The organism is Pseudoalteromonas sp. 2CM39R (assembly GCF_023161845.1).
The window spans coordinates 515,007-630,349 of sequence record NZ_JALNTM010000001.1; the positions used below are offsets into that span (position 1 = coordinate 515,007).

The window sequence follows — 115,343 nt, forward strand, 5'->3', positions numbered from 1 at the left end:
CTTTTGGTAATTATGGCTGTGAATATGCTTACAAAGTAGTTTTAACTACTAAATCTACTTTGCGATTTATTTAAAGTTAGCAGTGCTTTTTAAACCAACACTCAAAAAACTCTATAAACGCTTTCACTTGCCGAGGTTGAAATTGCCTGCTTGGATATATCACCTGTAGGCCGACACTTTTTTTATCGCTGTGGCTAAATCCTCGAACATACTCATCTAGTATCAAAATAAGGTCGCCTGTTTTGAGGTCATTTTTGATATCAATGTATGATTTTAAGGCTATGCCATGGCCTTGATTTGCCCAGCGTCTTACCACCTCACCGTCTGAGCATGAAAGGTGGGGAGCTACTTTAATAGAAAAGTGCGTGTTATCTACCTCAAAATGCCAGTCATTTAGCGGTTGCCCAAGCCGCTCAAGTACAAGGCAACGATGATTTTTTAAATCTTCGGGATGTCTTGGCAAGCCAAACGATTCTATATAGCTAGGTGAGGCGCATAGAACACGGCGGTTATTACATAGCGGGCGGCTAATCAAGTTACTATCAGGCAAATTGCCGAATCTAAATGCCAGATCAATGCCTTCCTCAACAATATTGGTAACCCCATCTGTCAGTACTAAATGCGGTTTAACGCCTGGGTGATTATTGATGAATTCTGCTAATGCGGGTGCAACAAACTGGCGACCAAAGTCTGATGTTGCAGATAGTTTCAGCTGGCCTCTTAGGCTTTGTTGCGACTCTTGAAGTATGTTTTCAGTGTTTTCTACCTCTGCTAATACTCTTAAACAGCCACTATAAAAACGTTCGCCTGCATCTGTTAAGGCAATACTGCGCGTATTACGCGTCAACAATCGCGTATTGTAATTTTGCTCAATTTTATTAATTCGTGCTGTCATGCTTGCAGGCGAAAGGCCCAGTTTTCTTCCCGCAGCGGCTAAACCTCCCGCTTTTACAACGTGAACAAAAAGCGCCATATCATCAATTTTTGACATTATTCTTCAGTTTTAGTGAATACTGATTTAACTCTAAGGCTAATTATCAATTTAGTCAAAATAGTTAAACTCATTTCATCACTTGAAGGAGATAGAAATGCAGCTTAATCACGCTCTGCTTTTAGCAACGAATATCCAGCACATGGCTCAGTTTTTAGAGTCGTCGTTAGGCCTTAAAAAGGGGCCAAGGCCAGCATTTGGTTTTGATGGTGTTTGGTTATATGACGACTTGGATACGCCATGCATTCATATAGCAGCTAAGTTTGGCATAAATGAATCGCAATCTGATTACTTAACCCAAGCTTCGGTATCAACAGAAGCAGTGGGCTTATCAACGGTTGACCACCTTGCTTTCTTTGCAACTGATTATCAAGAAGTTAAAGCACGGCTAGAAGCAACTTCAATACCATTCGTTGAACGGGAAGTGCCGGCAGCGAATGAGCATCAAGTGTTTATTCAAGGGCCTGATGGCTTAAAAATAGAAATTTTATTTACACGCAGCGAGCTTATTTAAAGGGTACACATATGAAAAATAGAGTATTTAACACAGACCAAATTGGTCATCACAAAACCGCAAATAAAATAGTGATGGCTCCTATGACCCGTTCACGTACGGCTCAACCAGGCGATATTCCGACAAGTCTAATGGCAGAATATTATGCGCAACGAGCCAATGCGGGTTTTATAGTATCAGAGGCGACGCAAATTTCTGCACAAGGAAAGGGCTACTCATTTACCCCCGGGATTTATACTGAAGAGCAAATCAACGGGTGGCGCAAAGTAACGCAGGCTGTTCATCAGCAAAATGGACTCATTTTTTCTCAGTTATGGCATGTTGGCAGAATGTCGCATGGTGTCTTTCATCCAGACGGCTTGCCGGTTGCGCCAAGTGCTATTGCTCCAAATGCTCAAGTGTGGGTGGTTAATGAAAATGGCGAAGGCCAAATGCTTGATTGTCCTACACCACGTGAATTATCGACCAATGAAATTAAGGACATTGTTGAAGACTATAAACAAGCTGCTTTAAATGCGATTGCAGCAGGGTTTGATGGCGTTGAGGTACATGCAGGCAATGGCTATTTAATCGATCAATTTCTAAGGCAAACATCAAACAAACGTACCGATGAATACGGTGGTAATATTGAAAATAGAGCAAAGTTCGCGCTGCAAATCATTACCTCAATTAGCCAAGCTATCGGCCCAGAAAAAACGGCTATTCGATTAGCTCCTTTTATAACGCAAAGAGGCATGGATGATCCGCAAGCAATCGATGCCATTTTATATTTAGCTAAAAAGTTTGATGAACTTGGCATTGCTTACCTGCATTTAGCGGAAGCTGATTGGGATGATGCTCCCCTCGTAACTGATGAGTTTAGAGTTAAATTACGTGAAAGCTTTGGTGGCAAAATAGTGGTTGCAGGAAATTACACATTAGCAAAGGCCGATAAACTAATTGGTGAAGGCTTAGTTGACTATGTTGCATTCGGCAGAAAGTTTATTGCAAACCCTGATTTACCTTATCGTTTAGAGCACAATTTACCTCTGAATGAAATATCAGATCCTACTACTTTATTTGGTGGTGATGAGCGAGGTTACACAGACTACCCAGTATATCAGGGGAATAAATGATGAAATTTTTAAAGCCATTTTTAATTGCGTCGGTATTTGTTTTAAGTTGCATAGGTGTCGCTCAAGCGAAGGAGGCAACATCTGTATTTTGGCCTGATGATACTCAACTTGTGATCTCTATTTCGATGCAGTTTGAGGCAACAGCGCAAGACCAATCAGATCCGGGTCCGTTTCCACCGCAAGAGGAGGGTTATCCAGACACTATTTCACCCTCTTGGTACCAGTACGGCATGAATGAAGGCATACCTAGACTGCTAGATTTATGGGATAAGCATAATATTAAAGTCACCTCTCACATGGTTGGTCGTGCTGTTGAGTTAAACCCTGAGTTAGCAAAAGAGGTCGTGCGGCGCGGGCATGAAGCATCAGGGCACGGACAAACATGGACCCCTCAATACTCAATGAGTGAAGAGCAAGAGCGACAGTCATACATAAAAAGTGCAAATATCATTGAAAAAGTAACAGGGCAGCGACCTGTGGGGTTTAATGCTTTTTGGATGAGGCATTCAAAAAATACCCTAAAAATCCTTAAAGAATTAGGTTTTATTTATCATATAGACGATTTATCTCGTGATGAGCCATCGCTAACACCTGTTGGAAGTGACGACATTGTTGTTGTTCCATACACGTTTAGAAACAACGATATAGTTCGATACACTGGCAGCACAGCCATGACTGGTAAGGCGTATTTACAAGAGCTTAAAGACGAGTTTGATGTACTCTACAAAGAAGGCAAACAACGCAGAAGAATGATGTCTATCAGTGCTCACGATAGATTAGCGGGCACTCCCGCTAGAGTGAAAGCGTTGGATGACTTTATAACCTATGCAAAGCAGCACAAGGGGGTTAAGTTTATGCGTAAAGATGACATAGCAAAATGGATTCTACGCCAAGACAATGTGCCAAAAAACTCACCCCGAACTTTTGAAGAGGATTTGTTATGAAATACACACTAACCTTTATTGCATTACTTTTATCTGGCTGTGCCTCACAGCAGCAAATGGGTGAGTTTGAGGATGTCGTAATCGCAGATCATCACTGCCCAGGGGAAATAGATCGAAGCTATAACACCACGATTTATAGCTCAGACGAACCTGAAAAAATTGGCAAAACTGAAGTCACTACACATTGCACTCCAGTTAAAACAGAAACTGAATTTGAAAGAGACTTAAGGGAGCATCAGTAACTTCTTTAAACTCCTCAAAATATATTTGCTAAGGCTGCAATTATGCTTGTTAAATAGTATTAACGTATTAATTCGACAAGATGAAAGTCGTTTGTTAGTGTCAGTTAAGCCGTTTTTAGGCTGCTTAACTGACTTTTTCGAAAGCTGCAGGCGCTAATTAAGGACTATTTTTTAAGGAAAACTCTATGGATCGTCGGTACTCTCAAGCGAGAAAAAAAACGCTAAGCTCTTTATTTGTTGCTCTATCACTAATGGCTTTGCCAGTGACTGCTGAGTCAACAAAACCTCTCGAGACTCACCATGCTTATATGAGCCAAGTTCTCAATGCAAACCAACAAGCTCCCCTTACAGGTTTTGCACTTCATGTGATTGTTGATGATGGACATGCTTTTTCAACGGCAAAGCAAAGTAAAGAAAGTGCGCCGCAAGTTATTAACCCAAATAGTTTATTTAGAATTGCCAGTGTGACTAAAACTTTCACTGCGGCAACGGTGCTACGTTTGCACGAGGAAGGAAAATTAAACCTTGATACAACGCTTGATAAGTTAATTTCTGACGACTTTTTTGCGCTTCTTGAAAGCGATGGCTATGCCCTTGATAAAATAACGATAAAGCAAGTGCTGAGTCATACGGCAGGGCTATACGATCACGCCCAAAGCGATCAGTATTTAGCTGGCATAATGGCAAACCCGCAGCAAGATATTACGATGCGCGAGCAAATTAAAGGGTGTGTAGAGTGGGGCGACCCAGTTGGTAAACCTGGTGAGCGTTTTTCATATTCAGATACCGGTTATGTGTTACTCGGCCATATTATTGAAAGAGTGACAGATTTACCGCTACCTGAAGCGGTTCGTCAATACTTAAGTTTCGACAAAAATCGTATTGAAAATGTGATCTGGGAGCGTGGTGACTCGGTTGCTGTGAATGAGTCTCGTCGCGTACATCAATACTTGCACGGCACCGACACCTTTAATTGGAGCCCAACAGTCGATTTATATGGTGGCGGTGGGCTTGTTGCCAGCCCAATCGGTATGGCTAAATTTTATCATGCTTTATTTTCAGGTAAGGTTTTCAAACATACTGAAACGCTCAAACTCATGCTATCGGATAAAGGCTTACCAGCAGAAAGCCCTTATCGTTTGGGGGTATTTGCAAAAGAATATAACGGCACCTTGGTTTATCAACATGGTGGCTTTTGGGGCACTTTGGTGATGTATGAACCAACAACGCAGGTGGTGGTAGCAGGGGCTGTTACTCAGCAAAAAGACTACGCCAAGCTTGAAAAAGTAATGAGTGACTATTTAACTTTACAAGTAAAATCAGCACTCTAAACACGCCAAAATCTAAGCTGGCGCACAGGTGCGCCAGGTTCTTTCTTCAGTTCAATTTAAGCTAAGTCATTATATAAGAAAAATAACTTGCACATCCAATATAACAAAAATATTATATAACCAAATTGTTATGGAGTGAATCGTGAAAGTTCTCTTTTTATGTACAGAAAATTCAGCCCGATCAATTATGGCTGAGGCGTTGCTTAAACATCATGGTAAAGGTGAGTTTGAAGTATTTAGTGCGGGCACAGAACCTTATGCGGTAGACACTCGTACGCTTGCGGCTATTGAGCATTTTGGCTTAAAAACCGATGACTTACACTCAAAGCACTTAAATGATGTAACTAACCTGCATTTTGATTATGTAATTACATTGTGCGACAAGGCAGCAAAAGAATGTGCAAATCGTGTTGATGGCACACATTGTTTAGGCTGGGACTTTGTTGATCCTAAAACGCGTCCTGAACCACACGCCTTTGAAAAAGCCTTGCAAGAAATCAATGAGCGAATTAAACAGTTTGTGCAATCTCATAACAAAGAAAAACCAGTATCGATTTCGCCAACCACATTTTATAAAGCCCTTGCAGATGATATTCGTTTAAAAAGCTTACTGCTTATCGCCGTTGAGCAAGAGGTTTGCGTATGCGAACTAATGACGGCACTTAACGAGCAGAGCCAACCAAAGGTTTCAAGGCATTTAGCGCAACTTAAAAAACAGGGCATTTTGTCGGATAGAAAACACCAGCAGTGGGTGTTTTACTCTTTAAACCCGACTCTACCTATGTGGATGAAACAAACAATTACCTCGACCGTGGTAAACGAACCAAATTTCATAGAAAACGAGTTAGCAAGGCTAAATGCGATGGGCGATGATCGCCCAACCCGTGTTGCTCGTTGCTGCAATTAAGGACTGAAAATGGGTGTTTTTGAACGATATTTATCTGTATGGGTTGCTGCTGCTATCGCCATCGGTGTGACGCTTGGGGTGATGTTTCCGCCTTTATTTGAGCTAATAGCGAAAGCCGAAGTGGCCCATGTAAACATTGTTGTTGCACTGTTTATTTGGGTAATGATCTACCCGATGATGGTGCAAGTTGATTTTTCAACGATTAAAGAAGTCGGTAAGAATCCTAAAGGGCTGATGCTCACTTTAATCATTAACTGGCTTATCAAACCGTTTTCAATGGCCGCATTAGGTTGGTTATTTTTTGAAGGGTTATTTGCTGATTTTGTTAGCCCTGAAACGGCGCAAGAATATATTGCTGGCATGATTTTACTTGGTGTTGCACCTTGTACAGCAATGGTGTTCGTGTGGTCACAACTGACAAAAGGTGATGCAAATTATACCTTAGTGCAAGTGTCTGTGAACGACATCATTATGATTTTTGCTTTTGCACCTATTGCGGGGTTATTGCTAGGGGTGTCTGATATTCATGTACCTTGGCTTACACTGATGATTTCGGTTGTGCTGTATGTATTGCTGCCACTTATCGCCGGGGTATTAACACGAAAAGCTCTTAATAATTCAGCACAAAATGAGGTTGCTGTGCAGTCATTTTTAGAGAAAATTAAACCTTACTCAGTTATTGGTTTACTGGCCACAGTGGTCTTACTGTTTGGGTTTCAGGCCAACACGATTTTAGCCCAACCGCTTAACATTGTACTGATTGCCATTCCGCTTGTTTTGCAAACCTACGGTATTTTTGCAATCACCTATTTCATTGCGTTAAAGCTCAGGCTTAAGCACAACATTGCAGGGCCAGCCTGTTTAATTGGTACTTCTAACTTTTTTGAGTTAGCGGTCGCAGTGGCTATTTCATTATTTGGTTTGCACTCGGGTGCAGCATTAGCAACCGTTGTTGGGGTTTTGGTCGAAGTACCTGTAATGCTGTCGCTAGTTGCAATCGTTAATAAAACAACACATTGGTTTAAAGAGTAATTGGGGAGTCATAATGCAATCACATCCATTTGATATTTTACAGTTAGAAACTGGGGCATTTATTTTTACCCCTTGCCCAGGCACAAAAGGCGTTGGCTTATCACAGTCTGTTGCTGATTTAAAAGCGGCAGGTGCAAAAGCCATTATTACTCTAATGTACGATGAAGAGCTTGTTAAAAATGGGGCGCAGCAGCTTGCAATCGAATGTGAGCAAGCCGGCCTTAGCTGGTTTCAGTTACCTATTTTGGATGATGACGCGCCAAACGAAGCGTTTAGTCTAGCTTTCAACAAACACCTTAACGAGGTTCTTGCCATCATAAAAAGCGGTGGTAGCGTGGCTGTGCATTGTAAAGGTGGCTCAGGCCGTACAGGCTTAGTTATTGGTTTATTAATGCATGAGCTTGGCTATGCTAAAAACGACATAGTTAATCAAGTGCAGGCTATTCGCCCTAAATCGTTGCATAACTCAGTACAACGTTCATATTTCGACAATTTTCAAAAAGTAGGAGCTTAACAATGGCAATTAAAGTAGGCATTAATGGTTTTGGCCGTATGGGCCGTTTATCGCTAAGAGCAGCGTTTGCATGGGACGACGTTGAGTTTGTGCAAATTAATGACCCAGCGGGTGATGCAGCAACACTCGCTCACTTACTAAAGTATGATTCGGTACACGGTATTTGGCCTCATGAGGTTGAAAGTAACGACAATGCTGTGATCATCGATGGCCACGAAATTAACGTTACGCAAAATAAAACGATTGCAGACACTGATTGGTCTGGTTGCGATATTGTTATTGAAGCCTCTGGCGTGATGAAAAAAACCGAGTTACTGCAAGCCTATCTTGATCAAGGTGTGAAGAAAGTTGTTGTCACTGCCCCTGTAAAAGAAGACGGTGTGCTGAACGTTGTAATGGGTGTAAATGATGATTTATACGATGTACAGCAGCATAATATTGTTACAGCTGCATCATGCACTACCAACTGTTTAGCGCCTGTGGTTAAAGTTCTGCAAGAGAAAATTGGTATCAAACATGGTTCAATGACCACTATTCACGATATCACTAATACGCAAACTATCTTAGATGCGCCCCATAAAGATTTACGCCGTGCTCGCGCATGCGGCATGAGCTTAATTCCAACTACAACGGGCTCTGCAACAGCGATTACACATATTTTCCCTGAACTTAAAGGCAAATTAAACGGCCACGCGGTTCGTGTGCCTTTAGCAAATGCATCAATCACTGACTGTGTGTTTGAGGTTGAAAAGCCAACCACCGCTGAGCAAATTAACCAATGGATGCAAGAAGCCGCAGAAGGCCAATTAAAAGGCATTTTGGGTTATGAAGAAAAGCCTCTTGTTTCTATCGATTACAAAACCGATCCACGCTCAAGCATTGTTGATGCGTTATCAACCATGGTTGTGAACGAGACACAAGTTAAGCTGTATGTTTGGTACGATAACGAATGGGGTTACGCAAACCGCACCGCCGAACTTGCCCGTAAAGTTGCGCGATCACTTCAAGGTTAAAAGCAATGACGCGTTTGGCTAATCTTCCCGCTGATATAAAGCAGTACTTAATTGTCACTGGGAATTACTGGGCATTTACGCTAACAGATGGTGCATTGAGAATGTTGGTAGTACTGCATTTTCATGCGCTTGGCTACTCGCCTTTGAGTATTGCCATGCTGTTTTTGTTTTATGAGATTTTTGGTGTTGTCACTAACTTAGTGGGCGGCTATTTAGGCGCAAGGCTTGGTTTAAACAAAACCATGAATATTGGCCTTGCCATACAGGTTGCAGCCTTGTTCATGTTGGCAGTCCCCCCTGAATGGCTAAGTGTAGCCTATGTGATGCTAGCGCAAGCGCTGTCGGGCATTGCAAAAGATCTCAATAAAATGAGTGCTAAAAGCTCAATTAAAATGCTGGTTGCTAGTGGCCAAGAAGGCACCTTGTTTAAATGGGTGGCGATACTTACGGGCTCTAAAAACGCATTAAAAGGTGTGGGCTTCTTTTTAGGTGGCTTACTACTGACATTAATGTCGTTTAAAGGCGCAATGCTCGCGATGGCAGCCACTTTGCTGGTGGTGTGGTGTTTTAGTATATATGCACTTAAAAATGATTTAGGCAAAGCCAAAAACAAACCTAAGTTTAACGAGATATTTTCAAAAAGCAGTTCAATTAATATCTTGTCAGCCGCGAGGTTGTTTTTGTTTGGTGCCCGTGATGTTTGGTTTGTAGTTGCACTTCCGGTGTTTTTATCGAAAGTCTTTGATTGGGACCACTGGACCGTGGGGGCTTTCTTAGCTAGCTGGGTCATTGGTTATGGGGCTGTGCAATCTTTTGCTCCTAAAATCATTAAGCTTAATAAGCAAACATCACCAAGTGCAGAAACAGTTAAGTGGGCATCACTGCTTGCTTTAGTCACCTTAGCCATTACCCTTGCTATTGGCTTTGAGTGGGCTGTAAAACCAATGCTGATAGGCGGGTTGATGTTATTTGGTGTGCTATTCGCGATTAACTCATCTTTGCACAGCTACTTAATTGTTAGTATGGCTGATGCCGATGGCGTATCACTCGATGTCGGGTTTTACTATATGGCCAATGCCATGGGGCGCTTAATTGGCACTGTGTTGTCGGGATTAGTGTTTCAGCTTTATGGCTTAGCAGCTTGTTTGGCTATATCACTGTTATTTATTGTTATTACAGCCCTTATTTCGACTAAATTACCAAAACAAATTTAGTTAAATCTTAACACGCCCTATAAAGGTAAGCATGCTTTCTTGCTTACCTTAGTTCATGCATAGCATCAGAAATAATAAAATCAGTCACCTTCAGGCTTGAAAAGCTCTTCGAGCATTGGCTGTGGGTTGTTTAGAAACGCTTTTGTAATTTGGTAATGCTCAGTATCTTCATAATTTATTTGTTCAATACCCTGCACTCCTACTTGGTAGATCCTTGCGCCTGGGTACGCCATTAAAATTGGTGAGTGTGTGGCAATAATGAACTGAGAGTTTTGTTCAATTAGTTGAAACATACGACTTAAAACAGCCAACTGTCTAGAAGGAGAAAGTGCGGCCTCAGGCTCATCTAAAATGTAAAGCCCATTGCCGATGAAGCGGTTTACCATAAGCGCTAAAAACGATTCGCCATGTGATTGGTGATGAAGGGATGTACCACCATAAGAATCTATCAGCTTAGGTTCTCCAGAAAACCCCGAATCTAAGTCATCAATATTTGATGCAACGTTATAGAAGCTTTCAGCACGTAAAAAGAATCCATCTTTGTATCTCTTAAACGATTTTGAGAGTAGCAAGTACTTATGAAGCTCTGAATGCGATTGCTGAGTTTGAAAGTTAAAGTTTTTAGAGCCACCTTCGGCGTTAAAACCTAAGGCGATAGCGATTGCTTCTAAGAGAGTAGATTTTCCTGAACCATTTTCACCCACAAATATTGTTACATGTTTCGAAAAGTCTATTTCAAAGAGCTGATTAACCGCAGGAATAGAGAACGGGTATGTGTTAAAAGAGAAAACGTGATCTCGTTTGAGTGTCACCTTTTGTAGATACGGTAATGCTTCCATACACAATATTCCTAATAAAGGCCTAAAATAAGCAGCAAAAAAAGACAAAATGCCCACTTGATTCAAAACGAGCAAATGCTAGAACTGCTGGTTTCTTAGGTTTAATTATAAGCCTCAAGTGCAAATAGTTTATATAGCTAAAAAGCGAAACCGCAGTTAAGTTTCGCTTTCATCTTTGTTTTCTTGTAACTTACTTAGCAACAAAAATGATAAGTAGGTTGTTATGTCTGGGTATGCTTTTGTTAGGCAAGGAATAAAGCCATTTTTAATTGTGGTATTGTTGTTCGTTATTTATATATTTTTTCCACGAGAAGCTGCGATCTTTGCAACCAATTCAGAATCTTCAAATGATATAAAAACTACGCAGCAAGTTGTGGCACAAGTAAGCATACCTGCCACAAAGCCTGACACGAATTTGCTAGCTGATGAATCAACGGAGCAAGGGAGTGAAGTTAATGACAGCCGTGAACTTATTATCAAAAACCCGCCAAATTGGCGTTTTGATGGTGTGTTTATTGACTATTTTACAGAGCTAAAGCAACGTGCTCAGCAAGGTGATGCTGAGGCTAACTACCTCATCGCGCAAAACCTTAAGTATTGTTTTAATGCGCCTTTAGATGAACAGGCCCTTGAAGAAAAATTGGCTGAAATCTATGAGTTTAGTGATGCTGGCGATATACAAAGCCGTGTTTTAGATAAATATGAGTATTGCCAAGGATTAGATTTAGCAACGCGGCGTTCTTTTTACAGTTATTTGGCAGAGGCTGCAGAAAATGGCTCCGCTTATGCGCAGCAAACGTTTGCTGGGCTAACGCCCGAATTTTATATGAAGTCACAATTTCCTGAGAAGTTGTCACGTGCAGAGTTCATCAAAAATCGTGATAGTTTTAAAGAGCGTAAAACCGCATTTTTAGAGCAAGCAGCGAAGCAGGGCAGTGAACAAGCGCTAATGAGTTTAGCGAGCATGTATTACAGCAAACAAGTTGGTGAGCATAGTGCAGCAAAAGCTTACGCTATAAATCGACTCATTATGGAAATCACGCAAAATAACGATGTGTATAATCGTTATGCGTGGTTTGAGCAAAGACAATACCCGACACTTTCAGATGAAGAGCTGAGTATTGCGAACAATTTATTTGATCAGTGGCTTTTGCAAATAAATAAAAATGGTACATTGTATTCAAAAAACTGAATACCCAAAGAATTAATAACCCAAAGCAAGGATGGCAGTTATGTTTGAACCAAACTATGCAAGTTACACTCTTGATGAGCTGTTAGATTGCAAAGCAAATATAGATTCACAAGCATGGCCTGACCGCCTAAAAGACATCGAAAATGCGTTGAGTGTTTATGCCAGTCAATCTGCTGAGCATGAAAAACAGTACAAACAAGCAGTGTTTAATGCATATTGTGAGACGTTACGCCACGATCTAACCATCAGTATCGACGATAATATTCTGTGGTTTTTAAGACCGTTTTCTAAGCAAGCTAAAGATATTACCCCCAGTACGTTTGCTGGCGAAGTTTGCCCTCTTTGCAAAGCAAAGCTTAACGCAACAACTTGGGCTGCTGGCTGGCAGTTGAGCTGCGAACATTGTGAAGTAACAGGGATTGTTGTTGAAAAGTTTGGCTATTAAAAAAGTTAGCTTATTGAAATTGCTGTGTAATTATTCACAGCAATATATAACAATTTTGATAATGCTATCAGGCTTTTTTAACAAACTTAGCGGTTACCATCATTTCACCAACGCCATCAACTTTACAGTCTAATTCGTGGTCTTTCTTATCTAACACGCGGCGTATCACAGCTTTGGTGCCTATTTTAATTACTTGTGAGCTACCTTTAATTTTTAAATCTTTCGCAACAGTCACTTTGTCGCCATCAGCTAATAAAGTGCCGTTAGCATCTTTCACATTGATCATATCATCGGTATCAACCGCATTAGGATCCCACTCATGAGCGCATTCTGGGCATACTAAATTGTTTTGATCTTCATACACGTATTCAGAGTTACATTGTGGGCAAGGAGGAAAAGACATAAATGGCACCATGGTTGATTTTAAAAGGGTATTTTAATGGCTAAGAGTAAACTATGCGAGCACAAGGCATATATTTTATGGCTCAGACGTTTCGAGCGTTTTGGTAATAGAGAATATTCCTCTTAGATCACCAAGCCGATAGCCTGTGGCTAAATCATTTGGGTAATGTTCGCTAAGCGCTTGCTTTACTTCTGGCGCAATTGTTTGGCCATGACAATTGAGGCAAACTGGCGCGACTTTTATCGCTTTAGCAAAGCGAAATTGACCATCTTTATTGGTTGAAAAAGTCACATTGTCGATGCTTTCTGTATTTCTGATCATATCGAGTAGCTGAGCGATTTTTTCAGCTTCCCAGTCATCAGGCTGATTATTTGGATTACGGTTTTTAGTACTTTTACGCGCTACCGTCCAACCATCAGTTGATAAGCTCTCGGCAATGGCCGGAGCTTGCATTTTACACACGTTAATTCCTTCAACTAAACCGCCTTGTTTTATTGCGGCTCCCAATGCTGATTTGAGCGTCGTGGCAAATTCAGTTGCTCGCTCCGCTGCTTGAGTTTCTAGAGTCGCTGATTTTGTTTCAGCATAAATACTAGGTGAAAGTAACGCAGTAAAAATCAAAATTGTTCTGAAGGAAAGCATAGTAAAACCTTACATTAGATATATCTAATATAGTAGTTTGTTTTTACTTTACATGCCAATTTAGATTCTTTGCACAAAGCCTGCTGGAGTGTTGTTGCTAAATTGGTTAAGGTGAAGAAAATATCTTGAGAACAAAAAAATGAAAAAACTAATTTATATCGCCGCTTTGTTATTCTCTGCCCTGACATTTGCAGGTACCGCTCCATACAGTGGAGAGATAAGTCGTGATGACTTACTTAAAGACTACTCTGCGTTTAATGAAGAGTACGATGAATACTCACCGAGCGAAGAAGAGTTAAGCACTATAAAAGCACTGCAAGGTAAGCAGGTTTTGGTGTTCTTGGGCACTTGGTGTCATGACTCAAAACGTGAAGTGCCTCGATTTTTGAAACTTCTCGATACTGCAAAGGTGCAGTTAGGTTCACTTAAACTAGTGGCCGTTGGCTACGACAAGCTAGACCCTGCAGGGTTAGCAAAACAGCACGACTTAATGTATACGCCAACCATTATTGTCAGCGATGGTGAAAAAGAGCTTTCCCGTATGATCGAAAAGCCAAAACAAAGCTTGGCAGTGGACCTTACGCAACCGGGTCAAACGCTATAAAATCATCAATAGATAAGGGCATTGATATTAAGTAACCTTGAATATAATCAATGCCTTTATCACTCACCAACTGCCATTGCTCTGAGCTTTCGACCCCTTCTGCAGTAATCGTTAAATCAAGTTGATGGGCTAAATCACTCATCGTTTGTAAAAATAAACCATCTCGTGGGTTATCAACGCAGTTACAAATAAAGGCACGGTCAATCTTAACGTTATCTAGTGGAAACTGCTGAATCGACGACAGTGATGAATAACCCGTTCCAAAGTCATCGAGTGATAAATCAAAACCAACTAACTTAAGCTCATGCATCAGATTTATTGCGTATTGGGTATTTTGAAATAGGGCGGATTCGGTGATCTCAAGATTAATTTTTTGATTAGCCGGAAATAGCTTAGCTTTTTCTTTACTCAGTCGTTTAACTAAATGCACATCAGAGAACTGCTTACGCGATAGGTTTATCGACATTTTGATATAAATGTTGTTATCAACCATGCGATGGCAATCTTCAGCAACCTTAGCAACAATCCAACGAGATAATAAATTAATGAGCTCTGATTGCTCAGCGATGGCAATAAACTCAACAGGTGACACAAAGCCTCGAACAGGGTGCTGCCAACGTACAAGCGCTTCACAGCCAATCAGTGTACCATCTAGAGTGTTTACAATTGGCTGATACACCATACTTAGCTGCTCGTTGGCCGCAAGCGCATGGCGTAGATCACTTTCGAGGTTACTTTGTGCGATAAGCTTATCTTTTAGAGATTGGCTATAAACTGTGAACGGTTTTTGTGTGCTAGGGCATTCATTCATCGCAATGAGAGCTGTATTGATTTGCTCAGCCGCATCGATGTTTTGTAAGTGTGGATAGCCCACGCCAATGTATAAATGGTAAAAATGAGCGCTACCAGCGGTTTCAATAATACCCCCGACCTGATGCTGTAATTTGTCTAATAGAGCGGCAAGCTTTTCATCAAAAATGGCTTCTTTTAGTAATATTAAAAAACAGCCAGGTTTTATATGAGCGCAAAACGCTTGATTTAAGTCAGAAAATTCAATTAGCCGGTTAGCTATCGTTGTTTGTAGTTCATTTAAGTAATCTTGACCGTAAATATCTTCTAATTGACGATAGCCTTTGATCTCGGCACACAATAAAGTAAGGCCGCTACTGTACTGGTCTTCAGGGCATAAACTAGCTATATATTTTTCGCTGTAATGGCGATTGGCAAGGCCAGTGACTGAGTCAAAATGTGCTTGCTGGTAAAGCTCATGTTGGCGTTGTTTTTCAGCACTTATGTCTTTAATCGTACCAACCAAGGTGTTAGTTTTAGGGTTCCATTCAGCGTGCTCATGAAACCAGCGTTTTTCTCCGTTGAGTTTAATCGTGTACTCAATTTCAGTTGGGCTACTAGGCTTAGTATGAATAAAATTTAAAAATGAATTTTTATAAAAGCTATCGATTTTTTTACAGACATCAGTAATTGATTGCGCTTTGCTTTGTTCTTTGAATAGCGATTTAGCTTGTGATGATAATTGCCTAATGCTTTTATCAGCCGACAGATGCCAACTGCCTACGCCACTGAGTGACTGAGCTTGTTTTAATTCAAGTGCCTGTTCAGACAGCTCTAAGGTTTGCTTTTGCACAAGTTTTTCGAGGTTTTGCTCATGCTCACGTAACCGAAAAGTAATCGTAATCAAATAGCAGCTAACCGATGAAAGTAACAGAGCAATAAGTAATAATACTAAAAATTCAATATGCGCCCGATACGCAAACTCGTCTTTAATACCCACAACCCATTGCTGATTTTCAACATCGAAGTTGTAGGTCGACCAGTGGCTTTGCTCAAAACCGTGGTTATTTAAAAGCGGCACGTAGCTATTCGTTGTTTTTTGCCAAACTTCATAGAGGTGAGAGGGGGAGGTGCTCTCAGGGCTCAAATTTGCAATAAATTCTGGAAAGCGCAGCACCGCGATTGCAAACCCCCAAAACTCATTTTGATCAAAAATTGGTAATCGAGCGACTAATCCTTGACCACCCTGAGATAACTCTTTAGGTCCATCGATTCGCATTTTTTGAGTATCAATGGCTGTTTGTAAAGACTCTTGAATACTTTGCATCTTGAATAAATCGACACCAATCACACTCTCGTGACTGGTTAGCGGGTAGCTGTATTGAATTACCCCTTTTGGTGCGAGTTGAATAGTTTGGCTACCATCACTATGAGTTAATATCTCTGTGGCAAGGGTTTCGAATTCAGTTTGCGTATATGCAAAGTCACGCATTGCGGCGCGAACAAGGTAGGGGCCAAGGAGTGCGTTATCGAGGGCTTTTTCAAGTTTATTGCTGTAACTGTTAAGTGCTGCACTTAGCTCAATCTCATGCATTTCTTGTCTATCGTAAAACACTTTTAGTGCGATCGCCGAAAACAAGCAGAAACTGAGAAAAAAAGAAGTAAATAACAACGAAAAATATGTAATATTACGCAATGGCGTCCCTGAATTGAGTGGGTATTTAAGTACTAAGCTCGTTTTTAAAAATACTAGTTTAGGGTTAACTGATTGTCTAGCGAAGAGCTAGAATTTTAGTTGAATTTTTAGCAAGTTAAAAAAATAATTGTACCTAAATACAATGAATTGCAAGCACAAGTAAGATTAAACACTATGTACCAAGCCGTTATAAAAGCGATAGATGCAGCGAATGCTGTCGATCCAAATCGTGTAAAACAAGATGATCAAGAGCTAGCAAAAGAGTCACTATACGCAATGCGTATGACCGACATGCTAAACCGTTTCAACCCACAAGCCGATGAGTTGATGCGCATTGCCGCACGGGGTCAACATATTGAGCGTTGGCGCTCTCCTCGCAGTGATTTTCCTATGGGTAAGCAAGGTTATTATCAATGGCGTACTGCTTTATATGACTTTCATGCCCAGCGTGTAACAGCCCTTATGAAAACGGCGGGTTACGCGCCGAAAGAATGTGAGCGTGTATACGCAGCCGTTGCTAAAAAGAACATAAAACGAAACCCCGATAGCCAATTGATTGAAGACATTGCAAGCCTTGTTTTTATTGAACATTACATGCTTGATTTTGCAAGTAGTAAGCCTGATTACGATGAACAAAAATGGTTGGGTATTATTCGTAAAACATGGCAAAAAATGTCAAACGAAGCACATGACTTTGTATTAGCTGGTAACATCAGCTTACCTGAGCCGCTTAAACCGTTAATTACAAAAGCGCTAAATTAATTATGAAACAAGGATGTACTATGTTTTGCCCGCGTACTAAAACAGCCCTTGAAGCAGTGAGCATTGGCGACGTTAACGTGTATTTATCAAAAAGCGGTGGCGTATTTTTTGATAACCGACAAATATTTCACTTTAGCGATCCGAATTTAAAACCCGCGCAAGTGCTGGTGGCTCATTTACAAACCCTGCCAACAGAATGTGTTGATTTAGCGAAGCGAATTAATTGTCCGAATTGCCCTGATGTAGTGATGATGCGACGCTTTTTCACGCCACTAAAAGTGGTTGAAATAGACGAATGTCCAAATTGTGCTGCTATTTGGCTTGATCATGGTGAGCTTGAAAAGATCCATGAAAATCATTTAACGCCAAAAGAACGTGAAATGCTGCGTATTGATATGGCCAATAATCATGGTTTTATTCAAGTTAAAATCCCAAAAAGGCGCTACTCAGTTCATGCTGAAAAGCCGGAGTCTAATGCAACGTCATCATTAGAAAAACTAGCAGAACTTGCGTATTTATCGATTTTGAATGACTGAAAATAAGAAGCCTGTACCAACTAATATACAGGCTCTATTAGTTATTAAGTGTTAAAGCTTAACCAGCATTTTTCCTTTATTTTTACCTTCGAACAGGCCAAGAAATGCATCTACGGCATTTTCGATGCCATGGTATACCGTTTCTTCAGATTTAACTTTGCCTTCGCCGATCCACGCGCCCATTTGTTCAATAAACTCAGGGAACTGATCAAAGTAATCAATCACGATAAAGCCTTGCATGGTGAGCTTTTTATCTTGCTTTAAATCGTTAAAAATTACTGGTTATTTATTTTTATTTCGGTTCTTTTGTTTGTTTTTTTTATGATTTTTTTGATGGTCTTTATTGCTGGTGTAAGGTTATTAAAGTTTTAAATGGTTTTACAAAAGGAATTGCTGTGAATATAAGTCATAACAGGGTTGTTTTATATTTTATGCTAATATTCGCTACTTTGTTTATTTATACATCGCTAGTAGTTATGTTAAATGATATTGAACAAAAAGGGCCTAAGATAAAACTGCTAAACTCTCAGTCTGTTCATGAGCTTAGTCTAATTCTAAGTTTGCTTTCGCAACTAAACTCGGATGAGTTGAGCCAAAATAACGACCGCGCATCACCCAACTCGAACATTACTAAGCTTGATAATATCTGCGATGCAATTTTAAAAAATAATAAAGCTGACTTATTAAAAACGTTAGGACTATTGTTTGATACAGACAACGGCCTTGCCTTGTCGCCTGAGCTTGCCGATATTTATGGCTATCAAATTAGTGGCAGTGCCGACAACCCCATTATTAGCGCTAAATAATTATTAAAATATAAGGTCAATAGTGTGAAAAAATTAGTGGTGTTTATGAGCGTGTTACTGGCCTGTTTGTTTACAACAAGTTGCACTACAGTACTCGATAAGGCCCATGGTTATCGTGGGCCCATCGTTGTGACGATTGAAACCGAAGATGGCTCAGTGTCGGAGTTTCCTTTTTTAATAGAGTCTGTGTACACAGAGTCGTGTGGTCATAGTAGCTGTGGCATAGACTCCGGTTATAGATATCTAAAAACGAGCTATGCCAATGAGCCAATCACCTTCCCGCGGGAGCGGTTAGACCTATTGCAAGCTAATGCATACGCAACAATTCTTTTTAAAGTTACTCATCCTAATTATCACTACATCGTCTTTACTCGAGGTTTTGCGCCCACCGATGCTGATGACCCCATTTATGTAACGTTTACTGTTAAGCCCTTTGCTGAACAAATGAATAAAGTAACTGGCTGGGCGACTGGTTATAAACAAGACATGCAAAAATTTACACCAGATAGCAGAGAATTTAAAAAAGCAGATATTAGGTATCGCCAAGCGCGTTTTAATTTAGGACAGATGATTGCAAGGCATATCACGTTGACTAAAACGGTTTACTTACCCCATTTTTCAGAAAGCATGCAACAACGTGTGATTGAAAAGTATCAACCTATTTTTAAAGCGTGGTATTACGGCGTACCTGAAACAGATTGTTGGAATAAGATGACTTGTCAGGAGCATATTTTAAACCCAAGGGAAGTTGAATATGAAGGATTATAAGCGCAAGGTGGTAGTGCAATTTTATTGTGTATTACTGGCCTGCTTTTTTACCACAGGTTGTGATTTTTTATTTGATGAAGCGCATGGTTATCGTGGGCCCATCGTTGTGACGATTAAAACAGAAGATGGCTCAGTGCCAGAATTCCCTTTTTTGATAAAGTCGGCCTATTCAGAATCGTGCGGTCACAGTAGTTGTGGTATTGAATTTGGTTATAAATATTTTAAAGCAGCCTATGCCAATGAGCCAATTACCTTCCCGCGTGAGCGGTTAGACTTATTGCAACCTAATGCCTACGCATCCATAGAGTTTACTGTGACCCACCCGAATTATCACCAAGGCGCGTTTCCACGAGGTTTTCCGCCTACCGATGCAGATGACCCCATTTATGTAACGTTTACTGTTAAGCCGTTTGCTGAACAAATGAACAAAGTGGCTGGCTGGGCGGAAGGCCCTAAACAAGACATGCAAAAATTCGCACCTGATAGTAGAGAGTTTAAAAAAGCAGATATTAGGTATCGCCAAGCGCGTTTTAATTTAGGGCAGATGATTGCAAGGCATATCACGTTGACTAAAACGGTTTACTTGCCTCATTTTTCAAAACGCATGCAACAACGTGTAATTGAAAAGTATCAACCTATTTTTAAAGCGTGGTATTACGGCGTACCTGAAACAGATTGTTGGGATATGGTTAAATGCAGAAAGCAAATTTTAAAACCAAGGAAGTCCGAGTATGAAGGTTTGTAAGCGCAAGGTGGTGCTTGTATCGGCAATCGTATTTTTTAAACTTGCTTAATAAGAAGCCTGTACCAACTAAGATACAGGCTTTATTAGTTATTAACGTTAAAGTTTAACCAGCATTTTTCCTTTATTTTTACCTTCGAACAGGCCAAGAAATGCATCTACGGCATTTTCGATGCCATGGTATACCGTTTCTTCAGATTTAACTTTGCCTTCGCCGATCCACGCGCCCATTTGTTCAATAAACTCAGGGAACTGATCAAAGTAATCAATCACGATAAAGCCTTGCATGGTGAGCTTTTTCGAGTTGATATAAAAGAGGTTGCTTGGCCCTGGCTGTGCAGTGTCGTTATTGTAACCTGAGATCATGCCACAAACAGGAATACGGCCGTAATCGTTCATTACATTGAGTGCTGCTTCAAGGTGATCGCCACCTACGTTTTCAAAGTACACATCAATGCCTTGCGGTGCCGCTTGTTCAAGAGCTTCTGTTAGGTTTGCTACCGTTTTATAGTTAATTACGGCATCAACACCCAATGCTTTAACCATTTGTGCTTTTTCGTCAGAGCCAACCGAAGCAATCACTTTACAGCCTTTTAGCTTAGCAATTTGGCAAACAACGCTACCTACAGCGCCTGATGCAGCTGAAACAAACACGGTGTCAGTTTCTTTTAGGCTAATTACCTTTGTTAAACCTGCCCATGCAGTTAGCCCAGTCATGCCCATAGTACTTAAAAATAGTTGGTCTGGTAGTGGCACGTTAGGTAGTAACGTTAAGTCGCTGCCATCACTAATGTGCATGGTACGCCAGCCGCTAATATGGCTTACTTTGCTCCCTACAGGAAAGTCATCATTGCGTGATTCAATCACTTCGCCGATAGCACCGGCTTCCATCACTTCGTTTAAGTTAAATGGCGCGATATATGATTTACGATCGATCATGCGTGGGCGCATATAAGGGTCAACTGACATCCAGGTATTTTTAATTAACACTTCGCCGTCGTTCAAATCAGGTAGTGATACTTCTACCTGCGAAAAATTAGCCTGTGTTGGTACACCTGTTGGGCGTGAAACTAAATGAATTTGTTGACTTGTCGTCATATAAACCTCGGATCTGCTAGATTAGAATCAATTACTGAACTGTGCAAAACATTTGCGCGCAAACTATTTGCGATCAATTTAATGATCTTTACTATAAAAGGCAATAGATCGTCGTAAAATAATTTGCGCGCAAACTAAATTAAGGCAATAATACGGCTGTATTTCAGTTTAGGGTAGCAGCATGAGCAACAACTTATCAGACAATGTATGTTTCACTTTATACAGTGCAACCAATGCGTTGATCAGAGCGTTTCGACCAATCCTCGAAGCTTATGACTTAACCTATCCACAATATATTGTGATGCATTCGCTTTGGTATAATAACCAAGTGAGTTTAAAAGCGCTTTCTCATGACACGCACCTCGATTCTGGCACCTTAACACCGATAGTGAAGCGCTTAGAGGCAAAAGGTTTATTGACGCGTCAGGTATCAAGTGAAGATGAGCGTAAAAAAGTAATTTCGTTAACAGAGCAGGGCATGCAACTTAAAGTTGATGCTGAAGAATTAACGGCTAAGTTAATGGCACGCTCAAATATGAGTTTGGAGCGAATCGAGTTATTACGCGAGTTAACCCTTGAGCTGCACACTGACCTTACAAAAACGGACCTTACAAAAGGCTAATCTTCTAATAAACACACTAAAGTGCCTTCAATAGCGCGAACATACGCATAATGTTGGGCGTCTTTTTTAGTGGGCGGGCATAATGGCTCTGCACCAGCAAGCACAGCTTTATCGTAACTTTCGACTAAATTATGGCAGCTGAATCTTAGCTCAAAACCAAGTGCAGGCTGCTTAGGATGGGCGCGAATATACCCTTGCTTGAAGTATGATTGCGCATGCGGGTGGGTTGCAAAAGCAAGTTTTACAGATCCTGTAACAAGTTCACCGTACTCGGCATCGTCACTGATATGGTTGGTATTTAAACCAAATGCTTGATAGTAAAAGTCGAGTACTTCTTCTACGTTATCGACGTAAATAACCTGACTTAAAAAGACCATTTATGCTGCTCTATTTATTGTTCGTTTATTAAATAAAGCATAGTTTTAGCAATAAAAAAACCTTGTAAGTCATACTCACAAGGTTTTTTTAATACTTAATGCTTACGTAGAAATTACGACTTGTTGCGGTTCTCTTTCGCAAATGCACGAATTTTACGTTTTTGCGATAAAGTCACCTTATTGGTGCGACCTGCGTATGGGTTATCGCCTTCTCTAAATTCAATTTTGATTGGCGTACCCATAATACCTAATGCTTTACGGTAGTAGTTCATTAGGTAGCGTTTGTAGCTATCTGGTAAGTCGTGAACTTGGTTACCGTGGATCACGATACGTGGTGGGTTATAACCACCTGCGTGAGCATACTTAAGTTTCACACGACGACCACGAACAAGTGGCGGTTGGTGATCAGCTTGTGCCATATCCATGATACGACGCAGCATCGCTGTGCTAATACGCTTAGTTGCTGACTCGTACGCTTCGTCTACCGACTCAAATAAGTGACCTACACCTGTGCCATGTAAAGCAGAAATAAAGTGTAAACGTGCGAAATCGATGAAACCTAAACGACGGTCAAGCTCTGACTTAATACGTTCTTTAACGTAATCATCAAGGCCGTCCCATTTGTTAACAGCAACAACTAATGAACGACCTGCGTTTAAGGCAAAGCCTAGTAAGCTTAAGTCTTGATCAGAAATACCTTCGCGAGCATCAACCACTAGTAATACCACGTTAGCGTCTTCAATCGCTTTAAGAGTTTTGATCACAGAGAACTTTTCTACAACATCGCTTACTTTCTTACGCTTACGAACACCTGCGGTATCAATAAGAATGTACTCTTTGTCGTTACGTGTCATCGGAATGTAGATTGAATCACGGGTTGTACCCGGCATATCGTAAACGATTACACGTTCTTCACCTAAGATACGGTTGGTAAGTGTTGACTTACCAACGTTAGGGCGACCGATAATAGCAAGCTTTACTGGCTTATCTGCAAAGGCTTGCTGGTTGTCTTCGCCTTCTTCATCTTCGCTGTAAAGATCAATAAGTTCGTCATCACTTTCTTCAAGCTCTTCAGCTTCGCCTGCAAGTTCTGCAATAACTGGCTGTAAGGTTGTTTCAAGTAGCTGCGTGATACCACGGCCGTGAGCTGCTGCAATGTGATGTACGTCGCCTAAGCTTAGTTGGTAGAACTCAGCACAGTATGAGTCTGCATCAATGCCATCCACTTTGTTTGCAACAACAAAACATTTCTTCTGTTGTTTACGTAGGTGATTAGCAATCGCTTGGTCAGCGGCGGTCATACCTGCACGGGCATCAACTAAAAATAGCACGATATCGGCTTCTTCAATCGCTAGTAGCGATTGCTCAGCCATTTCGGTTTCGATACCATGCTCAGAACCGTCAATACCACCCGTGTCTACCACGATAAATTCATAGCCATCGTAATCAGCTTGGCCATATTTTCTATCTCGTGTTAAGCCTGGAAAGTCGGCTACGAGGGCGTCACGAGTACGTGTTAAACGGTTAAATAATGTGGATTTGCCCACATTGGGTCGCCCAACAAGAGCGATCACGGGAAGCATAAACTACCTCTTAAAAAAACAACAAAAGGCTTCGCCAAGCGAAGCCTTAGAAAAATAACGTTTACTATTAGTAAGTTAGTTTGGAATTTTAACCGCGCTAACTTCACCATCTCGGGTGTATAAAATTAACTTGTCACCGGCAACAACTGGCTCAATAAAGAAACCTGAGCTGTCAAAGTCTTCGCGCGATACAAGCTCGCCCGTTTCTTTGTCTAACCAGTGTAGGTTACCTTCTTGGTCACCCATTGCTAAATACTTACCAGCCACGGTAGGGCCTGTTAAGTACCAGCCGCGTAGTGCCGGTTGGCTCCAACGCTCAATACCTGATGTTTTATCTAGACCGTAAACAACACCATCGCTATCAACAACATAGATAGATTGGCTATCCATCGATAAATCACGGTAGCTGCTGTACTCACGTTTCCAAACAACATTACCAGAACGAATATCAACGGCTGCTAAGTTACCATTATAGGCGATTGCATAAGCATATGGACCGCTAATTAATGCTTGTGTATCTACATCAACCAAACGTTCAAACTCAGACGCGCCTTTTGGAGAAGCAATTTCAGCACTCCACGCAGAGTAACCATTTTCAGAAATTAATACGCTTAATTTACCTGTTTCAAGACCTAGTAATACACCACCGTTGGCTACAGTAGGTGAACTTTGACCACGTAACGTTAGTGGTGGCACTTCTTGTTCAAAGCTCCAACGCTCTTCACCTGTATCTGGGTGTACAGCTAATAATTTACCTGAGCCTAGGTTTACAAAAATTAGGCCGTCGCCTGCAGCTGGTTTAGAAAGTACTTCGCCTGGCATCGTTTTACGCCAAACGATTTCACCTGTTTCACGGTCAAGAGCAGTTAAGTAACCATGCTCAGAACCAACGAAAATTTTGCCGTAAGCTTGTAAAATACCGCCCGATAGCTTGGCACTTTCTGTGGTTTCCCAAGGCCAAAAGGCTGGGTTTTCACGCACATCGGTTTGCCATAGCGTATCGCCATTTTCAAGCGATAGGGCTTCAACTTCACCTTCGCGGTTTGCTACATACACAACATCGTTATGAATAGCCGGTGTTAAGCGCGAGAAATAGTGCTGAACACCATCACCGATTGATTCTTGCCAAACAACTTCTGTCTCAAATTGATTAACAATTTCAGGCAATACCAGTTCTTCTTCGTCATCACTTGACGAACACCCAGTCAGGGTTGCGATACACAGAGCAAGTGTTGCCGCTGTTAACTTCTTCATCTTAACCCCTTACGCCGCTGGGCTAGTTTGTGCTAAGTCATCAAGTTTAATTTGTAATAACGGATTGTTTTCAAGGCCGCCATTATCAGCAGCAGCTTGGTATTGGCTGCGAGCTTGGTCTTTGTCGCCTTGTGCAGCATAAACATCGCCTTTTAATTCAGCGACTGCAGCAGCAAATGATGCTGGAAGCTGGGCGTTCAGCGTTGTTAGCGCTTGCTCATATTGCTTTTGTGCAAGGTGAACACGAGCAAGGCGCGTTGTTGCCGTTGCTTTAAGCTCAGGGTTTTGCTCGTTGGTGATGATCCAGTTAAGCTTTTCGCTTGCTGCATCAAGGTCATTCTTTTCAACGGCTTCTTTCGCTGCTACAAATGCTGTTAGCGTGCTGTAGCTTGACTCGCCATTGTCTTTAATAAACGTATCCGCTTTTTCTAGCACGGCACCGCTTTCAACAAGTTGTGTGAAAGAGTCAGATGCTTTCTCAGCTGTGGTGATTTGGTTTTGGTTATAAGCTTTCCAACCATATAAACCACCTAAACCTGCAACAATACCAATTGCAAGTGCTAAACCATTTTCACGGAAAAAGCGTTTGATCGCTTCTTCTTGTTGTTCTTCTGTTGAATAAATTTCCATGCTTACCTCTGTTGCTAACTGGGCTTAAATAAGCTCAGCTAGTAGCGTTTTCGCTTCTTCTAATTTTAAGGTGACTTGTTCTTTACGCTCACGTAAGTACTTAATAGTCACAACGCCTTGTTCTAATTCATCTTCGCCGATAATAACCGCCACGAGAGCATCGCTTTTATCTGCGCGTTTTAATTGCTTTTTAAAGTTGCCACCGCCTGCGTGCACCATAACACGTAGACCTGCAACATCTTTACGTAATTGAGCGGCAATGATAGGCGCTTGAATGCTGGCTTTATCGCCCATGGCTGCCAAATATACATCAGCACTACGGCGGATGTCACCTACACTTTCTAGTGCTTGAAGTAATAACACTAAACGCTCAAGACCCATTGCAAAACCTACCGCTGGTGTTGCTTTACCGCCTAGTTGTTCAACTAGACCATCGTAACGACCACCGGCACAAACGGTTCCTTGTGCGCCTAGGCTATCGGTTACCCACTCAAAAACGGTGCGGTTATAATAGTCAAGGCCACGTACAAGCTTTTCATTTACCGTGTATTCGACGCCTGCAGCGTCTAAACGTTCACATAAATTTTCAAAATGTTCTTTTGATTCAGCGTCTAAGTGCTCAGATAGTTTAGGCGCATCAGTTAAAATAGCTTGTACATCAGGGTTTTTGCTATCTAACACACGTAAAGGATTAGTGTGCATACGACGCTTAGAGTCTTCATCAAGTACATCGACGTGTTGCTCTAAGTAAGCAACAAGTGCATCACGGTAGTCTGCACGTGCTTCATTTGAACCTAATGAGTTAAGCTCAAGACGAACGTGTTCACTGATACCAAACTCTTTCCATAATTGGGCTGTCAGCAAAATAACTTCTGCATCAATATCGGCAGTGGCAATGCCGAATGTTTCTAAACCAAATTGGTGGAATTGGCGGTAACGACCTTTTTGCGGACGCTCGTGACGGAACATCGGGCCCATGTACCATAAACGTTGTTCTTGGTTATACAGTAAACCGTTTTGATTACCTGCACGCACACACACTGCGGTACCTTCAGGGCGAAGAGTTAAGTTATCGCCATTACGGTCAGCAAATGTGTACATTTCTTTTTCTACGATATCGGTTACTTCACCGATAGAGCGCTTGAATAGGTCGGTTGATTCAACAATTGGAAAACGAATTTCTTGATAACCAAACGATGAAACTGTTTCACGTAAAATGTCTTCTACTTTCTGCCAAATTTGCGTATCGCCTGGCAGACAATCGTTCATACCACGAACTGCCTGAATTTGTTTTGCCACTGATAAATCCTAAATACTGTACTTGCGCTGAAAAAATCGCGCCTCAAGAAAAACTAAAAATTGACCCGCTATTATACCGTCTAAGCGGTAAAGGTAAACGGCAAACCCAAGGGTTTGCCGAGTATATGCGAATTATTCAACGATTTTGATGTCGATTGGCGTTTCTTTCTCTTTCTTAGCGATAAAGTCACGCACATAGCCTTCAAGTTGGTCGACAATGTTATCGTTATCGATGCGCGCTTTTTGGCGCTCACCATTGATGTATAAGCCAGAGCGACGGTTGGCACCAGCAAGGCCGATATCACTAACCAGCGCTTCGCCAGGACCATTTACCACACAACCAATTACCGACACTGACATAGGCTCAACCACGTCTTCAAGGCGCTCTTCAAGTTGGTTCATGGTGCTTACCACATCAAACTCTTGGCGTGAGCAGCTCGGGCAAGCAATAAAGTTAATGCCGCGTGAGCGAATGCGTAATGATTTTAAAATATCAAAACCAACTTTGATCTCTTGTACCGGATCGGCAGCAAGTGATACGCGTAATGTGTCACCAATGCCTTCAGCAAGTAGCATACCTAAACCAACAGCCGATTTAACCGAACCTGAGCGCATACCCCCTGCTTCGGTAATACCTAAATGCAGTGGCTGGTCGATTTCTTTGGCAAGTAAACGATATGCACCAACCGCTAAAAATACATCTGACGCTTTAACGGATACTTTGAATTGGTCAAAGTCTAAACGTTGTAAGATCTCAACGTGGCGCATAGCTGATTCAAGCAGTGCTTCTGGTGTTGGTTCACCGTATTTTTCTTGTAAATCGCGTTCTAATGAACCGCCATTAACACCAATACGAATCGGAATGTTATGCTCACGTGCAGAGTCTACAACGGCACGAATACGCTCTTCGCTACCAATGTTACCCGGGTTAATACGTAAACAATCTGCACCATATTGAGCCACTTTTAATGCAATACGGTAATCAAAGTGAATATCTGTTACCAGCGGGATAGTGACTTGTTCTTTAATGCTTTTAAATGCTTCAGCTGCTTCCATGGTTGGTACAGACACACGCACAATATCGGCGCCGGCATCTTGAATAGCTTGAATTTGTGCAACCGTTGCATCGATATCTAGGGTGTTGGTGTTAGTCATCGACTGAACGGCAATTGGCGCACCATCACCAATTGGCACGTTACCTACGTTAATACGGGTCGATTTTCTGCGTTTAATAGGAGATTCTGAAAACATTGCGGTTACTCTGATAACGGTAAAGTAAATTTAGCTAAGCGATTTTTGGCAAATTGTGAGGTATCGACAGCTTGACCTTGAAAAGTAATATCGACTACTTGGTGTTTGCCTAGTACCACACTAAATGGCTGTGGGCCGGTTACTGTCATAACGTAACCTGCTTTTTTAACACCAAAAGCAATACGATCGCCGTTGCCATCGTGAATTTCTACCCAGCTATCTTCATTGAAGTGCATCACCACTTCGCTGTGCTCAGGATCTGCCTTTTCAGTTTGTGGCTGAGCAGCAGGTTGGTTTTGTGATGCAGCTTGATTTTGTGCTTCGTTGCTGGTCGTTGGCGCATCAGCTTCAGGCTGAACGATTTCTTGCTCGCCTTCAGCGAGTGGTTGAATGGTTTCTTCAGCTGGTGCTTCTACAGCTAAGTCAGGTGAAATATCACTGCTTTCGAGCTGATTTGGCATCGCAGTCGTGACCGGCTCTTCGATATTCTGGTTGCTATTTTGCCACCACCAAAACACTGACGAACCAATGATCACCGCTAAGATAAAGTAGCTAAACAGCATTAAACGGCTGTCATGTGCTTCTTTTTCTGTGCGGCGAGAAAAGCTCTGCATTTTTGACTTTTTCTCAGGCTCAACGTGCTCTGGCAGTAATTCAAGCATGGCTTGGCTATCGATTTTAAGCTCGCGGCAATAGCTTCTGATATAACCTTTTACGAAGGTCGCAGGGCCTAGTAGTTCGTGCTCGTCGTTTTCTAGTCGTTGTAACTGTAAAACTGATAACTTTAATGCACCAGCAAGTTGCTCAAGGCTCATTCCTGCTTCTTCGCGGCGCTTTTTTAGCGCTTGGCCGAGCGTTTCTTGTGGTTGTTCTAAATTGTTTTCTTCATTCATAATGCGTATGAGTCTGGATCTACCAATAAGAGTCTATGCCCAGGTTCTAGGGCGACATCTGGGCTCAATTTGTTCCAGCGCATTAACTGATCGATCAATACGCTATGCTGTGTGGCTATGCTAAAGAGTGTGTCGCCTTCATTGATGTCGTGATAAATGTTCGGATCGTTCAAATAAATGCGAGTACCGTTTTGTACACGATCCGATTCTTTTAAGCCATTCCACAGCAAAATCTTCTGTAGTTTAACATTGTATCGCACCGAAATGCTAAAGAGGTTTTCACCATTTTCAATAATATGATACGGGATATTCAGCGCCGGTACATTTGCGTTCAGCATGGGTAAGTTAACCGGCTCGTTTGTCACGCTAAAGTCAGTGCTATTGGCGGTTGACGCCGTTGTTTGACTGCCACTAAATACGTTTTCGTCTTTTTCAGCTTCGTAAAACACCACAGTGCTGGCATCATTTTTGGTATTTTGCGAGTTTGCTGGCGTTTGTTGTTGAACGCTTGGCGTTTGCGGTGCACCAAATGACACTATGGTCACTTCATCATTACTTTGCGCTGGTGTTTGCGCGTCTGTTTGCTGCTTTGCAATAACTGGAGTTTGTTCAACTTTACGAGAGGAAACTGTTTGGAAACCTTCGTCAGTTTGCTTTGTGAGCGTCTCTGGCGTTGTATCGCTCGTTTGTGAAGAGGCGAGTGTCTCTGTTACGGGCTTTCCTTCGCTATCTGAATTTACCTCAGTAGGCACCTGTTTATTACTTTGCGCTACAGTTTGTGGCTCGGGTTGAGTTTTGTTTACAGTTGGCTGCTCAACTTGAGAAGCTTGTTCATTAGTTGTTGGAACATTTGTGGTCTTTACAAGGCTTTGCCCAGTAGCAGCCACTGACGTCTGTGCAACAACAGCTTGTTTAGCAGGTGCTTTTCTTTTCACGATGCGAATTTTTGGCTGATCTTTGCTAACCGTGCTGTTATCACTTGAGATTTTCAGTTCTTCAAGCTGCGCTTGACGGTATTTTTCACGTAGAATTTCAAATTCTGAGCGTTTAGTTTGCCCTGCTGTAATTGCTTTTGCTTCGCTCGAACCAGGGTAGGTTTGTAAAATGATACCTGCCGTTGTTTCGGCTTTTTCAATATGGCCCATGCGTTGCTGAATTAAGTAGCTGAGCATGAGTGCGCGGGGAGTTACGCGGCCTAACGATTCGTATCTTTCAATGATATCTTCAGCTTTGTGAAGATCGCTTTTTGCGTAATACAAACCAGCAAGACTAATCATTGATGATGGACGCTGTGAGCTGTGGTTTAGCGCAGATTTTAGATATTTTTCTGCGTTTTCAAAGTCATCAAATTCTATTGCACATAAGGCTAAGTTTTCGTAACTTTCAGCTACACGGATATAGCTAGGAACTGCAATCGCTTTAAGAAGTTCTTCTGCAGCGCGGTCATATTCGCCAATGCCACACAAAAAGACACCATAGTTATTTAAGGTGTTCGGATCATTAGGGGCGATTCTTAAAGCGCGCTGATAGGCTTTATCGGCTAGCTCTGGTTCATCAACTTGTTGATAGTAATAAGCTAAAGAGTAGTGAACTTCTGGGAGGTCAGGGGCAAAATCAGCAGCGCGTTCTAGGTTATATTTTGCTTGCGAGTTGTTGCCTGTTTTTAAGTACTGTAACGCAAGGGCGATACGAGTACGGGCAGCACCGGTATTATTAACCTGTTTTTCAACAACGGGTCTGTCGCTACCTTCGTAGCTGTTTTCTGTAACACACCCTGTTAATGCGAATGCACCAACAGTAATGGCAAGTATAGAACGCATTACCTAATCTCTTCTTTGATTCCGTATGCCTATCTTACCGAAAAGCCTTTGTGTTGCATCTATTATTTTAAAAATAACGAGTTTGTCACAAAGGCTTATCTTTAAAAGTTACGCTTATGCTTGGTGAACATTTACCGCAATAGCGTTATCTTCGCGCATTTTCTTTTTCGCTAAACGTTTAGTACGGTCTACAACATCACCCACCAATTGACCACAAGCTGCGTCAATATCATCACCACGGGTACGGCGAACAATACAGGTAATTCCCGCTGCTTGTAATACTTTAGAGAAGCGGTCGATGCGGCTGTTGCTCGAACGGCCATATTCGTTGCCCGGGAATGGGTTAAACGGAATTAGGTTCACTTTTGAAGGTGTTCCTTTTAATGTTTTAACCAATTCGTGAGCTTGATCTGTGCTGTCGTTTACACCTTGCAGCATAACGTATTCGATAGTCACATCTTTATTTGCTTTAGAACCATCAATATAACGACGACATGCCGCTAAAAATTCTTCGATAGGGTACTTTTTATTAATTGGTACCAGTACATCACGTAGTTCATTGTTTGGCGCGTGAAGTGAAATAGCCAGCGCTACGTCAATTTTCTCTTTTAATAAATCAAGAGCAGGTACCACACCAGAGGTACTTAATGTAACGCGACGCTTTGATAAACCAAAACCCCAGTCGTCCATCATAAGTTCCATTGCTGGTACTACATTTTTAAGGTTTAGTAATGGCTCACCCATACCCATCATTACCACGTTAGTAACTGGTCGCTTAGTGCTATCGCCATCTAAACCAATGTCTTTTGCAACACGCCATACCTGACCGATGATCTCAGATACTGATAAGTTACGGTTAAAGCCTTGTTGTGCTGTTGAGCAGAAAGTACATTCAAGGGCACAACCTACTTGTGATGAAACACATAAAGTTGCACGGTCTTTTTCTGGGATCCAAACAGCTTCTACTTCTTGGCCACCTTGTAGCATCAGGGCGTATTTGATGGTGCCATCACTTGCCTGTTGTCTAACTGAGATTTCAGGAGCAACAATTTCACATTCAGCTTTTAGTTTCTCTTTTAGCTTTTTGTTGACGTTTGTCATGTCGTCAAAATTGTCTACACCAAAATGATAAATCCATTTCATCACCTGATCGCCACGGAATGGCTTTTCACCGAATGATACAAAAAGCTCACGCATTGCATCTCGGTTTAAATCTAATAAGTTAATCTTTTTTTCAGTGGCCATGAAACAACCTCAATCAGTGACGGTGGTAAGTAGTTTGGGTGCGCGATTGTACATTATTTAATCGACTTAGTCATTAGCTAAACAGATTTACAATAGGCTTAGCTAATGACTAAAAAAGGGCCCGAAAGCCCTTTTTCTTCTGCATCACAGACTTAGCTGTGAACTCGAAATTAACGAGTACGTGGGCAGATTTCTTCGTCAGCGAAGAAGTATGCGATTTCACGTGCAGCTGATTCAACAGCGTCAGAACCGTGAACAGCATTTTCGTCGATGCTGTCTGCGTAGTCAGCACGTAAAGTACCAGCTAGTGCTTCAGCAGGGTTAGTAGCACCCATGATTTCACGGTTTTTAAGTACTGCGTTCTCACCTTCAAGAACAGTAACCATTACTGGACCAGATGTCATGAACTCAACTAAAGCACCGAAGAAAGGACGCTCGCTGTGCTCAGCGTAGAAACCTTCAGCTTTTTCTTTTGAAAGGTGAACCATTTTAGCTGCAACGATTTTAAGACCAGCAGTTTCGAAACGGTTGTAGATAGCACCGATGTGGTTTTTAGCAACTGCATCAGGTTTTACGATTGAAAAAGTACGCTCTAAAGCCATCTTTATGCTCCAATAATTTTAAATTTAAAAGGTTAAATATTAACGGGCGCGAATTATACGCGCTTTACGTGAAAATTCCTAATTTAATTAAATAGTCATTTGATGGCATTTTCATGAACCCTAACCATGTATAGCAACACGGGTATAAAGTGTGAGCGAATTTTAGCAGTTAAGTACTTGTTGTGGGCTATTTTATAGGCAATTATTAACTCAGGAAATGATAAAACTAATAAGGACAATTATGAAAAAACTTTTACTGGTCAGTTTACTCGCAAGCTGTTTAGCGGGTTGTAATTCAGACTCAAATGATGAGCTAACATGCTCTCCTTTCCCCGTGGCAATCGATATTGATAAATATGTTGTCACCCCAGGGCAAAACGAGGCTAACACAGCACTCGCTTATGATGCCTATATCATAAAATTAGGCGGTGCTGGCAAAGGTGTTTATAGTGAAGGAGATGAGCCTGACCCTAATAAAGAATATGCAGACTGTCCTATCCCAGCAGTGGTATTAGGGAGCGCGAATACTATTACAGCTATTAATATTTACTCAAGCGCTGATTACAACAGTGAGCTCACCGCTGGTACGAGTTTAAATAGCCTGTTTGATATCAAAGAAATGTATAATAGTGATTTTGATTATTACAGTGATGGCAACTATGCCAGTGTTGAAGACTTCGCAAGCGTTTTCCCCACGACTGCACCTATATTTATTGAACTAAAACCTAACCAAGCTCCAGAAGTTGAGAGTAGTCATATTTTTTATATCGATATAAGTTTTGCAAACGGCAAAACCTTTGCGCTTGAAACTGAAGAAGTGCTGTTGTTGTAGTTTTTGTAATTAAAAAATCACATTTAGCATATAATATAACTACATAATTATTAATAGAATATATGTTGTAGCTTTTTGGGCTGTTAACATTAGCAAATCCAAACCAATTACCCTGGATAGTTAATTGAGTTTGATCTAAAAAGGTGGCCATAGGATTGGTCACCTTTTTTCTTTTCTCTATAAGTCCTTACTTAGTCTAAATTTTATCGTATTAAAGTGCTGGTTTTTATCTGCATTTATAATATTTAAGTGCTTGATTACATTTTGGTACAGATTGATACACTTTCATATTGTGTAAATATAATTTTAATACATTGTTAATCAAGGTGTTTTTTTACAGTAAATTTAATCGTTTTTCTTGCCATGTTTTTTACCCTTTTTAGTGTGTTGAATTCTCATTTCACTTCCACTATTACTTGTTTTGCCACTTATAACTAATTGTATAAATTAAATATATTTAATTATTGAGTGGTTTTAGCTGTTTTTAATAAAAACAAACAACAAGGAATTAATATGAAAAAAGCGCAGTTAGGTTTGTTAATCACATCATTCGCTATTATGGGTGGATGTGCAAAGTTAGACGCTCACGTTAACGCTGGCGGCACTCTTAATTCAAAGGGTGGGGCTGGAAAAGCTGTGTTTACAGCACATGCAGCTCGTTGTGATGGAGAAGTAAGCGGAAAAGTAAATTACAAAGATGTAAGTGCATTAGATTGGCAACAATCTGGAGGAGTATCATTTAACGCACAGGTTTATGGTGCAGGCTTATGTAGTGAAGATCCTGTATCACCTGATGGGGCTGAGTCTGGTGATGAGCGATTATTTTGCAAACAAGATATTTGCACTGAGGGGATGTATCAAGTTGAGTTTAATTATAACTCAACCAATCCTAGCCTGCCTGGAGAGGGGGTTGGCTTTGCATGCATGATGGATATTTCTGAAGGTATTAAATCTGGATTTGGTGCAAATGGGTTATTGAATGTGATGTTACTCGAGTCTGGTCCATACCAAGGCTATAACAATGCCGGAACAATAAGTGGCAATGTACAAGTGAAAGATTGCCCAAGTAGCAAAAATGACGACAACGCAGAGTAGAGAAGGAGTTTAATGATGATAAATAAAAAAACAGTTTTAGCGGCAAGCATTGCTCTTGCTTATAGTTTTCCTTCTTTAGCTGATCAATCAATGCGAATTGTTCTAGAAGCAAATAGTAATAAAGCCTCAGCGCTTAAATCGGAGTTGTTATCAAATAACATTAAAATAGAAAAAGAGCTTAGTTCACTAGAAAGTTTTGCAATTTCGATTGATAAAGCTCAGTTAGCCAATGTTACAGGGCTTACCAACGTAAAGACTTTTTACCCTGACGTACCAAGAAAGTTAATGTCTGAAGGCGCTTCGCAATATATTCCGTATGGTTTATCGATGGTTCAAGCTGATCAAGTTCAATATCAAGGCGGACAAAAAGTGTGTGTAATCGATAGCGGTTATGCCTTAGAACACCCAGATTTGCCGAGTGCTGGTGTTACAGGCTCAGACGATGGTGGTGCTGGTGTGTGGTATCAAGATCCATTTGGTCATGGCACTCATGTTGCGGGCACGATTGTTGCAATCGACAATGAATTTGGTTCGACAGGGATTGTCGATGATCATTCCCTTGATATGCACATTGTGCGTGTTTTTGCAGGTAATGGTAGCTGGGCTTACGCTTCGGATTTAGCCGGTGCGATTGATGAATGCCAGCAAGCTGGTTCAACGGTTATTTCAATGAGCCTTGGTGGAAAATACTCAAGCCCGATTGAAGAAAAAGCGTTAGATAAAGTTGCTCGTGCAAATATATTAATGGTTGCGGCAGCAGGAAATGCTGGTGAAGCTTCACATAGCTACCCTGCCTCTTATGACAGTGTGATTTCAGTCGCAGCGGTTGATAGCACTAAAAATCATGCAAGCTTTTCTCAGCGAAGCAGTCAAATTGAACTAGCAGCGCCAGGCGTTAATGTTTTCTCAACTGTGCCTGTTGACCGCGCGCGCTTTTCAAAATTTAATGTCACGCAAGATACTGTTAATTTCCAATATTATGGTATGGATGGCTCGCGTTTTGGTACTGTGACAGGGGAGCTCGTTGATTGTGGTTTAGGTACTCAGAGCTGTGGAGATGTAACAGGAAAAATCTGTCTAATCGAACGAGGGGAAATTCCGTTTTATAAAAAAGTAGAGCAGTGTGAAGCGGATGGCGGTGTGGGAGTTATTATTCGTAATAATAACCAAAGCCAGCTAATCGGCACTATTAACCCTACTTCTATGATTGCTGGCTCTGTGACAAGAAATGAGGGTCTTAATTTAATGGACAACCTCGGTAAGAAAACCACAATAACAGTCGCTGAGTTTTCAGATCATGACTTTAAATCAGGTACTTCGATGGCAACTCCCCATGTTTCCGGCGTAGCTGCATTGGTATGGAGTAATTATCCTGAGTGTTCTGCAAATGGCATTCGTTTAGCACTGAGGGCATCTGCCGATGATCAGGGGGATATGGGTTATGATCATGCTTACGGCTGGGGCATAGTGCAAGCCAAAGCGGCTGTTGATTATATCGCTGAAAATGGATGTAAAGCATCTAATAACGTATTACGTGGCGGAGATGGCTCAGCCCATTAACTACTCCCTTATATTGTTGTTATGACCAAAGCGCTTATGGCGCTTTTTTCGTTTGTCACCTATTCAACAATAAGCTCTATGAATCAATAATGATCTAGATCAATAAAATTACTTGGCAGGTTATTATACTGCCGCGCTTCATTATCGTATTAATTCATGCAACCGACTTGTACTCGGTTCGATGTGTGGAGCTTTCATGTCGTCACCTATTTTGACCCCTCGTCCTTTTACGCCTGAGTTGTTATCACCTGCGGGTAGTTTAAAGAATATGCGTTATGCCTTTGCCTATGGTGCAGATGCCGTATACGCTGGCCAGCCTCGTTATAGCCTTCGTGTTCGTAACAATGAGTTTGACCTAGATAATCTGCAAGTTGGTATCAACGAAGCCCATGCGCAAAATAAAAAGTTGTATGTGGTGTCGAACATTGCTCCTCATAATGCCAAGGTAAAATCGTACTTACGCGATATTGAGCCTGTCATTGAGATGCAGCCAGATGCGCTGATCATGTCTGATCCTGGGCTTATCATGTTAGTGCGTGAAAAGTGGCCAGATATGCCTATTCACTTATCTGTGCAGGCCAATGCGGTGAACTATGCCACAGTGAACTTTTGGGCTCAGCAGGGCATTGAACGAGTCATTTTATCGCGCGAATTATCGCTTGAAGAAATCGCTGAAATTCGTGAGCTATGCCCAAATACAGAACTAGAAGTGTTTGTTCACGGTGCACTTTGCATGGCGTATTCTGGCCGTTGCTTGTTATCGGGTTATATTAATAAACGCGATCCAAACCAAGGTACGTGCACTAATGCATGTCGTTGGAATTACGATGTGAAACCAGGCACCGAAAATGAAACCGGCGAAATGGTACATAAAATTGACCCTAAAGCGGTGATCCCAACCCTAGGTGATGGTGCACCAAGTAACGAAGTATTCATGCTTGAAGAGCAAGGGCGCCCAGGTGAGTACATGCCTGCTTTTGAAGACGAGCATGGCACTTACATAATGAACTCAAAAGATTTACGTGCAGTTCAATATGTTGATCAATTAACGAAAATGGGCGTGCATAGTCTAAAAATTGAAGGCCGTACCAAGTCTTTCTACTATGTTGCTCGTACTGCACAAGTGTATCGTAAAGCCATTGATGATGCCGTTGCTGGCCGTCCATTTGACGCAAACTTATTTAAAACTCTCGAGAACTTAGCGCACCGCGGCTATACCGAAGGGTTCTTAAAGCGCCATGCACATCAAGACTATCAAAACTATGAGTATGGTCATTCGGTGTCAGATAAACAGCAGTTTGTCGGTGAAGTATTAGGCCGCAACGATAATGGCTTAGTTGAAATTGATGTGAAAAATAAGTTCTGTACTGGTCATTCACTTGAGCTTATGACACCAAAAGGCAACATCAACTTCAAGCTGGATTTTATGGAAAACAAAAAAGGCGAAGCCATTAGCGATGCAAAAGGTTCTGGCCATATTGTTAAAATTCCATTGCCAGAAGATATCGATTTAGATCACGCAATTTTGATGCGTAATCTCGATGCCGACCAGGACACCCGCAACCCATTCAATAAAGCTTAATAAAAGGTGCGCTAAGTCATACTTAGCGCGTTGAACTCACCTTTTTTGGTATTTCACTGTCGTTACTAGCTATTTTTACTATCCTTTTTTCTAAGGGTATTAATTAAACATAGTCAAAAACTATAGTGAAATACGTTGTTCATCCATCACATCATAAAGAGCTTTTAAACACAGTACCTTATGTTGCGGTAGGGGTATTGCTGCTGGCTATTGTCTTACTACTTGAGCGATTAGGGCTTATTGCTGCTATTCCTTTTTATGTAGCAATGCATACGAGCGTCGAATTGTTCTCAGTTGTGATCTCGTTTTTAATTTTTGCAATTGGTTGGAATACCTGGCACTTCTCTAATAACTACAAACTTTTATTACTTTCTTGCACCATGTTGTGCGTTGCCATTTTTGATTCATTGCACTTTTTAGCTTATGACAGCATGCATGAAGGCAATGCAGACATGAACTTGGTGTTAAGTTTTTGGCTCATTGCTCGGTTATTTAATGGAGCTGCTTTTTTAATTATTGCAGCAGGGATTTGGGTTAAATATAAACCGTTAAATGCGCGTGCCTTACTTACCTCTTTACTGCTTTTTAGTTTGTTTATTGCAAGCTCTCTTTTTTATTTTCCAGGTTTACTGCCAGACATATACATAGAAGGAGTCGGTGATAGCCATATTAAGTTTTTAATTGATCTACTTGTTTTAGCGCTTTACAGTGCCGCTGTTTTGATGTTTGCGACACAACTTCGTAAGCCCAGAACAAATTTAAATATTGCAGGTAAAACATTAGTTTGCCTTTTAGCTATTTTAAGTGAGGCCTGTTTTGTGGTGTTTAATGATGCGTCGCACACCACTAACACCTTTAATTTTTTTGGGCATGTATATAAAGGGCTCACCTACTTTTTACTGTATAAAATCCTCTTTGTTGAAACCGTCACTAAACCGTATGCAGCACTAGATAACTCCTCTAATCAGTTAAAAGCAACACTCACCGCACTGCCAGACTCTGTTTTTGAGCTAGAAAAAGACGGTACTTTTCGTCAAGTCTTCAGTGATAACTCCGATAGCCATGTGTTTACTAAAGCGATGGTTGGGCAAAATATTAGTAGTATGTTTGAAAAATCTGATGCGCAAGATTTTATGCGCACGCTAATGGAGGCAAAAAAACCAGCTGTTTGTTTGGTTAATACCTTACCCATTAGCGTAAATGGTTGGGTTATTCATTTTGAATTTTCGATAACCTTGTTCGAACACGATAATGATGGACCAACGTATTTAGTGAACGCCCGCGATGTGTCAGATAAAGTTGGGCGTATGGCGGCACTTGCTCAACAAAGTAAATTTAATCGGGGTTTATTACAACTAACCGAAATTTCATTTCAAGACGATCAAGATGTGTTGTTGAATTATGCTGTTAATCAAGCCCTCGAAATTACCAATTGCGATGGCGCAGCCTTGTTTATTTGTAACGAACAAAAGCAACATGATTATCGCGCCCAGAAAGGTAATGTTTTTGATGTGTGCACTGAAAAGTTACAAGGCAAAATTGCGGCTGGGCAAGCAGTCATTGTTAACCGAAAACATGCGAAAGAATACGGGTTATCTGGCGACTCTAACTCATTGTTAGTGGTGCCCGTGATACGCCATAGTCAGTGCCATATGGCCATTATTTTACAGCATCAAACTAAGGTGTTTAGTGTGCAAGATAAAAACATGCTAACAGTTTGGGCCGAGTCAGTGTGGCAATGGTTTCATAAAATTACTCTAAACAAACGCATGCACATATTGTCTCAAGCGGTTGAGCAAAATCCACATCCCATTATGTTTACCAATACAGATGCAAAAATTGAGTATATGAATCGTGCTTACCTCGATATGTGTCAGTACGAGTATGATGAACTAATAGGTCAGAGCCCGCATAAAATCAGTGCCGGTCAAACTGAACCAGCTGTTTATCAAACAATGTGGGAGCACTTAAAAAATCGAAAAGCCTGGGTGGGTGCTTTGGTTAACATGACCAAGCACGGTAAGGTGATTGTTGAGCAAACTACTATTTACCCATTAAAGGATCAGCAAGGGAAGGTGAGTAACTACATTTCGTTTCAGCATGATGTGACCAAAGAAGTCGAAAGTGAGACCCTTATACATCAACTTTCTTATTTTGATCAGCTAACTGGGCTTGCAAACCAAGACAAGTTGCAGATGGAATTTGAACAAACCATTAAGCTTCAAGCTGATGCAAAAGCAGCCTTTATTTTAATTGGTTTAGACAACTTTAAAATTCTCAATAAAGCATTGGGTATGGCAAGTTGCAACCTTGTATTACAAAGCTTGAGTGCGCGAATTTGTAACTTTATGGGTGAGCAGATTATGGTTGCCCGGCTACAAGGCGACCGCTTTGCATTTATCACGCCCTATACTACCACCGGCGCCATAAATAAAAGTACTCACGATTTATTAAAAGTGATCAGTGAGCCGCTGGCGATTAATGATGAACTTATTGTTGTTACAGCATCGGTCGGGGTCTCCCTGTTTCCAATTGATGGTAAAGAGTTTGAGCTGCTATTGCAGATGGCCGAGTCAGCGATGTTTGAGGTTAAAAGGCAAGGCAGAAACAATGCGTTATTCTACGCCGAAGAAATGAATAAATCTGGGCTTAGGCAATTACAAATCATCAATGCCCTTAATTATGCCCTTGAAAATAATGAGCTTTATTTAGTCTTTCAGCCACAAATTGATATTGCCTCAGGTGCTGTGGTGGCTGTTGAAGTATTATTACGTTGGCACAGCGAAACATTAGGCAATGTATCACCTGCTGAGTTTATTCCCATTGCTGAATACAGTGGCCGCATTAGCGAAATTGATGACTGGGTATTCGAAAATACCGTTAAAACAATTCGTCAGTGGCAAGATGACAACATGCCAGCAATGACCTTTGCAATAAATCTATCGGCAACGAAGTTTGTTAAAAAGCAGCTGCTTGGCGATTTAATCTCTGTATTACAAACTTACTCTATTGAGCCTGAATGTATTGAACTTGAATTAACGGAAACAATTGCCATTGGTAACCCTCAGTTTGCTTTAAGTACGATTGCAAAACTGCGTGAAGCCGGTTTTAAAATGTCGATTGATGACTTTGGCACAGGCTACTCATCAATGAATTACTTAAAAGACTTTGCTCTTGATAAGCTCAAAATAGACAAATCATTTATTGATGATTTAGAAAACCCCAGCGAGGCTGACAAAGCAATTGTTAAAGCCATGATTGATTTAGCCAGCGCGTTAAATATGGAGTCAATTGCTGAAGGCGTTGAAAGCGAGCAGCAGCTGAACATACTTAAAGAGCTAGAATGCTCTCAAGTGCAAGGCTATTACTTCAGTAAACCCCTGCCAATTACAGTGTTGTATGAGTTTGTGAAGTCACCAAGTTTTTCAAGGTAAGCCTACTTTTTAAATTGACTGGCAAGCTCTGCAAGCGACACTTCAGCAAAACGTTTTAATAACAGTGCTTCTGCTTCATCCATCGCATTTTGCAGGGCGCTGTTCACTGCATGCTCGATAGGGCAGTTGCTGTGCTCATCGGTTAGACCAATTACAAACAGGTTCTTTTCGCCAAGCGCTTGGTGAATATCAAATAAAGTGATGTCAGTTAAGGGAGTGGCCAGTAGCCAGCCGCCATTGTGACCTTTGATTGCCGATACATAACCTGCTTGACGCAGTAACGCCATTGTACGGCGCACGACCACAGGGTTGGTCATTAACATGTTTGCTAATGTCTCTGATGTAACAGGGTGGCTGTAACTGTTTAAATGGATCAGCACATGTAAAACCCGTGATAGTCGGCTGTCTTTTCTCATCTCAAATCGTCAATATGCGTTTTTTGCAGTGTATCACGAACTGCTTAATATTGACCGTTTGAATTACCAAACTAACGCTCACTAAACCAATTCCAAGCCAGCCAATTTGCTGAAATTGCTCATTTAAAATCACAATAGCCAGTACGGTGGCGATAATAGGCTCAAGTAAAGTAATGAGCACGGCTTGGCTAGCCGCTATGGTTTTTAAGCCAATACTAAATAGCCAATAACCTAAAAACATCGGTACTATGGCCATGTAAAGCGCCACGCTGGTATTGGTAACTGTGGCAAAAAGCGTATCTCCAGTGATCAATAACGAAGGCAAGAGTACACATGCAGCGCCGCCAAATAGGCTTGCCATAGTCGCTCTTGAATGAACGCCGTGGCTAATTAAACGTTTGGCAACCCATGAATAGCCCGCATAGGTAAGCCCTGCAATTAAGCCAAGTAAAATGCCGATGTTTTGGCTAAACAGCCCCTTAGCTGCAGAGTGTGAGTCTTTGCCTAACGCGATTAAGCCAATGCCTACTGCACCAAAGCAAAAGCTGACTAGCCAGCGAGTTGCAATAGGTTTTTTCTCAATTAAGTATTCCAATAAGACGGTAAATAAAGGGGCGCTGGCAATCGAAACAACAGTGCCAATTGCTACGCCGGCACTATTCATAGAGGTATAAAATGCTAGCGGATAAATAGCCACGCAGGCTGAGCCTAGTAGGGTTAGAGGGTAATGCTTACGCAGTGTACTTGCATTGTTTATTAGCTGAGTTAGTGAGTTTAGGCAAAGTAATACCCCGCCAAATCCCATCGCAAACGCACCTATTGCAAAAGGGCTAATGTCTGGTGCAAAACTTGCGGCCGTGCCAGTTGTGCCCCAAAACACACTGGCAACTAAAACGGCAATGGTCGCGATGGTATGGTTCATTGATGATTCGTTTTAAATTTAAGATATCAAAAGCATAATGAAAATTGATGTGCAATTTTTGACAAAAAGGACGGTTTTGTTGGCGTTAAAAACTAAAGTTATTTTTTGAATTTACTTGGTGATAAACCAAAGTACTTTGAAAAACTGCGGCTAAAAGATGAAAGCTCATTGTAACCAACTAACTCACTAATACGTTGTAACGGATAGTCGGTATGACTGAGTAAGGCTTGGGCTTTTTCCATTCGCTGTTTGGTTACATAGTTCATGACAGTCAATCCGGTTTGTTGCTTAAACAGCAGCTTAAATTGCGTAGGGCTTAAACAGGCAATGCTGGCAAGGTGTTTGATTTGAAGAGGAGTGCTTATGTGACTGTCAATATAAAGCAGCGCCTCGCTAATTCGGCTGTCGACCTTAGGCTGCATAATTTGCTCAGCTAGCAGCAAATTGAAGGTGTTAAACATGGCAAGTTCTAACTCATTATTAACCGCTTGCTCAAGTTGCTTTGCCACAAACTGCAAAAATGCCCAAAGTGATTGATTAATTGCAAACACGCAGCGCTCAGCAGTGGCCAGATTATCAGGTAGCTTTGGCATATCGGCCACCACAAATCGCGCCTCTGGCATTGCAGTAAAAAGATGTGTTTGCGATGCTTTGACAACCACGCATTCACCGGGGGCGACTTTACCTTGAAAATCACCCACACTAATGGCTATCACACCTTTTAAGGGCAGTACAAGTTGATGATAGTCATGGCTATGACTAACAGGCTTAGTACTGTAAGAGCGAATAGATAGATTGCCTTGCATAATTTTGCGATAACCGTTTGCTGAATAAGGCTATTATGCCTGTTTGCGAGGGGTGATCAATTTTAGGCAAGTAACGGTGTCAGCACATGCTCGTAGGCAATCATTAGCGCGACATAAACCAACAAAATAGCCATCAGCTTATTAAACACATTAAAAATACCCGGCCGTGATACTTGTTTGCCAAGCATTAAGCCCGCTAACGAGTAACTTGTAGGAGCACCAAAGGCAAGAATGGCTAAAATAAAAGACCAAAATACGATTGCAGCGCCGGTAATATCCACGCTTGGGAACTGAATCGTAGCAATAGGTAAAGTAGCCACCAAGGCTTTTGGATTTAAAAGCTGCATGAATAGGCCATCGAAAAAGCTTAATGATGCATCAGCTGATGCATCATTTACCTGTACTTTTGCTTTGGCGACCTTCCAAGCAATATACAGAATATAGCCGCAACCAATTAAGCTCACATAAGGCAAAAACTGCGGATTGATAACTTGTAAGCCAAGGTAGCCAAGTAGCACAAATAAGATAAACATCGCGCTACCCACGCCAATAAAAAATCCAAGGTGTGAACGAGTTTGTTTATTTAGGCCACTACTTAAGCCGAGTAAATTGATTGGCCCAGGGGTGTACATAATGCCAATAGCATATGCAAAAATATCTGCCATAACAGCTCCAAATCAGTAATTTAGCTCTATCTTCGAGCCCATTGCAGTTGAAATTGTTTTGGTGTCATACCGAATACTCGCTTGAAATTACGATTGAGGTGACTGGCGTCTGCAAAGCCAGATTCAACCGCAACGCTGGTGGCATCGCGGCCAACTTGTAACGCTCTACGGGCATAATTAATACGACAGTTCAAAACATATTGATGTGGAGTAATACCGAAGTGCTCGCGAAAGCGGCGGATAAAATGAAACTTCGACATAGTGGCAGTATGGGCAATGTCATCAATAGAAATGTCATTGTCGATATTTGCCAAAATGTAGTCTTTTGCTCGCAGAAGTAAGCTATCAACTCGGGTACTTAAAGCCGGCAAATCAAGGCTACCGTTGAGCCTTACTAAAGATTGCGCCATCTGCAATACTGCAGCTTCTCGCTCTATTTTGCTCGTGCAACCTGTTTGTAAAAGCCTTGATAAGTGAATCACTTGATTACGCAGTAATGGATCAGCATACAAGGTGTTTGCCATACGTAATGTGCAATCTTGCTGATACCCTAGCGCTTTGAACAAAGGCTGAAATTCATCGGGATGAATATACAGCATTAGATACTCTAGGTTTTGCTCAGTGCCAGAGTGACCATCGTGAATATCTTCAGGGTTAAACAAAATAACATTGCCAGGTACGCTTTTATAAAACGCATTACGACAAAAGAAATCTTGCCGCCCCTGTAGAGTAATGCCAATTGAATACTCTTCGTGAGCATGCTTTGCATACGTAAAATCACTCATAGTCGCAGTCAACATCGAGATGCTCTGATGCTGTTCGTTGTTGATGTACTTAAAGTGATTGTCTTTGCTCACAGGTGCTCCTGAAAGTTGTGCGCTTCGTTATTATTCCTACGCCAATATAGCGAAGCAGGCAACCTAAAAACTTGAACAAAATTGCTGATATTGAATAAAAGACATTTATTTTTGCCTAAATAAAATCAAGCAGTGTCGACTCTTTTCATAATTTTTCAATGTCTTATAAAAAATGACTATCAGAATTTTCTTATATTTTATTTTAGTGTGAATGTTTTTATCCCTTCCTGAGGTCTTTTAAACAAGCAGTAGAGAGGGTTTTAAATGAATTTACGTACATCAAATAATTTAGTGATTGCACTTATCACCATCAGTTTTTCGTTATTGGGTTTGTCTTTTATCTTGGGAGCAAACCCCAATGCCATTGGCAGTATTTTTTCGTTCTATAAATTAGACGCTCAGGTGCCAGCTCACATCATGAGTATGATCGCAGGCTTTGCATTTTGCTTTGTTGGCATTACCAGCCTTCATTCACATTTGGGGTTTATCAATAGAGCGCTTCCGAGCATCACTGCATTTGCTATATCAATGCTCTGTTTGATTACGCTGTTTGGCGCTAATCGTTGGCTTGCAAGTGAAGGAGGCTTTCCTGTGATTGGTTCTGGGCAGGGGATCATTAAGTATTTTGCTGTTATTCCACTGTTTTTATTTGTGTTTTACAAAGAGGCTTTAAGTGATAAAGCGCATATTGCTTTAAATTATGCATCGGTGGCATTAGTGTTGGTTTGGATTGGCGCCATGAAGTTTTTTGCTTTTGAAGCAAATGCGATTGTTAGCCTTGTTGAATCTTCACCGTTTATGTCTTGGTTGTATATTGTTTTTAGCGTGCAAGGGGCATCAAATGCGATTGGCGTATTTGATATTTTGAGTGTGGCGCTGTTAGGTGTTGGCTTGTATATCAGACATGCGAAACTTATTTTACTTGCAGGACTAGCCTGTTGCTCGGTATTTATTATGACCCAAACTTTTTTAATTACCGCACCTAATGCGCTTAGCAGCGTTACAGTGTTTGAGCGATTAGGTCAGTTTGTAATTAAAGATCTATGGTTTATAGCGAATTTAGTGATTATTTATCATCTAGCTGTATTCAACAATACACCTAAAGAAACAGCAGAATAAAATAAAAAGGCCTCAAAAGAGGCCTTCACCATAACAATTAAATAACTACAACGGCTTTTTGCTTTTGAACTTTAGAAAACTCAAGGGCATCGTTGAGATTGTTAAATTCAAAGTCAGTGGGTTCTTCAACATTTAAAGTACCCGAAGCAATGTCATTAAGGAGCTTTTCGCCATCATTTACAAGACGTTGCCACTGCTGTGTATCACCATAATCGTGTAATGCGCCAAGGGCAATTTCATGATAAGAAATAGTGCGTGTGAATGGCTCATCGACTGGGGTTTCAATACGTCCTAAAATACTTATCACATGACCATTTGCTTGTAGGAGTGGCACTAACTTTTTAGCTTCTTCAGGGCCGTTAGCATCAAAGAGTGCAAAGTAGCCACCCTCAGAAGGCGCGTCGCGTAATACTAACTTAACGCCAAGCTTTTCGGCTTGCTCTGAAGTTAAGCTTTTTGATAATGCATGAACTTCAAAGCCACTGTGGTTCAGCATTTGCGTCAGCAGTTTATTAACAGCGCCCATGCCGGTTACTAATACTTTTTCGTCTTTGCGTAATGGTATTTTACTAAAAGCTTGCCATGCAGTAAGCAGTGGGCAAGGTAATGCCGCAGCAACATTGGCAGCTAACCCTTTTGGCACCTGCATAACACGCTCTGCATAAAGTACTGTGTGTTTAGCAAAGCTACCGTTTTCACTCAAACTATGATGATAAGCGACTGTTTTACCGATTAGTTTGCTATCGACACCATCGCCTACCAGCTCAATAACCCCAGCACCATCTACACCTGGAGTGTGTGTATCTGTCCAATTAATAGGATCAGCTTGAATAAACTTCCAATCAACTGGATTGATACCAACAGCTAGATTTCGGACTAAAATTTGCCCTGCTTTAAGTGCTGGCACAGCTTTTAATCCCAAAGCGAGTGCTTTATCAGCACCTTGAAATTGCCAAGCGTGAGTTGTGTTTACTTCATCATGATCCCAGTCAGGAGAAAAATCCGGGTTTGCTTGCCTGTCGCCGCAACTAAGGGCATCAATTTGATTAATCTCGTCTTGGCTTAAGCTAAGCGAAAGGGCTTTTAAGTTGGTAGCCATATTTTCGCGTTTGGTCGATGACGGTATCGTCACCATGTCATGAGCTAATTCCCAAGCAATGACTACTTCAGCGGTGCTCACTTGGTGTTTGTCTGCAATCGCTTTAATGGTTGGATCTTTAAGTACTTTACCTACCGCAAATGGCATATAGCCGGTAACGAGAATGTCGTTTTGCGCACAAAAATCACGTACTTTTTGGTTGGTTAGGTAGGGGTGAACTTCAACTTGATTGGTAAATAACGCGCCTTTTGGCAAAATACTTAAGGCTTCTTCCATTTGTGCAATGGTAAAGTTTGAAACACCAATTTCTTTCGTTAAACCAAGCTCTTTTGCTGATTGTAACTCGGTTAAATACTCATCCATGCTTTCGCCATTGGCTGGGCTTGGCCAATGAATAAGCAGTAAGTCGACGTGATCTAGCTGTAGTTTAGTCAGGCTCTCTTTTACGCTGTTAATAAAGTCCGTTTTATTTAACTTATCATTCCATACTTTGGTGGTAATAAATAACTCACCACGTGCAACACCACTGTCTTTAATCGCTCGGCCAACAGCTTCTTCATTACCGTAAATTTGCGCGGTGTCGATATGTCTAAAGCCCTCTTCAATAGCTGTTAGCACACTTTGATATGCAACTTCGTCTTGTAATCTAAATGTACCAAAACCCAGTTTTGGCATAATTGATTGTGACATCATAACTCCTTAATTATGGAACTTGGGCAAAACATGTTCGCCGATGTGCTTTAATGCCCATTCGATGGGTAATTCGTTACGTCTAAAGTGCAGGCCAATGTGATTCACACCGGCATTTCTCATTGCCTTTAGTTCTGAGATGAGTCCGTTGACGCCTGTTTCAACCCCAAAACGGTGACGTTTTATAGGTGCATCAGGGTCATCTAATAAATTTAAATGGATAAAACTAACGTACGGCTTATTACCTGCGACATCTCGCCACAAGGCGACACGCTTTTGATGATCATTGGTGTGCCTGGGTAAGCAAGCCAGCCGTCCATGTTCTCGCCAACCCATTGAGGGCTTTGCTGAGCAAGACCTGCTACATAAAGTGGGAAATTTTTCACTTCAGGTAGTAGCTTTTGACCCGCTTCTAAAGGTCGCTTAGATGCGCCTTTAAGTAGCGAAACAGATTCACGTAGTTGCTCACCACGGCTTGCAAAATCAATATCGAATAAAGGATATTCAATAGGTCTATCACCACTGGCAACACCTAAAATTAGCCGATCATTACTTAGCGCTTGCACAGTATTTGCTGCCTTTTTAACAAGCCAAGGTTGGCGTAATGGCAATACAACCGCTGCGGTGCCAAGTAATATATTCTTGGTTTTAGCTGCTAAGTAGCCAAGGTAGCTGAAAGTTTCATAAACTTGGGCAGCATCACCAAATTGAGGGTCATAAATCGGCACGTCGCGAACCCATGCCGCAACATAGCTAAGCTCATCAGCGAGTTGAACACGTGATTCATGGTTAGCTAAATTAGGGATCCCAAATGATTGATTTGATTGTTGATTGAAATGTGCCCAATCATTATCAAGTGGAAGTTCAACCCCAATTGAGAATGGTTTTTGCGCTAATTTATCAAAACTCATTATGACTCCAAACTTTAAGGGACATAGCTAAGCAATACTTAACAATTTAATGCGGCCCTGAAAGTGATTTATGATTAAGTAATGAGGGTATTGTGGCGCTAAATTTATTTGCGAAAAACAGCAAGGATAACAAAACACCTTTGTCGTTTTTGCAAAGGTGTTTTAATTGTTATGAATTAGCTTCTTCTTTTGAAAGGGTAAAGTATGCGCGAGTGACTGGGTAGGCAATTTGTGAAATCAGTGCAGTGCCCCAAAGTAAGTTGCCAATGAGCGAAGGTACATGGGGTAAAATAGGAATAGTAACCAAAGCGAGTATGACGCCAAACATTCTTACTTTAGCTGTTGCAAAACGATGCGCTACACGATGTTCGATCATTAACTGGATCCACAATAAACTCAATAAGTAGCCTGCTAACCCTACGCAGCCAATGACACCATATTTAAGTGGGTAGGGTTGCCAGAACCCAGCTTTCACTTCGCCAGCGAGTGCAACGCCAACCATAACCGCACATAACATTAAAAATAAGTGAGCTAACCACCAACTTACGAGTGTCCATTTGTGTTGATTTTTGGGTTTACCATTGCCAACAAAGTCAAAGTAAATCCAGCATTGCACAAATACAGCAATACCACCAAACATAAAGTTAGCCAGTACAGAGGGATCGACTTTATAAATTCCTTTTTCTGATAAAGTAATCACCAATTTAAAGAAACCTTCGCCTACGACAATGAGCAGTAAAAGGGCAAAGCGCTCAGACATATGCCCAAGGCGTGGTAAAAAACGTTTATTTTCAAGTACACCAATTTTTGGAGCCATATATAAAATTTGGATTGCGGCAATCGCAGTGCCAAATACCCAATAACTATAGGGTGCAGGCATAAAAGCTGTGGTCGCAAAGGTAATGGCAAGAGCAAAGTAGTTACGGCTCACACTGCGTGCTAATTTTGTTGATTCGATCCCCAATTGATTGGTGCGATGAAATAAATACGCTGTAATAAGTCGGTTTGCGGCATAGGCCAATGCAAAATATGTCCAGCCTTTGTCAAGTACATGGGGAATAGAGGCTGCCATAACCATGGCGGTGACAATTTGGCAGGCCATGATCAGCCGATGTTTTACATCGGTACTGACATAGAGTGAGTTAAAAACGCTGGAGTCAGCCCACGCGAACCATACGGTGATGAATAAACCTGCAAAAGTAAGAAAACCACTTAAATGTAAGTGGTCGCTTAAAAAATTACCTAGTAGAAAAATGATTACCACATGAATAAGGTCATAAAACAATTCAACCCAATGAACATGGTCATGTGAACTTTTTAAATCTAGGTGATGCTTAGGTAAGCGCCACATAGGGTGGTTTTCTAATGCCATAATTGCTCCTACCTATTTGCTCTCAACAATAATTGCAGTGATGGTGGTTTCACCTTCATTTTTGACTTGGTGAGTCCATGCGTCATGCCACATCACATAGCCATTGGGGATCTCAAGAGTTGTTTGTGACTCTTTTGTACTGATGGTTGCCTTACCACCTGTTTCAAAGTAGACAGTTTCAGCATTATGCTTATGCCAATTATCTTGCTCACCAGGTGCTAAAGTCATACGCAAAACAAGTACTTCACTGTTATCTAGCAATACTTCATAGTGATGAGGTGAAGCAATATGTGCATGGGGGAGTTGTGCTGAAAAGGCATGTGGTGAGCACATTATTATGCTCACCAAGCCAATCAGCAAAGTTGTAAATTTGCTCATGGCTACTCTCTACTTATGCATACCGCGAATTGGGTAGTTATTTTTTGGATCGCGTATCCAATTAAGCCCACTTATCAAGGTTGCTAAATCAGGTCTTACAAATGGGTTATTAGAATAATCAACCACATGTACATTACCTTGCTCGTTAACCACAAACAGTGCAGGCTCTGCGAAAGGGTGATCCGTTTCTTGCGGTGAACGGGGATCAGATATGTAAGTACCTAATGCTTGCATTTGCTCTGTAGTCAAACCGTAAGCAAGTGGAAATGACACAGATAACTGCTCTAAATGTGCTTCTAACTGCTCTTTGCTATCACCTGAAACAGCAATTACATCAACACCCGTTTCTAATAGCGCAGCTTTGTACTGCTCTAGGCTGTTTAAATAGCGAGTACATAAAGGGCAATGCTTACCACGATAAACAACCACAAGCTGCCAGCTTGCACCGTGTTGAGGTTGACCAAGAGCAGCCTCTTCACCATTCAAAAGTGCAGCACTAATACTAGGAAATGCACTGCCCGGATGGAGTTTATTGCTATAAACAGATTCGTTACTCATGAGTGTTCCTTAAAAGTTATCGTTTAAGTGTTTTTCAAAGCGCGCAAAGTCGCTGTCGATGTCTGCATTTTTCATCACGTCATAACAGGCGAAAGTAGGTAACCCTTGCATACCGAAAAACTTAAAGTTCATATGCATTGGGAAAACAAGGTCATCAACACTTTTACCTTCAAAAAAGTCAGTGGCATCTGCAAATGATTCTGCGGGCGCATTCAATGTCAGCGACATCATGTATTGAGTGTTAGTCAAGGTGCCGCCTTTACCGTAATTGGCTTTTGGATTGTCTTGATGGCGACCATCACCATGGCAAAGTGCTCCACCCATGCCCGCTGTGTACACTTCATCCATGTATTTTTTGAATGACCAAGTCATGCCCATCCAATTAATTGGTGATTGCAAAAAGACGATATCTGCCCATTGATGGTTCTCAAGTTCAGTTTCTACATCAAATTCGTCTTGTGTATTAACCACACGAGTTTGATAGCCTTTTGCTTGAAAAAAAGCGTCGGCTTTTTCGATTAAAGCAGCATTTAACTTACCTTCAGAAAAAGGGTAATAGTGATGCGCGTTAAGAATTAATACGTTTTTCATAGTTGAGTATCCAATTACTAATTACTTTATCGTGTTCAAAATATATTCTGTGGTATATAATAGTAACCTAGATTATTTAATCAACCAGTCACCTTTTTGTAACTAGGCTGAAAAATGCGAGGTTGTTTTGGAAAGTTCAGTAGAAACAGACAGTAAGGGAAGAAAAAAAGTTTTAAATGCTTGCATGGAGCCGTGTGCTATTGAAAAAGGCATGCGTTTGATTGGCGGTAAATGGACGGGCTCTATTATCTATCATTTAAAAGATGGCCCTGTGCGCTTTAATGATTTAACGCGCATGCTGGGTGGTGCAAGCAAAAAGATGATAGACCAGCGTCTAAAAGAGCTTGAAAGTAGAGCGATGATCACCCGTCATGTTATTAGCACGCGCCCGATAGCAGTGACCTATGAGCTAACTGACTTTGGCCGCTCAGCACTGCATATACTCGATGAGTTACGGGTTTGGTCTGAATCGAATGAGATTTAACGCCAGCGCTATACACTAGCGTTTATTAATTACGGAAAAGAGTAGCGCACAATCCGTTTTACAACAGAGAAGTACTGGCGAAAGAAGCCGCCGGTATTGTAGTGGATACCGTGCTCTTTAAAGATAGCTTGCACCTTAGGGGCAATTTCGCGGTAGCGTTTTGCAGGTAAATCTGGGAATAAGTGATGCTCTATTTGATAGCTCAAGTGCCCAGTCATTACATGAAACAGGTTACCCCCTTTGATATTTGATGAGCCTAACGCTTGGCGGTAATACCACTGACCTTGTGATTCATTTTCGCAGTCTTGCTGGTTAAATGTTTCAACTTCACCGGTAAAGTGCCCGCAAAAGATAATGGTTGAGGTCCATAGGTTACGTAATAAATTAGCCGCAAGGTTACCCGTTAAAACCCACAAGAATAAAGGCCCAGCAATCAGTGGAAAGAGCAGGTAGTCTTTCACTAGCTGGCGTGCACCCTTACTAAAAAAGCGCTTTTTCAGTTCGCTGTGCGATACCGTGTAATCTCGGTCATCTTTTTTCTTGCCAAAAAACACCCGCTCGGCTGCCATTTCATGGTACGACACTCCCCATTGGAACAGCACACTGAGTAATAGGTAAGTAACAAATTGCCACAGGTTTTTCACCCGCCAACGAAAGTCATTCGATAAGCGCAGTAATCCATAACCGAAGTCGCGATCTTTACCAATAATATTGGTATAGGTGTGGTGCTCGTAGTTGTGAACACGGTTCCAGCTAGCCCCATCGCACGCTATATCCCACTCGTAAGACTTTGAATTTATGTATTTATCATTCATCCAGTCGTATTGGCCATGCATCACATTGTGGCCAATTTCCATGTTATCGAGGATTTTTGCTGTGGCTAAACTAAGCACGCCCACGAGCCATAAAACAGGCTGAATAAAGCCTAGCATTAATAAAACTCGGCCACTCCATTCAAGCACTCGCTGGCAAACAATAACGCGGCGAATGTATTTTACATCTTGCTCACCGAGTTTTGATTTTACATCTGCTTTAACGCTATCGAGTTGAGCTGCTAATTTTTCAAAATTGACTGTTTTTGTTGTGTTCATGCTGATAACTCCACGTCACTGACAGGTTGCGATATGCAAAGTTGAATTAATTGCTCTGAGCTATCAGAGAGCTCACCAGTACGAATATCACGCACGATGCCTTGCTTTTTAACGCATTGGCATTGATGGCAAATTCCCATACCACAGCCAACTGACACCGGCTGTTCATTCGCTTGTAAGTGGGACAGTAAGGTTTGTTGGTTATCAATAGTGAATGTTTTGCCCTGATGAGTGAGTGTTAATTCGTGCTTATCAGAGGTTGCTAAAACAGCAGGGACTGCACTGAAATGCTCACTGTCGATAGGCGTATCTAATTGCTTAGCTAAAGCGGCTGCTTGCTTATACAAAGCAGCTGGGCCGCAGACTAACCAGTGTTTATGCGCATTTGTTGTCAGCCATGTCGTCGCATCGCCATCGTTGTTGCGCTCAAGTAAGTGATAATCAAAATTGCTCAGTGATTGCTTTAGTTGCTCAAGCTCATCTTTAATCCAGTGGCTGTTCGGCTTTGCATAGTAAAGCAGGGTTATAGTGTGTTTGCTATCTGCAGGTAAAGATTTAAGCATGGCTATAAATGGCGTAATGCCTGAGCCACCGGCAAGCATGATTAAAGAGCGCGCGGTATTTGGCATAATAAACTGGCCTTTAGGCTCAGAAATATTAAGCCATTGCCCTGGCCTCAAATTTATTAGCTTTGATGTAAATGCGCCGAACTCTTGGCTGCGGATCAATAAACGAATTTGTCGCTGCTGCCTTGCCAATTGTGGTTCGCTTGCGATGGTAAATACACGCGTTAGCAGTCGACCATTCGTTTGGATTGTTAACGCAATGTGCTGGCCTGCTTGATGAACTGGCCATGTTTTTTCTGGCTCAATTATCAACTCAACGCTTTGTTCAGCAAACACCTGTACATGTTTTACTTGTGCACGAAAGTAGCCTTCGCGCCAGCCTGGTTTAAAGCACTGAACCACCGGCTCCCAGTATCCTGCCCATGACTGATGATGCAATAAATGTTTTGATAATGAATTTAATAACGCTCTCATTTTTCGCCTTTAGCTTACAGGTGTACGCTCATTTGGCGCACAAGTGTAAGCTGAAAGATGATAATTGCAAGCCTAATTTGAGTATTAGCTCTAAATTGAAAGGGCTTGACCTTGCTATTAGGGGGTTATATTTAATGAAAAAAGAATGGATTAATTTTCTTTTTTTTATTTAATTCAAGGTTATATGTTTATTTTGTTTAGTTTTAATTGCCATGCATCTAGGGAAGGGAGTTTTGAGCTCTTTTACAAGAAGTATTAAAAGGGCTCGTTAATTTCGGCTAATAATTAAAAACAGATTTAGCCTTTTTAATCTGTAGCTCTGTCACCGGCTCTAGTGGCAGAGCTTAATTTACAGTTCGAGGTGTATTATGGGGATATTCGTTGGTTTGTGAGCCAATTCAATCTAGTTAATTCTTATGCAAACATTATCCCATCTGAATCTTGTTTAAAGTTATTCTGAGTTTCAACTTTACGCCACACTTTTTCGTGAAAGTAAAACGCAACAGTGTTTACAGCTGGCTCAACAATAGCAACCAAGCCACCAATTAAAAAACTACCTGTTAAAAAGTAAGTCACTGTAAAAGCGATTGCGAAGTGCATCATTGCAAAAGTAACTGTCTTAATCATTTTGAATACCCTAACTCTCATAATTTGATGAGTTTAGTATTGCTCATTCTTTTCCATCTTTAAAATAGAATAAAAGGATTATTGCAATCGAAAAACTGGATTATGGTTTTCACAGTAATGTTCAGAAAGTTTTATTTCAAAGTCTACGAATTCAAATAGAAGTAGATGGTGAGAGTTTCGTAAATATGCATTTCAGTTGGGGCAATAAACTGCGTATTGCCATCGATAATGCATGGCGAGGCTTTAGGGTAATTAAGGAGTAGAAAGCTTATTTAATCAAATTACTTAAGTTTATTTTAAGTTTAAACAAGTACAGTAAAGTTTCGCTAATAAGTAAACAAGATAATTTAAGATAGCTCATTTTTTGTTTTAGATCATTACAGCAAGAGCGCTCAGAGGATAGCGTAATTGTGAGTCTATATTACGTATAAATTTAGCACTATCTCAACGCGTTTTACGAAAGGGGCACTATGAAGATTAAAAATACAACGACTCATTACAGTTCGTTCTCGATATTATTGCACTGGCTTATGTTTATTCTAATCGTCACTGTTTTTGGCAGTATTGAATTGCGAGAGTTATTTGATAAAGGCACGGAAACACGCGATGCTTTTAAAATGTGGCATTTTATGTTGGGTTTATCTGTTTTAGCTCTAGTAGTTGTAAGGTTAGTGGTGCGTGTGCTGGCAGGCTCAACTCCTGCAATAAAACCTGAGCCTGCAAAGTGGCAAAATACATTAGCCAAACTTGTGCACCTAGCGCTCTATGTCTTCATGATTTCAATGCCAATAGCAGGTTGGCTGATATTGAGTATGGCTGGTAAACCCGTGCCATTTTTTGGCTTAGAGCTACCTCCATTAGCAAGTGAAAATAAAGATCTTGCTAAAACTATCAAAGAAATACACGAGACTGTCGGTGAAGTAGGTTATTACTTAATAGGCTTGCACGCCGCAGCTGCATTATTCCATCATTACATTTTGGCTGATAATACCTTAAAACGTATGTTGCCTTTAAAAAAGTAAAGTTTAGTTAGGTCACCATAGATAAGCCTTGAAATCCCATACTAGGATTTATCAGGGCTTGCTCATGACGCAACGAGGCTACTCATTTTTTTCTCGATTTTCACTTTAAGTATTTCGTAACACAGCAATGAAACTTATCTGTGTTACTAACCATTCGTTACCATCACGCAAGCCAAGTTAGTGTTGGGTCAAACACTAACTTGGAAACGCATGAGTCCATCAAAACCTCAATTCATCAGAGATTATCAACGCGCGAGTAAATCACGCTAGGTCAATAAGGTACGGAACTATACTTGTGTGAAAGTGTTGTTTAAAACAAAGTTTGGAGTTCTGAGTTAACGTCCTGGTTTTTAACCTCTCTTTGTACCCATTCATCTTAGTGTACTATTAATAACCAATTATATTTGTATGATGATAAAAATTACTCAAATCTTGAGTTCATAATCCAAAGGAACATACCTAATGTGGTTTACTAATCGCAAACTGTTATCCGAAAATATTTATTTAAAAGAGCAGGCTGCTGAATACGAAAATATAAAGCATGATCTCAAAGAAGAGATGTTGTATTTTCTACTGAACAAAAATAGCACCATCATTGAAGTAAATGAGCGATTTGCAGCAGCGCTAGACCTTCAAGCGAATGATCTAGTTGGTAAAAACTTAAATGATTTGCTCCTAAAAAAATCAATTAATAAACCCCACACACAAAAATTACTTTCGGCAATAAATAAGTTAAACCATTGGCACGGCGCCTTACAATTACAAACTAATACAGGTCGTGAACTGTGGCTCAGGAGCATTTTACAACCAATAAATGGCGAACTTGCCGTGTATTCAGCTGAACTGACAAGAACTATATCTCAATCAAGAGAGAAAGAAGATATGCTTACTGCTCTCAGTCGCTCTTCTGCTGTGATTGAATTTAGCCTGGATGGCATAATACTCAATGCTAACGATAACTTTTTGAAAGCCATGGGGTACTCTCAAGATCAAATACTAGGAAAGCACCATAGTATGTTTTGTGACCCACATGAAGTTGAATCGAGTGCTTATAAACAGTTTTGGTCTGAGCTGAAGCAAGGGCGCTTTATTTCAGACCGTTTTAAAAGGATTGATAGCCACGGTAATGAGGTATGGCTTGAAGCCTCATATAACCCAATTCATGACGACAATGGTGATTTATATAAAGTTGCTAAGTTCGCGACTGTCATTACAGAACAAATGAAAAGAGAGCAAGCAATCTCACAGACTGCAGAGATTGCTTACGATATTTCAAAGCAAACAGACGCAGATGCAGAAAACGGTTTAGAAGTTGTAAAGCAAACAATAATAACGATGAACGCCCTGTCTAAGAAACTCGAAACAGCCAGTGAAGGTATCAATAAATTAGATGTACAATCAGCTAAAGTAGCTGACTTGGTCGATAGTATTAAAGGTATTGCAGACCAAACTAATCTTCTTGCTCTCAATGCTGCAATAGAAGCTGCAAGAGCTGGAGAGCAAGGACGCGGGTTCTCTGTTGTGGCTGATGAAGTGAGGCAGCTTGCTTCAAGAACGAGTGCCGCTACTGAGCAGATAATAGGTGTCGTGACTGAAAATAAAGTACTAACACAAGATGCGGTAACTCAAATTGAATCTAGCCTAGTAGAAGCAAAAGATGCATTAGAGTTATCTAATAGCGCAGGTAGTGTAATCGATGATATTCAAAAAGGTGCTAAAGAAGTGGTTGAGGCCGTCAGTCAATTTAAAACGAATCTTTAGTAAAGGGTTATCGAATTAGGGAAGTAGCGTGCTACTTCTTTTCATTTGAACTTGGCGTGGTTAAAGTCTTGCTAAGTTTTTTGCCGCCAGCTTGTTTTGTAGTTATCAATTAACTCGGAATGCTAAGACAGATTCTCTATGATTGGATTGGAAATACAAACATTCACTTAGATCTACTTGTCAGTGGTAATTTGTGGCCTTCGAGTAAGTTAGCAGACGCCAGTCTAGAAATTTCGGGGTAATCAAGAACCCACAAAAATATCGCAAGTGAAATAAACAAATAAATACTATTCACACCGACTTGAACTAACCCAAGTACGAGCTCTAAACAAAATATCTTCACACAGATTCTCCTCATTTGAACTGTGCAAATACGTATGTTTTAGGTCATAACTTATAGTAATTGGATGAAGGCTAACTTGTTATTGCCCCAAGACGTGTTTGGCGAATTTCTCAAAAAAGCGGGCTTCGAACGTCCGCAATTGCTTTTCTATTTTGTCAAAATATATTGCTTGCATAGTCAGAAAAACGACCCAATCGCTCGTTTTTATCCTGAGGTAAAGCGAGAACTCCTAAATTTTAATAACACTGGTAATTAGTTAACAAGTTTGTTAGAAATAATCTAATAAGAAAAACGAGCTACGCTGTGGTAGAAAAACGCGCGATTAGCTCGCTATAAACATGTTAGTTGCCATATGAAAATTGAGCCACTTGAAGGGTTGGATGTATTAAAATTCGGTGCTACAAAAGAAGATGCTTTAGAACTCTTCGGTAAACCTGATATCGTCGAAAATGAAGGTGGTAAAGACGGTATTCGCGCTGAAGTTTGGGAATACAAAGCGCAAGGCCTAAGGATAGACTTTGATCCTGATTTTAATTTTATCTTGGAAAGAATTTTTGTCTATTCACCGGATGTAAGTTTAGATGGCTTTTTTCCAATTGGATTAACCGAACAAGAACTGTTAACCCACTATCCAAACTTAGAATTAGAAGTTAAAGATGGGCGTTTTACTGATTATGTTGATAATTCCAAAGAGTTGCTGTTCTTCTTGCGGGATAAGGTTGTTAAACGAGTAGACATATTGCCCAGAATTTCTGACTATCTCGATAAGTTTAGTGATACCGGCAACTAACAAGCACATTAAGCCGCTCGCTGGGACAGTAACACGTGGGCTCTGTCGCTTCGCTCGGATTTTAGCCCACGTGTTACTGCCCCTTATGTGGGCGTTATAAGCCACTCTAGTTTGGCACTAAATTAAGGATGATGATGAAAAAAACTCTTTTACTGCTAATGTCTCTTTCGCTATTCGCATGCTCTTCGACTCCTCCTAAGCTTGATGCAAACGAAGAATTCGAACGACTCTATGTTGCGCTTGGAATGGAAGAAATCTTAAGTTCATTTGGTGGTGAAATAAATATCAGTCCTGAAAAATTGTTTTCAGAAACGTTGAGTGATTTACCTGAAAATCAAAAAAGAATTTTTATCGAGTCTATGCCTTCAAAAATAATGACTGATCCTATCAATGTAAATGCAGCTAAAGTTGTATTTAGAACAAAGCTTCTCTCGTTATTAACAGCCGAAGAGTTAAAGATTGCTGCAGATTTTTATTCTAGTAATGTTGGCTTAAAGGCACATCGAGCTATCATAGAGGCAGAAGTAGCTGTTTCTGAGTCTTTAGATTGAATTAATGGCTTATAACAAGTTACTCAAAAGGACGCAAAACGCTTGGCTTGCGCTCCTTCGTCGCTAATTTTAGCCAAGCATTTATGCGCCCATTAGTAAGGCGTTATGCGTATCTAAGGATTGGAGTATGAAATATTATGAGGTGCTCGAAAAATTGTCTCAAGAGCATCCGGTATTAATAGAAAATCTAATTGCTACAGATGACCTTGAGAGATGGGGAGCCATAACTAAAACACTTTCTAAAGATGACAAATCTAAAATCTATGATCTGGCAGAGCCAAAGTGGATTGAGAGAAAAATATTAGATGGGACATTGTTACTTCACCCAGATGTACGCGCTGAATTAGCAGCTCGCGATTACAAGCCATTGAGTATTCATCGAAAAATGATCTGGGCTAGTGTTTTGGTCATGTATGACGGCTCAGATAGCAAAGAACGATATAATCGCATTAAAAATAAGATAATTAAGAAACACAGTAATAAATGGTGGTTTGATGTTCATAAACGAGTCAAACCGACATATGCGGCTAAAAAGCGAATCGAGAAACAAGCTTTAGGTAATGCAACATCATTTGCGTTTCAAAGTAGTTCTTTTTTAGGTGGTGTTGCTCAAGACGCCAGAGACGATGCTCTAAAAATGATTCCAAGAGAATAATACGCATAACAAACGCCTTAAAAAATGGACGCAAAACGCTTGGCTTGCGCTCATTCTTCGCTAATTTTAGCCAAGCATTTTTCGCCTCTTAGGCGGGCGTTAGTTGCCCCTTAGCATTTGTGGTGTACTTTTTGTTGTTAAGGTAAGCTATAATAAATAAATATGGTTCTGTTAGGAGCTCTTATGAAGGCATTATTAGGAAGTTTAGCAAAAATAATTAAAAGTGATTCTTCTGGGAATCAACAACTAAGACAATTCATCTCAAGTAGCTCAAAAGAGTCTACAGTAATAACATTGTCTAATGGTAAGAAATACAGAGTATCTACACATTCCCCTAAAGAGAATGTTGTGGCATGAATATAGCTTTTCCAGCGTTTTTTATTTTACTACTCATCATTCCAGGCTTTATATTTCAGAATTCTTACGAAAAAATAGAAAATACTAATATAGAAAAGAAGCCATTTGACGTTTCTTCGTCATTGGCTTTTTTTTATGCATTAATTTTACATTGTTTCTTAATCTACGTTTTAGTTCCCTTATCAGGAAGTGGAGTTAATTTTGAGCTTTGTATCAAATTATTGACTAGCTCTAAAACATTGAGTGATACAGATCTAGAGGTTATTAACCGCAGTATTCCACGTGTTTTACTTTATTTTGCTTCGTCTTTTATACTTGCTTACCTATTTGGCAAGCTTGTTCAATGGGGAGTTTTTAAGCTTAATCCTTATAAATCTTCTAAATTCTCATTTGACACCCCATGGTATTATGAACTGAAAGGGAAGCTTTCAGATACACAAGATGCCCAAATCATAAAGCTGTCTTGCTTAGTTGAGTCTAAAAACACAGCATTTCTTTATTACGGGTTATTAGAAGATTTTTATCTTGATTCTAATGGACAATTAGACCGAGTTGTTTTATCAGACGCAATGAGAAGGCCAATTGAATCAGACGATGGTTCTCAGAGTTCTAGCCCCCAGCGTTTTTATGAAATAAAAGGTGACAGACTTATGCTCAAATATGAAGATATTAAAAATATAAATATTGAGTATCTATATATTACAGAGGAAGATTAAGGCAACTAACAAGGCACTCAACTAGGACAAAATTAAATAAGCTCGTCGCTTCGCTCGATTTTAGCTTATTTAATTTTGCCTGTTAGCTAAGCGTTAGTTGCTCATGGAGTAAAGGTGAAGAATGAAAGAATTTGTGCAAGACGAGCAAGCATACTTACAGTGGGCTACTAAATACAAAGATACAGGTTTTATTCTTAACGTTGATGAACCACAAAATGTCGATGATTACCCTAAGTTACACTTGGCTCGTTATAAATGTGTAACATCTCCAAAGAAAACTAACTACACCAATAATGAATATTTTAAGGTTTGTTCTGAAAGTAGGGCTGAACTTGAAGCTTGGTCTAAGAGTAAATATGGTAAAGAGCTTACCTTGTGTGGTGTTTGCTTTCGTAAAGAGCTAAAGCGCAACTAACAAAGCCGTTAAACAAAGGACACAAAACAGCAGGCAGTGCTCCTTCGTCGCAAATTTTAGCCTGCAATTTTGTGCCGTTTACGGCAAGCGTTAGGCATATGGTGAACCCTGTCGATAATATTCAACCTGTAGATCAAGCATGTGAAGAATCCTCTTGGGAGATTATTTATCTTTTAAGAGAGCGTGGACACCTTAAAGATCCGGAATCAATGACTATTATTCAAAAATACTTACTTGAATGCTGTAGGCGAATCTGGGAGCTACTTCCTGACTCTGGTAGTAGAAAAGGTGTTGAAGCTGCTGAGAAACTTTGCAAAGGTGAAATCTCATGGGAAGACGCTATGGAAACCGATTGGTATTCTGAAGGTTCGGCTTTTTTATTTGAATACGGCAAAGATACTGACCCTGAAATTAGTGAGTATATTGGTCAAGTTAACTTACAAAGAACTACTATAGGTCGTTTACTTGTTCCACCCGTTTATATGGGCGAAATTGATATCAAGGAATTACTTATGGAAGCTGCGTACTTTGCAAATACAGCCTTAAATTATCCCGGTATTAGTTACGGAACTTCAAAATCGCATAATCAATCAATGCGTGAAATCAGTAAATTTTTACCATTGGATTTGTTTAAAATAATGGTACCAAATTCTTTAATAAACAAGTTGGGTGAAAATATGCCTAACAAGTCATTACAGCAGGACAAATAACAGTTGGCTTTGCTCCTGCGTCGCGATTTTAGCCAACAATTATTTGCCTCTGAATGAGGCGTTATATAGCACAAGGAAGTCATGCGTTATCTGTTACTAATTTCAATTATTCTAATATCAGGTTGCTCAAGGGAGCATCACCCTGCGATAGGTGGTATACAATTTTCAATTGAAGATGCCAACAAAATAGAATTGATAAAACATTTAGACTCATTTGCTCTCAACAACAACTTAGCAAAAAACTACGAAGGTGGAGAACAAATGCTCCCTGAAAAAGCTGCTGTTTTAGTTGCTGCTAAATATTCTTCGGATGACGGCGTCCATATATTTGTTCAAAACTATTTAAACCACGATTGTTTTTTCGCGGCCGCATATGACTTTAATAAAGGGAATGAAAAAAAGGCTAGAGAATTAGCTGAATTACTAAAAGCTGAACTAGTTAAAACGTTTAAAAAACGACTAACTTTTTATAGCGACAGCCAGTGTAAAAGTGCTATATAACAAGCCAATTAAGTACGGTACTGCTAAAGCTTGGCTCGGTTCCGCTTCGCTACACAGTTTAGCCAAGCATTTATCAGCCCCTTATTGGGGCGTTAGGCATATTTCTATTCACATCGGAGTTGTATGAAAACCAAAAAGGATAGGCTGAAAGAGTTTCATAAAAATATGAGCAATGACTCTTTAATACCCTCAAATGCAGAAGAAGCCAATACCTTTCTAAGAAGGCATCTGGATGCGGTTGAAGAATCGTCACTTCCTTCAGAGCAACTTCAAAACTATACATATCGGATGATGATACCTTCTTTTAACATAGAAGGAGCATGGAGTATTAATGGCACAATGCGATCTTGGAAAGCATTTGGTCACATCATCGAAATCCATGATTGTGGGAGTATTAATATTTGCACTAATGAAGGGGTTCAGTGGCTTTCTTTGGGCTCAGCAGCCTAACAAGTCAATTAACTACGCGCCTACGGCGCCGGACAGCCTACACTACGCTTCGCTGCGTTTCAGCTGCCGGTTATTGAGGCGTTAGGTGTAAATCGAAATCGTCGAGTATATGGATATTTTTAAAGGTATAGATTTCAATGATTCGTTTGTTCTTGGCTGGACAGCAAATGAAACGGAAATCATATTTCAGGTAGAGGCTAGTATCTGGCCTGAATCTCCTCATTACCGTGAGCCAAAATCTGATGAATATACCTGTTATCGTAAATGCGAAATCAAGTTTACGAATTTCACTTCATATTCAGGGCTTGCTGTACAAAAATTCACCACGCCAACTATTGATTTAAATGGCTCAAGTGATTACGGCAACATTGATTCGTTAATCAAAACAAATCAAGGGTTTAAGGTCATTGGCGAGTTTGGTAACTTAGAAATCATTAACGGTGAAGTTCAGGTGCAGTTTTACACCTAACAAGGCCATAAAGTCGAGGGACATAAAATAGTTGGTTTGTCGCTCGTACCTCGCTAAAGTATAACCAACTGATTTTATTGCCCCTTATGGCGGCGTTATGTTTCTTGAAAAAATTATGCAACCTGAAGTCGCAACCATTAATGACTTATTCGTAAACTATTTTACGGGCAAAGATTTCGAAAATAATTATGGGGTGCAAGTTACTTCATTAAGTAATTTAAACTCTCTGGTAACGGTGAAATTAAGCTTTTTAAAAAATCATACATACTGCTGTGGTGAGTTAACTTGCCATTTTAAAGCTGATTTCGCTCAAATTAGGAAGCGGGCAAAAAATTTAGGTGTTACCTTAGCTCAAAACTTAACTATAAAATTTGATGTAATCATTGAAGATGGTGCGTTATTTACGTTAGGTGATTCAGCTCAAGTAAGTAAAGGGTTTAAATATACTGAGAGTTTTTGTGAAAATATGCACGAAACATAACAAAGCAATAATGAATGGGACGCAAAAAGCTTGGCTGCGTCACTCCGTTCCTATTATAGCCAAGATTTTTCGCGCCCCATATTGCGGCGTTATACGCCAGGGATTAGAGTCAAATGCTTGTATTACATGGAACAGCTGAATTTACTGAGGAAAATGGACGTTTCGAAAAGGGAAAGCGGTATGCATTTAATATGTTTTCCAGAGATGAAAATTTAAAAGAAATAATCGAGGATGTTGCCCTATATCTAGGAGATTTAGGCTGGAATGAAATTGACGTCAAGAAAACGGGAAAAGTTGCTAGCGATGCAGAACTTACAAAACCCTTGCTTCAACAAGCATTTAATTATGCTCAAGAAAACAGGTTTAGCGTTATAACCTACCAAGACCCGGTGGATGAGGAATTAAAACTCTAGGTATGACGTATAACAAACCACTGTAGTCACTCGCTGGCGCTCGTTGGGACACAAACACGCAGGCTCCCTTCGCTTCGCTCCGTATTATAGCCTGCGTATTTGTGCCCCTAAGTGGGGCGTTAGGTGCATATGCGAATACTACTACCTATCTTACTTTTATTAGCTCCTTTGTCTTTGCACTCACAAGAGTGGGTGGTGCAATATAGTAGTTGGAGTAACTGGGGTGACCGCGGCGACGTATGGATCAACTCAAAAAATAATTTTGTGTTTAATGATTCAGAAAACTTTCAAACAATTCCCTGCATTGGCTCGTTAACCCCTACTCAACTTAAAAATATTGACGTTCTAATACAAAAAATCATCATTACTAAGCCAAAACACTCAATGAATTATGAAAGCGATAGATGTAATGACGAACCTCAGGCAGAATTTAGAATCGTATATGGTGGAGAAGTTTTAAAAGATGGTGTTTTACCAATAATCAGTGAAAGGTTCAGCCTATGGCCTCAGTGTAACGATAATCCTGTTGAACAGTCATGGGTCAAGCTTGCTAATGAAATAGAGTCGTTCGCTTCTTCCCAAGTGAAACTGTGTGACAACTCACCATTTAAGTAGCACCTAACAAGCAAATAATGTGGGACTGCTAAAGCTTGGCTCAGTTCCGCTTCGCTACACAAGTTTAGCCAAGCTTTATCAGCCCCATATTCGGGCGTTACTGATTAAATACTCAACGTGTTTTTGTCCAGTAACGAGTTATGCCCTTATGACTCTGCCCATGCCGGAAAACTCATCTAGTCACCATAAAACATCTCACTTATCTCATCACATAGTTTGGTTCGATAGATAATCTCACTGCATTACTACTGAAATATCGCTCTCGAAGGATCTTAACTACTTTTAAACTTGATCTAGATCAAAGAAACTTCATTCGCAGCAATCTATATTACGCGGCTGCAATTTTCGCTGCTTTTTGAAATCTAGATTAGCTTTTAAAGGCAATACTCCATCATCGTGCTTAAAGGTGTGTCATGGCATTACTCATCAATAACAAATGTATTAACTGTGATAAGTACTAGGTGCCAGGATTTAATGAGGAAAAACAAATAGTTGAATTTTGCTGTGTTCTTTTTTGTGTTGGTGATTTTTGACTAATCAACAACAAAGCTAAGTATTAACTAAGTTTGATGGAAAAGCAAATTGTATTAACTAAATCGACTTTTTTATCAATTTTATGCATTTTTTCACACGCTTTCCCTCCTTGATTTTCTCTTAAATTACTACGTAACACAGTACCATTAACTCGTAACACAGAATGATAAATGCGTAACACAGAGATGAAACTTACCTCTGTTACTTACCAATCGTTACCATCACGCAAGCCTAGTTAGTGTTAGGTCAAACACTAACGAGGAAACTCATGAGTACATCAAAATCACAATTCATCAGAGAGTATCAACGCGCGAGTAAATCACCTTGGGATGACAACTCAACCATTTTGCTATTAGCAGATGTTGATGAAGCGTCTACAAGCGATTTAATCGAACTTAGCTTTAGCCATTACATTTATATGCACAGAGATAGGGTAGGCAGTGTATTGGGTATAAGCATCTCTAAGCAGCTTTTTGATGATAATCCTGATTTTTCAGGGCGCTATTTAGATGGTGTAGAAATGTATGCTTTTTTGCTTCTGTACATTGAGCAAATAAAAGAATTCTGTCATTTATTTTCAGCGGAGTTCGAAGCGATATTCTTAACTAAACCAACAACTTTCTTCAGTTACGCTGAAGAAAGCTGGTTAGAAATCATCGAAAAAAGTTAAAACTGGCGAACCCTTGGGTTCGCTTTCTTAATGTTTGAATGATCAGGCATTAAACTAGGACTTTTGCGTAATATGTTCGCTATGTTCTTCATGAAAGCTATCAGTTCCAGTTCGCCAATATGAAGTAATTCGTGTGGCTGTTTTTGGGTGTGATTTGGCTTTATGCACATGATCTTTAAGCCATGTCATAAGTTTGTGCTCACCTGCTGCCCATACCAAACCATTGCCTTGAGGTAAGTCAAAATTTACTATTTGATGTTTGAACTCTTCATCATTTGCTGACACATGCACGGTAACAAAAGCATTGCACTTCATTAATTGACTGAGCATTTTGATATCTAGTAAGAAAACATCAACATGGCTGTTGGTTGATAATGTTTCTAAACGTCTATTTATAGCAGGAAGAGCTGTCGCATCACCAATCAGAATTTGCCAAGGTAAATCATTACTAATCTCAACAGAAAGCCTTGGTCCCGCAATGATGAGCTCCTCGCCACATTTGACGTTTTCAGCCCAGCGACTAGCTTGGCCGTCTTGATGCATAACAAAATCTATAGTTAGTCTGCCTGTTTCTGAATCATAGAAACGGGGAGTATAATTACGCCTTACCGTTTCTTCATTCTCATTTGTAAAAATGATTTTTACATGGTCATCAAAGCTTGGGCTTTGGAATGATTTTAAAGATTCGCCTTCTAGTGTTAACCGCATAAAGTTATCATTGATTCGTTCGCTATTAATCACCTTTACATCACGGAACTCCACAGGTAAAAGAGTTTTTTTAAACATGCTTTCTTTGTTATTCACTCAAATGTCCTCGCAACGTAGTATGGGTGTATTGTCGGCGGAAGTATCCCCGTTCAGCGAGTAATGGTAGTAATTTCTCACAGACTAATTTCAGGCTCTCCTCACTTCCCCCAGGAAGCGCAATAAACCCGTCAATTGCATCTTTTTCAAACCATTCAATTATTTCATCGGCAGCTTGTTCAACTGTGCCAACTATCTGCCAATGTGCTGAAGCGGATACTTCTGGTCGCTTTCGTAGTTCAGCTAGAGTCAGTGTTTCACGTTTGACTAATCGACGTAATAACTCACTGTGAGTTCGACTACGAACGTGATCTGGGAGTGGCCCAATTAATGATGCACAAATTTCTGTTTCTTCAGTTAATTGGGTGATATCAATCCCCAAAGAGTCACAGATAAATTGATTTTTACGATTAATATCTAGGCTTGATTGACTTTCTAGATAGAGCGCTTTTGCTTGTTCTTCACTTGCTGCCAAGTACAGGCTCAATCCTGGTAGTACTTTTACTTTATTTGGATTTCGTTGATATTTTTGCATACGAGCTCTTACGTCATCACGATAAGACTTAGCCGAATCTATGTCAGGGCAAGCAGCAAAGATGCCGTCAGCTATTTGCGCTGCAAAATCACGTCCTTCTTCTGATGCCCCAGCCTGAAATAGCGGAACTTCGCCACTATCGTGCATGGGCACACTTAAAGGTCCTTTTACTGAAAAATAATCTCCTCTTACATCAGGTGTAGTAATGAGTTCACTTGTCACAAATTTACCTTCATTACGGTCGATTGTGAGGGCTTCATGAGGAAAACTACGCCATAATTTTTTTACTGCCATGGCAAACTCTTTTGCTTTGGCATAGCGAATTCCTACATCTGGCATATGAGGTAAACCAAAGTTCTGATGACCATCCAGTGCTGTTACGATGTTCCATGCTGCTCGACCATGGCTAATATGGTGTAATGATTGAAGCTGTCTGGCGATAATGTATGGTTCGTTAAATGTGGTTGATGCTGTAGTCAATAAACCAATGTGAGAGGTGTGTGGTGCTATTGCAGCCATAAGCAAGGTTGGTTCAAGTGCACAAAAACCAACCGAATGAGACAGAGCTTTTGGATCAACGAATAAAGAGTCAGGTCGAAATAAAAAATCAACGTGCGCTTTTTCTGCTAGCTTTGCAATATTTATATAGTAAGTAGGGTTTAGAATGTCCTCTACGTGGCTATCATTTCTTCGCCATGCGTTACCTGAAAACCAAGTAACGGCTAAAGACAAACCAACACATAATTGCCGATCATTCAAAATGGATGTCCTCTATATTTTCAAACTCAGGAATAATTAATGGGGTATTTCTTATTGGATCAGTTATCACGGAGCAACTTAAATTAAATAACTCTGCAATATTCTCGGGAGTTATTACTTGTTTTGGCGTGCCAGTTGCGACTATTTTTCCGTCTTTCATTGCGATGATATGATCAGCATATCGAGCAGCCTGATTTAAATCATGAAGTACGAGGATACAAGTACGCTTATGGGTTTTATTGATCCAACGACATAAGTTCAGAACTTCATGTTGGTGACCAATATCAAGGTAAGTTGTTGGCTCATCGAGTAAAATGATCGGTGTTTGTTGAGCTAATACAAGTGCAATCCATGCTCTTTGTTGTTGTCCACCTGACAAGCTTTCAAGAGGTTGTTCCGCTAGGTTAGTCAGTTGAGTCCACTGTAGCGCTTGTTTTAGTGCCAGTTCATCTGCTTCACGCCACTGCTGTAAAAAGCTCTGGTGAACGTAACGCCCCCTGGCAACAAGCTCTCGCACGGTTATACCTGAAGGTACATTGTTTTTTTGTGGTAAAAACCCAAGTGTGCTTGCAAATTCCTTACGGCTATATTCATGAACTGGTTTAGTATTTAAAAACACCTCGCCCTGGCTAGGCTGAGCTACATTAGCGAGGGTTTTTAAAAGTGTTGATTTTCCACAACCATTTGGACCAATAATGACACTAATTTTGTTTTCAGCAAACGACAGCGATAAACCTTCAATCACTGCATGGTATTGTTGATAGCAAAGAGTTAAATCTTTAACTTCTAAAGCTATATTAAAGTTATTTTGATGCATAATGTTTTCTCATTGGGCCAGCTAATAACCACAACAGATAAAGAGCTCCAAGTGCCGCTGTCATTCGGCCAACTGGAAAATGGGAGTCAAGCGATAATGCTTGTAACAGAGTATCTGCACTGAGTAACAAAGCGCTCCCCATTAATGCAGAGCCTGCTAAGCTGAAGCCGCTTTTACTCATTAATTTAAGAGCTAATTGAGGAGCGATAAGCGCAATAAAGGCAATTGGACCAACGGCTGCTGTGGCGAGTGCTACCAGTAGAACTGCACACAGTAAACTAATTAGGCGTGTATTTATTACATTTATACCAAGTGAAGAAGCAATCATATCCCCCATTTCGATAGTAGAGATAGCTCGTTGTAAATACGCTAATATAGGTAAAATGAACATCACTGGTAGTGCTGCATAAACAACATGGTGCCATGTCCGCCCATCTAGAGAACCAGCCATCCAAAGTGTTGCGAGCATTGCTTTGTCGAGTTCGCCTTTAACTAACATTAAACCATTAAAGGCTGTGGCTACTGCTCCAATGCCAATCCCAATAAGAATTAAACGGAAGCTATCGTTGGCAAATCTTCTTAATGCGAGAATATATAAAAGAAATGCTGTTATTACGCCGCCAATAATCGCACTTGAAGCAATTAAAAATGCTGATTGACCAATAAACATTAAACTAAAAATAACACCTGAAGCAGAGCCAGCACTTAAACCTAATACATCAGGTGAGCCCAGAGGGTTACGCAAAATTGTTTGAAAAACACCACCGCTTACACCAAGTGAGGCACCAGCAAATAATGCTGTTAATACTCTAGGCAAACGTACATCAACTAAAATCATTTGTTTAATGTCTGCGACTGGTTGCAAAAGGAAAAATGCAGATAGATCAGTTAGCGATAACATTTTACTCCCCGCAACAAGAGCATAAACAAGCAAGGTCACGGTAAAAATTGAGAGGGAAAAAATCACAATTACACTGCGCGTTGAAAGCTGAAAACTACATAACTGAGTTCGAATACTCATTCGCTTCATGATTGAAGCTCCCCAATATGCCGTTTCTGAGCCAAATAAATGAAGCAAGGGCCACCAATCAGTGCCATGATAATTCCTGCGCTGACTTCGGCAGGAGAGAAAATAATTCTTCCTATTACATCAGCTAACACTAAAATAGTGGCGCCAATTAAACTCGCCAGTATTATTAACTTCCAATGGTCTTGTGTTGAAAAAGCTCTAACTATATGCGGTACCATCAGCCCTACGAAGGCAATTGGTCCGACTGCAGCCGTTGCTGAGCCTGCTAATAAGGTAATAATTAGTAGCGTCATTAGCCAAACATACTCTGTTTTAACGCCTACAGCTTTGGCAAGCTCTCCTCCTAAACACAATGCATCAAGAGCTCGGCTTAACAGTAAAGAGAAAACAATCGAAAATACGCTGAGTACAGTTAAAGGCCATAATACGTGAAGGCTACGTCCAGCCACTGAGCCGACACTCCAATGACGAAACTGATCAAATACTTGTTCATTACTATTTAAAATAATTAATTGAGTAAGTGCTAAAAATACAGCACTAAAAGCCACACCCGCTAAGATAATTCGAAGTGGCGAATAATTGCGCCCTAATGTGCCCAGCCAAGTAACGAGAACAACACTAAATAAAGCGCCACTAAAACCAGCCGCCATATGCCAGTGAATTGAACTGACTCCTGTAATTGCTATAAACAGCACGATTAATAAACTGGCGCCGGCATTGATACCGAGAACGCCAGCATCAGCCATTGGATTTCGTGTCAGTGACTGCATTAAAAGCCCTGCAACAGCAAGAGCAGCTCCACTCAATGCTGCAATTAGGGTGCGCGGGACACGTAAATGATAAACCAATAAATGATCACTATTTTGAGGATCAAATTGTGTAAAAGCCGTATAAGTATTCGTTAAACTGATGTCTTTGCTGCCCAACGCAAAGCCAGCAATAATGCCAGTCAACAAAATACAAATAGCAATAATAACAAGACTAAGAAAGCTATTTTTCATTGCTGAAGTAACGCTCAATATTGGTCAGAATTTCGTTTGCACTGTAATAGTCGATCCGAAATGAATTGGCGCCTAAGCCGTATACTTGCCTTGACTTAACTGAGTTTAGGTTTGCTAATACAGGGTCATTCATAAACCTATTTGCAGTGGGTTGCTCAGCACGAATTAAAAAGGTGATTGGACTTTTTAAAAGTACTAAGTGTTCTAATTCAGCGCGCACAAAATCGTTACTTTTCTGTAACCCTGAATGCCAACTTTGTTTTGGCTCTTCAATTTCAAAACCCAGTGATCTAATTAGTCGTGCATGGGTGCCAGTTGCGGTCACGATAGGATTGGGTAAACCTGCGCCATTATAGCTAACAACATTAGCTGTTCCAGCAGGGGGAGTGATGTGACTTTTAACGTCACGTATACGTTTTTCAAACGAATCAATAAGTAATTGTGATTGTTTTTCATAACCAATCGCATGAGCAAGTTCAACGGCTAAGGATTGCCAATCTTTGTCACCGTAATTTACAACCATAACAGGGGCAATAGATTTTAGCAGTTGTATATGTGCCAATGCCGAATCTGCACCATTTTCAGAAATAATAATTAAATCTGGCTGAACAGCATAGGCTGCTTCAATATCTATTGTGCCAGCAGGCCAAACATTAATTAGGTTACGCTGTTCAGCAGCCGTTTGCCATTGTGAAAAAAAGCCACCTGTTACGGTTGCTGCACTTGCAACGACAGGAGCATCCAATGCTAACAAAGTACCTGTTACCGTTACGGATGTAGATAAAATGCGTTTTGGGGCTTTGTATAATGTGACTGTTGAACCATCTGGATTATTAATCTTACGAGGCCACTGCTTTGCATCAACTTGCGTTACAAAAATTACGCATAATATTGAGCAACAATTAATAAACCGCTTAAACATCATAATTAAATCCAACCAAACAAAAGATATGGTAACACTACACTCAAATAGTAATAGTTATCATTATTATCACTTGGAAGGGATAAAAAAGCTTTATAGAAAAACGCAATTTATTTGTTAATAACGGCAATCTATCTGGTTGAGTTGGATCTTACTTGTGAAGGAGTGCAGCGATAAAAGCGCTTAAAGGCACTGGTAAAACTAGCAGGGCTATCATAACCGAAGTCGCCAGCAATAGATGTAATGCTTTTATCAGAAGATTGGATCATTAAATAGGCTTGGGTAAGTTTAACCTTTTGAATAAATTCAAATACAGTAAGTCCCTGCGACTGCTTAAATTGTCTTTGTAATGTTGAAACAGTCATATTCATCCGTTTAGCGAGTTCTTCTATACGATACTTTTCTCGAACATTGCTGCGGATGTAATCACATAAACTAGAAAACTTGTGCGCTTTTGTCCTTGTTTGCACAGTATCATCAGAAGGAAAAATTGGTTGTTTATGAAAGTGGTTTACTGCTTCAATAATTAAGTTTAAAGCACAGGCTTCCAGTTCTAAAGTATGTGCTTGCCTATTCATTGAAGAAATGAATAGCATTTGTCTTGCAACCTCAGATAGTTGTTTACTTGCTTTCCAGCCTAGCATATATAAATGGGGAAGTTGGTTAATGACGGCATACTGCTTAAATGCTTCATTCATCCACTGTTCGCTGATACCAATACTAATCCTTTGGCAACAATTATCTTTAATTGATTTTCGCGAAAAGGACTCTTCATGATGCAGCGATACTAAAGCGATATTGATATTAAAATCTTCACCAAGAGAGAGCTGTTTATCGCCAATAGTGAGTAGTGATACACCTTTTAAAACAACAATGAGTCTAAACCGATCAGACATGGCGCCAAAATACTCTGCATCTTCAGTTTCGGTCACATCACCAAAGTGAAAATTGAGTCCTGTACGCAAATGCTTGTCTTCTTTAGGATGCTTTAAATTCCATTGCTGTTTTTTCACGATATTGAATTAGTTATAACTTTATGTGGCTAGCTTAGTGTTTTTCAGGCTCGCTCGCAACCGGCCTTGATAAGACATACCAAGCTGACAATAGCATGAACAAAGCGACTGCTGTTGTAAGCGGCCATGATGGTGACGCACCAAGATAAAATAATATGAAGCCTACTGCCATTCCCACACAGGCAATGCATTTAACTTTACGCGAAATCGCGCCATATTGTTGCCAGTTTCTTAATGTTGGTCCGTAATGACGATGATTTAAAAGCCAGGCTTCGAACCGCGATGAAGAGCGCCCAAAGCAATAAACAGCAACAATTAAAAAAACAGTAGTAGGCATCACGGGTAGGATCGCACCTATAATTCCAAGCCCTGTAAAAATTAAACCTGTGAGAAAGAATAGTGCCTTGAGTACTTTGGAACCTTCAGTCATTCCGTGTGCGTTTTTTATTTTGTTGCTGCTCATTTTTATTTTTGGCTTATGCAAATGTTTTATCGACTAGCTCACGAACAAACGAAAATGCTTGTTGAGCAGCAATAAGAGCATTTTTTCTTTGTATATCATCAAGCTCTATTTTATTGATTGAATTAGAAAACTGTTGCCATGCTGCACCGCGGCCTTGTTCGGCAGGTGCTAAATGTCTAGCTCCAAATGTCTCCGATAAATCAATACGTTTGGCGGCTTTTAATAAATATTCTGCACCAAGGTTTGATCCTTCAACTACATACAACCACGCTAAGCCTTGTTCAAATGAGAATGTGCGCTTATCAGAGTATTGCTTAAGAATTTCATCGGCCTGCTGCTTAAATGATAAATCGCATAAATCATCGTACACAGCATCTAAGCGCTGCATACCTGCAAGCCCTGTAATGCAATCTTGAAACCTTTTATCATGATATAAAGGGGCGACCGTAATATGAAATGCTAGCTGTATTTGTAAAAACAATGCATAGCGTTCAATGCTTGAAAAAGGCCTTTTAGTCATAATCGCTTTATCTAAACCATCATGAATAGAAGTTGTTTCTGCTTTCAGCTGGGCTGTTAAAGTGCTTTCTTTAATTGTTTCCATATCCAATGAAGACATGATTAACTCCGCGTTTCTAATATTTAATTTATAAAAAATTCAACAGGTAAGGTGAGCGTTAATGTAGTACCTGTTATTTCGTCTGGGGGTAAGGGTAATGGTTCTGCGCGTTTGACCAGAGCTAGTACCTCTTTATCAAGGGATGACACACCGCTTGCTCTAAATAAAGAGACTGCAATTACTTGGCCTTCTCGATCCATTGTAAATTTGACCCAAGGCACGCCCTGCTGACGTTTCAGTTTTGCCATTCGAGGATAGCGTTTACGTCTTTCAAGGTGAGCTGATAATTGCATTTGCCAGCGCTGCTTAGCCTCAGCTTGTTGCTTGCTAAATGCATTACTAACTGGGCCTGTACGTTGTTCTGCTGGAGCTGCATCAATTGATTTTGGTGCTGTAGTCTGTGCAACTTCTCTGTCGTTCTGAGAAGTTTGTTCTGTCTGTTCAACTTTCTCTTTAACAGGCTTAGTGTCATCAACAGCTGTTTCTTGCACTTTTTCGACTTTAGCTACTTTGGTTTTTTTAGTTACTTTAGGCTTTGTAATTTTAATCTCAGACTGCTTGGCTATAAGCTCTGGTTGCTCGAGTTTAGGCTGTTCTTTAGGTTTGGGTTTAGGCTTACTTTCAGCAGAGGATTGACTCGCCATCTGCTGTTCAGGCCCCTCTGGTAGCGCATTTTTTGGCACTTTAGGTGCGGCTACCATACTAATGACGACGGCATCAGGCATTGCGGCATGTGTCGTTTGTGTTATAGCAACTGCAGGACTCATAATAAAGTAAGCTGCAACCAACAGATGAACAACTAATACTGTTGAAACACAGAGTAACTGTAATTTACGATAGCCTGTTCTAAGCGTTGGCTGACCAGCTATTATGCTCATTACTGCTGACTCGCTTGTGTTTTTTCTAGCCCAACTAATGCAATGTTCTTATAGCCCGCTTTAGAAAGAATATTCAGCAAATCAACAAAGTCCCCGTAATCTACACTGCGATCAGCGCGGATTAAAATTGCTTGCTCATGAGTGATTTTTTGCTGCAATAACGCTTCAACTAATTCGGTTTTCGCGACAGACTGCTTTTCACCAATAACCAAAGACAAATCTTTTTGTAATGTAAGGTAAGTTGGTTTTTGTTCAGAGGCTTTCGTTTCAGAATCAATACTGGGTAGTTCAACAGGCACACTAACTGTTGCTAATGGTGCGGCAACCATAAAAATTATCAGTAAAACCAACATAACATCAATAAACGGTGTGACATTAATGTCATGTTGTTCAACTAGTTCTTCATCATCTTGTTGTAAGTTAAAAGACACGGCTTTATTTCCCTGCAGCTTTGATTTGCTTATAGTCAATTAACTGCTCTAGTGGTTTTGCTTGAGTATCTTTTGCTGATAAATCACGGCTAAGGATTGTCATTATGACAGTCACTGTGTCTAATAATTGCGATTTATAGGCTGTTATAGAGCGTGAAAAATAGTTGTACATCACAACTGCGGGTATTGCTGCAACTAAACCTAGGGCCGTTGCAAGTAATGCTTCAGCTATGCCTGGCGCGACAACAGCAAGATTGGTTGTTTGTGTTTTGGCGATGCTTATAAAGCTATTCATAATCCCCCAAACAGTACCAAACAAACCAACAAATGGAGCAACAGAACCAATGGTTGCTAAAACCCCTGTTCCTTTGTTCATATCTGCAGATAGCTCGGCTTTTACCCTATCTAAGCGAGCTGCAACACGCTCTTTTAATGCATCACTTGTCGTTGCGTTTTTACTACTTAAGATAAGCTCATGTAGGCAAGCTTGAATTAATAGTTTTGCTGTACTTGGCTCTTGAGTTAAACCTTGTTCTGCCATTTTTAAGTTATGACTATTTAATAGTTTGACTAATAAAGCCCTGCCTTCACGTTTACTTTTATTAAGATAAATAAGCTTCGCGATAAAAATACCCCAACACACAATAGAAGCTAGTAGTAGGCCAATCATAACGGTTTTAACAATCACATCGGCCGCTAAATACATACCCCAAGGCGACAAATCATGGCTAACAAAAGCTGCGCTGTCGGCTAATTGTGGGCTATCTAATTTAGTTACTTGGCTTACTATTTCATTTGCAGGGTCTTGCTCAGATGAATAACTATGCCCGGAAAAAAAGCCAAAAAGAGCCACAAAAAGCACTACTCCAAATTTCATTAAATCTACTCCAGCCAACTGACAAAAATGGCGAAAAAAATAAACGTCATATTAAATAAGACGCACCAAAATCATTTTCCCGTAATAAAAATTGAATTTTTTGTCTACGGCGGGCATTTGCTTGAAGCGATTTGTTGTAATTCTCTGATTGAATGGAGAGCTTTGAAAAGAGACTAGCCAAAAGTAGTCATTATCATATTTTAAACAACAAACTTGCCTTGAATAAATAACAATGGTACGGTAATGATAATTGTTATCATTTACAGTTGTTGGTAGGGAACCGCAGTGCTTAATTACACCAGTATGGATCTATTTGTTCGCGACAATCAATTTTGGCTATTAAGGTTTTTACAGAAGAAACTTAACCTTCATTGCCATCATGATGCACAAGACCTTTCACAAGACACGTTTATTCGAGCTCTGACTTCGTCAATTGATTTATTTGAAGTGAAAGAACCTCGAGCTTACCTTGCTACAATTGCAAACCGTTTAATTATCGATAAAGCAAGGCGCAAACGAATTGAGCAAGCCTACCTTGAAGCTCAGTTAGAGTCTTCACAAGAATATGCCCCTTCGTGTGAAGAAATGCATGAAATGATCCAAAAACTAGAGGCGTTATCGCGCTTGCTTGAAGGGTTAGCTGATAAACCAAGGCGCGCATTCTTAATGGCAAGGTTAGATGGTTTGAAGTATCAAGAAATTGCTCAGGAACTGAGTATATCGGTGAGTATGGTGCAAAAATATATTGCCCAAACATTGCTTCATTGCCACAGCCAATTACTCAACTAAGCCATAATGTCCGTACAGTACCCAGACTACAAATTCAAGCTTAAACAGGCCGCAAATTGGTGTGTTTTACTCAATTCTGACAACTTCACCGATGCCGATATTCAAGCACATAATCAGTGGCTCAAAGCCGACCCTGAAAATCAAAAAGCTTACTCAGAATTGCAAGCACTGTGGTGCGAATTTGACAGCACTGATAACAGCCATTTTGATTCGCAAATCCTCAATAGGGTACTAGATAAAGATAAGCCTAAGTCTAATCATTTTGCTAAATCGGTCGTTTTATCGGCTCTTTTTGTTGGGCTTGGATTCATGGCCAATCATGTAGGTCTAACAGGAGTTAGTTCTGATTATTACACTCTAAAAGGAGAGCAAAAAACTGTTGAGCTTAAAGATGGCTCCATAATGACTCTCAACGCGCAAACCCAAGTGGATATAGAGTTTAGTTCTAAGCAACGATTAATTAAGTTGAATCAGGGAGAAATACATTTAGTGGCAAAAACTAATTCAAGTTGGCCATTAGTGGTGGAAACAGATAAAGCAACGGCAACAGCCTTAGGGACACAATTTTCTGTTAAACGCCGCGAGCAAGATACCTTTGTCGTTGTAAGTGAATCAAAAGTAGAACTGTGCTATTTACCTGTTCAAAAATGCGTCGTAGGTAAGGAAGGTCAAGCGATGTCAGTGGCTAAAAGTCACCTCATTGGGCCAACAGCTGCTAACCCTGATATAGAATTAGCGTGGTTAAATAATAGGTTAGTTGCTAATAATATGAGTTTAGCTAGGTTATTAAGTTTGCTTGAGCCTCATTATCAAGGGGTCTTTATTTACAATCAATCCGCACTTGAACATATCCGAGTTTCAGGTGTTTATCCAACAGACAATATTGCTATGGCGCTACAGATGATAGCGTCAGAACCCGCGGTGACCCATACCTCTGTCGCCAATTATTTCGAGTATATCTCATTGAAATAAAATAAATTATAAAATTAATTTCAATATTTAATAAATTTTATTACTACTTTTTGATTTTGCTGCGTCCTATTAATAGCTCTAAAAAATAATGAGAACTATTTATGTTACAAGGCCGCTTATCGCGTTTCATTTTTACAGTCTTGCTATGCCTGCAATTTACATTTTCTGCAAAGGTGTTAGCGGATCAAGCCCACCAACTTGATATACCGCAAGGTAGTTTGGCTGAGGCACTTAATACATTTGCCCTCCAAACAGGCATCTTGCTGCAGTTTGATCCTAAGCAAGTTGGCGATCTGCAATCTACTGGTCTAAAAGGTGAATTCGAACTTGATACGGGGTTCCAACAGCTTCTCTTGGGGACTGGCTTGTATGCAGAGAAAACGGCTAATGGAAGTTATGTTATACGTGCACTCTTGGCCCAATCAAATGGTGAGATTTTACTCGATACCTTAGAGGTTCAGGCTACATCTAATAAGCGTATAGAAATTTATCAATCAGCCTCTTCAAATACTCAACTTGATCAAGCTCAGCTCCAACGCATTGCCCCACGTGATACATCAGATATTTTCTATAACGTTTCAGGTGTTACCACTTCCCAAACTCGGCAGGAGCCTGGGGTTGCAGTAAATGTTCGTGGTTTACAAGACTTTGGTCGAGTTAATGTGATGATTGACGGAGCTAGGCAGAACTTCAAACGAAGTGGTCATGGTGCCAATGGGATGGTTTATTTAGATCCTCAATTACTGTCGAGTGTCGAAATTGCAAAGGGACCAGTAGGCGAAAGTGGTGGTGCTGGTGCGATTGCTGGTGTTGTAAATTTTAAAACGCTTGAATTTGATGATTTGGCGGCTCCAGGTAAAGATCATGGTACTAAGCTAGCCATTTCATCTGGCAACAATGCCTATCATATGCAGGGCTTATTAGCGTCTACTGTGCGTGTGGGAAAAGACCTAGAACTTGTTGCTGCGGTAGGGCATAAGAATGTTGGCCGTTTTAAGCCAGGCCAACATGGCGGTAATGCTGATTCTAGTAGTTACTTTAGTGCAATGAGTAACTTTACCGAGCAAGATAACTGGTCGTCATTGCTCAAAGCTGATTACACAATAAATAAAGAGCAGTCAGTAAAACTTAGCTATGTCGGTTTTTATGGCAACTTTGAAGAAGGCTCAGCGACATCAGTAGATGCAGAGCCCGAAAGTAGCAGTGCACTCAATAACGATACGATTAAATTAGATTACACATGGGCTGCAAACTCAAATTACCTCAATCTTAATGCCAGTGTTTATTACAACCGCACTCAAATGCGTCAGCATGTTTATGAAATGGGAGAAAGCAGCAATCCCTACGGCGAATTTAAATTGCAATATGAAACCAACACCCTAGGGATGGTTGTTGATAATCTTGCCTTTTTTAGCCTCAAGCATGATTGGTTAACACAACATGAGTCATTGTTATTACTTACTTTAGGCGGCGAATATTTTAAAGATTGGACAGAGCCTCAAGCAATACAGCAAACGCCAGGAACTGGCGACCCATCTTGGTTTACAGGTGCAACCCCTGAAGGTGATCGCTCTCTTGGCAGTGCTTATATTCAAGCTGAATGGCAATACGGCGAGCATTTTTCTTTTGAGTCAGGTTTGCGCTATGAGCAATTTTCACTGCAAGGAGGTGGAGAAATATACTCTGGTTACATTCTTAACCCTCCCGGAGTTTCGCCTAGTCGCACTTTGATCTATACCGACTTTGACGTTGACCGGCATGAAAATTACCTTTCACCAAATATGCGTTTAGCCTATCGCTTTAACGATAAAATACAAGGCTACTTAAGTTCAGCTCAGGCAGTCAGGCCGCCTGAAATCACAGAGACCTTATTATTTGGTGCTCATGTTGGTAACTCTTTCCCTTTTTACCCAAACCCTGGACTTGAAGCTGAAGAAGCTTGGAATAATGAAATTGGTCTTAATTTTGAGTTGCTTGGTATAGCCAAAGGCCACGATTTATTCATTAAAACAGCATGGTTCGAAAATACCATCGATAACTTTATTGTCCAAGGTCGCGTGATGAGACCTACTTCTATTGATGACAATGGAATGACGCTGAGTTATGTCAATTTACAAGATGAGATCCGTTTTGATGGCCTTGAACTGCAAGCTGATTATGAATCAAAAAGGCTATTTGCTGAGCTTAATTACACCAAAATGAATGTTGACCTTGGCAAGGGAGGCTATGATCCATTTCCTCTAGGCAGCCAAGTAGGTTATCCAGAAACAAGTATGGGTCAAGCTGGATCGGGAAGCTTGAACTATATCCCTCCACCAAAACACAGTGGTGCATTGACCCTAGGCTTAAAGTTATTTGAAGACACTTTAAAGTTAGGCGCTCGAATGCGTTACGAAGATAACGACGGTCGTGGTGGCAGCGCTTATGAAGACGTTGTTGACTGGCAAGTTTATGACTTTTGGTTGGAATATCAATTCACATCACAGTTTAAATTACGTATGTCGGTCGACAACCTGACCGATCTCAATTATGCCGAAGCAAATGGTACTTCATATTGGATTGCGCCTGGGCGCACCGCCACTGCTCAATTAACCGCAAAATTTTAATTAATAAAGGAATAAAAATGCGACATACCTTTAAGCTAGCCCTTATTACCAGTGCATTGTTTAGCGCAAATCTTGCAAGTGCCGCTGAAATTAACCTACAACAATTACACGCATTTGGTACACCGCCGACCATTATGATGGGCGGCGATAAAGGCATGATGCCTGCAAAACCACCGACATTAAATACCCATAATGGTAAATTAATAGGTACTTTTCTTTCTGGTGGTGGTAGTGACTTTGCCACGCTAACGCAGTCGGGTATTTATAGCTTCACTCCCCAATTAACCGAAGGCGAGTTAACCGACTACACCACATATATAAACGAAGTTAATAACGACACGCTAGCCTTTGTAACGAATACCGTGGTTGATAGTCAGGGAGTTGTTTACGGTGGCGCAAACAGGACATTATTCAAATGGAGTGAAGGCGAAGTAATAGAGGATGCACTATCGCATTTGGATCTCTCTAGTATTAATGGCGGAGACTTCCGAGTACAAGGCTTGATGACGATAGATGCACAAGACAACATCTATTTTGCCGCTTATGAACGAGGTAGTGATTATAGTGCATTACTGCGCCTTAATAGTGAAGGTGAAATCGCTGTACTGATTGACTTTAGCCGTGATGAATATAAACAGGGCAATATTTTTACTAAAGGTGAAGCGCCTGCCTCACTGATATACAGTGAACAAGATAATGCTATTTATGGCCTTGCACATAAATCTTCAAAGTCTGATGGATCAGGCAGTACCGAAGGCTTAGAAGATGGCGACTTCCCAAGCGGCACCTTGTTTAAGCTAGATTTAACCAATGTTAAAACGGATGGCAGCTCAGAAGTACAAATTTTAAAAACCTTTTCTAATAACCTACATGGTCTAATCGATGACCATACCTTAGCAACAAACTCGTTAGTAGAAAGCGGTGATTGGTTATACGGAACGTCAGCTAAAACAGTATGGCGTGCCCACAAAACCAATTTAGACGCATTTACCGTGTTACATACATTTGGTTCAGAACAAGATGAAGCAGAAACAAACCTAAATGGTAAAACGCCAGCGGGTCCACTTGTAGTTGCAGCAGATGGAAATATTTATGGTACAACAACCGCCGGAGGCAGTGACGGTAATTCAGGTGTGCTATTTCGCATTAATATAAGTACAGACGCACGTGACCTTGATAAAGAGCAAGACAATTTTCAGCTTGTACTCCACTTTGCAGATCAAGCCTCACCTTTACCAGTAGGTTTAACTGCTGGTGCGCTAGTGAATGGCGAACAAATTATTTACGGTGCCACCAATGGCGACGCGGCAACAGAAACAGGAAGCGTATATCAATTCACTGTAAAACAACATGCTATGGAGTTTACCACTCAAACTTCAGAAATAACTTTAGGAGAGAGTGTTGAAGTCAACTGGCAGTCAACCAACTTAAGCCAATGTACTGCCAGTGGTGATTGGCAAGGTGCGAAAGAAACCAGTGGTACTGAATCAATTGAGCCAAGCTCTGAAGGTGAAAAATCTTATTTATTAAGTTGCCAAGACACTGACCAAAAACCACATGTTCAGTTAGTTAATGTGGTTGTAAATCCAAAACCAGAGCTGAACTTTACTTCTTCAGTTACCGAAATCACCTTAGGAGAAAGCGTAGAGTTAAATTGGCAAACATCTAACTTAAGCCAATGTACGGCTAGTGGTGACTGGGAAGGTACAAAAGAAGCCAGTGGTACCGAAACTATCGAGCCAAGCACTGATGGCAACAAATCATACATTCTAACTTGCCAAGATAACGACCAAACTGACTATGTTCAAACTTTGGATATTTTAGTTAATCCTGCACCAGAGCCAGAGCCAGAGCCAGAGCCAGAGCCAGAGCCTGTACCAGAAGATAATAGCAGCAGTGGTGGGGCATTTGGCGGTGTAATCATGGCTCTTGGCTTATTAGTTGGTAGGCGCTTTCGTAACAAAATTAAAAGCTAAATTAGCAACCAGTTTTGCTAATTAACCCAGTCATATCAATCTGGCGCGCAATTGATATGACTATTTCAGACCTCTAGGTCATTACAAAAACAGAAAAGGAAATATTATGTCTATACAAGTTTCATATGGTGCAAATTATAGCTACGGCAGTTTAAATGACTTTTTCACCTACGCAAGTGAGTTTTTTACGGATACAACTTACGATGAAAGCATTGGTAGTTTCGCTGGTACTGAAAACCCTGATCCTATTGTAGATTTAGGTTTTTGGGGGAGCTTTGGCACATTCTCTGGCACGCAATTTGTGCAAGAGGGCACTTCAAGCGATGGCAGCCTAGGCTTTATCATTCAGGCTGCTGATGGTTCTTACTTAGATTACACCTTCTTCTCTAGCCCATCTCATACAATTTACGGTGAAATTGCCTCAATTTCCTTTGGTTACGGCATCACTCAAGATGCTAACGGTGAATACAGCTTCACTGATGAGTTAGTTAGTTTCGATGGTCTAGATACCATAGGCCTAAATGCCGGTATTGATGAAAGCGGCAATGTGATTGACCGTACAACCGGTGACAATACCACCCATAACATTGTAGATGGCTTAAAAGATGCGGAGTTTGATTACTTCACTACTTTACTATCTGACAATGGAATTGACTTAACCCTAAACGACACTGGTGCTGCTAGCTTTGCATCACTTGACACTATTGGTGTTTCAAGCTTTGTCGAATACGAACTCGTTGCATAATCTAACTGCACTGTAGCTTTGCTGCAGTGCTACTTAAAATTTATTGAGCTAGCTATGAAAACACTCTGCATTTTTTTATTCACTTTGCCGCTTTCTTGCTTTGCTAACACGGCGGTTGACGATGTTAGTGTAAATTACCTGACTTCACTTCATTATAGTGGCCCTGAAGGTTGGCCTACGGCAGGGAAACCCTATGCCCCCCCTATCTATAATGCTGAGCGAGACCAACTGCTGGGCATATCATCCACAGGACATGTAGATATTTTTGGTAACGACAATAGGGCAGCAAATATGTGGGGGCTGGCGCCGGTGCAAGGTCATTATTTTTCATTGGCTAAAGATATTAAATCATACGTGGGTTTTGCTGAGCATCCACAGCTCGATAGGCTTTATAGTATTGATTTAGATGGTAACATTTTTTATGTCCACTCAGATGGCAGTAATAAAAATATTGTTTTTGATAACAGTGAGGAAGAGCTTAGCAGTCAACCTAACGTTCAGCCTATTTTTGATCAGCAGGGGCGGCTACTGTTTATAGACACAGACGGCGAATCTTACTCGCGGTTAATGCGCTTAGACGCCGATAATACCCTGATTGAAATGCACCGTTTTAACAATAACCCGCATGGTTATTATACTGGTGCGGGAGGTATGTTATTGAGTGGTAATACATTATTTGGCTATTTGGCTTACCCCAGAGGCACACCATTTTTAGATACACTCTCGATTGATGATGATTTTATTGTCGGCGCCCTCTACGCAATGGACTTAAGTAACGACCCAGTACAAAGCCCTGAAATTATACACGAGTTTACCTTAGCCGAGGGAGAAGTTCCGTGGACAAGAGGTGAAGCTGCGCGTATAGCCACCTATTTGGTTGAAGACCAACAAGGTTATTTATACGGCACCACGTCGGTAGGTACTTGTAAAACAAAAGGAATAATCGTTCATAATCAGCAAGAGGCAAAATTTGATAATGGCATTTGTGGTGGTAGCTATGCCTTATATTCTGTGACCGATAAAGAAAATCTCATCCATACAGAATATCCTCATTATGATGGCAGTAACCCTTTTGGCTCTGTATTTAGAGTAAAAAAAGATGGTTCTGATTTTGTGTTAGTGCATACATTTAGTGACCTAGATGGTAGCCAGCCCCGCGGACCAATGGCGATTACGGACAATGGCTACCTTTATGGTACAACGATGGGGGGCGGTGTCCATAAAGATGAAGTTATAAGCGTAAAGCAAGGCAACCCCTACCCCTCGGAATTCGGGGAAGTAACCGGGAATGGCACCATTTATCGTATTCGCCTCGCAGATATTAAAGTTGAAAATGGCGTGGTCGTTGAAAGTGGTTTTGAACATGTACACTCTTTTAAAGCGGGGATAGATGTTGATGCCGACGGCAAAGTGCCAACCGGTATCATGTTAGCTGCAAACGGTAACTTATACGGCACCACCTTATATGGTGGCCGAGGGTATACCGATAATTCTGGTAATAAATACCTCAATGATAAATTCGGTACTGTATTTGAAGTAGATTTAAGTGCTCAACAGCCGACAGGCTCTGTGTCAATCAGCATAACTCCAGGGACTATAAAGCAAGGAGAGCAAGCCGAAGTGACTTGGTCCAGTTTTAATGCAACAGACTGTAAAGCAACGGGGGAAACAGTGATTGGCGACTGGCAACCTGATTCGCCACTAGAGCCGCAAGGCAGTATGGTTATTTCGCCACAGACAGGGGTTTATACATTGACAGTTAATTGTAAGGATAGCGATGTGAATAGTCGTTTTGCTGCCCTAGCAACCTTGTATGTGGATGCAGAAGCAAAAGCAAAAGACAGTGAGTCACTTAGCTATGGTAATGGCGGCAGTTTAGACTGGCGTTGGCTGTTTTTGTTAACTGCGGCAGCACTGTTTAAACCAGTTCGTAGAACGAGGTTTAAATGAACGCTTCGCAAGCGCTTAGTAAACCACTTAAAGATGCTTTAAAGCTGCAAATGCGCAGTTTTTATCATGTTGCAGGGTTTAGTGCTGTCATTAATGTATTAATGCTGTTGCCTGCAATCTACATGTTGCAGGTTTATGATCGCGTTTTGAGCTCAGCAAATTTAGACACCTTATGGCTAATCTCTTCGATGGTTGCGGTATTTTTCTTATTAATGGGGGGGCTGGAGTGGATCCGGAGCCGAGTATTAATAAGCATTAGTCAACAATTTGATAAAACTTTACACAACCGTGTATTTAATGCGTTATATCAACATCAACTTAAAACTGGTAACGCTAACTCAGGACTACTGATTAACGATCTTAATCAAGTTCGTCAGTTTATGACAGGGAGTAGCGTGTTTGCCTTTTTTGATGCGCCTTGGGCGCCTATTTTCTTAGTAATTTTGTTCTTTTTTCACCCTTTATTGGGCACGCTCGCATTGGTTGGTAGTTTAGTGTTATTTGCTTTAGCTTTAGCAAATGAATTATGGGCTAAACAGTCTCTGGTTTTAGCCTCACAAGCAACTACAAATGCTAACAGACTCGCCAGCGATATCATTAATAATGCCGAAGTAGCTCAAGCCATGGGTATGCAGCAAAACTTACAAGAACGATGGCAGTCAGAGCACTGGGCTGGAATTTGCCATCAAAGTGAAGCGAGTAATTTAAGTTCTGTTCTTACTGCAACCAGTAAAGTTTTACGACTCGCATTACAGTCAATGATGCTAGGTGCAGGCGCATGGTTGGCTGTTGCGGGAGAAATAACAGCTGGAATGATGATTGCGGGCTCTATTTTGGCAGGACGTATGCTCTCGCCAGTTGAGCAATTGGTTGGTGCTTTTAAACAATGGCAATCAGTTAAGCAATCACAACAACGTTTAAATGGCTTGTTATGCCAATATCCATCAGTAAAGGAAGGGCTTTGTTTACCTAAACCAAGCGGTAAATTAACCATTGAGAACGCCACTTTAATCCCACCAATGGCTCAGCATCCTGTTCTTAAAAATATTAGTTTTGAGCTTGAACCAGCAGAAATTTTGGCCATTATAGGCCCCTCAGGTGCTGGTAAATCATCAATTGCGAGAATGCTATGCGGTATTTGGGAGCCGCGTATAGGTAAAGTGCGTTTAGATGGCGCAGATGTATTTCAGTGGAATAAACAAAGCTTAGGCCCTTCTATTGGTTATTTACCACAGAATGTGAGCCTTTTTGCAGGCAGTATCGCGCAAAATATTGCACGATTTGGCGAGGTGGATGATCACTTGGTGATTAAAGCCGCGAAGTTGGCTGGGGTCCATGACATGATACTCAAGTTAAGTAATGGTTATGAAACGCAACTAGGTGAAGCAGGAACCGGTTTATCGGGCGGCGAAAAACAGCGCATAGGCCTTGCAAGAGCAGTGTATGCTGATCCTAAGGTGGTTATTTTAGATGAAGCAAATGCGAATTTAGACGATAGCGGTGAGGCTGCGTTAGCAGCAACAATTAAAACGTTAAAGCAAGCTGGCAGTAGTGTGATATTCATAACTCACAGAGCGAATATTTTAGCTATGAGCGATAAAATTTTGTTACTAAACAAAGGCCATGTTCAGGCATTTGGCGCTAAAGAAAACGTATTAAACGCCATGCAAAGAGCCAAACAAAGTCAACAGGGAGTGGCAATAGCATGAATGCTCAACACGGCATAGCAGGTCGTAAGTACATTCTTTGGGGCTGGATTATGACGTCACTAAGTTTGGGGGTTTTTTTACTTTGGGGAGCCTTTGCACCACTAGATAAAGGTGCTGTGATTGAAGGTCAAGTTATTGTATCTGGAAGAAAAAAACAAATACAAGCTCCACAAAGTGGGGTGCTTGCCCAGTTGTTAGTGCAAAATGGTCAATGGGTTGAGAAAAATCAGCCTTTAGTGACCCTCGATAACCGAGTCGCTAAAAGTCAGCTTGAGGCCGCAACAACTCAATATTATATGGCACTGGCAGAAAAAGAACGTTTATATGCTGAGTTTACACAAACGCCGAAGTTGCACTATTCATCAGCGCTAACCGAAATAGCATTACCACAAGCCGAAGAGGCTATGCGCTTGCATCAGCAATTGTTTGTACAAAGAAAAGCAACGCAGGATGCAAAACTCTTACTGTTAGAAAATAACAAACACACTACGCAATCGAGAATTTTAGGCCTACAAAATGTGGTTGCCAGTCAGCAACAGCAATTGGCGGTATATAAAAATTGGCTAAGAGACACACAAGCTTTAGTAGATAAAGGCTATCAATCACAAGAAAAACTTTATCAATTACAGGCACAAGCTGCGGAGATCAGCGCTGATTCAGCAAACTCACAAGCAGAACTAAAAGCACAACAGGCCAGGTTATTAGAGCAAGACACTCAATTACAACAGACAATAAAAGCTTACAAGCAAGACCTCAGTCAACAGATGGCTACCAATCAAGCGAATATTAGTCATTTCAAACAGCAGATCATTACGGCTCAATTTAGCCTGGATAATAGTGAAGTTCGCGCACCAGCAGCTGGTCAAGTTGTAGGCCTTAATGCGTTTGGTGATGTAGTATCCCAATCACAATTATTAATGGAAATAATGCCTAAAGGCCAAAGTCTTATTGTGGATGCGAAAGTACCGGTTCATCTAATTGATAGCATCTTACTTGGTCAAGAAGTAGATCTACTATTTAATGCTTTCAATACCAGTACGACACCGAAAGTTAAAGGCAATATAGATAGCCTTACACAAGATATTGTCAACGACCAACGAACTGGGCAGCCTTATTATCAAGTAACTATTCGAGTCAATGAACAAGCGTTGCTAAAAGATTTAGTGTTACAGCCGGGGATGCCAGTTCAAGCATTTGTTAAAAATGGAGAGCGTTCGATGCTGAGTTATTTATTTAAACCTTTAATAGATCGTATTCCTCATGCAATGGCTGATAATTAAAAAGAATTTCACTTTAATTAATAATTAAGAAGGTTTACCTAATAAATGCACTTGAATGAGAATGATTATTGTTTATAATGTCCACCTGCCACGCAACGGGACTTTGTAAATTTTGACTAGCAAGACCACTAACAGAACTGGGTTCAACTCGATGTATCAAGAACACCACGAATGGTTAGTTCGTTGGATTGCTAAGCGAACGAGTAATGCTGATAATGCCCAGGACCTGGCGCAAGATACGTTTATAAAATTGTTAAATAAGCCAATGCTTTATGATGATATGCGTAGCCCACGTGCCTGGCTTACGAAAGTTGCTGGTAACTTGATGACAGATCAATTACGCAGGCAAGTGCTTGAACGTAATTATCAAAGCATGCTCGAATCAATGCCTGAGGCTGACTACTTTTCGCCCGAAGAACAATTAGAGTTGCTTAACTTACTTGAGCAAATTGACAAGTTACTCACGGGTTTGAAAGCAAAAGAAAAAAAAGCTTTTCTAATGGTTAGATTGGATGGCATGAGCTATAAAGATGTCGCAAGCGAACTAAAAGTAAGCTTATCTTCAGTCGAAAAGTATATCGCAAAAGCAACACTACAGTGCTACCAACTTGTTTATTTTGACAGCTAAATCTGATGAATTTTAGACTCAATCACAATCAAGCTCATATTCCAGAACACATAGTTCAACAAGCAATTCGTTGGCAAATTAAAATTGAATCTGGCAGCATCAGTGAGGCAGAGCAGGGACATTTTGTGCAGTGGCGAAGTGCTGATCCATTACATGAGCTGGCGTGTGCTCGGTTACTACACCTTGATAAAGCATTTAGTGATATTGCTGTTAAGTCCGCCGGGCATGCACGAGAAACATTACAAAAAACAGACCATGAAATTGATAATCTACAGCGTAGACGTTTGCTCAAAGGCGCGCTTGGTACGTCACTAAGTGTAGCAGGTGTGGCTTTTTTAGCTGAGCAGCAAGGCGCTCGTCATTATTTAAGTGCTGATTTATCAACCAGAAATAGTCGCGAAAAATTTACCGTTTTCAAAAGTAGCCAACTATGGTTAAACCGCCATAGTACGGTAGAAATTGATGAGCAGAAGAGTAATTCGATTAGGCTAACGCAAGGCGAGTTATTTTTAAAAACCGCAGCTATTGATGCACCTGTTCAACTGCACACATCTCATGGTGTATTTGCCACTCAAAACGCAGAAGTATTTGTTCGTCATGAAGCAAGCCATGCGATTGTACAAGTAAACAAAGGCCTACTGCATTATAGTTCAGCGGCAGGTGAAAACAGTTTATCCCTACAAGCAGGCTCGACGTATCAACTCTTTTCCAATAAACAATTTGCTTTAAATACAGGGATTTTTGATTACAGTAGCTGGCGCCAAAATCTACTCACTGCTAGAGCCATGCCGCTTGCCGATTTTTTACACGAGTTGGCTCGTTATCGAAGCGGCCATATTCGTTGCCATCCAAGTTTAAACGACACGCTAATTTCTGGTGTATTTCAGCTTTCAGATACAGATTTAATTTTATCAACTGTCGCACAGTCATTGGGCGCAAAGCTTAACTATCTGACCCGTTTCTGGGCTGAAATTTTACCAAAGTAAAATAATTCTCATTTATTTTTACGGCTTTTCATTTTTCGTTCGGCTTTATAGGTATGTAACGAAAAAAGGAAACTCACATGCCGTCTCGTGTATTGCTTACTAGCTGTGCCATATTTGTTTCGAGCCTGTTGTCTGTGGCCCCAATTTATGCGGCGCAATCATCAGCTAGTTCAGCTAATTTCACATTAGTTCAATTTGACTTACCTGCAGGTAATCTAGGTGATTCATTAACGCTTCTTTCACGGCAAGCAGGGATCACATTGAGCTTTGATGAGCAAATCGTAAAAAATATCTCCGCGTTAGAGCTAAAAGGACGCTACAGCACAGAAACTGCTTTAAATAAACTTTTACAATCAACCTCATTAGAAGCGTTTTTGATTGCTCAAAACGCTTGGATCATTAAAGCAAAGCCACAATCAGATGTGATTGCTCTTGATACTATTCAAGTTCAGGGACAACACAATAAATTAAAAAATAAAACCTATACCGAGGCAAAGTCGGTAAACGTCATCACTCAGCAAGATATTGAACGATTTCGCGGTACCAGTGTTGGCGATATATTCCAAGGTACACCTGGGGTATTAGTCAGTGAGAACCGCAACTCAGGTGGTTTAGACATCAATATCCGCGGTATGCAAGGTCAAGGCCGTGTACCAGTTATTATTGATGGAAGTCGCCAAGAAACAACTGTTTATCGAGGGTATTCAGGTGTCTCTAGCCGCAGTTATATTGACCCTGATTTAATTGGCTCAATGACGATTAGTAAAGGCCCTGTTATGGACGCGCAAGGGACCGGTGCGACGGGCGGATTAGTGAGTGTTAGCACTCTTAATGCAGACGATATTGTCAAAGAAGGTGAGCTGTCAGGTGTACGTTTAAGAGCGAGTGCTATTGGTAATAGCTCAAACGCACCTCAGCCTGGAACCTATGCAGGCTATTATCTCCCTCGTAATGCTTATCGCTCAGACTGTCGCTTTCCAACATATTGTACTGAACAGTACTTGATGCCTGAGCATTTTGCCCCCGAAGAAGGTATGGACAGACCTGGTTTGTTAGAGTTTGCGAGTTACGCGGGGAGTGTCGCTGCTGCAAAACGCTTTAGTTGGGGTGACTTAGTTGGTGCTTACGCTAAGCGTGAACAAGGCAATTATTATGCAGGTAGCCATGGCCCTAAACCCGAATTGATTTATGGTGAGCCGGTTAAAATGGCTTGGTATACCGAGACTCCGGTGTCTGTGGAAGGTGCGTCAAGATTTCGTGCTAATGAGCGTATACCAAATACAAATTTCAATAGTGAGTCGGTATTACTTAAAACGAACTTGGTGATGCCAAAAGATCATAGCTTAGAGATGAGTTATATCCTTTATAACAGCGAATATGGCGAAATGATGCCTTCGCAAATTCGCTCTTTTGGTCAAGCAAGACAATGGCTTGACAGCGAAGTAACAAACCATACCTATACATTAAAATACAAATGGCAACCGCTTACTTATGATTGGGCCGACTTTTCGGCTAATTTGTGGCACACAGATGCGATTACAGATTTAAATACGCCAGATGTCGGCTCGGTGGATATTGCCGATAACATAGCTCGAAAAGATGACTATCAGCGTTGGGGTGCTGAAATTAGTAATAAAATGATGTTCTACAATCATGGCGAACTTGCATTGAGCTATGGCATTGCTGGGCAGTGGGAAGATATGGATACCGACACGCCCCAAACAGAAGGTTTTTATGCTGGTTCAAGAAGCGGTTGGCGTAAAGAGTTTAGTTCTTTTAGCGCCGTCGATTGGCAAATTACAAAGCAGTGGCAATTAGAAGCAGGATTACGCTTTAGTCATTTCTCTTCAAAAGATAATAATCCTTTAGAGCTTAAGCCCAATGATCCCGCATGCACACCTGATGGGCAAGGAGGCTGTGTCCCTGTAAATTATCAGAATAGTCACTCAGGTAGTGCGCCGCTTATTGCTTTAACATGGCAAGCGTTAGACAGTCTTCAATTATACATTAGACACGCAGAAGCTTTACGCATGCCAAGCTTGTTTGAAAGTACTTCGGGCTGGTCTGTGAGCCCTGTGCTTGATATCCCTCTGAAACCTGAGCATGCCAAAAACCAAGAATTGGGTATTAATTATTTAAACGAAAAAATAGCGAATAACACAGAGCAACTGGCTATCAAGCTTGCCTATTTCGAGAATCATGTAGATGACTATTTGACTCGAACACAACCAAATGCATGGGAGCAATCACAAGGCGGTATGCTCGATTTTTTCCGCATGCGCAATATCGACAGTTTAGATCTTAATGGTGTTGAGTTGAACTTTAGTTACACAACACCTTTTTGGTTAGTTGAATTAAGTGGCACTAAATATTCTCATATTGAAGTGTGTAATGTTGGTAGCTATGTACGCTATTACTGTAATGACTGGGGGATCCCTGAGAGCTACATCAATAATATGATCCCGCCTAACTGGCATGCCAGCCTGCATTTAGGGTTACGTCTTTTTGATCAAAAATTCGAGACTGGTTTACGCGCTACCTTTATGGGCGAGAGAAACTCAATTCCTCGATACAACGCACCAACAGGTTTTAATGAGCCTGTGCTATGGCACAGCTATAACCTTTTAGATTTCTACAGTTCATACCAATTTAACGATACGGCGACTCTTGATTTTACTATCGATAATATTACCGATCGTTACTACTTAGACGCATTGAGCTTAGGACTTGTGCCAGCCCCTGGGCGCACAGCCAAGCTTAGCTTAACTTTACAATTTTAATTGCCAGAAAAATCAGCAAGGAGACCCCGATGAAATTGATGCTACATACATTCACCGCTATAGGGCTAGCTTTAGCGCTAACCGCTTGTGGTGGAGGTGGTGGTAACGACGATAGCACCCCTGTTGTTGTTGAACAAAAACCGACGGCTGTCATCACAAGCAGTACAGAACAAACAACGTTTTCACTTAAAGATGGTGCAGTACAAATTCAACTAAGTGCTGATCAAAGTAGTAGCGCAGATAACAAAGAGCTCAGTTATCAATGGCAACTTATTTCCCGCCCAGAACAAAGTGAAGCGGCTTTAACCAGCAATGATAACCTTAGCACCGATTTTATGGCTGATCTTCCTGGTGAATATGTCATTAGTCTTATTGTTAATGACGGTGTGAATAACAGTGAAGCAACACGCATTACTTTTAATGCAACAACACCATACCCCACTGCAGTTGCCGAGCCTGTATACAGTGTAAGTTTGGGTACAACGAGTGTAGGCCTAGATGCAAGTGCCAGTTTACCTCCTACAGGCGAGACAGGCAGTTTAGATTATCAATGGAAGATTGTTGAAAAACCGGCTGAGAGTGCGGGTTATTTAAGCAATGAAACACTTAGTTTAGCTACTCTATTTGTTGATGTAGCTGGAGATTACAAACTTGAGTTGGTTGTTTATTACGGAAATATTGCCAGTGAACCAAAAACGGTTACCGTAACTGTTTCATCTGGTAATGCTCCACCTGTTGCGATTGCTGATGATGTGACGGTTAAGCTTGGGCAAACAGTCACGCTTGATGCATCACAAAGTAATGACCCTGAAGGAGCGTCTTTACAATACCGTTGGAAATGGGCTTACAGTCCTGTTGAACCAGATGCTATTCCATTACCCGAATTAGCAGGAAGAACAACAGATACACTTACTTTTACGCCGGTAGTTGCGGGTGAGTATTCATTGGTACTGTTCGTGTTTGATGGTGCAAGAAAAAGTGAAGAGCGTGAAGTCCTTGTAACCGTAGAGAAAGATCCTGAGTCTAATGAAAACAAAGCACCCGTTGGGGAGTTACTAGCAACAGGCTATTTCCCTTCTTATAGCATTGGTGAGCAAGAAGTTGGTTTGCGCGCTGAGTTTAATTTTTCAGGCTATGATCCAGAAGGGGAAGCATTACAAATAATCAGTGCGGAACTTATTGAAAAGCCAGAAACAAGTACTGCTGAATTAGTTGATATTGGTTCTTGGAAGCCGATGGGCAAAAAGATTCAAAAGCTTGATGTTGAAGGCATGTATAAAGTGCGAATGGTCATATCTGATGGTGTTAATCAACTAACAACCGATGCAACAATGGAAGCTAAAATTGGTAATGTTAATGGGCAGCCTTCAACACGTGGTGTAGATGCTCAATCTAAATCAGTGATTGTAGGTGATGCACTCGTATTTGATGCATCAAGTGAAGACCCAAATGATGATCCAATGACATTCCATTGGGAACTTGTTGACCGTCCAGATGGCAGTAACGCGGTTATTGAGCCTGTTATTGAACCTGAAACTCAAGAGTATCGTCGTGCTCGTGTGGTAACTGACGTACCAGGCTCATATACTGCGCGCTTGATTGTTGAAGATGACCGCGGACTTTTTGCAAAAACTTATGCAGAAGATGATGGCCTTGCAAAACTTACCAATACTGCGCCTGAAATTCGTTCAGTTGTGTGGGCACGTAGCTGGGGGAGATTGCAGCCAGGTGAAGATTACTATCAAATCTTACCGTGCATGTCATTATTACATCGCCCAGTTACGGTTGATGCTGATGGTGATGAAGTCTTCACCCATGAAGAGTTAATTAGCACGCCTGAAGGTGGTGAATTCACAAGTTATCCTGATGAAGCTGATTGTCCTGCCACACGCGGTCAAGTGTTTACCAAACCAGGTACTTATACATTCCGTTATTCAGCGACTGATTTAATAGACGATGCACCACAATATGATTTTGTTGTTAAAGTTGATCCATTATCAGAAGCGAAAGGTGTTCGCTTACGAAGTATTAATGAAGATGGCGAAAGCTTATGGCACCCACTTCCATATGAAACAATTCCACCATTTGCAAATGGCTTTAGTGCAAGCTCGCGTCCATTTTTAGAAGAAGGCTATGTGCAATGGGAGCTGAGTGCTATGGATAGTGCTTATACGATTGAGAATGTTAAGGTGAGCCATATTAATGGTGGTCTTGCGAGTCTTACTCCTCGCTTTGAAAACCTATATGAAGGACGAGTTATTCAACAAGGCGAAAGCTTAGCATTTCAAACCGTAGTACCTGCAGTGCCTTGTATTCGTAATGACGATAAGTCTGAAGGCTTCCATTTCTCTTTCAATATCAGAGAAATCCCAGAAATTACTTATGTATACGAAATATGGCGCACAGCCGATGACGACAGTCTTTTCAATGAGTGGGAAGAGTGTGAAGAAGGCCAGCTAAATTAAATATGCCAAATTAAAAACTTAAACAAGCGAACCTTCGGGTTCGCTTTCTTAATATTTCCCCTTCTTGGTTCCTTTTTAGTTAAAAGCCGTTACAGCGGTTTAAACCCATATAAAAATAAAGGAGCATATATATGTTTAGATATATATCAACGCAGGATCTTCTAACTTTAGTTGACTCAATCCGCAGTATCATTATCAAAAACGACCATAAAATTAATCATTTAATGTTAAACAAAGAAAATCCTGATTTTGAGGGGTTTTGGTCAATTGTAGAGTCTGATGTTTATACCAATAAGCAACTGAACTATCGTGGTGTAAAAGTGCTGTTTTATAAAATGATGGTTTTTCTGCTCGAAGATATTCAGGAGGGCACCTTTGATTATTCGGATTACGATGAACAATCTTGCAACGAAAACCCTGAGCGCTTTGATGATTTATTCGATACTGAATTAGAGAGTGACTTCGATGATGACTTTAAGGAAAAAATTGAGCGTGAATTCGAGCCAGAGCTGAGTAATGAGCGTACTCAAAATTCTATAAAAGAGACCATATCGCAAATCAAAAAAGCGCATTCATAGGATAAATAAAGCTATTTTTGCATTTAAAAATAGCAGCCTAATCATAACTCACGAAATACGCCACGAGCCGTTATTTGCCGGCTCACTACTCAATGTCTGGGTAGTCAGAGTTCACTCTGATAATACTAGTGAGGGAATTGTACGCAAATATACTTTTCCATTGTGGTAATGCAAAAGCGTATTGCCAACGATAATGTAGGGCGGGGCTTAAGGGCAATAAAGGAGTAGCGTGCTACTCCTTTTTTAATTAAAAGCGTAATGAACCAAAAAACACTAAAACTTGCAAAATTTGATTTCTAAGTAGTGGGATCAACTCCGTTGCAAGAGTAACTATACGATGCTTGTTGCCTTTTCCGTTCCAAATTTGAATGCATTTGTAATCAAAATCAATGTCCTTTACTCGCAATTGCACCGCTTCCATCACACGCAAACCACTTCCATACATTAACCCCGTGATTAAGTAATATCGCTTGGAAAGATGACTCATCAATTGCTTTACTTCATCAGGCGTCATCACTACAGGCAGCTTGGGTTGTCGATTACTTCGTGCAAAATTCAAGTTTAAAGAAAGCTCATTTTTGACAATATGTTTATATAAAAAAGCGAGCGCATTTAACGCTGCACTTTGTGTTCTAGGTGACATATTACGTTTTAATACAATATGGTCTAAAAACGCTTTGACTTCTGCATCTCCCATTGAGCTTGGGTGACGTTTGTTGTGAAAGTGAATAAATTTTGCGATCCAACCTAAATAAGCATTAATTGTTCTTAATGAATACTGACGAGTGAGCATATAGTCTGCAATGTAGTTTAAATAAGGAGAGCGAGTTTTCATTTTCATTCCTTTGAAATAAAGCTGTATATATATACAGTTTCAGCTCAGTCGCTCGTATAGTCAAGAAAACGACCCAATCGCTCGTTTTTATCCTGAGGTAAAAGCGAGAACTCCTAAATTTTAATAACACTGGTAATTAGTTAACAAGTTTGTTAGAAATAATCTAATAAGAAAAACGAGCGATCAGCTTGCTATAAACATGTTAGCTGTAATGGAAGTATCGTGAATAGTTGAAACATCGGGTTAATAAACGGAATGATTACATTGGTGTTTTGGTCATCACTTGGAATGTTTCTGGCTTCAGAATGGTGGGGCGCATTACCTGTTATATTGTTTGTTCTAGTTCCTATCTCAGCTCTAGTATCTTACCGTTCATCTGTTCTCGCTAAATGTTTAATTGAGGGCAATGCTACGGTTAAACTCTACGCAATTGATGGCTTTAAATGGGCATTTATAGCATCTGCTATATTTTGGCTGTGGAGTATCTCTTCCCAAGCTATGGCTGCTGGAGGCCCGCTGCTTGGAGCTAACTGGTGGCAAGTGATGAAATATATATTTACCATTTCAATCCCAGTAAGCCTGATAGTTGGTTTTATTGGTGGCGCACATGGTGTTGTATTCTTTTATTTAAATAGTTGGCAAATTACAGCTAACAAACAAATTAACGCGGACTAATAAAGCTTGGCTTGGTTCGCTGCGCTCACAATTATAGCCAAGCTTTATTAGCCCGTTATTTGGGCGTTATAACTCAAGGTCGAGAATATGAAGTACAAACACTTCAAACCATTAGTTCATAATTTTACGCATTCTTTTATGGGTGGTTGTAATTATCATGATGGTCGCTTTATCTTCGAAGATGTGTATGACTTAGCAATCAAACGATCTGGTCAAAAAGTTATTATTCAATGGCTACCACAAACCGAACATCAGGACATTGAGCTTACTAAACGAGTTAAAGAATCGATCGGGTTTTACCAGCAATGGCTGCCTAAAATGGCAAAAGGATTAGGTGTTTCAATTGATAATTTAGTTGAATACCAAACAGAGGTTTATTTAACTAAGACTCGTCAAATTAATGTTCGTGCAATAGCTCTGGATGACAGAGGTAAAAGCTACGAGTATTTTGTTTGGGTTTGAGTTATAACAAACGCATCAACGCATGGACTAATAAAGCTTGGCTTGGTTCGTGCCTCACCATTTATAGCCAAGCTTTATTAGCCCTTTATGCGGGCGTTATGCATCAAAAGGAGTTTGAGATTGGAACATTTTTTAAAAAAGCACGGAGATAAGTCATTCGGGCTATTTATGGCCATATCGATAGTTCCCCTGCTGATGTACGAAACAGTATTAAATTCGTCATTTGTATGGGCGTTTAAGTATTTGTCAGTTCCTATCGTTATTATTTGCTTCTATGTTTACTTTAAAAGAATCCCAAACCTACGCCGCGAATCTGGAGAATTGAAAGGAATTACACTAACAGCTGTTGTTGCTGCAATGCTCCTCCTTATGAGTGGAGGCTTTGTTCTAGGGTTCAACAATTTCATTGGTCCCCAATCTGATTTTCAGTTAAGTGGCTCTGTTGTAAAACTAGACACTTATGAAAGCACCAAAGCTGGAACTAGTTACTATGTGTTCATAAAAACAGCGGGTAACGGAAAAACTCTTAAACTCGATGTATCTAAGAAAAATTATACAGCGTTAAAAGTTGGAGATTTTTACTCCGAGCCATGGAAAAAGGGCTCGTTGGGGTTGTTGTATAAACGCAAGTAGATGCATAACAATCGCATTAACTCGCTCGCAGGCTCGCTGGGACAATAACACGTAGGCTCAGTCGCTTCGCTCCAATTTTAGCCTACGTGTTATTGCCCGTTATGCGGGCGTTATACGTTTCTCAGGGATGGTTATGAATTTAAAGTATTTTCAAATCACTTTACTCTTCTTTATCACTTTATTTCTTGTAGCCTGTTCTGTTGCCTCAAAATTCGAGATTTATAACAACACTGGCGTAGAAATAACACTCACATTAAACAAAGGTGATTATTCAGCGTCATATAATATAAAGCCAGCAAGCTCTATCACTATAGATTATTGGGATTTACCTAATGGTGCAAAAGCAACTGTTAAATCCAATAATTTTAGCTGGGAATTTTTGCCAGAATATGTAAGTCACAGTTTTGCAAAACGTTCAATGATACCAAGTTACAACTTGTTTAAATTACAAATTGATCTAAGCGGAACCGTTTATGTTGTTGCGCCAGAATCAGATTTTCCAGCTCAACAACACGTTGAGCAACCTGAGTTTTACCCATTGCAAACACACAATTAAAAACGTATAACAAAGCAATTAAAATAGCGGACAAAAAAGTGTTTGCTGTTTTCACTGCGTTCAACATTTTAGCAAACAATTTTTTGCCGTTTATTGCGGCGTTAGGCATATAGGAAGGCCATGTTTAAATATCTACTAATAATATTACTTTCCCTTAGTTCGCAATTAGTTTTTGCAACGGCACAACAACCAGACACTATTGTAATTGATGGGAACGAACTTCCTTTAAATACGAATCCACTTGATGATTACATTGAAAGTAAAGGGTGGCAGCCTCCAGAAGAGGCTTCTATTTGGTCTTCTAATTGGCGAGGATATATTGCTAAATGGGAAGTAATTGCTGGAAAACTTACTTTGATTGAAGCTTCTATCTTACTGAAAGGGCATCCAATCGATGAACCTAAACGGAAAACTATAATTTCAGATCTATTCCCCAAGAACCATAGTCTAGTTGCCGAATGGTACTCGGGAGCACTAATTGTACCTGATGGAGAAATGACGAACTATGTTCATATGGGGTACGGTTCAGAATACTCGAATTATCAGATACTTCGCGTAAACAAAGGAATAGTAATTGAACATTTATCATTTACGAGCAAGCAATTTGAAGCCTATCAAAACCGCAAGTTTCAAAGCTTCAAAGAATCTGAGAAGTTTAAGAAAGAATTCAATGAACTAGTTACAGGCAAAGATAAATGGTCTGAAGAAGATGCTATACATTTTTTAAAAAGCTTCTACTCCGAGTATTACCTTTCATTGTAGGGTATGCCTAACAAGCGCATTATGAGCGGAACCAAAAAGCTTGGCTTGGTTCGTACCTCACCAATTATAGCCAAGCATTTTGTTCCGCATATGCGGGCGTTAGGCGAACATGGATATGCCGAAGAAAAATACGATTAAATTAAACCCTCATTTACACCAAATTGCATATGCACAAGCGTGTTCATTAGCTAACCAAGCTAATGCTGCTCAAAAGGCAATTGGCACTAATCATCAAGTTCACGATGTACTCACTTTTCTAGTGCTTTCGGGTCTTTCCATGGAGCTTTACTTCAAGGCTATTATGTTGGCAGCACGTAATGGTGAAGTAACAAAAGGTCATGAACTCTCCAAGCTATACAATGAGTTTCCTCGATTTTTAACTGATAATCTAAATACGGTTTATCTTAGTGATCAAAAATCCATATCGTTACCAATTACAGTAATAGCTATGGTGCAAAGAAAGGATAAACCAGAAAAACCTGATAAAGATTTGTTGGGTAAGGGTTTTAGCGACTTCGAAAATGCTATAAAAAGTGTTTCAAACATATTTACAAGAGCTAGGTATTTTTTCGAAGAGATTGGAGAAGAATATACTTATATCGAATATCCAGTCGGACAAATAAGTTCGTTAATAAAATCATTGGATAAAACTTATAACAGTTTCATTAATGGTGAGTTTAAAGGTGCAGTGGCGTAAGTTCGCCTAACAAGCTGTTCAAGCGGGAGTGCTAACGTTTGGCACGGTTTCGCTTCGCTTCACATTTTAGCCAAACATTATCAGCCCCTTAACAGGGCGTTATAAGCCATAATAGCCACCGTCACTTTGGAACCCTGTGAGTATTTTAAAACTAGAGAAACGATATTTTAACTTTTGGCTTTTATTAGCGTATTTCCTCGTTATTGGGTTAATTGATTCCCAATTATTCAGCCCAATACTCATATTATTAGCTATTTCTTTAAGCTACTTATTTCCTGAAAAACGCGAAAGTGGTTATTTCGTGGATGCTATTGATTTAGGAGAGTATTCTGACCAATATTTATATGCATTATATCGAGCGTTTCTTTCATACACGTATATTTATTTGGCATATTCCATTAACTATCAGCTTTCGTTGGATATAGTATTTTTTATTTTCTGGTGCACTGGCGGTATTTTATATTCATTCGCGGCTACATTTGTACCCAAGGATGGCTTCAAAACAGGCGGTAATTTTAAAGTAGCTCAACTTTATGCAATCATGTATCTTTTAGTTACTTTACTATTAACTTATTGGATAATAGTTAGTTTTAAAGGGCTTGATTGGTTTAGTCCCTTAGTCACAAATATCTATCATTTAGTTATCGGTGGCTTATAACAAGGCAATTATGTGTGGGACGCAAAACGCTTGGCTTGCGCTCCTTCGTCGCTGATTTTAGCCAAGCATTATCCGCCCATTATGCGGGCGTTATGTTTCTTGAAAAAATTATGCAACCTGAAGTCGCAACCATTAATGACTTATTCGTAAACTATTTTACGGGCAAAGATTTCGAAAATAATTATGGGGTGCAAGTTACTTCATTAAGTAATTTAAACTCTCTGGTAACGGTGAAATTAAGCTTTTTAAAAAATCATACATACTGCTGTGGTGAGTTAACTTGCCATTTTAAAGCTGATTTCGCTCAAATTAGGAAGCGGGCAAAAAATTTAGGTGTTACCTTAGCTCAAAACTTAACTATAAAATTTGATGTAATCATTGAAGATGGTGCGTTATTTACGTTAGGTGATTCAGCTCAAGTAAGTAAAGGGTTTAAATATACTGAGAGTTTTTGTGAAAATATGCACGAAACATAACAAAGCAATAATGAATGGGACGCAAAAAGCTTGGCTGCGTCACTTCGTTCCTATTATAGCCAAGATTTTTCGCGCCCCATAATGCGTCGTTACTGATTAAATACTCTAACGTGTTTTTGTCCAGTAACGAGTTATGCCCTTATGACTCTGCCCATACCGGAAAACTCACTTAGTCATCATAAAACCTCTCACTTATTTCATCACATAGCTTGGTTCGATAGATAACTGATGATTGCAATAGCTCGACATCTTCAAGTGATAGGAGAGGGTGGCGAGTTTTTCTGTCGAACCGTGTTGTCATTTCATCGAATAGTTGTTCGTGCAGGCGCTTTATGTCATCAAAAATTTGCTGCGACTGGGAGAATAAAAACACTTTGTCGTAGTCGCCATTTTTAAGTGAGGCTAGGTACTTTAAAAGAATGGCTTGCCGTGCTGTTTTGTTCTTGAAGGAGTGTTCGACTTCTATGGCTGCAATTGAGCCATCTAATAAGCGTGCTGCGCCATCGACTGTTCGGGTCTCTGTGCTTGTATTGGCGCGTTTGAATTCGGGTTCAGTGATAAAGCTTTGCCACATGGGGGCGTAGGTGCCATCACTGTGATAATTGTGAATGCCTCTTAGCATCACAAAGGCGTTAATTAAGTTATGCATTACGTTGTTATGGTTAAACTGTAAAGCGGGGTTGGTATTGGCTCTGAAGTACACATCAATATTCATTATTTCTTCAGCGTACTTTGCTGCACTGTAGGCTGGAACATAGACGCGCCCATCGGGGCTGCGATGTGTTTTAACGAGCTTTAAAAAGCCATCGTTAGTGAGCCTATTTAAATGCTCCAAGGCTAATCGGTGTGAGATGCCATAAAGCCAACTCACAAGGCCTGGTGTGATGATAGTAAATCGAATTGCAATGAGGATTGAGAGCTTCAGGCGATTGCTAAACTTTTGATGATTGTTTGCACCTTCATAGTAGCGCATATCAATATCAAAATAGCGAGGGTAGGCGAGCTGAAGTTGGTTACTGGTATTGTTGTTTTGGATGCTTGTCATGTTTAAAGACCTCGGTTGTTAGTTTGAATCTTTAACTAACAACCCACCTTGCAAATTATCGCTTTTTAGCGATTGTTTGCCGGTTTTCCTACCGGGATGCTTTGTACGCATGCCCGGTAGAGTTGTCGCGATGATTATCGCAACAACAGGCAGCTTTCAGCTGATGTCTTCACAACGTTGTTGTTCAAACATATGGCTTAAAACGCCCGTCACCTCTGATGTTGCTCCGCAACGAGCTGACTCGACGAGCTACCGCTCTAGCGTATTAAGCCATAGCGCGAATGTACCGAGCTACGCTCTGTACTCACCGCCACAATGCCGCTTTATGAACAGGCGATGGGTGCCCCATTATCCGCCTTCATCATATCGCTTACTTTTCTATCGCAAAGGTGGTTCGCTTTTCAATTTGTACCAAATTTCAACCGAATTTCGCTAGGGCGAAACATCATCGCGGTGAGTACAGACCAGCTGTACATTCGCGCTGCTCCATGTTTCTTTGGCTTCGCCGACGGCACATTACGCGACTTATTGGTCTCATTCTGAGACGCTTTTTATTGCCTAATTTCGTTCCGAATTAGGCTGGATTTGATGTCTTTCAGACGAAAAAGTAAGTCTACTTCGTAACAAAACAAAGTAATATTGTCTGTGAATAGTGAGATAAATAGAAAAGAAGAAAGTGATAATTCAAACTGTTTGTTGCTGAGCTTCGCAGTCAAACAAGTTTGTTTTTTATCACAAAATCATTAACTTTTAAAGAGAACTCACCCACTCTAAGAGGTTAAAAAATGACGACTACATCGATTAATCCTGCAACCGGTTTACCTATCAATGATGCTGATAATGGCAATTGTGTTGATATAGGTGGCAACGTATTTGGCACAGATAACAGTGATTTTTCTGATACAACAAACTGTGATTCTTTCTCTGTATTTGATGATACTGATTGGGGGATAGATATTTCTTGCGGTGGAATTGATGAGTTTTAAACACTCATTTATCTATCGCAATCGTATAGAGATTGTTATCGCACTGATTCTATTCAGTGGTGTTGGATTTACGTTTTATCAGCTTAAGACCACAGAAAATCTCGTTTGGCTAATCGTAATGAGCCTGTTTTGCACCAAATTTGTAATGGGTGCAACGGGCTACTATCTCTATGCAGAAAAGCACACACCCAGCATGAAAAAGATGCTTGAGTATGTGTTACTAAGGTTTTACTAACCTCCTATGTTTGTCCACCAAAGCGCCTCTATGGCGCTTTTTCGGTTTATAAGAGAGTAAAATCGTAGTTATATCAGAATTTAAAAAAGCGCCCATAGGGCGCTTAGAATTAAAGGTATTTGTCTCGTAATTTTGATTCTATGAAACTTAAAATATCAGCACATATGTATGCCAAAATAATTTGCTCATAACCTTCGAGTAAGTCAACAGACGCCAGTCTAGAAGTTTCGGGGTAATCAAGAACCCACAAAAATATCGCAAGTGAAATAAACAAATAAATACTATTCACACCGACTCGTACTAACCCAAGTACGAGCTCTAAACAAAATGTCTTCACACAGGTTCTCCTCATTTGTACTGTGCAAATACGTATGTTTGTTAGGTGATAATTTATAGTTATTAGATGAAGAAGAAGGTCAGCTACTTCTTTGATGGGAAGAGTAAATTATTATTGCGGCGAAACAGAAGCTGATTATATTTACAAGATAGGCAGGGAGCAATACGAAGATTTGGTATTTAAAGATAATAATAAAAGGTTGCTTGCATCTTTTGTTTCAATGCCTCCTGATTTTTTACTTCGCGGTAAAACCACAAAAAACTATGATTCATGGTCATTTGGCATATACACGTACAAGTTACTCTTCGGCACTCTTCCATTTTAAGCTAAGTTATTACCCCCTGACGAAGAAAGAAGGCCGAGATCCACTCTATTGTTCGACTATTTAGTTGGCTTGTTCATAGGATAGAAGACTTCCAAGATGTTCAGTTTATTAACACAGTTATTGATTCAGGTGGTTTTGAACCTTACTATGTCCTGTTAGATGATATTTATTAATCTAAAATTATGCATTGTTTTATCATTAATATAGATAAAGTTATTTAAAACAAAGGAATGTAATGTTAGCTGAAATTAAAAAGGTCTTGAAAGAAACACCTGGCTTAAAAGGCAGAGAAATTGCTAAGAAGCTAAATAAAGATAGAAAAGAAGTCAATTCTTACTTAAATAGGCATAATGAAGGACTGTATCAGGATCAAAATGACTATAAATGGTATTTGAAAGCCATTGATACCATCGTGTGGAATATAGAATGCTGTGGCTGGTTAACGTGTGAGGAATTTGAACAAAGCTATTCTGAAATTGGTAATTTAGTTGACGGTGAAGAATTAAATATTATTATCAAACTTCCGAAAGGGTTTAGAGTCCTATTAATCGCTGGTGCTAGGCTAATTTCACTCGCTAACTATCTTAACTATTTAGGCAAAAATGTAACTCTCGATTTTGAGTTATGTAAAAGTTCTATGGGCTATCTAGATAGGCTAGGCTTCTTCGATCATATTCATAGCCATATTGAAATCCTTCCAAATCGCCCAGTTATTTCACGAGCTAAACGTTATAAAGGTAATAGCTATAATGTAGTTGAAATCGGAGATATCGACCTTAATTCATTTAATGATGGGCTACCTGAAGAACTAACTGCAGCATTTATTAACCATACAGGTGAAGACTATTACATGGCAGCCTTTACTGTATTTTCAGAGTTAATTGGCAATGTTCAAGAACATAGTGAAACACCTATACCGGGTTTCGCTGCGTTACAATTTTATGAAGGTAAAAACAACCATAACAGTCACATACAAACTGTTATATCTGATCATGGTCTTGGCTTATCGAATACGCTGAAAGAAGATCTGCACAAGCATTATCCTACCCTTGCTTCATCTATGGACCTAGATTGTGTAGCTTCAGACGTTGAGTTAATAACAAAGGCTCTTACTGATGGAAAGTTAAGTCGATTTGGACACAATCCAGATGGGCAAGCTCGTGGTTTAGGACTCAAACGAAGCCAAGATTATGCTTTAAAATACAATGCAGAGATAACTGTAAGGCAAGAAAACCTGATGGTAAAACTGCTTTTTGGAGATGGACAATTAATAAAGTCTGAGCATCGAACTGACTTAGAGTTCATAGCCGGAACTCACGTTTGTTTTGACTTTATTCTTAAATAAGTCAATAATCTTCTCGATAAACATCTTAATTTAACCAGAAGTTGTTATGAAACTTATAGAATTTACAAATGGAAGTGACCACCCCTTTGGCAATAAAAAGGGGCAAGAAACGTATAGCAAATTAAAGGATTTTTTTGACCAAAATAATACTGAGAAAGTTGTGGAGATTAGCCTTGAAGGCATCAAGGCTACAGATGCATCCTTTCCAAGAGAAAGTGTAATTTCTATTATAAAGCACTTAAATGGTGAGAAGTCTTTCTATTTAACTGGGTTCAATTCAAAAGATTTATTAGATAACTGGGATTACGCTGCTAAGGCTAAAAACCAATTAGTGGTTACCAATTATGACAATACGTTAGAGTTAATAGGACCCGATTTAAACATCTCGACAAGAGAGCTTATTAATTATGTTTATTCACAGGAATCTGTAACTACCGCAAATATAGCAAAAGCTTTAGGACTTTCAGTTCAAAATGCTAGTACGAGATTGAAGAAACTAGTTAACGAAGGAATCGTCTTGCGCGAAGAAGAAGCCGCGCTGTCTGGAGGGAAAGAGTTTATTTACAAAAGATTGTTTAAATCTGTTCAAATCTGATTAAATTAACTTGTTTAATCAGATTTAATGTTTTAGTATAAAAGATGAGCGTTTGCTCATTTTTTATGAAACCTGATTAAACAGTTTTATTTAAGGAGAATGTCAAGGTGGCAATTTCAATTAATAATTTTAGTCAGTTGCTGGAAGAAGTAGCGAAAGAACTCGATATCTCTCCATCTAAATACAAGCTGGCTGTATCGCGCTACGAGTCAGTAGCTACATGGTTAAATGATGGCGAATATGAAAACTTTGATGGAAAAATTAACATTTACCCTCAAGGCTCATTTCGTCTTGGAACGGTTGTTCGTCCTATCGGAGAACAAACCGAAAAGGACTACGATATTGATTTAGTCTGTGAGTTTGAAGAGCATGCATCGGCTACACAAGCGGGAATAGTAAAACACCGTGTTGGAAATCGTCTAAAAGAACATACCACGTATAAGGAAATGCTAGATGAGGAAGGTCGCCGTTGCTGGACACTGTTATACAGCGAACAAGATGGCGCTGGATTTCATTTAGATGTACTTCCTTCCAGCGGCTTTTCAACCGTTAATTGTTCCCCAATTTCAATTACGCATAAAGAAGATGAAAAATATTCTTGGGCGTCAAGTAACCCTAGAGGCTATGCTGCATGGTTTGAAGAACGCAATATAAATGCATATAGATTAGTCGCACTCGATCAGAAAAGGATGATTTCAAATTCATTCTCAGATGTTTATGCCAAAGTTGACGATGTACCTGATCAGCTAATACGAACCCCTCTCCAACGAGCTATTCAATTAATGAAACGGCACAGAGATATGCGTTTCAATGGTAATAATAAACACGCGCCAATTAGTATGATAATGACTACCTTGGCTGCTCATCTGTATGGTAATGAAACGAATGTCTATGACGCGTTAACTAATATAGTTAATAAGCTATCAGCACATACGGGGTTGCTTGAAAACAAGGTAATGGTCGATGAGCGATTATCGGCAAGAGGGCTTATTAAAAGGTTACCTGATGGTACTTGGTATATAGGTAACCCAACTAATTCAAAAGAAAATTTTGCAGACAGGTGGCATGAAGAAGGAAATGCCCGTGCGAAAGCGTTTTTTCAATGGGTAGAGTGGTTGAAGCAAGATTTCTTAGCCGTTACGCAAAGAGACCACGATTCTATTCGCTTTACGCTTGAAGCATGCTTAGGAAAAAGTGTAGTTGGTAAAGTATGGTCAAAGAACGTCCCATCACCTGCTATACAAGAACCGACAAAAGTGAATATATCACGACCTGCAAAGCCTTGGAGGTCTGGTGAATAAATTTATTCACGAACAAATTCAAGCCGTTTTAGATAGCTACCCAAACTTACGGTTAGTCCAAAATGGCTCTGATATTTTGCTCACAGGCTCTTTATATTTCAGCGCTTTAGCTGAGGGCAAAGAGACTATTACGGCAAATTACGATGTAAAAATATCTGTTCCATGTTCTTATCCTGATGATTTACCAACAGTATTTCCTTCGGTATATAGCCTAGATAAAAGATTTGAGCATACAAATCCTGACGGTAGTTTTTGCCTTGCTATTCCTATAGAAGAACGTGAGCTGTTTGAGATAGAACCGTCACTTTTAGGTTTTATTAATAATCTGGTTGTTCCATTTTTGTATGGGTATAGCTATTTCCTTAAATACGGAGAACATCCGTTTGACGAACGAGAACATGGCAACAAAGGAATCCTAGACTTTTATTTAGAAAGGTTTAAAAGTCGTGACGCTAGGACAGTCTTAACATCCCTATACAAGTTTGCTGTTCATGGATATCACGCCCATGAAAAATGCCCCTGTGGAAGTGGTAAGAAAGTGCTCAAGTGCCATAACACAGAACTCAAATCACTCCTAAAAAACAAAGAATTACTAATAGCAGACTTGGCTAAATTTATCACAAGGTAGACATTTGAAATGATCAAAGTAACAAATTTATTGATTAGTTTTTTTAAGTGGTACATCGAAGGGGTGCGACAACCTTCTTTAAATTCAATTGCACGATTAATACTAATCTGGTCTTTAACTGCTCTAGCCGCAATTTCAGCGTCAGTTAATTTTGAAACTGATTGGCTTAACGTTTCGCTTTCATCAGGAAATAGCAGTAGTCTATTTTTCATGTTTTTGGTTGTTTGCTCTTTATGTATGTTGGCGTATTCAGAGTATCGAGATAGGCAACTAGCGATTGACTCACTGTTGTTCAAAATCAGACATATGGGACTAATAGATCACGGGATTGATGATGTTGAAAATTACTTCCCGAAATCGCTGAAGAGGTTTAAGCCTCAGGCATTTAATATGGAATTCGGTAATAGTCATAAAACGACAGATTTAGAGGCACTTAATAGTCAATTATCGAAGATTGCCAGAATACCCGAAGCGTTAAATGAAAGTGGCTCATCATTAAACAATGCCAATAAACACATAGTATATTCAGGTGTCGCTCCTGTTCCAATGATTGCTGCGGCAGGCCATGCCGTTAGCAATATGCAGAATGTTCATGTCGCGGATTGGAACAGACAAGATAAAAAATGGCACTTTTCGACTGATTTAGATGATAACGAAAATATTAAGTGTGAGTCTGCAACTCTGAATAGCTCTGAAGAGTCAGTTTGCCTAATTATAGAGTTAAGCTTGCCTATTAGCGTGGACAAAATCCTTTCCGATTTCCCTGAAACTGATTGTTGTAAGGTTTCGTGGGCTGATGATAATCCACGCTATGACAAATTGTGTAGCGTTGATAAACAGAACCGAATTGTTGGTGAAATTTTACATTTTATTAATAGCGAATTACTTCCTCACAAAACTGGATTGAAGGAAATCAAAGTATTTGTTGCGGCTCAGGCTTCCTTTATTTTTCGTCTAGGTTCGGCCCTCAATCAAGGGCACCTTCCGAAAATAACTTTTTACCATTACAACCCTGAACACAAAGATTCAAACCACCCGTGGGGAGTGTCTTTTGTCGGTGGTCGAAACCAATACGAATTAACCCACTAACTTCCGAATCACAACAATCAAAGGATTATAATGCTTCAGCAGTACTTAAATTTGGTAAAAAAAGCTTTAGAAAAGCTACCATTTTTTAACTACATCAATAGGCTGATTGCCTATATCAAAACTCCCGAATTGACTGATTCTGAGTCTTCAACTGAACAGTTAGAGCATTCATTGCTAGACGTATTCAACGCTTTAGGCTTGGTCATTGTCGTATCTGTAGGGTTTACGCTCTATAGCACTGATTTTGGCTATATGAATGCATATAAGATATTCAATCCCCTGTTTTTAGCATTTACCTACGTTACATACGGTGCCTTCTTTGCTCTCGTAATGGCTATTTCATGTTGGGGGTTGTCAAAAACACCGCTTTTCTCAAATGATGCCGAATCTGGCCCCTTAATTTATAAAGTTTTTTGCCATTCACTGAGATTTTATGCTGCCACAGGATTATTTTTGGGAACTCTAGCGGTCCATGCTACTGGTCTGGTTGTTACTGAAGGGATCAAATTCGAAACCGCATTTGAACATTGGGGTCTTATGCTGGCTATTATTGTTACTCTAATTTGGTTCCCATTTAGGCTGTATGTCAACCCTCTGTTTAAGTACCTGAGTCCAATAAAGTTAAATGTGATTGGTTACTTTTTGATCTTATTGGCGATTTACTTAACCACAACTATAAACCAATCCTTGCCAAGACCTTTAGCTGACAGAATGTTAGTGAAAGAGGAAAGCTGTAAATTGTTTAAAAGTGGTAACTTATACAAAAATACACCCTCTCTTCATAAACCTGAAATAGAGAAAATATTCTGTATTCATGGGGGAATTAGAAATGAAAAATTATAATTTATATTCAGTTTATTTGAATCTTGCCGCTCACATAAAATACAGATAAAGACAAAAACATTTGCTCAGTGGTAGATTACATAATAGTTTACACTCAAGTAACATAAAAAATTCTAAAAAATGTGTAACAAACCAAGTCAACGGGACAATTTTAAGCTGACTCCCGTCGCTTCGCTCCTAATTTTAGTCAGCTTAAAAGTTGCTCCTGCTTGGGGCATTATGTAAGTTGTTTCGATAAGTAAAGGAATTAATATGCTTGAACTAGCCTTGTCAGAACTTATTAAAGCTGGAATATCAGTTGCAAAAGATATACTTGGCAATAGGGTAAAGGAAAAAAATACTGAGCTACTGGAAGCGAAAAAGAAGAAAGAAAATAACAAGAAAAAAAGTCAGGACAAAAAAAGTAAAGGTCTTACCAAAGAAGAGTTGAATACCATAGCGCTCCTGCCTAATGAACAGATCAGCGCTGAGATCTCAATGGAAGAAGGTGAGACACGTCAGAGCATAAAAAAACACTTAGATTTGGTTAAAGAATGGTCTGGCTTCATTGGCTTCAAAGACTTACAGGGAGAGAAAAGGCTAAGTGATATTTACGTAGAGCTAGATACCTATCTGATGCCTTTGAGAACGCATTTTGACAGCTCAGAAAGGCAGTCAGTGAAACCATTACAAGAAGCTCTTTTTTCTGATGATAAGCATGCAGTAGTTCTTGGGCAGCCAGGAGCTGGTAAGACAACCTCCATGAAAAGGTTATGCTCAAACTTCTTTAGTGGACTTATAGATAATCAATATAGCTTTCCAATACTTATCCGCTTCAGAGACCTTAATACAATAGGAACTCATGAAATTATTAAATCTCATCTTTGCGATTTATTGAAACTTGATATTTGTGTATCAGAGCCTTCTGCTACAGATGTTAATGAGTCTTGGAAAGATGAGTCAATATATGCAGTGATAAATGAACTTAAACCAATTCTACTTCTAGATGGGTTTGATGAGCTACCAACACAATCTCAAAAAGATTCAGCCCTGAAAGAAATAAGAAAATTAGTTCAACATTGCAGAGAGTCAAAAATAATAATTACTTGTAGAACAGGGGAATTCAACTACGATCTTGATTATACCTCCGACTTTGAAATCTCATCCTTAAATCAAGACCAGATTTTATGCTTTGCTAAAAACTGGATACAAGAAGAGCATAAAGCGATAAAATTCGTACAAGACATTAATGATAGCCCATTTTCGGATACTGCAATCAAACCATTGTCATTAGCACACCTGTGTGCAATTTATGAAAGAACAGGAAATATTCCTGATAGGCCAAAAATCGTATATAGAAAAGTTGTAAACCTCATGTTGGAAGAGTGGGATGAACAGCGTTCGATCAAGAGAGAGACAAAATATGCCAAGTTTGAGCCTGATAGGAAATTTGAATTCCTTAGCCATCTTTCGTATTACTTAACTATTCACGGTAATACGGCTGTCTTTAATCAAGAACAATTGATTGATGCATATTCTTCTATATGTGGAAACTTCGGGTTGCCCAAAGATCAAAGTGTTATAGCTGCGAATGAAATTGAGTCGCATACTGGCTTATTTTTGCAGACTGGCTATTTACAATATGAATTTGCTCATAAATCATTGCAAGAATATTTAACGGCCGAATATTTGGTGAAACTCCCATCTTTAGAGCGTGTTAAAAAGTACATAGAACTGCTTGGTGCTGAGCTGGCAATTGCGACCTCTATCTCATCCAATCCTAGCCTATATTTCACCGATATTATCCTTGGTGTCTTCAATAGAGGGGATCTAACTAACTCGTTCTACAACGCTTTTACCAGCCGCCTTTCACAAGAGAGGCCTGACTTTTATCCAAGTGAAGATTTAGTGTTAGCATCTTTTACTTTGTTAAGCCAGCGAGTTGACGACACAGGGTATCTTTCCTTGATGAAAAAAATGCTTGAGAACTGTGATATAGAAATAATAACTTCATACTATGAACTGGAATCAGAAAGTAACGATGGGTCGATAGTAATGAGGAGAATCAAGCAGCACAATGAGTATAAAATAAAGACCAAACTGAGAATACCTAGCGGGCATTTCGCAGAAAAAGTAGTTTGTATTGCATAACAAAGGCAGGTAACTGACCTCCGGCCGCTGCTGCCGGTGTTACCAAGGCCTTTTTTTATACAGAGCCTTCCTAGGCTTTAACTCATTTATGTCCATAGAAGGGTTATAAATATAACTCGCCTTTGCCCCAAGACGAGTTAAGGCGAATTACTCAAAAGAGCGAACTTCGGCCTTCACAATTGCTTTTCTATTTCGTCAAAGTCTATTGCTCGCATAGTCAAGAAAACGACCCAATCGCTCGTTTTTATCCTGAGGTAAAAGCGAGAACTCCTAAATTTTAATAACACTGGTAATTAGTTAACAAGTTTGTTAGAAATAATCTAATAAGAAAAACGAGCTACGTTGTGGTAGAAAAACGCGCGATTAGCTCGCTATAAACATGTTAAACGGATAGAAAAAGCAGCATCTTATTAGAGTTTAAAAATTCATCCCAAAGGAAAAGACATTGAATACTAAAAAAACAAAAGAATATCCTTGTGTATATTTAGATGAATCAGGTAACACTGGTTCCAATTTGATTGATTTAGATCAACCAGTCTTTACTCTTGCTGGATGTTCATATAGTAAAGAAGAAAGTGAAAGGTTACTTGCATTACTTAACGTAAGAAGTGCAAATGAAGCTCACTTTAAAAGATTAAAGAGAAGAAAAGCAGGGCAAGATGCGATAATTAGACTATTAAAAGATCCTGCTATAAATACGAATAATATAAAAATAAACCTATTTCATAAGAGATTTATGGTTATTACGAAAATAGTTGATGTTTTAATCGAATATTTAGCAAATTTAGATGGTCATGATTTGTATAAAAATGGTGAAAACATCGCACTTTCAAATATGTTGTATTGCTGTCTACCCGCATTATGTGGTGAAGAAAATACAGATATATTATGTAAGCTCTTTGTTGATATGGTTAAGAATTCCGATACGCAGTCGATAGAAAAGTTTTATTCTCATTTAAATGTGCTAGTTTCTAGTTCTAAGAGCGATAGTTTTGTTGATATTTTAAACTTAATACAAGCTACACAAATGTGTGTTTATGATGCTTTATCACATACTGATAAAACAGCCTTAGATCCTGCAATTCCAGCTTTTTTTGAACAGTGTGTTAAGTGGGGAGAGCAATATGAGTCCGGATTCGATGTAATGCATGATGATTCTCAAACTTTAGAGAGAAAACAATCACTGTTAGAAAAATATATGGACTGGTCTAAAGACGAACAGGAAATTGGTTACGATCGGCGTAAGTTTAAACTCCCACTTAAAACCCATAAGTTCGAATTTGTTAGCTCAGAACTACATCCACAAATTCAGGTATCCGACATTTTAGCAAGTTCGGTAGCATATTGGGTTGAAGGTACTATTCGTGGAGAAGAAAATGATTACTTTTTCCTCGAATTAAATAAATTAAATCTCAAAGGGCTTATCACTGGATTTATTTGGCCTTCATCTGATGTTTCGCCGTCAGATTTAGGAACAGAGTTCGATGGAGGGCTTAACCCTGCAGATCATGCAGCTGATTTTATTCATGAACAATAACTTTAGTAAATTGTAGTGAAAAACCGTTTAACAAGGCGTTTCAATTGACAAAATACATGTCACGAATTTTGGTTCCCAAAATATCCCGCCATATATTTTGCAACTGAACTTTGCGTTATGTTTCAAAGGGAGTTGCGTGAACTTGGATAGGATTCATATAGCATTAGTGGTACTTTTTAGCGTGTTAGTTTTAGCTTCATGTGCACCTGTTCCAAGAGACTTCTATAAACCTTTACATGAAGAGGGAACTCTTATTTCTCGCGGGTGCGGTAGTTCTGGACCGCCAGATACAATTAAAATATTTCTTGCTGAAGGCGTTGAAATTCAGATGTGGGCGTCAAGCACAGATAGCAACACTGAATTAGACAACTTTTATCTCTTTTCAAGTATTAACGCACCTGAGGGAGTAGAACTTCAGTTAGACCGTGATTACATCATAGTCAAAGACAATAACACCTCTAATAGCTGGCAACTAAATATTGATTTCTTATCAACGAACAAGAAAAATTATCTCGGCTCACCCAATTCTATTTTAAAAAGATCATATCAGGGGCTTAGTGAGGATCTTATTGAGCGAGTTAAAAATTCCGATCAAGAAAACGGATATATACGGGTTCCTGCCTTATCAAAAATAAGCGGTAAAACCTATTCTTACTCTGTGCTCTTTGGTAGAGAAAGATATTTCAATACAGGAATGTCGTTTAGTATCAGCACAAGAAAAATTTTATCGAGATTACAAAGTTTTTCTGTTTCATATCCTGAGATCATGATTAACGGTACAAAAATTAGTCTTGATGAAATTAGATTTGATAGGGTTCAATATATAGGCATAGACCCTTTAAATTGTTGAAACATAACAAACCAATTAAGGGCGGACGCATAACACTTGGCTTGCGCTCGTGCCTCGCTTAGTTTAGCCAAGTGTTACTTGCCGCTTATTGGGGCGTTACTGATTAAATACTCTAACGTGTTTTTGTCCATAAACGAGTTAGATAATGTGCCAGATTTAGATGGTTTGATATTCTTCATTACTTTTCTTTATTTTATTCATAGCTTCAAGGATTGCATTTTCATGCATCATGAATAAATTGTTTGATTCTTTTGAGTACGTCCCGTGTTGCTCCTCTGCGGAAGTGTAATGCCTTCCGGAGCGATCATGATTTGTATGTAAAATATGCAGCATTCTATTTGCTTCAGCTTCATTTTTTTCTTCTGTTGATGGCTTTTTCTCAGAGTTACTTATGTGGTGTAATATTTCTTTTGATTCAATTTCAGCTTCCGTT

The 115,343-nt window shown here is 40.1% G+C and carries 123 protein-coding genes and 1 pseudogene (2 of these 124 cut by a window edge); 75 read left to right on the forward strand and 49 right to left on the reverse strand.

Annotated elements, in window-relative coordinates; translation table 11 throughout:
* A protein-coding gene (locus MTF66_RS02245; protein ID WP_248526215.1) for a sulfite exporter TauE/SafE family protein crosses the window boundary here: on the forward strand, positions 1–39 show its final stretch. The gene continues 771 nt to the left of window position 1, outside the view; 39 of the gene's 810 nt are visible here — the last part of the coding sequence; its start codon lies beyond the left edge, outside the window; its stop codon occupies positions 37–39.
* Between the two features lie 37 nt (positions 40–76).
* Here MTF66_RS02245 and MTF66_RS02250 read toward each other — a convergent pair whose 3' ends face one another.
* On the reverse strand, positions 77–991 hold the full coding sequence (locus tag MTF66_RS02250; RefSeq protein ID WP_248526216.1) for a LysR family transcriptional regulator: 915 nt from the start codon (positions 989–991) through the stop codon (positions 77–79).
* Between the two features lie 97 nt (positions 992–1,088).
* Here MTF66_RS02250 and MTF66_RS02255 point away from each other — a divergent pair, with 97 nt between their 5' ends.
* The 10 genes from MTF66_RS02255 (at position 1,089) to arsJ (ending at position 9,817) form a co-directional block, all read left to right on the forward strand.
* A complete protein-coding gene (locus MTF66_RS02255; protein ID WP_063528711.1) occupies positions 1,089–1,505 on the forward strand; it encodes a hypothetical protein in 417 nt (138 codons plus the stop codon).
* 11 nt (positions 1,506–1,516) lie between these two features.
* Positions 1,517–2,620, forward strand: a complete 1,104-nt coding sequence (locus tag MTF66_RS02260) for an alkene reductase (RefSeq protein ID WP_248526217.1) — start codon at positions 1,517–1,519, stop codon at positions 2,618–2,620.
* Complete coding sequence (locus tag MTF66_RS02265) at positions 2,617–3,564, forward strand: polysaccharide deacetylase family protein (RefSeq protein ID WP_248526218.1); 948 nt, start codon at positions 2,617–2,619, stop codon at positions 3,562–3,564. Before MTF66_RS02260 ends, MTF66_RS02265 begins: the two co-directional genes overlap by 4 nt.
* Complete coding sequence (locus MTF66_RS02270; RefSeq protein WP_058584498.1) at positions 3,561–3,806, forward strand: hypothetical protein; 246 nt, start codon at positions 3,561–3,563, stop codon at positions 3,804–3,806. Before MTF66_RS02265 ends, MTF66_RS02270 begins: the two co-directional genes overlap by 4 nt.
* A gap of 185 nt (positions 3,807–3,991) precedes the next feature.
* Positions 3,992–5,137 (forward strand): serine hydrolase, encoded by a 1,146-nt coding sequence (locus MTF66_RS02275; RefSeq protein ID WP_248526219.1) that lies wholly within the window; start codon positions 3,992–3,994, stop codon positions 5,135–5,137.
* 187 nt (positions 5,138–5,324) lie between these two features.
* Complete coding sequence (locus MTF66_RS02280) at positions 5,325–6,044, forward strand: metalloregulator ArsR/SmtB family transcription factor (RefSeq protein ID WP_248526487.1); 720 nt, start codon at positions 5,325–5,327, stop codon at positions 6,042–6,044.
* A 9-nt stretch (positions 6,045–6,053) separates the two neighbouring features.
* Positions 6,054–7,076 carry an ACR3 family arsenite efflux transporter gene (arsB, locus tag MTF66_RS02285; protein WP_248526220.1) on the forward strand — a complete coding sequence of 341 codons (1,023 nt, stop codon included), beginning with the start codon at positions 6,054–6,056 and terminating at the stop codon, positions 7,074–7,076.
* Between the two features lie 13 nt (positions 7,077–7,089).
* Positions 7,090–7,590: a dual specificity protein phosphatase family protein gene (locus MTF66_RS02290; RefSeq protein ID WP_248526221.1), complete on the forward strand. Its 501-nt coding sequence runs from the start codon at positions 7,090–7,092 to the stop codon at positions 7,588–7,590.
* Between the two features lie 2 nt (positions 7,591–7,592).
* Positions 7,593–8,603, forward strand: coding sequence for an ArsJ-associated glyceraldehyde-3-phosphate dehydrogenase (locus MTF66_RS02295; protein WP_248526222.1), 1,011 nt, complete (start codon positions 7,593–7,595; stop codon positions 8,601–8,603).
* 5 nt (positions 8,604–8,608) lie between these two features.
* Positions 8,609–9,817 carry an organoarsenical effux MFS transporter ArsJ gene (gene arsJ / locus MTF66_RS02300; RefSeq protein ID WP_248526223.1) on the forward strand — a complete coding sequence of 403 codons (1,209 nt, stop codon included), beginning with the start codon at positions 8,609–8,611 and terminating at the stop codon, positions 9,815–9,817.
* Between the two features lie 80 nt (positions 9,818–9,897).
* On the opposite strand, the gene MTF66_RS02305 is transcribed toward arsJ, so the two are convergent.
* The gene (locus tag MTF66_RS02305; protein WP_248526224.1) at positions 9,898–10,656 is read right to left on the reverse strand and encodes an AAA family ATPase; all 759 of its coding nucleotides are present in this window, start codon (positions 10,654–10,656) and stop codon (positions 9,898–9,900) included.
* 223 nt (positions 10,657–10,879) lie between these two features.
* Between MTF66_RS02305 and MTF66_RS02310 the strand changes: the two genes are divergently transcribed.
* Both MTF66_RS02310 and MTF66_RS02315 read left to right on the forward strand, forming a co-directional pair.
* Positions 10,880–11,848 carry a hypothetical protein gene (locus MTF66_RS02310; protein ID WP_248526225.1) on the forward strand — a complete coding sequence of 323 codons (969 nt, stop codon included), beginning with the start codon at positions 10,880–10,882 and terminating at the stop codon, positions 11,846–11,848.
* A 40-nt stretch (positions 11,849–11,888) separates the two neighbouring features.
* Entirely contained in the window at positions 11,889–12,293 is a 405-nt protein-coding gene (locus MTF66_RS02315; RefSeq protein WP_248526226.1) for a hypothetical protein, read from the forward strand.
* 67 nt (positions 12,294–12,360) lie between these two features.
* Here the strand turns inward: MTF66_RS02315 and MTF66_RS02320 are convergent, their stop codons facing one another.
* Together MTF66_RS02320 and MTF66_RS02325 are read right to left on the reverse strand one after the other, a co-directional pair.
* Entirely contained in the window at positions 12,361–12,696 is a 336-nt protein-coding gene (locus tag MTF66_RS02320; RefSeq protein ID WP_217877343.1) for a zinc ribbon domain-containing protein YjdM, read from the reverse strand.
* Positions 12,697–12,771: 75 nt separating this feature from the next.
* Positions 12,772–13,338: a DUF3365 domain-containing protein gene (locus MTF66_RS02325; protein WP_248526227.1), complete on the reverse strand. Its 567-nt coding sequence runs from the start codon at positions 13,336–13,338 to the stop codon at positions 12,772–12,774.
* Between the two features lie 139 nt (positions 13,339–13,477).
* Here MTF66_RS02325 and MTF66_RS02330 point away from each other — a divergent pair, with 139 nt between their 5' ends.
* Positions 13,478–13,942, forward strand: coding sequence for a thioredoxin (locus MTF66_RS02330; protein WP_248526228.1), 465 nt, complete (start codon positions 13,478–13,480; stop codon positions 13,940–13,942).
* On the opposite strand, the gene MTF66_RS02335 is transcribed toward MTF66_RS02330, so the two are convergent.
* Entirely contained in the window at positions 13,917–16,346 is a 2,430-nt protein-coding gene (locus MTF66_RS02335; protein WP_248526229.1) for an EAL domain-containing protein, read from the reverse strand. The genes MTF66_RS02330 and MTF66_RS02335 overlap by 26 nt on opposite strands.
* Positions 16,347–16,601: 255 nt before the next feature.
* Here MTF66_RS02335 and MTF66_RS02340 point away from each other — a divergent pair, with 255 nt between their 5' ends.
* Positions 16,602–17,189: a DUF4202 domain-containing protein gene (locus MTF66_RS02340; protein ID WP_248526230.1), complete on the forward strand. Its 588-nt coding sequence runs from the start codon at positions 16,602–16,604 to the stop codon at positions 17,187–17,189.
* A gap of 20 nt (positions 17,190–17,209) precedes the next feature.
* Complete coding sequence (locus MTF66_RS02345; protein WP_062565869.1) at positions 17,210–17,725, forward strand: zf-TFIIB domain-containing protein; 516 nt, start codon at positions 17,210–17,212, stop codon at positions 17,723–17,725.
* 51 nt (positions 17,726–17,776) lie between these two features.
* Here the strand turns inward: MTF66_RS02345 and MTF66_RS02350 are convergent, their stop codons facing one another.
* Positions 17,777–17,965 carry a hypothetical protein gene (locus MTF66_RS02350; protein WP_248526231.1) on the reverse strand — a complete coding sequence of 63 codons (189 nt, stop codon included), beginning with the start codon at positions 17,963–17,965 and terminating at the stop codon, positions 17,777–17,779.
* A 236-nt stretch (positions 17,966–18,201) separates the two neighbouring features.
* On the opposite strand from MTF66_RS02350, the gene MTF66_RS02355 reads away from it, so the two are divergent.
* From MTF66_RS02355 to MTF66_RS02365, 3 genes are read left to right on the forward strand one after another with little or no spacing between them, the layout of a single operon-like run.
* On the forward strand, positions 18,202–18,531 hold the full coding sequence (locus tag MTF66_RS02355) for a hypothetical protein (protein ID WP_248526232.1): 330 nt from the start codon (positions 18,202–18,204) through the stop codon (positions 18,529–18,531).
* Between the two features lie 24 nt (positions 18,532–18,555).
* Positions 18,556–19,299 (forward strand): hypothetical protein, encoded by a 744-nt coding sequence (locus tag MTF66_RS02360; RefSeq protein ID WP_248526233.1) that lies wholly within the window; start codon positions 18,556–18,558, stop codon positions 19,297–19,299.
* Complete coding sequence (locus tag MTF66_RS02365; protein WP_248526234.1) at positions 19,286–20,044, forward strand: hypothetical protein; 759 nt, start codon at positions 19,286–19,288, stop codon at positions 20,042–20,044. The genes MTF66_RS02360 and MTF66_RS02365 overlap by 14 nt, the downstream gene beginning before the upstream one ends.
* Positions 20,045–20,140: 96 nt before the next feature.
* On the opposite strand, the gene MTF66_RS02370 is transcribed toward MTF66_RS02365, so the two are convergent.
* The gene (locus MTF66_RS02370) at positions 20,141–21,139 is read right to left on the reverse strand and encodes an NADP-dependent oxidoreductase (RefSeq protein WP_248526235.1); all 999 of its coding nucleotides are present in this window, start codon (positions 21,137–21,139) and stop codon (positions 20,141–20,143) included.
* A 181-nt stretch (positions 21,140–21,320) separates the two neighbouring features.
* Here MTF66_RS02370 and MTF66_RS02375 point away from each other — a divergent pair, with 181 nt between their 5' ends.
* Complete coding sequence (locus MTF66_RS02375; RefSeq protein ID WP_248526236.1) at positions 21,321–21,761, forward strand: MarR family winged helix-turn-helix transcriptional regulator; 441 nt, start codon at positions 21,321–21,323, stop codon at positions 21,759–21,761.
* Here MTF66_RS02375 and MTF66_RS02380 read toward each other — a convergent pair.
* The 10 genes from MTF66_RS02380 to ndk form a co-directional block, all read right to left on the reverse strand.
* Positions 21,758–22,138, reverse strand: coding sequence for a VOC family protein (locus tag MTF66_RS02380; RefSeq protein WP_055022061.1), 381 nt, complete (start codon positions 22,136–22,138; stop codon positions 21,758–21,760). The genes MTF66_RS02375 and MTF66_RS02380 overlap by 4 nt on opposite strands.
* A gap of 113 nt (positions 22,139–22,251) precedes the next feature.
* Positions 22,252–23,721, reverse strand: a complete 1,470-nt coding sequence (gene der, locus MTF66_RS02385; protein WP_248526237.1) for a ribosome biogenesis GTPase Der — start codon at positions 23,719–23,721, stop codon at positions 22,252–22,254.
* A gap of 75 nt (positions 23,722–23,796) precedes the next feature.
* A complete protein-coding gene (gene bamB / locus MTF66_RS02390) occupies positions 23,797–24,975 on the reverse strand; it encodes an outer membrane protein assembly factor BamB (RefSeq protein WP_248526238.1) in 1,179 nt (392 codons plus the stop codon).
* Between the two features lie 9 nt (positions 24,976–24,984).
* A complete protein-coding gene (locus tag MTF66_RS02395; protein ID WP_055022059.1) occupies positions 24,985–25,605 on the reverse strand; it encodes a tetratricopeptide repeat protein in 621 nt (206 codons plus the stop codon).
* A gap of 24 nt (positions 25,606–25,629) precedes the next feature.
* Positions 25,630–26,904 (reverse strand): histidine--tRNA ligase, encoded by a 1,275-nt coding sequence (gene hisS / locus MTF66_RS02400; RefSeq protein WP_058584526.1) that lies wholly within the window; start codon positions 26,902–26,904, stop codon positions 25,630–25,632.
* 132 nt (positions 26,905–27,036) lie between these two features.
* On the reverse strand, positions 27,037–28,155 hold the full coding sequence (gene ispG / locus MTF66_RS02405) for a flavodoxin-dependent (E)-4-hydroxy-3-methylbut-2-enyl-diphosphate synthase (protein WP_054553525.1): 1,119 nt from the start codon (positions 28,153–28,155) through the stop codon (positions 27,037–27,039).
* Positions 28,156–28,160: 5 nt separating this feature from the next.
* Positions 28,161–29,048, reverse strand: coding sequence for a RodZ domain-containing protein (locus MTF66_RS02410; RefSeq protein ID WP_248526239.1), 888 nt, complete (start codon positions 29,046–29,048; stop codon positions 28,161–28,163).
* Positions 29,045–30,868 (reverse strand): type IV pilus biogenesis/stability protein PilW, encoded by a 1,824-nt coding sequence (pilW, locus tag MTF66_RS02415; RefSeq protein WP_248526240.1) that lies wholly within the window; start codon positions 30,866–30,868, stop codon positions 29,045–29,047. The genes MTF66_RS02410 and pilW overlap by 4 nt, the downstream gene beginning before the upstream one ends.
* 114 nt (positions 30,869–30,982) lie before the next feature.
* On the reverse strand, positions 30,983–32,113 hold the full coding sequence (locus MTF66_RS02420) for a bifunctional tRNA (adenosine(37)-C2)-methyltransferase TrmG/ribosomal RNA large subunit methyltransferase RlmN (RefSeq protein ID WP_175079522.1): 1,131 nt from the start codon (positions 32,111–32,113) through the stop codon (positions 30,983–30,985).
* Between the two features lie 170 nt (positions 32,114–32,283).
* Positions 32,284–32,715, reverse strand: coding sequence for a nucleoside-diphosphate kinase (gene ndk, locus MTF66_RS02425; protein WP_036972405.1), 432 nt, complete (start codon positions 32,713–32,715; stop codon positions 32,284–32,286).
* A gap of 241 nt (positions 32,716–32,956) precedes the next feature.
* Here ndk and MTF66_RS02430 point away from each other — a divergent pair, with 241 nt between their 5' ends.
* The 5 genes from MTF66_RS02430 (at position 32,957) to MTF66_RS02450 (ending at position 41,218) form a co-directional block, all read left to right on the forward strand.
* Positions 32,957–33,547 carry a hypothetical protein gene (locus MTF66_RS02430; RefSeq protein ID WP_248526241.1) on the forward strand — a complete coding sequence of 197 codons (591 nt, stop codon included), beginning with the start codon at positions 32,957–32,959 and terminating at the stop codon, positions 33,545–33,547.
* Between the two features lie 513 nt (positions 33,548–34,060).
* Positions 34,061–34,642: a hypothetical protein gene (locus MTF66_RS02435; RefSeq protein ID WP_248526242.1), complete on the forward strand. Its 582-nt coding sequence runs from the start codon at positions 34,061–34,063 to the stop codon at positions 34,640–34,642.
* 12 nt (positions 34,643–34,654) lie between these two features.
* A complete protein-coding gene (locus MTF66_RS02440; protein ID WP_248526243.1) occupies positions 34,655–36,202 on the forward strand; it encodes a S8 family serine peptidase in 1,548 nt (515 codons plus the stop codon).
* A gap of 196 nt (positions 36,203–36,398) precedes the next feature.
* On the forward strand, positions 36,399–37,784 hold the full coding sequence (gene yegQ, locus MTF66_RS02445; protein ID WP_055197422.1) for a tRNA 5-hydroxyuridine modification protein YegQ: 1,386 nt from the start codon (positions 36,399–36,401) through the stop codon (positions 37,782–37,784).
* Positions 37,785–37,909: 125 nt separating this feature from the next.
* On the forward strand, positions 37,910–41,218 hold the full coding sequence (locus tag MTF66_RS02450; RefSeq protein ID WP_248526244.1) for an EAL domain-containing protein: 3,309 nt from the start codon (positions 37,910–37,912) through the stop codon (positions 41,216–41,218).
* Between the two features lie 2 nt (positions 41,219–41,220).
* On the opposite strand, the gene MTF66_RS02455 is transcribed toward MTF66_RS02450, so the two are convergent.
* The 5 genes from MTF66_RS02455 to MTF66_RS02475 form a co-directional block, all read right to left on the reverse strand.
* Positions 41,221–41,634, reverse strand: a complete 414-nt coding sequence (locus tag MTF66_RS02455) for an Rrf2 family transcriptional regulator (protein WP_248526245.1) — start codon at positions 41,632–41,634, stop codon at positions 41,221–41,223.
* 1 nt (position 41,635) lies between these two features.
* Positions 41,636–42,556, reverse strand: coding sequence for a DMT family transporter (locus tag MTF66_RS02460; protein WP_248526246.1), 921 nt, complete (start codon positions 42,554–42,556; stop codon positions 41,636–41,638).
* A gap of 98 nt (positions 42,557–42,654) precedes the next feature.
* Positions 42,655–43,362: an AraC family transcriptional regulator gene (locus MTF66_RS02465; protein ID WP_248526247.1), complete on the reverse strand. Its 708-nt coding sequence runs from the start codon at positions 43,360–43,362 to the stop codon at positions 42,655–42,657.
* A gap of 62 nt (positions 43,363–43,424) precedes the next feature.
* Positions 43,425–44,027 carry a LysE family translocator gene (locus MTF66_RS02470; protein ID WP_248526248.1) on the reverse strand — a complete coding sequence of 201 codons (603 nt, stop codon included), beginning with the start codon at positions 44,025–44,027 and terminating at the stop codon, positions 43,425–43,427.
* Between the two features lie 26 nt (positions 44,028–44,053).
* Complete coding sequence (locus tag MTF66_RS02475) at positions 44,054–44,884, reverse strand: AraC family transcriptional regulator (RefSeq protein ID WP_248526249.1); 831 nt, start codon at positions 44,882–44,884, stop codon at positions 44,054–44,056.
* A gap of 264 nt (positions 44,885–45,148) precedes the next feature.
* Between MTF66_RS02475 and MTF66_RS02480 the strand changes: the two genes are divergently transcribed.
* The gene (locus tag MTF66_RS02480; RefSeq protein WP_248526250.1) at positions 45,149–46,003 is read left to right on the forward strand and encodes a DUF417 family protein; all 855 of its coding nucleotides are present in this window, start codon (positions 45,149–45,151) and stop codon (positions 46,001–46,003) included.
* A gap of 37 nt (positions 46,004–46,040) precedes the next feature.
* Here the strand turns inward: MTF66_RS02480 and MTF66_RS02485 are convergent, their stop codons facing one another.
* The 8 genes and pseudogenes from MTF66_RS02485 to MTF66_RS02520 form a co-directional block, all read right to left on the reverse strand.
* Positions 46,041–46,910: an alcohol dehydrogenase catalytic domain-containing protein gene (locus tag MTF66_RS02485; RefSeq protein ID WP_248526488.1), complete on the reverse strand. Its 870-nt coding sequence runs from the start codon at positions 46,908–46,910 to the stop codon at positions 46,041–46,043.
* Between the two features lie 75 nt (positions 46,911–46,985).
* A pseudogene (dkgB, locus tag MTF66_RS02490) lies at positions 46,986–47,792 on the reverse strand (2,5-didehydrogluconate reductase DkgB); the annotation flags it as partial.
* A gap of 9 nt (positions 47,793–47,801) precedes the next feature.
* On the reverse strand, positions 47,802–48,056 hold the full coding sequence (locus tag MTF66_RS02495; RefSeq protein WP_248526495.1) for a hypothetical protein: 255 nt from the start codon (positions 48,054–48,056) through the stop codon (positions 47,802–47,804).
* Complete coding sequence (locus MTF66_RS02500; RefSeq protein WP_248526251.1) at positions 48,005–48,703, reverse strand: LLM class flavin-dependent oxidoreductase; 699 nt, start codon at positions 48,701–48,703, stop codon at positions 48,005–48,007. The genes MTF66_RS02495 and MTF66_RS02500 overlap by 52 nt, the downstream gene beginning before the upstream one ends.
* A gap of 169 nt (positions 48,704–48,872) precedes the next feature.
* Positions 48,873–50,075 carry a low temperature requirement protein A gene (locus tag MTF66_RS02505; protein WP_248526252.1) on the reverse strand — a complete coding sequence of 401 codons (1,203 nt, stop codon included), beginning with the start codon at positions 50,073–50,075 and terminating at the stop codon, positions 48,873–48,875.
* Positions 50,076–50,087: 12 nt separating this feature from the next.
* Entirely contained in the window at positions 50,088–50,453 is a 366-nt protein-coding gene (locus MTF66_RS02510) for a hypothetical protein (RefSeq protein ID WP_248526253.1), read from the reverse strand.
* Between the two features lie 9 nt (positions 50,454–50,462).
* Positions 50,463–51,011, reverse strand: a complete 549-nt coding sequence (locus MTF66_RS02515; RefSeq protein ID WP_248526254.1) for a redoxin domain-containing protein — start codon at positions 51,009–51,011, stop codon at positions 50,463–50,465.
* Positions 51,012–51,020: 9 nt separating this feature from the next.
* The gene (locus tag MTF66_RS02520; RefSeq protein WP_248526255.1) at positions 51,021–51,602 is read right to left on the reverse strand and encodes an NAD(P)H-dependent oxidoreductase; all 582 of its coding nucleotides are present in this window, start codon (positions 51,600–51,602) and stop codon (positions 51,021–51,023) included.
* A 127-nt stretch (positions 51,603–51,729) separates the two neighbouring features.
* Between MTF66_RS02520 and MTF66_RS02525 the strand changes: the two genes are divergently transcribed.
* Positions 51,730–52,086: a helix-turn-helix domain-containing protein gene (locus MTF66_RS02525; RefSeq protein WP_054553546.1), complete on the forward strand. Its 357-nt coding sequence runs from the start codon at positions 51,730–51,732 to the stop codon at positions 52,084–52,086.
* 29 nt (positions 52,087–52,115) lie between these two features.
* Here MTF66_RS02525 and MTF66_RS02530 read toward each other — a convergent pair whose 3' ends face one another.
* The 3 genes from MTF66_RS02530 to MTF66_RS02540 form a co-directional block, all read right to left on the reverse strand.
* A complete protein-coding gene (locus MTF66_RS02530) occupies positions 52,116–53,177 on the reverse strand; it encodes an acyl-CoA desaturase (protein ID WP_248526256.1) in 1,062 nt (353 codons plus the stop codon).
* Positions 53,174–54,217, reverse strand: coding sequence for a flavin reductase family protein (locus MTF66_RS02535; protein WP_248526257.1), 1,044 nt, complete (start codon positions 54,215–54,217; stop codon positions 53,174–53,176). Before MTF66_RS02535 ends, MTF66_RS02530 begins: the two co-directional genes overlap by 4 nt.
* 414 nt (positions 54,218–54,631) lie before the next feature.
* Positions 54,632–54,844, reverse strand: coding sequence for a DUF2061 domain-containing protein (locus MTF66_RS02540; protein ID WP_062565838.1), 213 nt, complete (start codon positions 54,842–54,844; stop codon positions 54,632–54,634).
* A gap of 470 nt (positions 54,845–55,314) precedes the next feature.
* Between MTF66_RS02540 and MTF66_RS02545 the strand changes: the two genes are divergently transcribed.
* The 16 genes from MTF66_RS02545 (at position 55,315) to MTF66_RS02620 (ending at position 66,297) form a co-directional block, all read left to right on the forward strand.
* Positions 55,315–55,866, forward strand: a complete 552-nt coding sequence (locus MTF66_RS02545; RefSeq protein ID WP_248526258.1) for a cytochrome b — start codon at positions 55,315–55,317, stop codon at positions 55,864–55,866.
* A gap of 462 nt (positions 55,867–56,328) precedes the next feature.
* Positions 56,329–57,627: a PAS domain-containing methyl-accepting chemotaxis protein gene (locus MTF66_RS02550; RefSeq protein ID WP_248526259.1), complete on the forward strand. Its 1,299-nt coding sequence runs from the start codon at positions 56,329–56,331 to the stop codon at positions 57,625–57,627.
* A 695-nt stretch (positions 57,628–58,322) separates the two neighbouring features.
* A complete protein-coding gene (locus MTF66_RS02555; RefSeq protein WP_248526260.1) occupies positions 58,323–58,760 on the forward strand; it encodes a hypothetical protein in 438 nt (145 codons plus the stop codon).
* Positions 58,761–58,894: 134 nt separating this feature from the next.
* Positions 58,895–59,311, forward strand: a complete 417-nt coding sequence (locus MTF66_RS02560; protein ID WP_152440964.1) for a hypothetical protein — start codon at positions 58,895–58,897, stop codon at positions 59,309–59,311.
* Between the two features lie 127 nt (positions 59,312–59,438).
* The gene (locus MTF66_RS02565) at positions 59,439–59,966 is read left to right on the forward strand and encodes a hypothetical protein (RefSeq protein WP_248526261.1); all 528 of its coding nucleotides are present in this window, start codon (positions 59,439–59,441) and stop codon (positions 59,964–59,966) included.
* Between the two features lie 183 nt (positions 59,967–60,149).
* Positions 60,150–60,323, forward strand: coding sequence for a hypothetical protein (locus MTF66_RS02570; protein ID WP_248526262.1), 174 nt, complete (start codon positions 60,150–60,152; stop codon positions 60,321–60,323).
* A complete protein-coding gene (locus MTF66_RS02575; RefSeq protein ID WP_248526263.1) occupies positions 60,320–61,039 on the forward strand; it encodes a hypothetical protein in 720 nt (239 codons plus the stop codon). The genes MTF66_RS02570 and MTF66_RS02575 overlap by 4 nt, the downstream gene beginning before the upstream one ends.
* 121 nt (positions 61,040–61,160) lie before the next feature.
* A complete protein-coding gene (locus MTF66_RS02580) occupies positions 61,161–61,454 on the forward strand; it encodes a hypothetical protein (protein WP_248526264.1) in 294 nt (97 codons plus the stop codon).
* 98 nt (positions 61,455–61,552) lie between these two features.
* Positions 61,553–62,164, forward strand: coding sequence for a hypothetical protein (locus MTF66_RS02585; RefSeq protein WP_248526265.1), 612 nt, complete (start codon positions 61,553–61,555; stop codon positions 62,162–62,164).
* 81 nt (positions 62,165–62,245) lie between these two features.
* Positions 62,246–62,665, forward strand: coding sequence for a hypothetical protein (locus MTF66_RS02590; RefSeq protein ID WP_199524110.1), 420 nt, complete (start codon positions 62,246–62,248; stop codon positions 62,663–62,665).
* Positions 62,666–62,788: 123 nt separating this feature from the next.
* Positions 62,789–63,115, forward strand: a complete 327-nt coding sequence (locus MTF66_RS02595; RefSeq protein ID WP_248526266.1) for a hypothetical protein — start codon at positions 62,789–62,791, stop codon at positions 63,113–63,115.
* Between the two features lie 109 nt (positions 63,116–63,224).
* The gene (locus MTF66_RS02600) at positions 63,225–63,584 is read left to right on the forward strand and encodes a hypothetical protein (RefSeq protein WP_248526267.1); all 360 of its coding nucleotides are present in this window, start codon (positions 63,225–63,227) and stop codon (positions 63,582–63,584) included.
* A gap of 97 nt (positions 63,585–63,681) precedes the next feature.
* Positions 63,682–64,065 (forward strand): hypothetical protein, encoded by a 384-nt coding sequence (locus MTF66_RS02605; protein WP_063529928.1) that lies wholly within the window; start codon positions 63,682–63,684, stop codon positions 64,063–64,065.
* 113 nt (positions 64,066–64,178) lie between these two features.
* The gene (locus MTF66_RS02610; RefSeq protein ID WP_123324716.1) at positions 64,179–64,478 is read left to right on the forward strand and encodes a hypothetical protein; all 300 of its coding nucleotides are present in this window, start codon (positions 64,179–64,181) and stop codon (positions 64,476–64,478) included.
* 129 nt (positions 64,479–64,607) lie between these two features.
* Positions 64,608–65,093, forward strand: coding sequence for a hypothetical protein (locus MTF66_RS02615; RefSeq protein ID WP_248526268.1), 486 nt, complete (start codon positions 64,608–64,610; stop codon positions 65,091–65,093).
* A gap of 802 nt (positions 65,094–65,895) precedes the next feature.
* Positions 65,896–66,297, forward strand: a complete 402-nt coding sequence (locus MTF66_RS02620) for a hypothetical protein (RefSeq protein ID WP_130167734.1) — start codon at positions 65,896–65,898, stop codon at positions 66,295–66,297.
* A 54-nt stretch (positions 66,298–66,351) separates the two neighbouring features.
* On the opposite strand, the gene MTF66_RS02625 is transcribed toward MTF66_RS02620, so the two are convergent.
* From MTF66_RS02625 to exbB, 12 genes are all read right to left on the reverse strand, one after another.
* Positions 66,352–67,101 carry a siderophore-interacting protein gene (locus tag MTF66_RS02625; protein ID WP_248526269.1) on the reverse strand — a complete coding sequence of 250 codons (750 nt, stop codon included), beginning with the start codon at positions 67,099–67,101 and terminating at the stop codon, positions 66,352–66,354.
* Positions 67,094–68,395 (reverse strand): NtaA/DmoA family FMN-dependent monooxygenase, encoded by a 1,302-nt coding sequence (locus MTF66_RS02630; RefSeq protein WP_248526270.1) that lies wholly within the window; start codon positions 68,393–68,395, stop codon positions 67,094–67,096. Before MTF66_RS02630 ends, MTF66_RS02625 begins: the two co-directional genes overlap by 8 nt.
* Positions 68,388–69,212, reverse strand: a complete 825-nt coding sequence (locus MTF66_RS02635) for an ABC transporter ATP-binding protein (protein WP_248526271.1) — start codon at positions 69,210–69,212, stop codon at positions 68,388–68,390. Before MTF66_RS02635 ends, MTF66_RS02630 begins: the two co-directional genes overlap by 8 nt.
* Positions 69,199–70,242, reverse strand: a complete 1,044-nt coding sequence (locus MTF66_RS02640) for an iron chelate uptake ABC transporter family permease subunit (RefSeq protein WP_248526272.1) — start codon at positions 70,240–70,242, stop codon at positions 69,199–69,201. The genes MTF66_RS02635 and MTF66_RS02640 overlap by 14 nt, the downstream gene beginning before the upstream one ends.
* Positions 70,239–71,243, reverse strand: coding sequence for an iron ABC transporter permease (locus MTF66_RS02645; protein ID WP_248526273.1), 1,005 nt, complete (start codon positions 71,241–71,243; stop codon positions 70,239–70,241). Before MTF66_RS02645 ends, MTF66_RS02640 begins: the two co-directional genes overlap by 4 nt.
* Positions 71,233–72,168, reverse strand: coding sequence for a Fe2+-enterobactin ABC transporter substrate-binding protein (gene fepB / locus MTF66_RS02650; RefSeq protein WP_248526274.1), 936 nt, complete (start codon positions 72,166–72,168; stop codon positions 71,233–71,235). Before fepB ends, MTF66_RS02645 begins: the two co-directional genes overlap by 11 nt.
* A gap of 128 nt (positions 72,169–72,296) precedes the next feature.
* Positions 72,297–73,178 (reverse strand): AraC family transcriptional regulator, encoded by an 882-nt coding sequence (locus MTF66_RS38565; RefSeq protein ID WP_248526275.1) that lies wholly within the window; start codon positions 73,176–73,178, stop codon positions 72,297–72,299.
* A 34-nt stretch (positions 73,179–73,212) separates the two neighbouring features.
* A complete protein-coding gene (locus MTF66_RS02660) occupies positions 73,213–73,608 on the reverse strand; it encodes a YbaN family protein (protein ID WP_248526276.1) in 396 nt (131 codons plus the stop codon).
* Positions 73,609–73,654: 46 nt separating this feature from the next.
* Positions 73,655–74,260: a biliverdin-producing heme oxygenase gene (locus tag MTF66_RS02665; RefSeq protein WP_248526277.1), complete on the reverse strand. Its 606-nt coding sequence runs from the start codon at positions 74,258–74,260 to the stop codon at positions 73,655–73,657.
* A 23-nt stretch (positions 74,261–74,283) separates the two neighbouring features.
* Complete coding sequence (locus tag MTF66_RS02670) at positions 74,284–75,138, reverse strand: energy transducer TonB (RefSeq protein ID WP_248526278.1); 855 nt, start codon at positions 75,136–75,138, stop codon at positions 74,284–74,286.
* A complete protein-coding gene (locus MTF66_RS02675; protein ID WP_248526279.1) occupies positions 75,138–75,569 on the reverse strand; it encodes a biopolymer transporter ExbD in 432 nt (143 codons plus the stop codon). Before MTF66_RS02675 ends, MTF66_RS02670 begins: the two co-directional genes overlap by 1 nt.
* Positions 75,570–75,573: 4 nt before the next feature.
* Positions 75,574–76,446: a tonB-system energizer ExbB gene (exbB, locus tag MTF66_RS02680; RefSeq protein WP_248526280.1), complete on the reverse strand. Its 873-nt coding sequence runs from the start codon at positions 76,444–76,446 to the stop codon at positions 75,574–75,576.
* 285 nt (positions 76,447–76,731) lie between these two features.
* On the opposite strand from exbB, the gene MTF66_RS02685 reads away from it, so the two are divergent.
* The 13 genes from MTF66_RS02685 to MTF66_RS02745 all read left to right on the forward strand — a co-directional run bounded on the left by MTF66_RS02685 (position 76,732) and on the right by MTF66_RS02745 (position 95,910).
* On the forward strand, positions 76,732–77,235 hold the full coding sequence (locus MTF66_RS02685; RefSeq protein WP_248526281.1) for a sigma-70 family RNA polymerase sigma factor: 504 nt from the start codon (positions 76,732–76,734) through the stop codon (positions 77,233–77,235).
* Between the two features lie 6 nt (positions 77,236–77,241).
* Positions 77,242–78,207, forward strand: a complete 966-nt coding sequence (locus MTF66_RS02690; protein ID WP_248526282.1) for a FecR domain-containing protein — start codon at positions 77,242–77,244, stop codon at positions 78,205–78,207.
* Between the two features lie 101 nt (positions 78,208–78,308).
* Positions 78,309–80,813 carry a TonB-dependent receptor gene (locus tag MTF66_RS02695; RefSeq protein WP_248526283.1) on the forward strand — a complete coding sequence of 835 codons (2,505 nt, stop codon included), beginning with the start codon at positions 78,309–78,311 and terminating at the stop codon, positions 80,811–80,813.
* Between the two features lie 17 nt (positions 80,814–80,830).
* On the forward strand, positions 80,831–82,789 hold the full coding sequence (locus MTF66_RS02700; protein WP_248526284.1) for a choice-of-anchor tandem repeat GloVer-containing protein: 1,959 nt from the start codon (positions 80,831–80,833) through the stop codon (positions 82,787–82,789).
* A 106-nt stretch (positions 82,790–82,895) separates the two neighbouring features.
* Entirely contained in the window at positions 82,896–83,534 is a 639-nt protein-coding gene (locus tag MTF66_RS02705) for a heme acquisition protein HasA (RefSeq protein WP_248526285.1), read from the forward strand.
* 54 nt (positions 83,535–83,588) lie between these two features.
* A complete protein-coding gene (locus tag MTF66_RS02710; protein WP_248526286.1) occupies positions 83,589–85,484 on the forward strand; it encodes a hypothetical protein in 1,896 nt (631 codons plus the stop codon).
* Entirely contained in the window at positions 85,481–87,193 is a 1,713-nt protein-coding gene (locus MTF66_RS02715; protein WP_248526287.1) for a type I secretion system permease/ATPase, read from the forward strand. The genes MTF66_RS02710 and MTF66_RS02715 overlap by 4 nt, the downstream gene beginning before the upstream one ends.
* A complete protein-coding gene (locus MTF66_RS02720; protein ID WP_248526288.1) occupies positions 87,190–88,473 on the forward strand; it encodes an HlyD family type I secretion periplasmic adaptor subunit in 1,284 nt (427 codons plus the stop codon). The genes MTF66_RS02715 and MTF66_RS02720 overlap by 4 nt, the downstream gene beginning before the upstream one ends.
* 151 nt (positions 88,474–88,624) lie before the next feature.
* Positions 88,625–89,101 carry a sigma-70 family RNA polymerase sigma factor gene (locus tag MTF66_RS02725; RefSeq protein WP_248526289.1) on the forward strand — a complete coding sequence of 159 codons (477 nt, stop codon included), beginning with the start codon at positions 88,625–88,627 and terminating at the stop codon, positions 89,099–89,101.
* Between the two features lie 5 nt (positions 89,102–89,106).
* A complete protein-coding gene (locus MTF66_RS02730) occupies positions 89,107–90,087 on the forward strand; it encodes a DUF4880 domain-containing protein (protein WP_248526290.1) in 981 nt (326 codons plus the stop codon).
* Between the two features lie 77 nt (positions 90,088–90,164).
* A complete protein-coding gene (locus MTF66_RS02735) occupies positions 90,165–92,867 on the forward strand; it encodes a TonB-dependent receptor (protein WP_248526291.1) in 2,703 nt (900 codons plus the stop codon).
* Positions 92,868–92,896: 29 nt separating this feature from the next.
* Positions 92,897–95,332: a PKD domain-containing protein gene (locus MTF66_RS02740; RefSeq protein ID WP_248526292.1), complete on the forward strand. Its 2,436-nt coding sequence runs from the start codon at positions 92,897–92,899 to the stop codon at positions 95,330–95,332.
* Positions 95,333–95,463: 131 nt separating this feature from the next.
* Complete coding sequence (locus MTF66_RS02745) at positions 95,464–95,910, forward strand: hypothetical protein (protein ID WP_248526293.1); 447 nt, start codon at positions 95,464–95,466, stop codon at positions 95,908–95,910.
* Between the two features lie 247 nt (positions 95,911–96,157).
* On the opposite strand, the gene MTF66_RS02750 is transcribed toward MTF66_RS02745, so the two are convergent.
* On the reverse strand, positions 96,158–96,745 hold the full coding sequence (locus MTF66_RS02750) for a phage integrase N-terminal SAM-like domain-containing protein (protein WP_248526294.1): 588 nt from the start codon (positions 96,743–96,745) through the stop codon (positions 96,158–96,160).
* A 255-nt stretch (positions 96,746–97,000) separates the two neighbouring features.
* Here MTF66_RS02750 and MTF66_RS02755 point away from each other — a divergent pair, with 255 nt between their 5' ends.
* The 8 genes from MTF66_RS02755 (at position 97,001) to MTF66_RS02790 (ending at position 101,664) form a co-directional block, all read left to right on the forward strand.
* On the forward strand, positions 97,001–97,420 hold the full coding sequence (locus tag MTF66_RS02755; protein WP_248526295.1) for a hypothetical protein: 420 nt from the start codon (positions 97,001–97,003) through the stop codon (positions 97,418–97,420).
* Between the two features lie 87 nt (positions 97,421–97,507).
* A complete protein-coding gene (locus MTF66_RS02760; protein ID WP_248526296.1) occupies positions 97,508–97,882 on the forward strand; it encodes a hypothetical protein in 375 nt (124 codons plus the stop codon).
* Positions 97,883–98,002: 120 nt separating this feature from the next.
* The gene (locus MTF66_RS02765; RefSeq protein WP_248526297.1) at positions 98,003–98,515 is read left to right on the forward strand and encodes a hypothetical protein; all 513 of its coding nucleotides are present in this window, start codon (positions 98,003–98,005) and stop codon (positions 98,513–98,515) included.
* Positions 98,516–98,648: 133 nt separating this feature from the next.
* Positions 98,649–99,071: a hypothetical protein gene (locus MTF66_RS02770; RefSeq protein ID WP_248526298.1), complete on the forward strand. Its 423-nt coding sequence runs from the start codon at positions 98,649–98,651 to the stop codon at positions 99,069–99,071.
* Between the two features lie 120 nt (positions 99,072–99,191).
* Positions 99,192–99,833, forward strand: a complete 642-nt coding sequence (locus MTF66_RS02775; protein WP_105180918.1) for a hypothetical protein — start codon at positions 99,192–99,194, stop codon at positions 99,831–99,833.
* 109 nt (positions 99,834–99,942) lie between these two features.
* Positions 99,943–100,530, forward strand: a complete 588-nt coding sequence (locus MTF66_RS02780; RefSeq protein ID WP_248526299.1) for a hypothetical protein — start codon at positions 99,943–99,945, stop codon at positions 100,528–100,530.
* A 136-nt stretch (positions 100,531–100,666) separates the two neighbouring features.
* Complete coding sequence (locus tag MTF66_RS02785; RefSeq protein WP_248526300.1) at positions 100,667–101,188, forward strand: hypothetical protein; 522 nt, start codon at positions 100,667–100,669, stop codon at positions 101,186–101,188.
* A gap of 14 nt (positions 101,189–101,202) precedes the next feature.
* Complete coding sequence (locus MTF66_RS02790; protein ID WP_248526301.1) at positions 101,203–101,664, forward strand: hypothetical protein; 462 nt, start codon at positions 101,203–101,205, stop codon at positions 101,662–101,664.
* Positions 101,665–101,833: 169 nt separating this feature from the next.
* Here MTF66_RS02790 and MTF66_RS02795 read toward each other — a convergent pair whose 3' ends face one another.
* Positions 101,834–102,709 carry a hypothetical protein gene (locus MTF66_RS02795; RefSeq protein WP_248526302.1) on the reverse strand — a complete coding sequence of 292 codons (876 nt, stop codon included), beginning with the start codon at positions 102,707–102,709 and terminating at the stop codon, positions 101,834–101,836.
* Positions 102,710–103,494: 785 nt separating this feature from the next.
* Between MTF66_RS02795 and MTF66_RS02800 the strand changes: the two genes are divergently transcribed.
* Positions 103,495–103,695 carry a hypothetical protein gene (locus MTF66_RS02800; protein WP_054562581.1) on the forward strand — a complete coding sequence of 67 codons (201 nt, stop codon included), beginning with the start codon at positions 103,495–103,497 and terminating at the stop codon, positions 103,693–103,695.
* Positions 103,685–103,930, forward strand: coding sequence for a hypothetical protein (locus MTF66_RS02805; RefSeq protein WP_055022469.1), 246 nt, complete (start codon positions 103,685–103,687; stop codon positions 103,928–103,930). Before MTF66_RS02800 ends, MTF66_RS02805 begins: the two co-directional genes overlap by 11 nt.
* 109 nt (positions 103,931–104,039) lie before the next feature.
* Here the strand turns inward: MTF66_RS02805 and MTF66_RS02810 are convergent, their stop codons facing one another.
* Positions 104,040–104,267, reverse strand: a complete 228-nt coding sequence (locus tag MTF66_RS02810; RefSeq protein WP_054562579.1) for a hypothetical protein — start codon at positions 104,265–104,267, stop codon at positions 104,040–104,042.
* Positions 104,268–104,827: 560 nt separating this feature from the next.
* Between MTF66_RS02810 and MTF66_RS02815 the strand changes: the two genes are divergently transcribed.
* The 9 genes from MTF66_RS02815 to MTF66_RS02855 all read left to right on the forward strand — a co-directional run bounded on the left by MTF66_RS02815 (position 104,828) and on the right by MTF66_RS02855 (position 114,910).
* Positions 104,828–105,937: a hypothetical protein gene (locus tag MTF66_RS02815; protein ID WP_248526303.1), complete on the forward strand. Its 1,110-nt coding sequence runs from the start codon at positions 104,828–104,830 to the stop codon at positions 105,935–105,937.
* A 46-nt stretch (positions 105,938–105,983) separates the two neighbouring features.
* Complete coding sequence (locus MTF66_RS02820) at positions 105,984–106,532, forward strand: helix-turn-helix domain-containing protein (protein ID WP_248526304.1); 549 nt, start codon at positions 105,984–105,986, stop codon at positions 106,530–106,532.
* A gap of 107 nt (positions 106,533–106,639) precedes the next feature.
* Complete coding sequence (locus tag MTF66_RS02825; RefSeq protein ID WP_248526305.1) at positions 106,640–107,833, forward strand: nucleotidyltransferase; 1,194 nt, start codon at positions 106,640–106,642, stop codon at positions 107,831–107,833.
* A complete protein-coding gene (locus MTF66_RS02830; protein WP_248526306.1) occupies positions 107,826–108,461 on the forward strand; it encodes an SEC-C domain-containing protein in 636 nt (211 codons plus the stop codon). Before MTF66_RS02825 ends, MTF66_RS02830 begins: the two co-directional genes overlap by 8 nt.
* A gap of 9 nt (positions 108,462–108,470) precedes the next feature.
* Complete coding sequence (locus tag MTF66_RS02835; protein WP_248526307.1) at positions 108,471–109,550, forward strand: SAVED domain-containing protein; 1,080 nt, start codon at positions 108,471–108,473, stop codon at positions 109,548–109,550.
* 30 nt (positions 109,551–109,580) lie between these two features.
* Positions 109,581–110,393, forward strand: a complete 813-nt coding sequence (locus MTF66_RS02840; RefSeq protein ID WP_248526308.1) for a hypothetical protein — start codon at positions 109,581–109,583, stop codon at positions 110,391–110,393.
* 252 nt (positions 110,394–110,645) lie between these two features.
* Positions 110,646–112,523, forward strand: a complete 1,878-nt coding sequence (locus tag MTF66_RS02845; RefSeq protein WP_248526309.1) for an NACHT domain-containing NTPase — start codon at positions 110,646–110,648, stop codon at positions 112,521–112,523.
* 445 nt (positions 112,524–112,968) lie between these two features.
* The gene (locus tag MTF66_RS02850) at positions 112,969–114,060 is read left to right on the forward strand and encodes a DUF3800 domain-containing protein (RefSeq protein ID WP_248526310.1); all 1,092 of its coding nucleotides are present in this window, start codon (positions 112,969–112,971) and stop codon (positions 114,058–114,060) included.
* 142 nt (positions 114,061–114,202) lie between these two features.
* Positions 114,203–114,910, forward strand: a complete 708-nt coding sequence (locus tag MTF66_RS02855; protein WP_248526311.1) for a hypothetical protein — start codon at positions 114,203–114,205, stop codon at positions 114,908–114,910.
* Positions 114,911–115,066: 156 nt separating this feature from the next.
* On the opposite strand, the gene MTF66_RS02860 is transcribed toward MTF66_RS02855, so the two are convergent.
* Positions 115,067–115,343 carry the final stretch of a hypothetical protein gene (locus MTF66_RS02860; protein WP_248526312.1) on the reverse strand. 1,310 nt of this gene lie beyond the right edge of the window, so only the last 277 of its 1,587 coding nucleotides appear in the window; the start codon falls outside the window, past its right edge; the stop codon is at positions 115,067–115,069.

Excerpts from the sequence above, each read along its gene's own strand:
- MTF66_RS02755 (WP_248526295.1), top strand. The coding sequence starts at position 97,001 with ATGATTACATTGGTGTTTTGGTCATCACTTGGAATGTTTCTGGCTTCA.
- MTF66_RS02545 (WP_248526258.1), top strand. The coding sequence starts at position 55,315 with ATGAAGATTAAAAATACAACGACTCATTACAGTTCGTTCTCGATATTA.
- MTF66_RS02740 (WP_248526292.1), top strand. The coding sequence starts at position 92,897 with ATGAAATTGATGCTACATACATTCACCGCTATAGGGCTAGCTTTAGCG.
- MTF66_RS02615 (WP_248526268.1), top strand. The coding sequence starts at position 64,608 with ATGCGAATACTACTACCTATCTTACTTTTATTAGCTCCTTTGTCTTTG.
- ispG (WP_054553525.1), bottom strand. The coding sequence starts at position 28,155 with ATGTTTTCAGAATCTCCTATTAAACGCAGAAAATCGACCCGTATTAAC.
- MTF66_RS02460 (WP_248526246.1), bottom strand. The coding sequence starts at position 42,556 with ATGAACCATACCATCGCGACCATTGCCGTTTTAGTTGCCAGTGTGTTT.
- MTF66_RS02570 (WP_248526262.1), top strand. The coding sequence starts at position 60,150 with ATGAAGGCATTATTAGGAAGTTTAGCAAAAATAATTAAAAGTGATTCT.
- MTF66_RS02805 (WP_055022469.1), top strand. The coding sequence starts at position 103,685 with ATGAGTTTTAAACACTCATTTATCTATCGCAATCGTATAGAGATTGTT.
- bamB (WP_248526238.1), bottom strand. The coding sequence starts at position 24,975 with ATGAAGAAGTTAACAGCGGCAACACTTGCTCTGTGTATCGCAACCCTG.
- MTF66_RS02350 (WP_248526231.1), bottom strand. The coding sequence starts at position 17,965 with ATGCAAGGCTTTATCGTGATTGATTACTTTGATCAGTTCCCTGAGTTT.
- MTF66_RS02600 (WP_248526267.1), top strand. The coding sequence starts at position 63,225 with ATGGATATTTTTAAAGGTATAGATTTCAATGATTCGTTTGTTCTTGGC.
- MTF66_RS02500 (WP_248526251.1), bottom strand. The coding sequence starts at position 48,703 with ATGAGTTTTGATAAATTAGCGCAAAAACCATTCTCAATTGGGGTTGAA.
- MTF66_RS02700 (WP_248526284.1), top strand. The coding sequence starts at position 80,831 with ATGCGACATACCTTTAAGCTAGCCCTTATTACCAGTGCATTGTTTAGC.
- MTF66_RS02550 (WP_248526259.1), top strand. The coding sequence starts at position 56,329 with ATGTGGTTTACTAATCGCAAACTGTTATCCGAAAATATTTATTTAAAA.
- MTF66_RS02455 (WP_248526245.1), bottom strand. The coding sequence starts at position 41,634 with ATGAGAAAAGACAGCCGACTATCACGGGTTTTACATGTGCTGATCCAT.
- MTF66_RS02535 (WP_248526257.1), bottom strand. The coding sequence starts at position 54,217 with ATGAGAGCGTTATTAAATTCATTATCAAAACATTTATTGCATCATCAG.
- MTF66_RS02560 (WP_152440964.1), top strand. The coding sequence starts at position 58,895 with ATGAAAAAAACTCTTTTACTGCTAATGTCTCTTTCGCTATTCGCATGC.
- MTF66_RS02465 (WP_248526247.1), bottom strand. The coding sequence starts at position 43,362 with ATGCAAGGCAATCTATCTATTCGCTCTTACAGTACTAAGCCTGTTAGT.
- MTF66_RS02555 (WP_248526260.1), top strand. The coding sequence starts at position 58,323 with ATGAAAATTGAGCCACTTGAAGGGTTGGATGTATTAAAATTCGGTGCT.
- MTF66_RS02325 (WP_248526227.1), bottom strand. The coding sequence starts at position 13,338 with ATGCTTTCCTTCAGAACAATTTTGATTTTTACTGCGTTACTTTCACCT.
- MTF66_RS02720 (WP_248526288.1), top strand. The coding sequence starts at position 87,190 with ATGAATGCTCAACACGGCATAGCAGGTCGTAAGTACATTCTTTGGGGC.
- MTF66_RS02845 (WP_248526309.1), top strand. The coding sequence starts at position 110,646 with ATGCTTGAACTAGCCTTGTCAGAACTTATTAAAGCTGGAATATCAGTT.
- MTF66_RS02515 (WP_248526254.1), bottom strand. The coding sequence starts at position 51,011 with ATGAGTAACGAATCTGTTTATAGCAATAAACTCCATCCGGGCAGTGCA.
- MTF66_RS02510 (WP_248526253.1), bottom strand. The coding sequence starts at position 50,453 with ATGAGCAAATTTACAACTTTGCTGATTGGCTTGGTGAGCATAATAATG.
- MTF66_RS02800 (WP_054562581.1), top strand. The coding sequence starts at position 103,495 with ATGACGACTACATCGATTAATCCTGCAACCGGTTTACCTATCAATGAT.
- MTF66_RS02735 (WP_248526291.1), top strand. The coding sequence starts at position 90,165 with ATGCCGTCTCGTGTATTGCTTACTAGCTGTGCCATATTTGTTTCGAGC.
- MTF66_RS02280 (WP_248526487.1), top strand. The coding sequence starts at position 5,325 with ATGGCTGAGGCGTTGCTTAAACATCATGGTAAAGGTGAGTTTGAAGTA.
- MTF66_RS02410 (WP_248526239.1), bottom strand. The coding sequence starts at position 29,048 with ATGAATGAAGAAAACAATTTAGAACAACCACAAGAAACGCTCGGCCAA.
- MTF66_RS02815 (WP_248526303.1), top strand. The coding sequence starts at position 104,828 with ATGTTAGCTGAAATTAAAAAGGTCTTGAAAGAAACACCTGGCTTAAAA.
- MTF66_RS02275 (WP_248526219.1), top strand. The coding sequence starts at position 3,992 with ATGGATCGTCGGTACTCTCAAGCGAGAAAAAAAACGCTAAGCTCTTTA.
- MTF66_RS02370 (WP_248526235.1), bottom strand. The coding sequence starts at position 21,139 with ATGACGACAAGTCAACAAATTCATTTAGTTTCACGCCCAACAGGTGTA.
- exbB (WP_248526280.1), bottom strand. The coding sequence starts at position 76,446 with ATGAAATTTGGAGTAGTGCTTTTTGTGGCTCTTTTTGGCTTTTTTTCC.
- MTF66_RS02745 (WP_248526293.1), top strand. The coding sequence starts at position 95,464 with ATGTTTAGATATATATCAACGCAGGATCTTCTAACTTTAGTTGACTCA.
- MTF66_RS02270 (WP_058584498.1), top strand. The coding sequence starts at position 3,561 with ATGAAATACACACTAACCTTTATTGCATTACTTTTATCTGGCTGTGCC.
- MTF66_RS02640 (WP_248526272.1), bottom strand. The coding sequence starts at position 70,242 with ATGAAGCGAATGAGTATTCGAACTCAGTTATGTAGTTTTCAGCTTTCA.
- MTF66_RS02505 (WP_248526252.1), bottom strand. The coding sequence starts at position 50,075 with ATGGCATTAGAAAACCACCCTATGTGGCGCTTACCTAAGCATCACCTA.
- MTF66_RS02645 (WP_248526273.1), bottom strand. The coding sequence starts at position 71,243 with ATGAAAAATAGCTTTCTTAGTCTTGTTATTATTGCTATTTGTATTTTG.
- MTF66_RS02250 (WP_248526216.1), bottom strand. The coding sequence starts at position 991 with ATGTCAAAAATTGATGATATGGCGCTTTTTGTTCACGTTGTAAAAGCG.
- MTF66_RS02365 (WP_248526234.1), top strand. The coding sequence starts at position 19,286 with ATGAAGGATTATAAGCGCAAGGTGGTAGTGCAATTTTATTGTGTATTA.
- MTF66_RS02635 (WP_248526271.1), bottom strand. The coding sequence starts at position 69,212 with ATGCATCAAAATAACTTTAATATAGCTTTAGAAGTTAAAGATTTAACT.
- MTF66_RS02705 (WP_248526285.1), top strand. The coding sequence starts at position 82,896 with ATGTCTATACAAGTTTCATATGGTGCAAATTATAGCTACGGCAGTTTA.
- MTF66_RS02530 (WP_248526256.1), bottom strand. The coding sequence starts at position 53,177 with ATGAACACAACAAAAACAGTCAATTTTGAAAAATTAGCAGCTCAACTC.
- MTF66_RS02305 (WP_248526224.1), bottom strand. The coding sequence starts at position 10,656 with ATGGAAGCATTACCGTATCTACAAAAGGTGACACTCAAACGAGATCAC.
- MTF66_RS02695 (WP_248526283.1), top strand. The coding sequence starts at position 78,309 with ATGTTACAAGGCCGCTTATCGCGTTTCATTTTTACAGTCTTGCTATGC.
- MTF66_RS02340 (WP_248526230.1), top strand. The coding sequence starts at position 16,602 with ATGTACCAAGCCGTTATAAAAGCGATAGATGCAGCGAATGCTGTCGAT.
- MTF66_RS02345 (WP_062565869.1), top strand. The coding sequence starts at position 17,210 with ATGTTTTGCCCGCGTACTAAAACAGCCCTTGAAGCAGTGAGCATTGGC.
- MTF66_RS02750 (WP_248526294.1), bottom strand. The coding sequence starts at position 96,745 with ATGAAAACTCGCTCTCCTTATTTAAACTACATTGCAGACTATATGCTC.
- MTF66_RS02840 (WP_248526308.1), top strand. The coding sequence starts at position 109,581 with ATGCTTCAGCAGTACTTAAATTTGGTAAAAAAAGCTTTAGAAAAGCTA.
- MTF66_RS02330 (WP_248526228.1), top strand. The coding sequence starts at position 13,478 with ATGAAAAAACTAATTTATATCGCCGCTTTGTTATTCTCTGCCCTGACA.
- yegQ (WP_055197422.1), top strand. The coding sequence starts at position 36,399 with ATGTCGTCACCTATTTTGACCCCTCGTCCTTTTACGCCTGAGTTGTTA.
- MTF66_RS02715 (WP_248526287.1), top strand. The coding sequence starts at position 85,481 with ATGAACGCTTCGCAAGCGCTTAGTAAACCACTTAAAGATGCTTTAAAG.
- MTF66_RS02665 (WP_248526277.1), bottom strand. The coding sequence starts at position 74,260 with ATGTCTTCATTGGATATGGAAACAATTAAAGAAAGCACTTTAACAGCC.
- MTF66_RS02610 (WP_123324716.1), top strand. The coding sequence starts at position 64,179 with ATGCTTGTATTACATGGAACAGCTGAATTTACTGAGGAAAATGGACGT.
- MTF66_RS02760 (WP_248526296.1), top strand. The coding sequence starts at position 97,508 with ATGAAGTACAAACACTTCAAACCATTAGTTCATAATTTTACGCATTCT.
- MTF66_RS02780 (WP_248526299.1), top strand. The coding sequence starts at position 99,943 with ATGGATATGCCGAAGAAAAATACGATTAAATTAAACCCTCATTTACAC.
- MTF66_RS02775 (WP_105180918.1), top strand. The coding sequence starts at position 99,192 with ATGTTTAAATATCTACTAATAATATTACTTTCCCTTAGTTCGCAATTA.
- MTF66_RS02795 (WP_248526302.1), bottom strand. The coding sequence starts at position 102,709 with ATGACAAGCATCCAAAACAACAATACCAGTAACCAACTTCAGCTCGCC.
- MTF66_RS02730 (WP_248526290.1), top strand. The coding sequence starts at position 89,107 with ATGAATTTTAGACTCAATCACAATCAAGCTCATATTCCAGAACACATA.
- arsB (WP_248526220.1), top strand. The coding sequence starts at position 6,054 with ATGGGTGTTTTTGAACGATATTTATCTGTATGGGTTGCTGCTGCTATC.
- MTF66_RS02595 (WP_248526266.1), top strand. The coding sequence starts at position 62,789 with ATGAAAACCAAAAAGGATAGGCTGAAAGAGTTTCATAAAAATATGAGC.
- MTF66_RS02435 (WP_248526242.1), top strand. The coding sequence starts at position 34,061 with ATGAAAAAAGCGCAGTTAGGTTTGTTAATCACATCATTCGCTATTATG.
- MTF66_RS02310 (WP_248526225.1), top strand. The coding sequence starts at position 10,880 with ATGTCTGGGTATGCTTTTGTTAGGCAAGGAATAAAGCCATTTTTAATT.
- MTF66_RS02265 (WP_248526218.1), top strand. The coding sequence starts at position 2,617 with ATGATGAAATTTTTAAAGCCATTTTTAATTGCGTCGGTATTTGTTTTA.
- ndk (WP_036972405.1), bottom strand. The coding sequence starts at position 32,715 with ATGGCTTTAGAGCGTACTTTTTCAATCGTAAAACCTGATGCAGTTGCT.
- MTF66_RS02395 (WP_055022059.1), bottom strand. The coding sequence starts at position 25,605 with ATGGAAATTTATTCAACAGAAGAACAACAAGAAGAAGCGATCAAACGC.
- MTF66_RS02820 (WP_248526304.1), top strand. The coding sequence starts at position 105,984 with ATGAAACTTATAGAATTTACAAATGGAAGTGACCACCCCTTTGGCAAT.
- MTF66_RS02290 (WP_248526221.1), top strand. The coding sequence starts at position 7,090 with ATGCAATCACATCCATTTGATATTTTACAGTTAGAAACTGGGGCATTT.
- MTF66_RS02575 (WP_248526263.1), top strand. The coding sequence starts at position 60,320 with ATGAATATAGCTTTTCCAGCGTTTTTTATTTTACTACTCATCATTCCA.
- MTF66_RS02580 (WP_248526264.1), top strand. The coding sequence starts at position 61,161 with ATGAAAGAATTTGTGCAAGACGAGCAAGCATACTTACAGTGGGCTACT.
- MTF66_RS02375 (WP_248526236.1), top strand. The coding sequence starts at position 21,321 with ATGAGCAACAACTTATCAGACAATGTATGTTTCACTTTATACAGTGCA.
- MTF66_RS02620 (WP_130167734.1), top strand. The coding sequence starts at position 65,896 with ATGAGTACATCAAAATCACAATTCATCAGAGAGTATCAACGCGCGAGT.
- MTF66_RS02605 (WP_063529928.1), top strand. The coding sequence starts at position 63,682 with ATGTTTCTTGAAAAAATTATGCAACCTGAAGTCGCAACCATTAATGAC.
- MTF66_RS02470 (WP_248526248.1), bottom strand. The coding sequence starts at position 44,027 with ATGGCAGATATTTTTGCATATGCTATTGGCATTATGTACACCCCTGGG.
- MTF66_RS02725 (WP_248526289.1), top strand. The coding sequence starts at position 88,625 with ATGTATCAAGAACACCACGAATGGTTAGTTCGTTGGATTGCTAAGCGA.
- MTF66_RS02420 (WP_175079522.1), bottom strand. The coding sequence starts at position 32,113 with ATGGCCACTGAAAAAAAGATTAACTTATTAGATTTAAACCGAGATGCA.
- MTF66_RS02710 (WP_248526286.1), top strand. The coding sequence starts at position 83,589 with ATGAAAACACTCTGCATTTTTTTATTCACTTTGCCGCTTTCTTGCTTT.
- MTF66_RS02660 (WP_248526276.1), bottom strand. The coding sequence starts at position 73,608 with ATGACTGAAGGTTCCAAAGTACTCAAGGCACTATTCTTTCTCACAGGT.
- MTF66_RS02690 (WP_248526282.1), top strand. The coding sequence starts at position 77,242 with ATGTCCGTACAGTACCCAGACTACAAATTCAAGCTTAAACAGGCCGCA.
- MTF66_RS02320 (WP_217877343.1), bottom strand. The coding sequence starts at position 12,696 with ATGTCTTTTCCTCCTTGCCCACAATGTAACTCTGAATACGTGTATGAA.
- fepB (WP_248526274.1), bottom strand. The coding sequence starts at position 72,168 with ATGATGTTTAAGCGGTTTATTAATTGTTGCTCAATATTATGCGTAATT.
- der (WP_248526237.1), bottom strand. The coding sequence starts at position 23,721 with ATGCTTCCCGTGATCGCTCTTGTTGGGCGACCCAATGTGGGCAAATCC.
- MTF66_RS02565 (WP_248526261.1), top strand. The coding sequence starts at position 59,439 with ATGAAATATTATGAGGTGCTCGAAAAATTGTCTCAAGAGCATCCGGTA.
- MTF66_RS02295 (WP_248526222.1), top strand. The coding sequence starts at position 7,593 with ATGGCAATTAAAGTAGGCATTAATGGTTTTGGCCGTATGGGCCGTTTA.
- MTF66_RS02540 (WP_062565838.1), bottom strand. The coding sequence starts at position 54,844 with ATGATTAAGACAGTTACTTTTGCAATGATGCACTTCGCAATCGCTTTT.
- MTF66_RS02255 (WP_063528711.1), top strand. The coding sequence starts at position 1,089 with ATGCAGCTTAATCACGCTCTGCTTTTAGCAACGAATATCCAGCACATG.
- MTF66_RS02260 (WP_248526217.1), top strand. The coding sequence starts at position 1,517 with ATGAAAAATAGAGTATTTAACACAGACCAAATTGGTCATCACAAAACC.
- MTF66_RS02835 (WP_248526307.1), top strand. The coding sequence starts at position 108,471 with ATGATCAAAGTAACAAATTTATTGATTAGTTTTTTTAAGTGGTACATC.
- MTF66_RS02430 (WP_248526241.1), top strand. The coding sequence starts at position 32,957 with ATGAAAAAACTTTTACTGGTCAGTTTACTCGCAAGCTGTTTAGCGGGT.
- MTF66_RS02480 (WP_248526250.1), top strand. The coding sequence starts at position 45,149 with ATGAATTTACGTACATCAAATAATTTAGTGATTGCACTTATCACCATC.
- arsJ (WP_248526223.1), top strand. The coding sequence starts at position 8,609 with ATGACGCGTTTGGCTAATCTTCCCGCTGATATAAAGCAGTACTTAATT.
- MTF66_RS02380 (WP_055022061.1), bottom strand. The coding sequence starts at position 22,138 with ATGGTCTTTTTAAGTCAGGTTATTTACGTCGATAACGTAGAAGAAGTA.
- MTF66_RS02440 (WP_248526243.1), top strand. The coding sequence starts at position 34,655 with ATGATGATAAATAAAAAAACAGTTTTAGCGGCAAGCATTGCTCTTGCT.
- MTF66_RS02670 (WP_248526278.1), bottom strand. The coding sequence starts at position 75,138 with ATGAGCATAATAGCTGGTCAGCCAACGCTTAGAACAGGCTATCGTAAA.
- MTF66_RS02590 (WP_199524110.1), top strand. The coding sequence starts at position 62,246 with ATGCGTTATCTGTTACTAATTTCAATTATTCTAATATCAGGTTGCTCA.
- MTF66_RS02520 (WP_248526255.1), bottom strand. The coding sequence starts at position 51,602 with ATGAAAAACGTATTAATTCTTAACGCGCATCACTATTACCCTTTTTCT.
- pilW (WP_248526240.1), bottom strand. The coding sequence starts at position 30,868 with ATGCGTTCTATACTTGCCATTACTGTTGGTGCATTCGCATTAACAGGG.
- MTF66_RS02770 (WP_248526298.1), top strand. The coding sequence starts at position 98,649 with ATGAATTTAAAGTATTTTCAAATCACTTTACTCTTCTTTATCACTTTA.
- MTF66_RS02315 (WP_248526226.1), top strand. The coding sequence starts at position 11,889 with ATGTTTGAACCAAACTATGCAAGTTACACTCTTGATGAGCTGTTAGAT.
- MTF66_RS02585 (WP_248526265.1), top strand. The coding sequence starts at position 61,553 with ATGGTGAACCCTGTCGATAATATTCAACCTGTAGATCAAGCATGTGAA.
- MTF66_RS02355 (WP_248526232.1), top strand. The coding sequence starts at position 18,202 with ATGTTAAATGATATTGAACAAAAAGGGCCTAAGATAAAACTGCTAAAC.